Annotated in this window: 116 protein-coding genes, 2 tRNA genes, 1 other RNA gene and 1 pseudogene (2 of these 120 only partly in view); 73 read left to right on the top strand and 47 right to left on the bottom strand. The window is 68.3% G+C overall.

From position 1 onward, the window contains the following. Positions 1–1,236: the 5' portion of a peptide chain release factor aRF-1 gene (prf1, locus tag ABDZ81_RS09560; protein ID WP_343773736.1), read on the bottom strand. The gene continues 24 nt to the left of window position 1, outside the view; only the first 1,236 of its 1,260 coding nucleotides appear in the window; its start codon is at positions 1,234–1,236; its stop codon lies off the left edge, out of view. Positions 1,237–1,495: 259 nt separating this feature from the next. On the opposite strand from prf1, the pseudogene minD reads away from it, so the two are divergent. Further along, positions 1,496–2,392, top strand: a pseudogene (gene minD, locus ABDZ81_RS09555) (cell division ATPase MinD); the annotation flags it as partial. A 551-nt stretch (positions 2,393–2,943) separates the two neighbouring features. After that, positions 2,944–3,147: a hypothetical protein gene (locus ABDZ81_RS09550; protein ID WP_343773735.1), complete on the top strand. Its 204-nt coding sequence runs from the start codon at positions 2,944–2,946 to the stop codon at positions 3,145–3,147. A gap of 1 nt (position 3,148) precedes the next feature. On the opposite strand, the gene argS is transcribed toward ABDZ81_RS09550, so the two are convergent. The 3 genes from argS to ABDZ81_RS09535 all read right to left on the bottom strand — a co-directional run bounded on the left by argS (position 3,149) and on the right by ABDZ81_RS09535 (position 6,364). Continuing rightward, positions 3,149–4,903, bottom strand: coding sequence for an arginine--tRNA ligase (argS, locus tag ABDZ81_RS09545; protein ID WP_343773734.1), 1,755 nt, complete (start codon positions 4,901–4,903; stop codon positions 3,149–3,151). Between the two features lie 217 nt (positions 4,904–5,120). Then, positions 5,121–5,600: an HTH domain-containing protein gene (locus tag ABDZ81_RS09540; RefSeq protein ID WP_343773733.1), complete on the bottom strand. Its 480-nt coding sequence runs from the start codon at positions 5,598–5,600 to the stop codon at positions 5,121–5,123. A gap of 125 nt (positions 5,601–5,725) precedes the next feature. After that, entirely contained in the window at positions 5,726–6,364 is a 639-nt protein-coding gene (locus tag ABDZ81_RS09535; protein ID WP_343773731.1) for a MaoC family dehydratase, read from the bottom strand. Between the two features lie 206 nt (positions 6,365–6,570). Between ABDZ81_RS09535 and ABDZ81_RS09530 the strand changes: the two genes are divergently transcribed. The 3 genes from ABDZ81_RS09530 to ABDZ81_RS09520 all read left to right on the top strand — a co-directional run bounded on the left by ABDZ81_RS09530 (position 6,571) and on the right by ABDZ81_RS09520 (position 8,791). Continuing rightward, a complete protein-coding gene (locus ABDZ81_RS09530) occupies positions 6,571–6,948 on the top strand; it encodes a DUF7532 family protein (protein WP_343773730.1) in 378 nt (125 codons plus the stop codon). After that, positions 6,945–8,420 (top strand): ribonuclease FAU-1 family protein, encoded by a 1,476-nt coding sequence (locus ABDZ81_RS09525; RefSeq protein ID WP_343773729.1) that lies wholly within the window; start codon positions 6,945–6,947, stop codon positions 8,418–8,420. The genes ABDZ81_RS09530 and ABDZ81_RS09525 overlap by 4 nt, the downstream gene beginning before the upstream one ends. Before the next feature lie 80 nt (positions 8,421–8,500). Next, positions 8,501–8,791, top strand: a complete 291-nt coding sequence (locus tag ABDZ81_RS09520; protein WP_343773728.1) for a HalOD1 output domain-containing protein — start codon at positions 8,501–8,503, stop codon at positions 8,789–8,791. Positions 8,792–8,813: 22 nt separating this feature from the next. On the opposite strand, the gene ABDZ81_RS09515 is transcribed toward ABDZ81_RS09520, so the two are convergent. From ABDZ81_RS09515 to ABDZ81_RS09505, 3 genes are all read right to left on the bottom strand, one after another. Further along, entirely contained in the window at positions 8,814–9,818 is a 1,005-nt protein-coding gene (locus tag ABDZ81_RS09515) for an AI-2E family transporter (protein ID WP_343773727.1), read from the bottom strand. 130 nt (positions 9,819–9,948) lie between these two features. Continuing rightward, positions 9,949–10,341, bottom strand: coding sequence for a DUF5611 family protein (locus ABDZ81_RS09510; RefSeq protein WP_343773726.1), 393 nt, complete (start codon positions 10,339–10,341; stop codon positions 9,949–9,951). Between the two features lie 46 nt (positions 10,342–10,387). Next, positions 10,388–11,296: a DUF7093 family protein gene (locus tag ABDZ81_RS09505; protein WP_343773725.1), complete on the bottom strand. Its 909-nt coding sequence runs from the start codon at positions 11,294–11,296 to the stop codon at positions 10,388–10,390. 164 nt (positions 11,297–11,460) lie between these two features. On the opposite strand from ABDZ81_RS09505, the gene ABDZ81_RS09500 reads away from it, so the two are divergent. After that, positions 11,461–11,757, top strand: coding sequence for a DUF6432 family protein (locus tag ABDZ81_RS09500; RefSeq protein ID WP_343773724.1), 297 nt, complete (start codon positions 11,461–11,463; stop codon positions 11,755–11,757). A 61-nt stretch (positions 11,758–11,818) separates the two neighbouring features. Then, a complete protein-coding gene (gene ygfZ / locus ABDZ81_RS09495; protein ID WP_343773723.1) occupies positions 11,819–12,904 on the top strand; it encodes a CAF17-like 4Fe-4S cluster assembly/insertion protein YgfZ in 1,086 nt (361 codons plus the stop codon). A gap of 58 nt (positions 12,905–12,962) precedes the next feature. Here ygfZ and ABDZ81_RS09490 read toward each other — a convergent pair whose 3' ends face one another. The 3 genes from ABDZ81_RS09490 to ABDZ81_RS09480 all read right to left on the bottom strand — a co-directional run bounded on the left by ABDZ81_RS09490 (position 12,963) and on the right by ABDZ81_RS09480 (position 16,119). Further along, positions 12,963–14,117, bottom strand: coding sequence for a geranylgeranyl reductase family protein (locus ABDZ81_RS09490; RefSeq protein WP_343773722.1), 1,155 nt, complete (start codon positions 14,115–14,117; stop codon positions 12,963–12,965). 202 nt (positions 14,118–14,319) lie between these two features. Further along, the gene (locus ABDZ81_RS09485) at positions 14,320–15,327 is read right to left on the bottom strand and encodes a WD40/YVTN/BNR-like repeat-containing protein (protein ID WP_343773721.1); all 1,008 of its coding nucleotides are present in this window, start codon (positions 15,325–15,327) and stop codon (positions 14,320–14,322) included. A gap of 126 nt (positions 15,328–15,453) precedes the next feature. Then, complete coding sequence (locus ABDZ81_RS09480) at positions 15,454–16,119, bottom strand: hypothetical protein (RefSeq protein WP_343773720.1); 666 nt, start codon at positions 16,117–16,119, stop codon at positions 15,454–15,456. A gap of 589 nt (positions 16,120–16,708) precedes the next feature. On the opposite strand from ABDZ81_RS09480, the gene ABDZ81_RS09475 reads away from it, so the two are divergent. After that, positions 16,709–17,557 (top strand): DMT family transporter, encoded by an 849-nt coding sequence (locus tag ABDZ81_RS09475; RefSeq protein ID WP_343773964.1) that lies wholly within the window; start codon positions 16,709–16,711, stop codon positions 17,555–17,557. Positions 17,558–17,629: 72 nt separating this feature from the next. Here ABDZ81_RS09475 and uvrA read toward each other — a convergent pair whose 3' ends face one another. Together uvrA and ABDZ81_RS09465 are read right to left on the bottom strand one after the other, a co-directional pair. Further along, entirely contained in the window at positions 17,630–20,596 is a 2,967-nt protein-coding gene (gene uvrA, locus ABDZ81_RS09470) for an excinuclease ABC subunit UvrA (RefSeq protein WP_343773719.1), read from the bottom strand. 111 nt (positions 20,597–20,707) lie between these two features. Next, complete coding sequence (locus ABDZ81_RS09465; RefSeq protein ID WP_343773718.1) at positions 20,708–20,944, bottom strand: hypothetical protein; 237 nt, start codon at positions 20,942–20,944, stop codon at positions 20,708–20,710. Positions 20,945–21,062: 118 nt separating this feature from the next. Between ABDZ81_RS09465 and ABDZ81_RS09460 the strand changes: the two genes are divergently transcribed. Further along, on the top strand, positions 21,063–21,644 hold the full coding sequence (locus ABDZ81_RS09460) for an LURP-one-related/scramblase family protein (protein WP_343773717.1): 582 nt from the start codon (positions 21,063–21,065) through the stop codon (positions 21,642–21,644). 117 nt (positions 21,645–21,761) lie between these two features. Here the strand turns inward: ABDZ81_RS09460 and rnpB are convergent. Both rnpB and glnA read right to left on the bottom strand, forming a co-directional pair. Further along, positions 21,762–22,116, bottom strand: an RNA gene (gene rnpB / locus ABDZ81_RS09455) — RNase P RNA component. Positions 22,117–22,247: 131 nt separating this feature from the next. After that, on the bottom strand, positions 22,248–23,603 hold the full coding sequence (gene glnA, locus ABDZ81_RS09450) for a type I glutamate--ammonia ligase (protein ID WP_343773715.1): 1,356 nt from the start codon (positions 23,601–23,603) through the stop codon (positions 22,248–22,250). Positions 23,604–23,730: 127 nt separating this feature from the next. Between glnA and lrp the strand changes: the two genes are divergently transcribed. Further along, positions 23,731–24,189, top strand: coding sequence for an HTH-type transcriptional regulator Lrp (gene lrp / locus ABDZ81_RS09445; protein WP_343773714.1), 459 nt, complete (start codon positions 23,731–23,733; stop codon positions 24,187–24,189). 112 nt (positions 24,190–24,301) lie between these two features. Here the strand turns inward: lrp and ABDZ81_RS09440 are convergent, their stop codons facing one another. Both ABDZ81_RS09440 and thsB read right to left on the bottom strand, forming a co-directional pair. Beyond that, entirely contained in the window at positions 24,302–24,652 is a 351-nt protein-coding gene (locus ABDZ81_RS09440; RefSeq protein WP_343773713.1) for a magnetosome magnetite crystal formation protein family, read from the bottom strand. Between the two features lie 257 nt (positions 24,653–24,909). Further along, the gene (gene thsB / locus ABDZ81_RS09435; RefSeq protein ID WP_343773963.1) at positions 24,910–26,568 is read right to left on the bottom strand and encodes a thermosome subunit beta; all 1,659 of its coding nucleotides are present in this window, start codon (positions 26,566–26,568) and stop codon (positions 24,910–24,912) included. Between the two features lie 425 nt (positions 26,569–26,993). Here thsB and ABDZ81_RS09430 point away from each other — a divergent pair, with 425 nt between their 5' ends. Continuing rightward, a complete protein-coding gene (locus tag ABDZ81_RS09430) occupies positions 26,994–28,814 on the top strand; it encodes a sensor histidine kinase (protein ID WP_343773712.1) in 1,821 nt (606 codons plus the stop codon). A gap of 58 nt (positions 28,815–28,872) precedes the next feature. On the opposite strand, the gene ABDZ81_RS09425 is transcribed toward ABDZ81_RS09430, so the two are convergent. The 3 genes from ABDZ81_RS09425 to ABDZ81_RS09415 all read right to left on the bottom strand — a co-directional run bounded on the left by ABDZ81_RS09425 (position 28,873) and on the right by ABDZ81_RS09415 (position 29,562). Continuing rightward, positions 28,873–28,954 (bottom strand) — tRNA-Ser (locus ABDZ81_RS09425). A 27-nt stretch (positions 28,955–28,981) separates the two neighbouring features. Next, on the bottom strand, positions 28,982–29,185 hold the full coding sequence (locus ABDZ81_RS09420) for a DUF7981 family protein (RefSeq protein WP_343773711.1): 204 nt from the start codon (positions 29,183–29,185) through the stop codon (positions 28,982–28,984). Beyond that, entirely contained in the window at positions 29,182–29,562 is a 381-nt protein-coding gene (locus ABDZ81_RS09415; RefSeq protein WP_343773710.1) for a Rid family detoxifying hydrolase, read from the bottom strand. Before ABDZ81_RS09415 ends, ABDZ81_RS09420 begins: the two co-directional genes overlap by 4 nt. A gap of 98 nt (positions 29,563–29,660) precedes the next feature. Here ABDZ81_RS09415 and ABDZ81_RS09410 point away from each other — a divergent pair, with 98 nt between their 5' ends. Further along, complete coding sequence (locus ABDZ81_RS09410; protein ID WP_343773709.1) at positions 29,661–30,002, top strand: nucleoside triphosphate pyrophosphohydrolase; 342 nt, start codon at positions 29,661–29,663, stop codon at positions 30,000–30,002. Positions 30,003–30,047: 45 nt separating this feature from the next. Next, a complete protein-coding gene (locus tag ABDZ81_RS09405) occupies positions 30,048–30,275 on the top strand; it encodes a hypothetical protein (protein WP_343773708.1) in 228 nt (75 codons plus the stop codon). 20 nt (positions 30,276–30,295) lie between these two features. Here the strand turns inward: ABDZ81_RS09405 and ilvA are convergent, their stop codons facing one another. Next, positions 30,296–31,507, bottom strand: a complete 1,212-nt coding sequence (ilvA, locus tag ABDZ81_RS09400; RefSeq protein ID WP_343773707.1) for a threonine ammonia-lyase — start codon at positions 31,505–31,507, stop codon at positions 30,296–30,298. Positions 31,508–31,903: 396 nt separating this feature from the next. Between ilvA and ABDZ81_RS09395 the strand changes: the two genes are divergently transcribed. The 4 genes from ABDZ81_RS09395 to ABDZ81_RS09380 all read left to right on the top strand — a co-directional run bounded on the left by ABDZ81_RS09395 (position 31,904) and on the right by ABDZ81_RS09380 (position 35,479). Beyond that, positions 31,904–33,007 carry a DUF7490 domain-containing protein gene (locus ABDZ81_RS09395; RefSeq protein ID WP_343773706.1) on the top strand — a complete coding sequence of 368 codons (1,104 nt, stop codon included), beginning with the start codon at positions 31,904–31,906 and terminating at the stop codon, positions 33,005–33,007. Next, positions 33,004–33,528, top strand: coding sequence for a DUF8060 family membrane protein (locus ABDZ81_RS09390; protein WP_343773705.1), 525 nt, complete (start codon positions 33,004–33,006; stop codon positions 33,526–33,528). The genes ABDZ81_RS09395 and ABDZ81_RS09390 overlap by 4 nt, the downstream gene beginning before the upstream one ends. A 77-nt stretch (positions 33,529–33,605) precedes the next feature. After that, complete coding sequence (locus ABDZ81_RS09385) at positions 33,606–35,111, top strand: stage II sporulation protein M (protein WP_343773704.1); 1,506 nt, start codon at positions 33,606–33,608, stop codon at positions 35,109–35,111. 158 nt (positions 35,112–35,269) lie between these two features. Beyond that, a complete protein-coding gene (locus ABDZ81_RS09380; RefSeq protein WP_343773702.1) occupies positions 35,270–35,479 on the top strand; it encodes a hypothetical protein in 210 nt (69 codons plus the stop codon). 135 nt (positions 35,480–35,614) lie between these two features. Here ABDZ81_RS09380 and citZ read toward each other — a convergent pair whose 3' ends face one another. The 3 genes from citZ to ABDZ81_RS09365 form a co-directional block, all read right to left on the bottom strand. After that, the gene (gene citZ / locus ABDZ81_RS09375) at positions 35,615–36,754 is read right to left on the bottom strand and encodes a citrate synthase (protein ID WP_343773701.1); all 1,140 of its coding nucleotides are present in this window, start codon (positions 36,752–36,754) and stop codon (positions 35,615–35,617) included. Positions 36,755–36,932: 178 nt separating this feature from the next. Further along, a complete protein-coding gene (locus ABDZ81_RS09370; protein WP_343773700.1) occupies positions 36,933–37,355 on the bottom strand; it encodes a DUF7536 family protein in 423 nt (140 codons plus the stop codon). Between the two features lie 93 nt (positions 37,356–37,448). Then, the gene (locus tag ABDZ81_RS09365) at positions 37,449–38,837 is read right to left on the bottom strand and encodes an MFS transporter (RefSeq protein WP_343773699.1); all 1,389 of its coding nucleotides are present in this window, start codon (positions 38,835–38,837) and stop codon (positions 37,449–37,451) included. Between the two features lie 175 nt (positions 38,838–39,012). Here ABDZ81_RS09365 and ABDZ81_RS09360 point away from each other — a divergent pair, with 175 nt between their 5' ends. From ABDZ81_RS09360 to ABDZ81_RS09350, 3 genes are all read left to right on the top strand, one after another. Continuing rightward, positions 39,013–39,969: a succinylglutamate desuccinylase/aspartoacylase family protein gene (locus ABDZ81_RS09360; RefSeq protein ID WP_343773697.1), complete on the top strand. Its 957-nt coding sequence runs from the start codon at positions 39,013–39,015 to the stop codon at positions 39,967–39,969. After that, positions 39,969–41,117 (top strand): pyridoxal-phosphate dependent enzyme, encoded by a 1,149-nt coding sequence (locus ABDZ81_RS09355; RefSeq protein WP_343773696.1) that lies wholly within the window; start codon positions 39,969–39,971, stop codon positions 41,115–41,117. The genes ABDZ81_RS09360 and ABDZ81_RS09355 overlap by 1 nt, the downstream gene beginning before the upstream one ends. 69 nt (positions 41,118–41,186) lie before the next feature. Further along, the gene (locus tag ABDZ81_RS09350; protein WP_343773695.1) at positions 41,187–41,912 is read left to right on the top strand and encodes a phosphatase PAP2 family protein; all 726 of its coding nucleotides are present in this window, start codon (positions 41,187–41,189) and stop codon (positions 41,910–41,912) included. Between the two features lie 51 nt (positions 41,913–41,963). On the opposite strand, the gene ABDZ81_RS09345 is transcribed toward ABDZ81_RS09350, so the two are convergent. Further along, positions 41,964–43,268 (bottom strand): TiaS agmantine-binding domain-containing protein, encoded by a 1,305-nt coding sequence (locus ABDZ81_RS09345; protein ID WP_343773694.1) that lies wholly within the window; start codon positions 43,266–43,268, stop codon positions 41,964–41,966. Positions 43,269–43,400: 132 nt separating this feature from the next. On the opposite strand from ABDZ81_RS09345, the gene ABDZ81_RS09340 reads away from it, so the two are divergent. Then, positions 43,401–43,562 carry a hypothetical protein gene (locus ABDZ81_RS09340; RefSeq protein WP_343773693.1) on the top strand — a complete coding sequence of 54 codons (162 nt, stop codon included), beginning with the start codon at positions 43,401–43,403 and terminating at the stop codon, positions 43,560–43,562. Between the two features lie 28 nt (positions 43,563–43,590). Here ABDZ81_RS09340 and ABDZ81_RS09335 read toward each other — a convergent pair whose 3' ends face one another. Together ABDZ81_RS09335 and tmk are read right to left on the bottom strand one after the other, a co-directional pair. Beyond that, positions 43,591–44,928 (bottom strand): hypothetical protein, encoded by a 1,338-nt coding sequence (locus ABDZ81_RS09335; protein ID WP_343773692.1) that lies wholly within the window; start codon positions 44,926–44,928, stop codon positions 43,591–43,593. 167 nt (positions 44,929–45,095) lie between these two features. Then, positions 45,096–45,698 (bottom strand): dTMP kinase, encoded by a 603-nt coding sequence (gene tmk / locus ABDZ81_RS09330; protein WP_343773691.1) that lies wholly within the window; start codon positions 45,696–45,698, stop codon positions 45,096–45,098. A gap of 129 nt (positions 45,699–45,827) precedes the next feature. Between tmk and ABDZ81_RS09325 the strand changes: the two genes are divergently transcribed. The 7 genes from ABDZ81_RS09325 to cofG all read left to right on the top strand — a co-directional run bounded on the left by ABDZ81_RS09325 (position 45,828) and on the right by cofG (position 52,727). Next, positions 45,828–46,055 carry a hypothetical protein gene (locus tag ABDZ81_RS09325; protein WP_343773689.1) on the top strand — a complete coding sequence of 76 codons (228 nt, stop codon included), beginning with the start codon at positions 45,828–45,830 and terminating at the stop codon, positions 46,053–46,055. Positions 46,056–46,133: 78 nt separating this feature from the next. Continuing rightward, positions 46,134–47,021 (top strand): complex I NDUFA9 subunit family protein, encoded by an 888-nt coding sequence (locus ABDZ81_RS09320; protein WP_343773688.1) that lies wholly within the window; start codon positions 46,134–46,136, stop codon positions 47,019–47,021. Between the two features lie 281 nt (positions 47,022–47,302). Continuing rightward, complete coding sequence (locus ABDZ81_RS09315; protein ID WP_343773962.1) at positions 47,303–48,481, top strand: tubulin/FtsZ family protein; 1,179 nt, start codon at positions 47,303–47,305, stop codon at positions 48,479–48,481. After that, complete coding sequence (locus tag ABDZ81_RS09310) at positions 48,459–49,262, top strand: DUF4398 domain-containing protein (protein WP_343773687.1); 804 nt, start codon at positions 48,459–48,461, stop codon at positions 49,260–49,262. Before ABDZ81_RS09315 ends, ABDZ81_RS09310 begins: the two co-directional genes overlap by 23 nt. A gap of 39 nt (positions 49,263–49,301) precedes the next feature. Next, positions 49,302–49,916: a 2-phospho-L-lactate guanylyltransferase gene (cofC, locus tag ABDZ81_RS09305; protein ID WP_343773686.1), complete on the top strand. Its 615-nt coding sequence runs from the start codon at positions 49,302–49,304 to the stop codon at positions 49,914–49,916. 101 nt (positions 49,917–50,017) lie between these two features. Further along, a complete protein-coding gene (locus ABDZ81_RS09300; RefSeq protein ID WP_343773685.1) occupies positions 50,018–51,487 on the top strand; it encodes an amidase in 1,470 nt (489 codons plus the stop codon). Positions 51,488–51,575: 88 nt separating this feature from the next. Beyond that, positions 51,576–52,727, top strand: a complete 1,152-nt coding sequence (gene cofG, locus ABDZ81_RS09295; RefSeq protein ID WP_343773684.1) for a 7,8-didemethyl-8-hydroxy-5-deazariboflavin synthase subunit CofG — start codon at positions 51,576–51,578, stop codon at positions 52,725–52,727. Positions 52,728–52,758: 31 nt separating this feature from the next. Here the strand turns inward: cofG and ABDZ81_RS09290 are convergent, their stop codons facing one another. Further along, positions 52,759–53,352 (bottom strand): DJ-1/PfpI family protein, encoded by a 594-nt coding sequence (locus tag ABDZ81_RS09290; RefSeq protein WP_343773683.1) that lies wholly within the window; start codon positions 53,350–53,352, stop codon positions 52,759–52,761. 83 nt (positions 53,353–53,435) lie between these two features. Further along, positions 53,436–54,824 (bottom strand): 7,8-didemethyl-8-hydroxy-5-deazariboflavin synthase subunit CofH, encoded by a 1,389-nt coding sequence (cofH, locus tag ABDZ81_RS09285; protein ID WP_343773682.1) that lies wholly within the window; start codon positions 54,822–54,824, stop codon positions 53,436–53,438. Positions 54,825–55,310: 486 nt separating this feature from the next. Here cofH and ABDZ81_RS09280 point away from each other — a divergent pair, with 486 nt between their 5' ends. Both ABDZ81_RS09280 and ABDZ81_RS09275 read left to right on the top strand, forming a co-directional pair. After that, on the top strand, positions 55,311–56,336 hold the full coding sequence (locus tag ABDZ81_RS09280) for a phosphoribosylaminoimidazolesuccinocarboxamide synthase (RefSeq protein ID WP_343773681.1): 1,026 nt from the start codon (positions 55,311–55,313) through the stop codon (positions 56,334–56,336). A gap of 96 nt (positions 56,337–56,432) precedes the next feature. Then, positions 56,433–56,621: a DUF7576 family protein gene (locus ABDZ81_RS09275; protein WP_343773680.1), complete on the top strand. Its 189-nt coding sequence runs from the start codon at positions 56,433–56,435 to the stop codon at positions 56,619–56,621. Between the two features lie 151 nt (positions 56,622–56,772). Here the strand turns inward: ABDZ81_RS09275 and ABDZ81_RS09270 are convergent, their stop codons facing one another. After that, the gene (locus tag ABDZ81_RS09270) at positions 56,773–57,759 is read right to left on the bottom strand and encodes a formyltetrahydrofolate deformylase (protein WP_343773679.1); all 987 of its coding nucleotides are present in this window, start codon (positions 57,757–57,759) and stop codon (positions 56,773–56,775) included. A 240-nt stretch (positions 57,760–57,999) separates the two neighbouring features. Here ABDZ81_RS09270 and purS point away from each other — a divergent pair, with 240 nt between their 5' ends. The 3 genes from purS to ABDZ81_RS09255 all read left to right on the top strand — a co-directional run bounded on the left by purS (position 58,000) and on the right by ABDZ81_RS09255 (position 62,173). Further along, on the top strand, positions 58,000–58,251 hold the full coding sequence (purS, locus tag ABDZ81_RS09265; protein WP_343773678.1) for a phosphoribosylformylglycinamidine synthase subunit PurS: 252 nt from the start codon (positions 58,000–58,002) through the stop codon (positions 58,249–58,251). 3 nt (positions 58,252–58,254) lie between these two features. Then, complete coding sequence (purQ, locus tag ABDZ81_RS09260; RefSeq protein ID WP_343773677.1) at positions 58,255–58,935, top strand: phosphoribosylformylglycinamidine synthase I; 681 nt, start codon at positions 58,255–58,257, stop codon at positions 58,933–58,935. 163 nt (positions 58,936–59,098) lie between these two features. Then, complete coding sequence (locus ABDZ81_RS09255) at positions 59,099–62,173, top strand: PAS domain S-box protein (protein ID WP_343773676.1); 3,075 nt, start codon at positions 59,099–59,101, stop codon at positions 62,171–62,173. A 37-nt stretch (positions 62,174–62,210) separates the two neighbouring features. Here the strand turns inward: ABDZ81_RS09255 and ABDZ81_RS09250 are convergent, their stop codons facing one another. After that, entirely contained in the window at positions 62,211–62,360 is a 150-nt protein-coding gene (locus tag ABDZ81_RS09250; RefSeq protein WP_343773675.1) for a hypothetical protein, read from the bottom strand. A gap of 178 nt (positions 62,361–62,538) precedes the next feature. Further along, positions 62,539–63,609, bottom strand: coding sequence for an archaeosine biosynthesis radical SAM protein RaSEA (locus tag ABDZ81_RS09245; protein ID WP_343773674.1), 1,071 nt, complete (start codon positions 63,607–63,609; stop codon positions 62,539–62,541). Positions 63,610–63,843: 234 nt separating this feature from the next. Between ABDZ81_RS09245 and ABDZ81_RS09240 the strand changes: the two genes are divergently transcribed. The 4 genes from ABDZ81_RS09240 to ABDZ81_RS09225 all read left to right on the top strand — a co-directional run bounded on the left by ABDZ81_RS09240 (position 63,844) and on the right by ABDZ81_RS09225 (position 68,693). Beyond that, the gene (locus ABDZ81_RS09240) at positions 63,844–64,530 is read left to right on the top strand and encodes a class I SAM-dependent methyltransferase (RefSeq protein ID WP_343773673.1); all 687 of its coding nucleotides are present in this window, start codon (positions 63,844–63,846) and stop codon (positions 64,528–64,530) included. Between the two features lie 83 nt (positions 64,531–64,613). Beyond that, positions 64,614–65,228: a hypothetical protein gene (locus ABDZ81_RS09235; protein WP_343773672.1), complete on the top strand. Its 615-nt coding sequence runs from the start codon at positions 64,614–64,616 to the stop codon at positions 65,226–65,228. Positions 65,229–65,335: 107 nt separating this feature from the next. Further along, positions 65,336–67,861, top strand: a complete 2,526-nt coding sequence (locus ABDZ81_RS09230) for a disk-shape morphogenesis protein volactin (protein WP_343773671.1) — start codon at positions 65,336–65,338, stop codon at positions 67,859–67,861. Positions 67,862–68,003: 142 nt separating this feature from the next. Then, positions 68,004–68,693 (top strand): type 1 glutamine amidotransferase domain-containing protein, encoded by a 690-nt coding sequence (locus ABDZ81_RS09225; RefSeq protein WP_343773670.1) that lies wholly within the window; start codon positions 68,004–68,006, stop codon positions 68,691–68,693. Between the two features lie 3 nt (positions 68,694–68,696). Here ABDZ81_RS09225 and ABDZ81_RS09220 read toward each other — a convergent pair whose 3' ends face one another. Further along, entirely contained in the window at positions 68,697–68,846 is a 150-nt protein-coding gene (locus tag ABDZ81_RS09220; RefSeq protein ID WP_343773669.1) for a zinc-ribbon domain-containing protein, read from the bottom strand. 239 nt (positions 68,847–69,085) lie between these two features. Then, entirely contained in the window at positions 69,086–69,616 is a 531-nt protein-coding gene (locus ABDZ81_RS09215) for a 50S ribosomal protein L16 (RefSeq protein ID WP_343772726.1), read from the bottom strand. 188 nt (positions 69,617–69,804) lie between these two features. On the opposite strand from ABDZ81_RS09215, the gene ABDZ81_RS09210 reads away from it, so the two are divergent. After that, complete coding sequence (locus tag ABDZ81_RS09210; RefSeq protein WP_343773668.1) at positions 69,805–70,017, top strand: DUF7120 family protein; 213 nt, start codon at positions 69,805–69,807, stop codon at positions 70,015–70,017. 72 nt (positions 70,018–70,089) lie between these two features. Here the strand turns inward: ABDZ81_RS09210 and ABDZ81_RS09205 are convergent, their stop codons facing one another. The 4 genes from ABDZ81_RS09205 to ABDZ81_RS09190 all read right to left on the bottom strand — a co-directional run bounded on the left by ABDZ81_RS09205 (position 70,090) and on the right by ABDZ81_RS09190 (position 73,846). Beyond that, on the bottom strand, positions 70,090–70,815 hold the full coding sequence (locus tag ABDZ81_RS09205; RefSeq protein WP_343773667.1) for a guanosine phosphorylase: 726 nt from the start codon (positions 70,813–70,815) through the stop codon (positions 70,090–70,092). A 50-nt stretch (positions 70,816–70,865) separates the two neighbouring features. Next, positions 70,866–71,735 carry an ATP-dependent ribose-1-phosphate kinase gene (locus tag ABDZ81_RS09200; protein WP_343773666.1) on the bottom strand — a complete coding sequence of 290 codons (870 nt, stop codon included), beginning with the start codon at positions 71,733–71,735 and terminating at the stop codon, positions 70,866–70,868. A 47-nt stretch (positions 71,736–71,782) separates the two neighbouring features. Continuing rightward, positions 71,783–72,613, bottom strand: a complete 831-nt coding sequence (locus ABDZ81_RS09195; RefSeq protein ID WP_343773665.1) for a DUF63 family protein — start codon at positions 72,611–72,613, stop codon at positions 71,783–71,785. 126 nt (positions 72,614–72,739) lie between these two features. Continuing rightward, on the bottom strand, positions 72,740–73,846 hold the full coding sequence (locus ABDZ81_RS09190) for a ribose 1,5-bisphosphate isomerase (protein ID WP_343773664.1): 1,107 nt from the start codon (positions 73,844–73,846) through the stop codon (positions 72,740–72,742). A 105-nt stretch (positions 73,847–73,951) separates the two neighbouring features. Here ABDZ81_RS09190 and deoC point away from each other — a divergent pair, with 105 nt between their 5' ends. Further along, complete coding sequence (gene deoC / locus ABDZ81_RS09185) at positions 73,952–74,617, top strand: deoxyribose-phosphate aldolase (RefSeq protein WP_343773663.1); 666 nt, start codon at positions 73,952–73,954, stop codon at positions 74,615–74,617. Between the two features lie 43 nt (positions 74,618–74,660). On the opposite strand, the gene ABDZ81_RS09180 is transcribed toward deoC, so the two are convergent. Further along, positions 74,661–76,601: a PGF-CTERM sorting domain-containing protein gene (locus ABDZ81_RS09180; protein WP_343773662.1), complete on the bottom strand. Its 1,941-nt coding sequence runs from the start codon at positions 76,599–76,601 to the stop codon at positions 74,661–74,663. Positions 76,602–76,804: 203 nt separating this feature from the next. Here ABDZ81_RS09180 and ABDZ81_RS09175 point away from each other — a divergent pair, with 203 nt between their 5' ends. The 8 genes from ABDZ81_RS09175 (at position 76,805) to ABDZ81_RS09140 (ending at position 84,090) form a co-directional block, all read left to right on the top strand. After that, on the top strand, positions 76,805–78,058 hold the full coding sequence (locus tag ABDZ81_RS09175; RefSeq protein WP_343773661.1) for a tRNA (N(6)-L-threonylcarbamoyladenosine(37)-C(2))-methylthiotransferase: 1,254 nt from the start codon (positions 76,805–76,807) through the stop codon (positions 78,056–78,058). Between the two features lie 147 nt (positions 78,059–78,205). After that, entirely contained in the window at positions 78,206–78,502 is a 297-nt protein-coding gene (locus ABDZ81_RS09170) for a PadR family transcriptional regulator (RefSeq protein WP_377074724.1), read from the top strand. A 158-nt stretch (positions 78,503–78,660) separates the two neighbouring features. Continuing rightward, on the top strand, positions 78,661–79,251 hold the full coding sequence (locus ABDZ81_RS09165) for a J domain-containing protein (protein WP_343773660.1): 591 nt from the start codon (positions 78,661–78,663) through the stop codon (positions 79,249–79,251). 124 nt (positions 79,252–79,375) lie between these two features. Beyond that, entirely contained in the window at positions 79,376–80,545 is a 1,170-nt protein-coding gene (locus ABDZ81_RS09160) for an ATP-binding response regulator (RefSeq protein WP_343773659.1), read from the top strand. 133 nt (positions 80,546–80,678) lie between these two features. Beyond that, positions 80,679–82,409 carry a GTPBP1 family GTP-binding protein gene (locus ABDZ81_RS09155; protein ID WP_343773658.1) on the top strand — a complete coding sequence of 577 codons (1,731 nt, stop codon included), beginning with the start codon at positions 80,679–80,681 and terminating at the stop codon, positions 82,407–82,409. A gap of 118 nt (positions 82,410–82,527) precedes the next feature. Then, positions 82,528–83,103 carry a magnesium transporter gene (locus tag ABDZ81_RS09150; RefSeq protein WP_343773657.1) on the top strand — a complete coding sequence of 192 codons (576 nt, stop codon included), beginning with the start codon at positions 82,528–82,530 and terminating at the stop codon, positions 83,101–83,103. 31 nt (positions 83,104–83,134) lie between these two features. Then, positions 83,135–83,710, top strand: coding sequence for a magnesium transporter (locus ABDZ81_RS09145; RefSeq protein WP_343773656.1), 576 nt, complete (start codon positions 83,135–83,137; stop codon positions 83,708–83,710). A 125-nt stretch (positions 83,711–83,835) separates the two neighbouring features. Next, positions 83,836–84,090, top strand: coding sequence for a hypothetical protein (locus ABDZ81_RS09140; RefSeq protein ID WP_343773655.1), 255 nt, complete (start codon positions 83,836–83,838; stop codon positions 84,088–84,090). 165 nt (positions 84,091–84,255) lie between these two features. Here ABDZ81_RS09140 and ABDZ81_RS09135 read toward each other — a convergent pair whose 3' ends face one another. Further along, on the bottom strand, positions 84,256–85,464 hold the full coding sequence (locus tag ABDZ81_RS09135) for a potassium channel family protein (RefSeq protein ID WP_343773654.1): 1,209 nt from the start codon (positions 85,462–85,464) through the stop codon (positions 84,256–84,258). 147 nt (positions 85,465–85,611) lie between these two features. Continuing rightward, on the bottom strand, positions 85,612–86,166 hold the full coding sequence (locus tag ABDZ81_RS09130) for a metal-dependent hydrolase (protein WP_343773653.1): 555 nt from the start codon (positions 86,164–86,166) through the stop codon (positions 85,612–85,614). 217 nt (positions 86,167–86,383) lie between these two features. Between ABDZ81_RS09130 and ABDZ81_RS09125 the strand changes: the two genes are divergently transcribed. The 3 genes from ABDZ81_RS09125 to ABDZ81_RS09115 all read left to right on the top strand — a co-directional run bounded on the left by ABDZ81_RS09125 (position 86,384) and on the right by ABDZ81_RS09115 (position 90,078). Further along, positions 86,384–87,064 carry a sensor histidine kinase gene (locus ABDZ81_RS09125; RefSeq protein ID WP_343773652.1) on the top strand — a complete coding sequence of 227 codons (681 nt, stop codon included), beginning with the start codon at positions 86,384–86,386 and terminating at the stop codon, positions 87,062–87,064. Between the two features lie 97 nt (positions 87,065–87,161). Continuing rightward, on the top strand, positions 87,162–88,079 hold the full coding sequence (locus ABDZ81_RS09120; RefSeq protein ID WP_343773651.1) for an NAD-dependent epimerase/dehydratase family protein: 918 nt from the start codon (positions 87,162–87,164) through the stop codon (positions 88,077–88,079). Between the two features lie 781 nt (positions 88,080–88,860). Next, positions 88,861–90,078, top strand: coding sequence for an orc1/cdc6 family replication initiation protein (locus ABDZ81_RS09115; protein ID WP_343773650.1), 1,218 nt, complete (start codon positions 88,861–88,863; stop codon positions 90,076–90,078). 309 nt (positions 90,079–90,387) lie between these two features. On the opposite strand, the gene ABDZ81_RS09110 is transcribed toward ABDZ81_RS09115, so the two are convergent. The 7 genes from ABDZ81_RS09110 to ABDZ81_RS09080 form a co-directional block, all read right to left on the bottom strand. Then, positions 90,388–90,906 (bottom strand): double winged helix-containing putative transcriptional regulator, encoded by a 519-nt coding sequence (locus ABDZ81_RS09110; RefSeq protein ID WP_343773649.1) that lies wholly within the window; start codon positions 90,904–90,906, stop codon positions 90,388–90,390. 1 nt (position 90,907) lies between these two features. Next, a complete protein-coding gene (gene mch, locus ABDZ81_RS09105; protein ID WP_343773648.1) occupies positions 90,908–91,840 on the bottom strand; it encodes a methenyltetrahydromethanopterin cyclohydrolase in 933 nt (310 codons plus the stop codon). Positions 91,841–91,927: 87 nt separating this feature from the next. After that, entirely contained in the window at positions 91,928–93,247 is a 1,320-nt protein-coding gene (locus ABDZ81_RS09100; protein ID WP_343773647.1) for an MFS transporter, read from the bottom strand. Between the two features lie 93 nt (positions 93,248–93,340). Then, positions 93,341–93,550, bottom strand: a complete 210-nt coding sequence (locus ABDZ81_RS09095) for a heavy-metal-associated domain-containing protein (RefSeq protein ID WP_343773646.1) — start codon at positions 93,548–93,550, stop codon at positions 93,341–93,343. Between the two features lie 123 nt (positions 93,551–93,673). Further along, positions 93,674–93,985, bottom strand: a complete 312-nt coding sequence (locus ABDZ81_RS09090; RefSeq protein ID WP_343773645.1) for an MTH1187 family thiamine-binding protein — start codon at positions 93,983–93,985, stop codon at positions 93,674–93,676. A 187-nt stretch (positions 93,986–94,172) separates the two neighbouring features. Beyond that, a complete protein-coding gene (locus ABDZ81_RS09085) occupies positions 94,173–95,426 on the bottom strand; it encodes an RNA-guided endonuclease InsQ/TnpB family protein (RefSeq protein WP_343773644.1) in 1,254 nt (417 codons plus the stop codon). Positions 95,427–95,625: 199 nt separating this feature from the next. Next, a tRNA-Gly gene (locus tag ABDZ81_RS09080) sits at positions 95,626–95,696 on the bottom strand. Between the two features lie 420 nt (positions 95,697–96,116). On the opposite strand from ABDZ81_RS09080, the gene ABDZ81_RS09075 reads away from it, so the two are divergent. The 23 genes in view from ABDZ81_RS09075 to ABDZ81_RS08965 are tightly spaced (at most 7 nt apart) and all read left to right on the top strand, a layout consistent with a single transcriptional unit that may run on beyond the window. Beyond that, positions 96,117–97,037, top strand: a complete 921-nt coding sequence (locus ABDZ81_RS09075) for a putative RNA uridine N3 methyltransferase (RefSeq protein WP_343773643.1) — start codon at positions 96,117–96,119, stop codon at positions 97,035–97,037. 7 nt (positions 97,038–97,044) lie between these two features. Beyond that, the gene (locus ABDZ81_RS09070) at positions 97,045–98,067 is read left to right on the top strand and encodes a 50S ribosomal protein L3 (protein ID WP_343773642.1); all 1,023 of its coding nucleotides are present in this window, start codon (positions 97,045–97,047) and stop codon (positions 98,065–98,067) included. Between the two features lie 3 nt (positions 98,068–98,070). Further along, positions 98,071–98,823: a 50S ribosomal protein L4 gene (gene rpl4p / locus ABDZ81_RS09065; protein WP_343773641.1), complete on the top strand. Its 753-nt coding sequence runs from the start codon at positions 98,071–98,073 to the stop codon at positions 98,821–98,823. Continuing rightward, positions 98,820–99,074 (top strand): 50S ribosomal protein L23, encoded by a 255-nt coding sequence (locus ABDZ81_RS09060; protein WP_343773640.1) that lies wholly within the window; start codon positions 98,820–98,822, stop codon positions 99,072–99,074. Before rpl4p ends, ABDZ81_RS09060 begins: the two co-directional genes overlap by 4 nt. A gap of 2 nt (positions 99,075–99,076) precedes the next feature. Continuing rightward, the gene (locus tag ABDZ81_RS09055) at positions 99,077–99,799 is read left to right on the top strand and encodes a 50S ribosomal protein L2 (RefSeq protein ID WP_256394016.1); all 723 of its coding nucleotides are present in this window, start codon (positions 99,077–99,079) and stop codon (positions 99,797–99,799) included. Then, a complete protein-coding gene (locus ABDZ81_RS09050; protein ID WP_343773639.1) occupies positions 99,796–100,221 on the top strand; it encodes a 30S ribosomal protein S19 in 426 nt (141 codons plus the stop codon). Before ABDZ81_RS09055 ends, ABDZ81_RS09050 begins: the two co-directional genes overlap by 4 nt. A 3-nt stretch (positions 100,222–100,224) precedes the next feature. Continuing rightward, the gene (locus ABDZ81_RS09045; protein ID WP_256394014.1) at positions 100,225–100,686 is read left to right on the top strand and encodes a 50S ribosomal protein L22; all 462 of its coding nucleotides are present in this window, start codon (positions 100,225–100,227) and stop codon (positions 100,684–100,686) included. After that, the gene (locus ABDZ81_RS09040) at positions 100,686–101,642 is read left to right on the top strand and encodes a 30S ribosomal protein S3 (RefSeq protein WP_343773638.1); all 957 of its coding nucleotides are present in this window, start codon (positions 100,686–100,688) and stop codon (positions 101,640–101,642) included. Before ABDZ81_RS09045 ends, ABDZ81_RS09040 begins: the two co-directional genes overlap by 1 nt. Then, positions 101,642–101,857 (top strand): 50S ribosomal protein L29, encoded by a 216-nt coding sequence (gene rpmC / locus ABDZ81_RS09035; RefSeq protein ID WP_343773637.1) that lies wholly within the window; start codon positions 101,642–101,644, stop codon positions 101,855–101,857. The genes ABDZ81_RS09040 and rpmC overlap by 1 nt, the downstream gene beginning before the upstream one ends. Before the next feature lies 1 nt (position 101,858). Continuing rightward, complete coding sequence (locus ABDZ81_RS09030; RefSeq protein ID WP_343773636.1) at positions 101,859–102,380, top strand: ribonuclease P protein component 1; 522 nt, start codon at positions 101,859–101,861, stop codon at positions 102,378–102,380. Continuing rightward, positions 102,365–102,712 carry a 30S ribosomal protein S17 gene (locus ABDZ81_RS09025; protein ID WP_343773635.1) on the top strand — a complete coding sequence of 116 codons (348 nt, stop codon included), beginning with the start codon at positions 102,365–102,367 and terminating at the stop codon, positions 102,710–102,712. The genes ABDZ81_RS09030 and ABDZ81_RS09025 overlap by 16 nt, the downstream gene beginning before the upstream one ends. Then, positions 102,712–103,110 carry a 50S ribosomal protein L14 gene (locus ABDZ81_RS09020; protein ID WP_343773634.1) on the top strand — a complete coding sequence of 133 codons (399 nt, stop codon included), beginning with the start codon at positions 102,712–102,714 and terminating at the stop codon, positions 103,108–103,110. The genes ABDZ81_RS09025 and ABDZ81_RS09020 overlap by 1 nt, the downstream gene beginning before the upstream one ends. A 1-nt stretch (position 103,111) precedes the next feature. Further along, entirely contained in the window at positions 103,112–103,468 is a 357-nt protein-coding gene (gene rplX / locus ABDZ81_RS09015; RefSeq protein ID WP_343773633.1) for a 50S ribosomal protein L24, read from the top strand. Next, the gene (locus tag ABDZ81_RS09010) at positions 103,465–104,238 is read left to right on the top strand and encodes a 30S ribosomal protein S4e (RefSeq protein ID WP_343773632.1); all 774 of its coding nucleotides are present in this window, start codon (positions 103,465–103,467) and stop codon (positions 104,236–104,238) included. The genes rplX and ABDZ81_RS09010 overlap by 4 nt, the downstream gene beginning before the upstream one ends. Next, positions 104,235–104,759 (top strand): 50S ribosomal protein L5, encoded by a 525-nt coding sequence (locus tag ABDZ81_RS09005; protein WP_343773631.1) that lies wholly within the window; start codon positions 104,235–104,237, stop codon positions 104,757–104,759. The genes ABDZ81_RS09010 and ABDZ81_RS09005 overlap by 4 nt, the downstream gene beginning before the upstream one ends. Further along, the gene (locus tag ABDZ81_RS09000) at positions 104,756–104,938 is read left to right on the top strand and encodes a 30S ribosomal protein S14 (RefSeq protein WP_097008248.1); all 183 of its coding nucleotides are present in this window, start codon (positions 104,756–104,758) and stop codon (positions 104,936–104,938) included. The genes ABDZ81_RS09005 and ABDZ81_RS09000 overlap by 4 nt, the downstream gene beginning before the upstream one ends. A 2-nt stretch (positions 104,939–104,940) precedes the next feature. Next, complete coding sequence (locus ABDZ81_RS08995) at positions 104,941–105,333, top strand: 30S ribosomal protein S8 (protein ID WP_256394005.1); 393 nt, start codon at positions 104,941–104,943, stop codon at positions 105,331–105,333. A 2-nt stretch (positions 105,334–105,335) separates the two neighbouring features. Beyond that, positions 105,336–105,869: a 50S ribosomal protein L6 gene (locus ABDZ81_RS08990; protein ID WP_343773630.1), complete on the top strand. Its 534-nt coding sequence runs from the start codon at positions 105,336–105,338 to the stop codon at positions 105,867–105,869. A 3-nt stretch (positions 105,870–105,872) separates the two neighbouring features. Further along, complete coding sequence (locus tag ABDZ81_RS08985) at positions 105,873–106,580, top strand: 50S ribosomal protein L32e (protein ID WP_343773629.1); 708 nt, start codon at positions 105,873–105,875, stop codon at positions 106,578–106,580. Then, positions 106,577–107,047, top strand: coding sequence for a 50S ribosomal protein L19e (locus ABDZ81_RS08980; protein ID WP_343773628.1), 471 nt, complete (start codon positions 106,577–106,579; stop codon positions 107,045–107,047). Before ABDZ81_RS08985 ends, ABDZ81_RS08980 begins: the two co-directional genes overlap by 4 nt. Further along, entirely contained in the window at positions 107,047–107,595 is a 549-nt protein-coding gene (locus tag ABDZ81_RS08975) for a 50S ribosomal protein L18 (protein ID WP_343773627.1), read from the top strand. The genes ABDZ81_RS08980 and ABDZ81_RS08975 overlap by 1 nt, the downstream gene beginning before the upstream one ends. Beyond that, a complete protein-coding gene (locus ABDZ81_RS08970) occupies positions 107,592–108,236 on the top strand; it encodes a 30S ribosomal protein S5 (RefSeq protein ID WP_097008242.1) in 645 nt (214 codons plus the stop codon). The genes ABDZ81_RS08975 and ABDZ81_RS08970 overlap by 4 nt, the downstream gene beginning before the upstream one ends. Next, a protein-coding gene (locus ABDZ81_RS08965; RefSeq protein WP_343773626.1) for a 50S ribosomal protein L30 crosses the window boundary here: on the top strand, positions 108,233–108,640 show its 5' portion. It continues 60 nt past the right edge of the window; the window shows 408 of its 468 coding nt (coding positions 1–408); the start codon lies at positions 108,233–108,235; its stop codon lies off the right edge, out of view. Before ABDZ81_RS08970 ends, ABDZ81_RS08965 begins: the two co-directional genes overlap by 4 nt.

Genomic DNA, 108,640 nt, shown 5'->3' with positions numbered 1-108,640 from the left:
GATGCCGGCGACGCCGCCGAACGCGTCGTAGAGCTGCTCGCCCTTCTCGAAGTCAGTCGAGATGAACGTGGTGTCGGTGCCGCGCTGCTCGGCGATGTCGATGAGGTGGTCGATGGCGTCCTCGCGGGCGTCGTCCTCCTCGTCGGCTTCGACCTCCTCGCCGCACTCGCTGCAGGTGTGGGTCGGCGTGTTCTTGCGCCGGTCGATCACTTCGCGCTCCTCGTGGCCGTTGGAACACTCGTAGGTGACGACGTCCTTGCGGAGATCCTCGCTGATCAGCAGCGTCTCGACCGAGCCCATGACGAGGTTCCGGCGGGTCTGCTCGAAGCCGTAAGTCGCCTCCTCGCCGCCGTGGAGCTCCTGGAAGAACTCCTCCATCAGCGACTTGTCCTCCATGAGCTCGGCGTCGGCCAGCGCCTCCTCGCCGGCGTCGACCAGGTCGTACAGGCCGGACTCGTCGGTGTAGGAGACGTCGAACTTGCCGAGCACCTTGTCCTGGAGCTCGTGGTGGAGGTAGTCGCCGTCTAGAAATTCGTCTTTCGTCGGCGAGGGGCCGCCCACCAGGATGCCGTCGAGCTCGTGGCGCTCGGCGACGAACAGGTCGTTGGCCATCCCGGCGACCTCCTGGTAGAAGTTGTCGATCGCTTCGAGCCGGAGTCGAGCGAATCGCTGGGCGGACTGGCCCCCTTTTCGCTGCTTGCCGGGCACCAGCGACGTGGCGGACTTGACGGGCTCGACGCGTTTGCCCCGCAGCCAGCCGACGTTGGCCTCGCGCCGGTCGAGCACGATAAGGCCGTACAGCCCCTTGTCGGCCAGCATGTGCTCTAACGGTTCGGTCAGGAACGCCGAGTCGCAGTGGTAGCGGAACGACTCGATGGGCTGGGGCGGGTTCTCCAGCACTTCGGTGACCATCTCGGTGCGCCCGCCGCCGGAGTCGACGGCGCCCGAGAACAGCACGACGCCGTTCTCCGGCGGGTAGGTGTCGAAGTACTTCAGGCGGGCCTTGATCGACGAGAGGGCGTCCTGCACGGCGGTGCGGGTCTGCTTGGACTTGATGTTCGACGCCTCGCTGTGCTCCTGGGTGACGTGGGCGACGACGTCGCTGATCTGCTTGTCCGGCGGCACGTAGATGGTGACGAGCTGAGTCCCCGAGCCCTCGTACTCCTTGAGGTCCTCGATGACCTTCCGGAACTCGTACTTTTTCCGGTCGGACTGTTCGGCGTCCTGCTGACTCATTGTGTGTACTAGCCGCCGGAGCGTGTAAGTATGCTTTGACCTGGCAGCAGGCGGGCGTACGCGAGTCCTCGCGGGACCTGATCGAACGCCCGCGAGCGCCCGTCCGGCGCCCGGTCGCCCGTCGGCGTCGACCGTCGACGCTCGGTCCGGCGCGGCGTCAGGTCGGTGCGGTGATACGACGCGCTCAGCGCCGCCGAGCCGGACGCGCGCGTCCTGCGATGTTTTATTACCCGCGGGTGACTGTGGTCCGGTAACGAATATGTCTGGCACCACGGTCTACGCCGTCGCGAGCGGGAAAGGTGGGGTCGGGAAAACGACGACCACGGTCAACCTCGGCACCGCGCTGGCGGGCGCGGGCAAGCGCGTCGCGATCGTCGACGCCGACCTCGGGATGGCCAATCTCGCGGGCTTCGTCAGCCTCTCGCCCGACGGCCCGACGCTCCACGACGTGCTCGCGGGCGACGCCGACGTCCCCGACGCGACCTACGAGGTGGCCGACGGCATCGCGGCGATCCCCAGCGGCACCGAGCTGGAGGCGTTCGCCGACACCGACGCCACCGGGCTGGGCGAGGCGATCGACCGCCTGCGCGGCGAGTTCGACTACGTGCTGTTAGACGTCGGCGCCGGCGTCAGCCACGAGTCGGTGCTCCCGCTGGGCATCGCCGACGAGGTGCTGCTGGTCTCGACGCCCGAGCCCGCCTCCGTTCAGGACGTCCGCAAGACGATCGACCTGGTCGACCGCGCCGGCGGCTCGGTCGCCGGGCTGGTGGTCACCCGCGGTCGGCCCGACGGCGACGTCTCCCACGAGGAGATCGCCTCGCAGCTCGGCGTCGACCTGCTGGGCTCGATTCCGGAGGACCCGACGGCCCGGGACAGCGTCTACGCCGGGACGCCGCTGGTCGTCCACGAGCCGGAGGCGCCGGCAGCGACGGCCTACCGCCAGCTCGCCGCGACGCTGGCCGACGACGTGGACGTGAACGTGCCGGGCGCCGCTGCTGAGTCGGAAGCTGACGAGAAATCGGACGACGTAACGGAGGACGCCGCGGCCCCCGACGAGCCCGCGGCGGACCTCGCCGATACCGAAGCGGACTCCGACGATACCGAGGCGGACGCCGACGACGCCGAAGCGGACCTCGACGAGGGGGCCGAGGTCGACGGCGTCGCCGCCGCCGAGAGCGCGGCCGAACTCGACGCCGATCCGGCCGCGGCGGAAGCTACCGACGAAACCGACCCCGCCGATCCCGAGGAACCCGCCTCCGAGACGTCCGTGGAGGACGCCATCTCCGAGGTCAACGTGGGCGCCGACGACGAGGCTGACGACGCTGCCGAGGCCGCGAGCGAACCGGAAGGCGCCGTCGCGGTCGGCGGCGACGGGTCGACGGCGCGCGAAGCCGAGGACGATGCGGTCGAGGGCGCCGTCACGATCCCGGACGCCGAAGCTGACTCCGGCGCCGACGCCGAAGCCGACGAGGCGGACGATCCCGTCGAACTCGACGACGACGCGATCCCGTTCTCGGGCGACGACGCGGACGCCGCGTCGTCCGACGAGGACGACGCCGTCGATTCGGCCGAGGACGACGACGATGGAGACGAAACTGACGACGCCGGGGACGCCGACGACGCGGAAGCCGACGACGAAGACGACGACGGCGGCTTCCTCGGCGGTATCTTCTGAACTGGCCGCTCGTCGATTGACGCGCACGATCCATGGACGACGACTCCACCGCGGCGAAAATTCGATCGTTGCTGGGCCGGGTCGCGGGCCACGTGCTGCTGTTCACGGGCGCCTTGCTGACGCCGGCCAGCCTCTGGTTCCTCCTGAACGGTCGCCTCGGCGTCCTCGTCGTCGCCGCCCACCTGTGGGGGTGGCTCTGCTTTCTGGCCGGGCTCTCGCTGATCTACTCGAACTGAGTCACATCGAGCGGGGCGCTTCGACGCCCAGCGCGTCGAGCGCGTTGCCGACGGCGTGGCGCGCGGCCGCGACCAGCGCGAGGCGGGCGTCACGAACCTCGGGGTCGACGTCGTCGCCCAGCACCTGGCACTCGCGGTAGAACGCGTTGAAATCCTCGGCGATTTCGCGGGTGTAGGTCGCGACGACGTGGGGCTGGAGCTCGTCGGCGGCCTCCTCGATCACGGCGGGGAACCGCGCGACCGTCCGGAGCAGATCGCGCTCGTACTCGGTCGAGAGCAGGTCGGCGTCGACGTCGGGGGACGGGTCGTCATCCGCGCCCTCCAGAATCCCGCAGCACCGCGCGTGAACGTACTGGACGTACGGCGCGGACTGGGCCTCGAAGTCGAGCGCCCGGTCCCACTCGAACGTGATCGCCTTGGCGGGCTGCTTGGCGACGATGTCGTAGCGCACCGCGCCGATGCCGACCTGCCGGGCGATCCGCTCGACGTCGTCCTCGTCGAGGTCGTCGTCACGAATCCGGTCGTCGAGGCGGTCCTCGACTTCCTCGCGGGCGCGGTCGATCGCCTCGTCGAGCAGGTCGTCGAGATCGACGCCGGTGCCCGCGCGGGTGGACATCTTCCCCTCGGGGAGGTTGACGTAGGAGTACAGCACCTGTTCGAGCTGGTCGGTGTCGTTGCCCAGCAGCTCCAGCGAGGTCCGGAGCTGGCGGGCCTGCAGGCCGTGGTCCTCGCCGAGCACCGTCACCGCGCGGTCGTAGTTGTCGAACTTCCACTCGTGGTGGGCCAGGTCGCGGGTCGCGTAGAGGCTGGTGCCGTCCGAGCGGAGGAACACGAAGTTCTTCTCGATGCCGTGCTCGCTGAGGTCGAGCTGCCAGGCGTCCTCCTCGTAGACCGCTTCGTCGAACTCCTTGAGCCGCTCGACGAGGTCGTCGACCGAGCCGTCGAACATGAACCGCGTCTCCTTGACGAACTCGTCGAACTCCGCGGGGAGGCGTTCGAGCGACTCGCGCATCCCGCCGAGCACGGTGTCGACGACCTCGCTGATCCGCTCGTAGGTCGCCTCGTCGCCCTCCTCCAGGCCCTGCATGATCGCCTCGATCTCCTGCTCGGCGGTCTCGACGTCGGCTTCGGGCCCCTCTTCGAGGAACTCGTTGCCCTTGCGGTAGTAGCGGACGAGGTCGTAGTCGGCCTTCTCGCGCTCGGGCTCGGACAAGTCCGACTCGTCGAACGTCTCGTAGGCCCAGGTGAACACCGCGATCTGGCGGCCGGCGTCGTTGACGTAGTAGTGCCGGTCGACGTCGTAACCGGCGTAGTCGAGCACTCGCGCGAGCGCGTCGCCGATGATCGGGTTGCGCGCCCGGCCGACGTGGACCGGGCCGGTCGGGTTCGCGCTGGTGTGTTCGAGGACGAGCGACTCGTCGCGATCCGGCAGCGCGCCGAAGTCGTCGGCCTGCGCGGCCTCCAGCGCGGCCTCGAAGTAGCGGTCGCTCGGCAGGAAGTTGACGTAGGGGCCCTGCGTCGTCACGGCGGCGACGTACTCGTACTCGTCGGGGTCGATCTCGTCGGCGACGTCGGCGGCCACCTTCGGCGGCGGCGCGCCGACCTCGCCGGCCAGCCGGAACGCGACGCTCGATGCGAGGACGGCGTCGACGTCGTCCGGCGGCCGCTCGATGCCGAGGTCGTCGGCGGGCAGGTCGAGCGCGGCCAGCGCGTCGGCCAGCGCGGCCTCGACCTCCTCGCGGACGCTGAGGAACATACCACGTCGTATTCGAGCGGCGGATAAAGGCGTGACGAGTTGGGGCGGTCGTGGCCGCGGCACGACGATGCGGTCGCGGCGGCGCCGCGACGCCGAGGGCGCGTCGACATCGTGGCGACGGCGCGACGCCGAGGGCGCACCGGCATCGCGACGCCGGGGACGCCGGGGACGCCGCGGCGCCCGCGCCGACCCGAGCGGGTGCGGAGTCGTCCCGTCGCTACACGGGTTCGGGGTCGAGCACGACGTCCTCCGCGAGGTTCTCGACGTCGTCGCCGGCCGCCAGCGCGTCCAGGCAGTCGGTGACGCTGTAGGAGCCGTCCGGCGCCGAGGAAGGGTAGACGCCGGTGATCTCGCCGTCGCGCCGGATCGCCACGCACAGCACCGGGAGGCTGAGCACCGTGCGATCCCCGCCGGCGCCCGAGCGCTCGCGGAAGAACGGCTCGATCGAGAGCTCGGTCCCGTCGGTCGCCGCGTCGAGTTCCCGGTACGTCTCGACGCCGACGGGCGGGTCGCGGTCCCGCGCCGGGCTGACGGACACCTGGTTGCTCCAGCGGGTCACCGACACCGCCTCGGCCGTCCCCCGATCGCGGAGCTCGCGCATCCGTTCGAGCATCGCCTCCTGCCGGCGCCGGGCGGCGTCGGGGGCGAACGCTCGCATGTACACGTCCAGTTCGAGCGGTCGATCGATATTCTCCATGGTAGTCTCTAACTAGAGCTACGAGAAATTCGCGTAAAGTCCTTTCAGCGATCCCGGTCGACGCCGGTACGGTCGCTCTACGCCGACAGTCGCAATCGCTGCACGGCGTCGTGACGGCGTCCCGCCTACACGTCCGGCTGCTCGTCGATCAGCACGACCGCCTCGCCGTCGATGACCGCCTCGTCGTCCTCGTCGTACACCGCTGTCGCGAGCCGGTAGCGGTGCTCGCCGAGGTCCTCGACGATCTCGCACTCGGCGGTGACCCGTTCGCCGATCCGCACCGGCGCGTTGAACTCCAGATCCTGCGAGAGGTAGATCGTCAGTCCGGGGAGGCGCGCCAGCGCGGCGCTGATCGTCCCCGCGACGAGCGTCCCGTGGACGATGCGGCCCTTGAACCGCGTCCCGTCGGCGAACACGTCTTCGAGGTGGAGGCGGTTCGTGTCGCCGCTGGCCTGCGCGAAGGCGTTGACGTCGCGCTCGACGAGCGGCTTGGAAAAGCGGACGTAGTCGCCGACGCCCAGCTCGTCGTACTCGTCGGTCGTTCGCTCCATCGACCAGCCGGCGTCGCCGAAGGCGACCTCGGCGACGGGCGCGTCCGTCCGTTCGCAGTCCGCCTCCCCGGACTCCCGGTCGATCCCCATCGCGGCGAACAGGGCGTTGTTCGCCTCGACGTAGCTATTTACGGCGTGACGGGAGGCGTCGGTCCACTGCTGGCCGATCGCCATCGGATCGGCTACCTCCGCGTCGGCGTCGTTCCCGCTCATGGCGCGCCACCCCCCGCGGACCGGTTCACTCCGTGAGTCGATACCCCCGAACCGCCGGCACTCGAAGCCTGGGGAACGTTCACAGGTGCCCTACGCGGGCAACCGTCATGTGTTTGTCCCCAAACGCTTTGGTTCCGACCGCTCGCACAGGTGCCCGGAGCGGCGCGCTCGTCACGCTCAAAACCCCGGGGCCCGAACTTCCCGGTATGCACTTCGACCAGCGGACACAGCGCGCGCTGCGCGAGGTCGGCCTCGACGCCGACGAACTGCGGCGCGCCTCGGAGCTCGTCGTCGAGGAGACCGCCGAGACGGCCGCCGAGCTGGAGGCCTTTTTCCAGGCCGCGGACACGCTCTACTCGGATATGGAGATGGCCCACAGCGCCAGCGACTTCCCCGAACACACCGTCGAGTACCTCGATCTGACGACTCACGCCGACGATATGCGGGGCTGGCTGCGCTTCGACTCGTGGGGCGCGTACGTCGAGGACGGCCGCGTGCTCGAGGATGACCTCGTCGAGCTGACGCTCGGACCGACGATCAACGACCGCGTGCAGTTCGCGCCGGATCGCGAGCGGCTCCGATGACGGCGGTTCGGCTGCGCGGCATCTACTCGACCGCGCTGACGCGGCTCCTCCTGGATGCGGACCACGAGGTCGTTCAGGCGTCGCCGCCGATCCGCGAGCGGTTCGACGCCGACCTCGCCGCGGCGCCGGCGGCCGCCGGTATCGCGGACACCGACGACCGGCAGGGCGTCGGCGTCAGCGGCGATCCTGACGCGGTGTCGGAGCTGGTCGGCCTGTTGACCGACGAACTCGCGCGGGATGCGATGGTCTGGTCCGCCCGAGCCCCGCGCGGCGCGGTGTTCGACGGCGTCGTCTCGCGGACGCTCGGCAGCGGCGCCGTCGTCGAACTGGCTGGCGATTCGGAAACCCCCGCGACGCCGGAGCTGGACGCCCGCGCGCCCGACGTCGACGCCGAGGGCTTTCTCCCGTTCGACGACGCCGACGGCTACGTCGACGAGGGCGACAGCCTGCGCGTCCAGGTCCGCGAACCGGCGGCGCCGTGGGGCGACGACCGGCCGCTGCTCGGGACCGATATCGAGGTGCCGGGCGAGCTCGTCTCGCTCGTGCGCGGCGAGGAGGGCGCCAGCGCCGACGCCCGCGGCGAGCGCGGCACCGAACTCGTCCGGACGACCGACCTCCTGCCCGCCGAGGCGCCCGACGGCTGGGGCGTGCGCTGGGAGCGCGACGCCGCCGACGCCGAGATGGACGCGCTCGGTTCCGCGCTCTCGCGAGCCGTCGAGCGCGCCGAGTCGATGGAGGAGACGCTGTCGTCGTCGCCGTCGGAGGGGGTTGCGCCGCGGAGAGTTGTCGCCCCGCAGGCGACCGCGTGGGTCTGGTTCGGTCGCGAGTCGCGGTTCGCGCTCGACGGGCGGCGCCGCGACGTGACGACGACGATGCCGGGCCACCACCGCACGAAGGCCGCCGCGCGGTCGGCCAGCGACGCGGTCGACTTCGTCGAGGCGGTCTGCGCGACGTCCGGTGAGTTCCCCGTCGGCGAGTTTCCCTTCGGCGCCGTCGCCGACCAGTTCGGCCCGCGGGAGGGCGACCGGATCGCGCTGGGCCACGGCAAGCCCGACGGCCGACTCATCACGCTCGGGCGCGGCGAGGTCACGGAGCGCGACGACGACGGGGCGCTGACGCTGCGCCGCGAGATCAGCTCGTCGGGTACGTACGACGCCATCGGCACCGAGCGCGAGCCGGGCGACGTCGCCGTCACGAAGCTCCAGGAGGGTCGCTGGTGGTATCCGACGGTGTACCGGGGCGAGGACGGCGAGCGCAAGGGAACGTACGTCAACGTCTGCACGCCGGTCGAGCTGTTCCCCTCGGTCGCCCGCTACGTCGACCTGTACGTCGACGTCGTCAGGCGCCCCGACGGCGAGGTCGAGCGGGTCGACGCCGACGAGCTCGCGGAGGCGGTTGAGACGGGCTACGTCTCCGAGGAACTCGCCGAGAAGGCCCGGAGCGTCGCCGGCGCCGTCGAGAACGCACTCTAGCCCGCGCCGGCAGGTTACTGTCCGACGCGCGGCAACTCCCCCGGCCTAATTTGAGGGACGCGGTCGACGGTTACGACGGGATGAGTGATTCGGACCAAACGACCGATACACACGGAGAGGAGATCGTCGACCGGCGGCTCGATCCCGATCGCGAGAACCCCGGCGTGCAGATCGCGGAGATCGTCGCCGAACTCGAAGGTGAGGATCCGGCCGACCTGACGACGATGTACGGCTGCATCGACGGGGTGATCGAACACGTTTTCTCGGACCCGCCGTCGCAGGAGGCCCAGCTCGTCGTCGAGTTCACCTACGAGGGCTACCGGATCACGATCGAGCAGGACGGCAGCGTCCGGTTCGTAAAAGTCGGCTGACGCCGATTCCCGTCGGCGAGGGTCACGCTCGTCGAATCACGCCGTAGTGGACGCCGAGCACCTCGACGGTCACCTTGAACAGCCCGATCAGGATCGGCCCGACGAACAGTCCGATCGGGCCGAGCAGGTACGTGCCGCCGACGATGCCGACGAAGATGACCGCCGAGTGCATGTCCGACTGGCGGTCGATCAGGTACGCGCGCAGGTAGTCGTCGGTGATCGCGACCGACGTGAACCCCCAGACGATCACGAACGCGGCGCCCAGCACCCGCCCGCTCGCGAAGAGGAAGACGACCGCGCCACCGAGCACGGGCGCGACGCCGATCACCGGGATCAGCGCCAGAACCATCATCGCGGCCGTGAGCACCCCCGCTTGTGGGACGCCGGTGACGAACAGGCTGACGCCGGCGACGGCGCCCTGGACCGCGGCGACCAGTACGTGGCCCTTCAGGACGGCCCAGGTCATGTCGTCGGCCGCGGCGAACAGCTCGTCGCGCACGTCCGGCGCGAGCGGCGTCACGCGTTCGAGCCACGCGACGAACCGGCGGCCGTCTTTCAGCAGGTAGTACAGCACGAACGTCAGCAGCAGGAATCCGATAAAGGCGTGGAGCCCGGCGCTCGCGATCGAGGTGGCGCTCCCGCCGACGGAGCTCGTCAGTCGGTCGGCCGCGCGCTCCGCGAGCGGTTCGACGGCGATGCCCGCGCCGACGTACTGCGCGAGCAGCCGATCGGCTCGCGCCACGAGGTCCGACCGCGAGACGCCTTCGAGGAGTTCGGCGCCCCGCTGGATCGCGAGCGTGCCGCCCGCCGCGATCGCCGCGACGGTCAGCACCGCGACGCCGACCGCCAGCAGTCCCGCCGAGACGCGCGCGCCGATCCGCGGTGCCAGCCGCCGGTGGATCGGGTGCAGAACGACCGCGAGCAGTCCCGTCAGGAGCAGCCACGAGAGAAACGGCTCGACGAGCAGCCACGTGATCGCCGCGAGCGCGGCGACCAGCGCCCACGCGAACGCCGTACGAGCGTCCATCACTGTCCCCGTCCACGTCGCGCGTGGAATTCGTTGGGGTGGCGCGCGGGCACCAGCGGCTGGCCGTGCGGTGCGTCGATCCTACGGCGCAGCCGCTAAACTGCGGGTTCGAGAGAGAATTGACCGACGATCAGGCGTCGACGTCGTGGTCGGGATCGTCCTCGACGGCGCGCTTCATCGAGTCGCGTCGGGCCTTGGCGTCCCGTCCCGTGGCTTCCAGCAGGAAGTCGTTCTTGGCGTCGACCGCGTCGGCGGCGGCGTCGGCGTTGCCCTCCGCGATGACGTCCTCTGCGTCGCGCTCCTCGAAGTGGACCGCGAGCTTGTTCTTCTTGCCGCTGTATTCGGATGTTCCGGCGACGATCCGCTGGAAGACGGGGTTGTCCGGATCCTCGACGACGTAGAGGTCGTTGCCCTTGAACTCCTGGGTGTCGGTGATCTCGCCGAAGTAGTCTTCGACGGTCGACTCCATGTCCGGGATCCGATCCTCGAGGTGCTCGCCGCGTCGCATCTTGTACTCCTTCATGGTTGGTGGAATCGGTCGGGGCTGATTTACCGGTTACGCTTGGCCGTCAGCGTTCGGCGATGTAGCCGCGGCGGCACTCCGGGCAGATGTCGCCCGCCCGCAGCGACGTGCCGGTGCCGGCCGCGGTGTGGCCGCATTCCGGGCAGACGTACTCGGTCGTCTCGCGCTCGCGGTCGGCGTCGACCGGCGAGGGCGCGCTGTCGGCGCTGGTAAACCCGGTGTCGGCGCTCTCGACCATCTGTCCTTCGCCCTCCGGCGTTCCCTCGGCTTCGGGAGTCAACCCGCCGCCGAACTCGACGTCGTCGGGCTCGCCGCTGGTGGGTTCGGCGTCGAACCCCTCGTCCTCGCCGTCGGCGTCCGGCCACTTCTGGGATGTGCCCTCGGCGTCGTCGCTCCGCCGGGTGTCGTCGGCGTCGGGCCACTCGCCGTGCTCGCGCTCGCTCGGTTCGGAGTTCTCCTCCTCGTCCTCGTCGAGGATCACCGCGTCGTCCTCGGGATCCGTCTCCGGTTCGACCGGGTTCTCGGGATCGCTCGCGGCCTCGTCGTCGCCCTCCGCGACCGACGCCGCCTCGCGGGTGGCCTCGGGCACGGTGTCGTCGGGCCCATCATCGATGATCTCGGCGTCCCGGCCGTCGCCGGCGGCGACCGTCTCACCGTCGGCGTCGACAGCGTCCTCGCTTCCGGCGTCACCCGCCGCGGGACCGTTACTCTCGACGGCAGCGTCCGCGCCGGCGTCCTCACCGCCCGCCGACGCGTCCGACGCTCCGCCCCCGCCCTGCCGGGCCGCCAGCGACGTCACTTCCTTGTTCTCGCTGACGAGCTTCGTCTTCCCGCACCGCGAACACGTCTGCTCCTCGCGGATCGTCACGACCACCTCGCTGCCCTGTTCCTCTCGCTCTCGCTCGACCTCGCTGTCGCCGAAGCTGTGTCCGAGAAGCGAACACCTGAGACCCATTGCCATCGCCTACCCAACCGGGCCGTAAAAAGTTGCCGCTGGCCGCGTTCCGGCGCCGGCTCGGCGTCGCACCCGATCCGCGTCGCGGTACGGAGCGTCGGCGCCGCCGAAAATATCAAGAAACTTGGAATAAGGTAAAACCACAGGGGAGGTATGTACCAGACATGAGAGTACGGCGGGAGTACCGCGACCGGGACGCGACCGAGGTCGAGGTGCTCGACGCCCTCGTCGACCGGCCCGACGACGGCATGACGGTGTTCGAGCTCCGGTCGCACGCGGACGTGAGCATCCACGACATGGAAGGGGCGCTGGAATCGCTCAAGGACGACGGGCTGATCGACGTCGAAAACGAGGCTGATCGTACAGTGATCAAGCCGGCCGACCACGTCGTTCCCGACCCCGAGGAGGCCGACGGGAACCGATCGTTCTACGAGGAACTTCGCGAGCGGCTCCCGTTCTGACGCCGAGCGACCACCGTTCTGAAGCGCGAGCCTTTTTCGGACAGGGTGCGGAGTACCACCCATGACAGTTATCGGCCCGGTCCACGAGGATCACGGCGCCGTTTTCGGCGAGCGCGGCGGCCGGCGCGTCGTCCGCAACTTCGGGCGCCCCGAGCGCGAACAGCGGGCGGTCCGGAACGTCGTCGGGCTGATCGAGATGGCCTACGGCGTCGTCGTGGTCGAGGGATCCGACCGCGTCGACTACGTCGACAACGTCGTCTCGAACCGCGTGCCCGACGCCGACGGCGAGGGGTCGTACGCGCTCGTGCTCGACCCGCAGGGCGGCGTCGAGACGGACATGTACGTGTACAACGCCGGCGAGCGCCTGCTACTCTTCACGCCGCCCCGGCGCGCCGGCCCGCTCGCGGAGGACTGGAGCGAGAAGGTGTTCGTCCAGGACGTCGAGATCCGCGAGGCGACCGACGAGTTCGCCGTGTTCGGCGTCCACGGCCCGAAAGCCACCGAGAAGGTCGCCAGCGTGCTCAACGGGTCGAGCACGCCCGACCAGCAGCTTACGTTCGTCCGCGGGTCGATGGGCGACGTCGGCGTCAGCGTGCTCCGGACGGACGCGCCGACCGGCGACGAGGGGTACGAGGTCGTCGTCGCGGCCGACGACGCCGACGACGTCTACGAGATCCTCGAAACCCAGGGGATGAACGCCGCGCCGGTCGGCTACGACGCCTGGGACGCGCTCACGCTGGAGGCGGGGACGCCGCTGTTCGAGACCGAACTCGAAGGCAACATTCCCAACGTCGTCGGACTCCGGAACGCGCTGGACTTCGAGAAGGGCTGCTACGTCGGCCAGGAGGTCGTCTCGCGCGTCGAGAATCAGGGGCGGCCGAGCAAGCGCCTCGTCGGGCTGACCTGCGAGACGGTTCCCGAAGGCGGCGCGGCCGTGTTCGACGGCGACAGCGCCGTCGGCGAGATCACGCGGGCGGTCGACAGCCCGACCGTCGGCGAGCCGATCGCGTTCGCGCTGGTGGAGTTCGGCGTCGGCGCCGATGCCGACCTGACGGTCCGCGTCGGCGGCGAGGAGGTCGCCGCGACGCCGGTCGAACTACCGTTCTACGAGGGAACTGATCGATCCGCCCGGCTGCCGTCGTACTGACCGTCGCTCTTTTCGCGACCGATCGGGACGCCAGCCACGCTCGGGACATCAGCCTCGTTCAGGACGTCAACCACGCTTTCAGCTGCTCGCGCGAGAACAGCGAGGTCGGCCGGTCCATGTGGACGCCGATCTCGCCCGAGAGCGCACCCAGACCCAGCCGCTGGACCGGCTCGGGCAGCGAGTACGCCCGGCGAAGCAGATGTCCGAGCCGGATCTCCCGCGACAGGTCGTCGCGCCACGCGCTCTCGTAGTCGGCGAGCGTCGGCGGCCAGTCCGGATCGATCCGTTCGACGGCGTGGTCGGCCGCGGTCATGCCGTAGAGGATGCCGCCGCCGGTGAACGGCTTCGTCTGGGCCGCGGCGTCGCCCAGCAGGAACCCGCGCCGCGAGGTGACCGTCTCGGGTGGGCCGATCGGGATCGCGCCCGAACACCGGTTTTCGAGTTCGACGCCGTAGCCCGCCTGCAGTTCCTCGAACAGGTCGCGGACGCCGTCGCCCGGCGGCGCAGCCAGACCGTACTCCACGCCGGCGTCGCCCCGGGGGATGCGCCACGCGAAAAAGCGCGGCGCCGAGAGGTGGACGTCGACGAAGTCCTGGTGGTCCGGTGCAGGGTCGAACCCCAGCACGCCGTGGAGCAACTCGCCGGGTTCGGGGAGGCCGAGCTCGTCGCGCACGCGCGACCGCGGACCGTCGGCCCCCGCGACCATCTTCGCCGCGACCGTCTCTGTTCCTTCGGGCGACTTGACCGTCAGCTCGACGCGATCCTCGTACTCGTCGACGCCGGTGACGGTGTGGCGCTCGCGAACGTCGGCGCCGGCGTCGCGAGCGAGGTCGGCGAGGTGTCGATCCAGTCCGACGCGGTCGATCACGTTCGAGACCGTCTCGTCCTTGTAGAACGGGTGCGAGTCTTCGGCATCGAACTGCGGGCCGCCTTTGCGCGCGCGCTCGTCGGCGTTGCCGTTCCGACCGCTGTCCCCGTTCTCCGCCGCTCCGGCGACGTGGAATCGGGCCCCGCGGACGCGATTTTGAAACAGCTCGTCGCGCGCGTCCGGCCCAGTAAACCCCCAGACGTCGGTGCTGACGTGGCCCGAACAGGCCAGCGGCTCGCCGACCCGTCCCTTCTCGAAGGCGACCACGTCGTACCCCTCCTCGGCGGCTCGCCGGGCGAACCGCGCTCCGGGGGGTCCGCAGCCGACGACGGCGAAATCGTGCATCTCCGGTCCGGTGTGTCAGGCCGCGCGAGTAAATACCTTCTCGATTTCGAGGCCGACGGCCGAACGGCGCCGCACGTTTATATCCGAAGCCGAGGCGACGCTCCGGCGTGCTCTGAGCTTCGCCGCGGAGGGGCCCGCGATCGTACGGCACTCCCTTCCGCGGATCGTCGCCCGTGCCGTCTGTTCGCCATTCCCGTCGGTCTCACTCGCCGACCACGGCCAGCCCGCGGGCCGTCGCGTCGTCGAATCGATCGGGCCACGCGACGCCCACGCGCTCCCAGCTGTCGCCCGCGTCCGCGGTGCGGAACAGTCCGGTGTTCGAGAGCGCCCAGAACTCGCCCGCCTCGCGGCCGGCCGACAGCACGTACCGGTAGGTTCCCTGCCCGGTCGGTAGTCCCGCACCGGAATCGTACTCGTCGCCGATGCGGCGCCACGCGGCGTCCTCGCCTCCGCCTCGCTTCCGGTAGACGTAGGACTCCCCGACGCGGTGAGCGCTGTTGGCGCCGCTGGCCGCCGCGACGAGCACCGTGTCGGGGTCGCCCGGATCGACGGCGACGCTCCAGACGTAGCGGTGCTCTAACCCTTCCTGCGGGTGCTCCCACGCCAGCCCGCCGTCGGTCGACTCTGCGTAACCGTCGCCGGCCGCCGAGTAGACGCGGCCGGGCGCGTCGGGATGGGTGGCGAGCGCGTGGTTGTCCCGCCGAGACCCCTCCGGCCGGTCGGTCCACGTCTCGCCGCCGTCCTCGCTGACCAGCAGGGCGCCCGCCTCGATCCCGACGTATACGCGCTCGGGATCCGTCGGATCGAGCTCGATCCAGCGCACGTGATGTGTCGAGGGGCGGGGCGGGAACGACCACTCGTCGGCCGAGGGGAGGCTCGTCAGCGCCGGCAGCTCGCGCCACGTCTTGCCCGCATCGGGCGATTTGAACAGTCGGCTGGGTTCGGTTCCGACCCACACCTCTCGCGGGTCGTGCGGACTGACCCGGACCGCGGTGACGGCGTCGGGCAGCGACTCGGCGCCGACGCGCTCCCAGGACCTGCCGTCGATCGTCCGGTGCAGCCCGGATTCGAACGTCCCGCAGAAGGCGTGTTCGGCCGCCGCGTCGAGGCACTCGATCCGGTGCTCGACGAGGCCCTCGGTCGTTCGCCACTCCCCGTCGTCGCTTTCGGTTGCGAGCACACCGTCCCGCATGGCCGCGTACACTGTCATGCGTTCACGTTCGTCCCGCATCCACATGAGTGGTCACCCGATCGAGGCCGACCGAACGGAGCCCAACAGAAAGAGCGCGCATCGAACGACGCTGCCGGCCGGTCGCGGGAACTGAACTCGACGCCGCTACTGTCCCGTGACGCCGTCGTCGGACTCGGCGTCGACGCCGGAGTCGGGCTTCCCCCCGCGGCCGCGACGCCAGATGCCTTTCAGCGGCGCGCCCAGCTTCTTCGCCCAGCCCAGCTTCAGCAGGCCGTACTGCGTGAGCGTCCCGGCGACGGCCACCGCGGCGAAGGGCACGCCCGGCTCGATCAGCACGGGTGAGGGATCTAACGAGGACGCCGCCTCTGTGAACGCGTCGACCGTCCAGGCCTGCGTCGCCAGCGCCGCTCCCAGCAGCGCGGTGAGGACCGGGAGCACCTTCTTGAATAGGAGCCCGCAGATCGCCGCACCGGCGATGCCGCCCAGTATCGTCGGCCCGATCGTGCTGATGGCGACGTTCCCACCCTCCAGTCCGACGATCATCGCCGCGACGTACGATCCCAGCACGAACCCGGGGATCATCGCGACCGTCGTGATCACCGAAAACAGCAGGAACACGCCGACGAGGGCACCGACGAGCGCGCCCGCGGCCATCGTCATCGGCTCGGGCGCGACCGCGCTGGCCAGCAGGTAGCCGCCCGAGCCGCCGGCCAGTAGCCCGACGGCCGCGACGGTGTACTTGAACAGCGCCGCACCGGCGAACGCGAGCACGAGCCCGCCGACGACGAGCGCGATTTCGATCGGAGTCATGGCCCCATATTGGTAGCCAGATCGCAAGTATCTTTGGCTATTCATAATTCAAACGTAACAGTAGTAGCGCGGGGGCTCCCGGTTCGTCGGTGGCGGCGAAAACGGATCGGCGTCGGCGAGTTCGGGTCGTGCCGGCGCCGTCAGTCGGCGCCGTGACGCTCGTTCCACCCGCAGTCGCGGCAGTGGACGGTCCCGCCCGCGTCGACGAGTTCCGCGCCGCAGGCGATACACGCGGTCCCGTTGATTTCGGCCATCGGGATCGGCGAGCGGAGATTCTGATCGCCTTCGGTCGATCGGCCCGGGGACCCGCCTATGGACGGCCCCGGAGTTATTGGGGCGACCGTTCCAGAGCAGATATACGCATTCCCGTGTTCCGCAGCCTACGTGAGCAGATGCTGACCGTACGTTCTCTCCCTGCCATCTCGGGCGACGCGACGCCCGGGACGCTCCCGAGCAGCGCCGACCGGCGATCGAGCGCGGACCGAGCGTCGGTGAGCGCCGCGTGACCGCGGGCGCGGCGCCGACGGAGCGCGCGGGCGTCGAGCGGTGGCGCGAGTACGTCTTCGCGCTCGCCCCGCTGACCGCCGCGATGCTGTGGGGCGGAATGTACGTCGTCAGCAAGTGGGGGTTCGAGACGATCCCGCCGCTGACTCTCGGGTTCGCGCGCGTCTCGGTGGGCGCGGTCGCGCTGCTGGCGATCGTGCGCTACCAGTATTCGGACCGAACGTTCTCGCGGCGCGACGCCGCGCGATTTTTCGCGCTGGCGTGCTGGGTGACCGGCACCACCGCGGCCGGGTTCGTCGGCACCGACCTGACGTCCGCGAGTCAGGGCGCGCTGCTGACCGTCGTGACGCCGGTGTTCACCGTCGTCCTCGGCGTGGCGGTACTGGGCGAGGCGATCACGCGACGCCGGATCGTCGGGATGGCGCTGGCGACCGCGGGCACGGTCGTCGTCGCGGTGGGCGAGCACGCCGGCAGCGTCGCCGGCGTCGACGGCCGGGGCGTGCTGGCGCTCCTGGCGGCGGCGCTGACCTGGGCCGCGTACACGGTCTGGGGGAAGCCGCTCGTCCGCCGCTACTCGGCGCTCGAGACCGCGGCGTACTCGACGGCGCTCTCGGTGCCGCTGTGCGGGCTGCTGGCGGCGGCGGAGCTCACGGCGCTGGGCATCTCGCCGACGGAGCTACCGCGGTCGCTCTCGACGCTCGGCGCCGTCCTCTATCTGGGCGTGGCGGCGACGGCCGTCGCCTGGTACCTCTGGTACAAGGGGATCGAGTACGTCGACACCGGCACCGTCGCGGTCTTCATTTTCCTCCAGCCGGTGGTCGGGACCGCCCTGGGCGCGGCGTTTCTCGGCGAGCAGGTCGGGACCGCGTTCGTCGCCGGCGGCGTCGTGATGAGCTACGGCGTCTACCTCGTGAGCAAGGATCGCGGGACGTGACGCCGCGTCGCGGGGAGCCGGCGGGAACGACGACGCCGCGTCGCCGATCGATCGAGAGAACGACGCCGATGTTCAGTCGTCGTCCGCGACCGCTGCCGCCTTCTCGCGGTCCGAGCGCGGTCCCTTCAGGTCGACGTCAGGAAGAAGATCGCGAAGGTAGCGACCGGTGTGGGAGTCGTCGTTCCGCGCGACTTCCTCCGGCGTCCCCGCGGCGACGATCCGGCCGCCGTGCTCGCCGCCCTCGGGCCCGAGATCGAGCACGCGGTCGGCGTTCTTGACGAGGTCGAGCTCGTGCTCGACGACGACGACCGTGTTGCCGTTGTCGGTCAGGCGCTGGAGCACGTCGATCAGCTTGCGCTCGTCGGCCGAGTGCAGCCCCGTGGTGGGTTCGTCGAGCAGGTACAGCGTCTCGCCGGTCTGCTTTTTCCCCAGCTCCTCGGCGAGTTTGATGCGCTGGGCTTCGCCGCCCGAGAGCGTCGTCGAGGGCTGGCCGAGCTTCATGTAGTCGAGGCCGACGTCCTTCAGGAGCTTGAGCCGGCGCTCGATCCGGGAGTCGTGCTCGAAGAAGTCGTAGGCCTCCTCGACGCTCATCTCCAGCACTTCGGCGATCGTCTTGCCCTTGTACTCGACGTCGAGCGTCTCGTCGTTGTACCGGGCGCCGTCACACTCCTCGCAGGGGACGTGAACGTCCGAGAGGAAGTTCATCTCGATCTTGACGGTGCCCTGCCCGCCGCACTCCTCGCAGCGCCCGCCCTTCACGTTGAACGAGAACCGGCCCTTCTCGTAGCCCCGCTGCTTCGAGAGCTCGGTCTGGGCGAACAGCTCGCGGATGTGGTCGAACACGCTGGTGTAGGTCGCGGGGTTCGAGCGCGGCGTCCGGCCGATCGGACTCTGGTCGATCAGGCGCACCGTCTCGATCGCGTCGAGTCCCTCGATCGCGTCGTGATCGCCGGGGTCGACCGACGTGTTGTCGTTCATCTCTCGGGCCAGCCCCTTGTACAGCACGTCGTGCATCAGGGTGGACTTGCCCGAGCCCGAGACGCCGGTGATCGCGGTGAAGCAGCCGACCGGCAGATCGACGTCGAGGTCGGCGAGGTTGTGCTGGCGCGCCCCCTCGATCGTGATCGTTCCCTCGGGCTCGCGGCGCTCGTCGGGCACCGGGATCTGCTCGCGGCCGGCGAGGTAGTCGCCGGTGATCGACTCGTCGACGGCCATGATCTCCTCGGCGTCGCCCTGGGCGACGATCTCGCCGCCGCGCTTGCCCGGGCCGGGGCCGAGGTCGATGACGTTGTCGGCCTGCCGCATCGTCTCCTCGTCGTGCTCGACCACCAGCAGGGTGTTCCCGAGATCGCGCAGTTCCTTGAGCGTGCTCAGCAGGCGGTCGTTGTCGCGCTGGTGGAGCCCGATCGAGGGCTCGTCGAGCACGTACAGCACGCCGACGAGGCCCGAACCGATCTGGGTCGCGAGCCGGATGCGCTGGCTCTCGCCGCCAGAGAGCGTCGAGGCCTCGCGATCGAGGGTCAGATACTCCAGGCCGACCTCGCACATGAACCCGAGGCGGGCGCGAATCTCCTTGAGGATCTCCTCGGCGATCTTCCGGTCGCGGGCGCTCATGCCCGCTTCCATCCCCTCGAAGTGCTCCAGCGCGTCGCCGATGCTCATCCGGTTGACCTCGCTGATGCCCGTGTCGTCCACGAGCACGGCGCGCGAAGCGTCCTTCAGGCGCGTGCCGTCGCAGGCCGGACACTGAGTGACCGACATGTAGTCCTCGATGTGCTCGCGCGTGCCGTCGCTGTCGGTCTCGACGTACCGACGATCGAGGTTCGGGACGACGCCCTCGAAGCGCTTGCGCTTCCGGCGGGTGCCGTTTTTGGTCTGGCGCTTGAACAGCACCTGCTCGTCGGTGCCGTAGAGGAACTGCTCGCGCACGTCCGCGGGCAGGTCCTCGAACGGCGTCTCCAGCGAGACGTCGAAGTGCTCGGCGACGGCGTCGAGCCGCGTCCGGTAGTACGATCGCTGGTAGCTCCAGGGCTCGAAGACGTGCTTGAGCGGCTTCGAGGGGTCTTGCACGACCAGGTCCTCGCTGACTTCCTTGGTCTCGCCGATCCCCTCGCACTCCGGGCAGGCGCCGTGGGGCGAGTTAAACGAAAAGGAGCGCGTCTCGATCTCGGGGAGGTCGATGCCGCACTCCGTGCAGGCCAGATCTTCCGAGAACTCGACGACGAGGCGCTCGTCGGCCGAGTCGTCCTTCTCGCCGCCGACGCCGAGGTCGCCCGTCGAGCGCGCCGTCGCGCCGACGTCGACGTCTTCCGGCGGATTCGGAAGGATCACCTTCATGACGCCCTCGGCCTCCTCCAGTGCGGTCTCGACGGAGTCGGCGATCCGCGAGCGCGCTTCGGCGGATATCTTCACGCGATCGACGATCACGTCGATCGTGTGGTCGTAGTTCTCGTCCAGTTCCGGCCTGTCCATCGTGAGGTCGTGTTCCTCGCCGTCGACCTCGACCCGGGAGTACCCCTCCGAGACGAGTTCGTCGAACAGGTCCTCGAACGCCCCCTTCTGGTCGCGGACGACCGGCGCCGCGAGCTTGGCTTTCGTGCCCTCGGGCAGGTCGAGCAGCCGAGACACCATATTTTGGGCGCTCTGCTCGCCGACCTCCTGACCGCACTCGGGACAGTGTGGCGTCCCGACGCGGGCGTACAGCAGGCGCAGGTAGTCGTGCAGTTCGGTGACGGTCCCGACCGTCGATCGCGGGTTGTTCGCCGCGTTCTTCTGGTCGATCGAGATCGCGGGCGACAGCCCCTCGACCGTCTCGACTTTCGGCTTGTCCATCTGGCCCAGGAAGTTCCGCGCGTACGCCGACAGGCTCTCGATGTACCGTCGCTGGCCCTCGGCGTACACCGTGTCGAACGCGAGCGAGGACTTCCCCGAGCCGGACAGCCCGGTGACGACGTTGAACTGCTCGCGGGGAATCTCGACGTCGAGGTCCTTCAGGTTGTTCTCCTCGGCACCCCGGACCTCGATGTACTCCTTGCTCATCTATAGGCCAGCAAGCGGCTAAGCGAATGAAGGGCTGTCGGTTGCGGATGCTTGCGCGGTGAAAGTGGTCGTCGCGGCGACGCGGCTCGGCGCCCACTCGCCGACGCCGACTTACAGGTCCCCCTGCAGCACGACCTCCTCGCCCACGTGGTCGACCATGTCCCCCGTCACCCGGTAGTCCTCGTCGTCCGCGTCCTCCCAGCCGATCTTCGACATCACCTGCTCGGCGAGGCTCGGGTTCGGATCGACGTGAGCCGTTCCACCTTCGACGCTGGCGACGACGCCCAGTTCCTTCCCGTTGGCTCCGACGACCGTCTTCCCGACCGCGTCGTCCGTGAGTTCGGTCATGCACGACCGACTACGACGGACGGACGCTTAGTTCCGGGTCCCGATCCGCCGTCGACCCCGTTACCGCGACTGAGACGACTGCGAAAATTCAAGTGCGATGCGCGGGGAAACGACGTCCATGGCAACCGCAGGTGACGGGTCGATCAGCGGGATCGACCTCACAGACAGCGAGTACCAGGTCGTCCAGTCGATGATCCGGAACAAGTACAGGGCCACCGACGCGGCCGGCAACGTCGTCCTCCGGGGGAAACAGAAGATGTTCAAGATGAAAGAGGAGTTCCCGTTCGTCGACGCCGACGGCGAGGAGGTCTTCACCGTCAAGGCCGGCGGCATCATCGACGTCGCGGGCAACTACGTGCTCTCGGACGCCGAGACCGGCGAGGACGTCGTCATCCTGGACAACGACTACTCGATCTTTCAGGACACCTGGACGATCCGGGACGCCGACACCGAGGCCAAGATCGCCCAGATCGACTCCCGGGGCGCGCTGACGACCATCGCGCGCCACTACCTCCCCTTCGGCGCGCTGATTCCCCACAAGTACGAGATCACCGATCAGGACGGCGACCACGTCGGCGATATCTCGGGACACGTCTCGATCAAGGACAAGTACGACATCACGATCGACGACGCCAGCGACGTCCCCAAGGAGTCGGTCGTCGCCGCCGCGATGGTCATCGACGCGATCCAGAACCACTGACCCCGGTTACTGCGTCGTGACGCCGATTCTGCCGTGGCGTCGTCACGCCGGAGCGGCGTCAGTAGCGGCTATTCGACGATGGTTCCGTCGGACGCCGTCGCTGGGGAGCGAAAGACCGGCAGAGAGGAGTAAGCCCCCTTCTGTTCTTCCCGGCATTCGGCTGAGCGTCGGCGCCCGCGTCCGGGCTACCTTGCGGCGCTTGCGCGCCGGGGCGCCGACTTGCACCGGCGAGGATTCGCCGTTCCATCGATCCTCGACCCTCACTCCTGGGTGGGTTAGCTTCCCGTCGCTTGTTCGCGATCGCTTTTTCGCTCGGGGGTCGCGCACCGCATCGGTCGGGCCGAGACGTGTCGTTTCTGTTCCAGAGCCGGCGGTCTCCCGCCCCGGGCTTGTGCCCGGTCGCCTGCCCGGACGGTGGGGGGACTTTCCTCACGCGCCCCGGAGGGCTCGCGGAGGCCGGGCTCTCTCTACCGACTCGACGGTACGCCCCTCCGTCGTTTAAGGGTGTCGCGGCGGAGCGGTCGGCCGCCACCGCGGACGGACGCCGCTGCTGGACCTCGTGGCGATCGGCAAAAACGGAAAACGGTTCGCGAACGGCCGAGTTCAGAACTTCTCGAGGTAGCTGTCGATCTCCCACTCGGAAACCTCTGCCTTGTATTCGTCGTACTCGGACTGCTTGGCCTGGATGAACTTCTCGGAGACGTGCTCGCCGAGCGCGTCCTGGATGACTTCGTCCTGTTCGAGTTCGTCGACGGCGGCGCCGAGGTTCGGCGGCAGCGTCTCGATGCCGTACTCGTCGCGTTTCTCCTCGTCGAACTCGTAGATGTTCTCCCGGACCGGGTCCGGACAGTCCAGCTCGCGCTTGATCCCGTCGAGGCCGGCCTTGACCATGACGGCCAGCGCGAGATAGGGGTTACACGACGGGTCGGGCGAGCGCAGCTCGATCCGGCTGGCTGCGGGCGCGCGGGCCGCCGGCTTGCGGATCAGCGCCGAGCGGTTCACGTCCGACCAGGCGATGTAGACGGGCGCCTCGTAGCCCGGCACCAGGCGCTTGTAGCTGTTCACGGTGGGGTCGCAGACGGCCGTCAGCGCGGGCGCGTGGTCGAGGATGCCGGCGACGAACTGCTTGGCGGTCTCGCTGAGGTTGAACTCGTCGTCGGTGTCGTGGAACGCGTTCTCGCCGTCGGTCGTAAAGAGCGAGAGGTGCGTGTGCATCCCCGAGCCGTTGATGTGGGCGATCGGCTTGGGCATGAACGTCGCGTGGACGTCGTTGACCTCTGCGGTCGCGCGGACGACCGAGCGGAAGGTAGCGATGTTGTCGGCCGTCGAGAGCCCGTCGTCGTACTTGAACGCGATCTCGTGCTGGCCTTCCGCCACTTCGTGGTGGGAGGCCTCGACCTCGAAGTCCATCGCTTCGAGGTTGTAGATGATCTCCCGGCGCAGATCGGAGGCGAGGTCCTTCGGTGCGAGATCGAAGTAGCCGCCGGCGTCGTGGGTCTCGGTGGTGGCGCGGCCGTCCTCGTCCTTGTCGAAGACGAAGAACTCCGGTTCGGGGCCGGCGTTGACCGTGTAGCCCATCTCCTTCGCTTCCTCGAGGACGCTCTTGAGCACCGAGCGCGGGTCGCCGCTGAACGGCTCGCCGGTCTTCGTGTCGATGACGTCGCAGATCAGGCGCGCGGCTCGTCCGTCTTCGGTGTCGCGCCACGGGAGGACGGCGAACGTCGAGGGGTCGGGCACCAGGCGCATGTCCGATTCCTGGATGCGGACGAACCCTTCGATCGAGGAGCCGTCGAAGTAGATCCCCTCGGTGAACGCCTTCTCGGCCTGCCGGGCCGGGACGGAGACGTTCTTCACAGTGCCGAGAATGTCGGTGAACTGTAGGCGGAGGAAGTCGATGTCCTCCTCGTCGATCCGATCGAGTACGTCCTGCTCCGCGGAACTCAGGCTTCCACTTGTCATGGTGTGTTGTCAGTGTATCCGTAGATGCCCGGTACTAAAGGGCTGCCGTTCTTCGCAAATATGCCGCCCTCGCCGTGAAAGTGGATATTCGTAAAATTCTAATGGGTGGGGTGAGTGAGGTAGGGTAATGACGTACGAAAATCTCGACGCGAAACTAGTGAATGCACTGTTGGACGACGGTCGCGCGAGCCTGCGCAGCCTCGCCGAGGAACTCGACGTCTCGGTGACGACGGTGTCGAACCACCTCAGCGACCTCGAAGAGGACGGCGTCATCGAGGGGTACACGCCCAAGATCAACTACAACGAACTGGAGTTCGACGTCACCGCGGTGATCCAGCTCAAGGTCGAGGGGAACGCCCTGCCCGACATCACCGATCGGCTCGACCAGCAAAAGCAGATGACCAGCGTCTACGAGGTCACCGGCGGCTACGACATCATCGCGATCGGCAAGTTCGAGGACACCGACGGGATGAACGCCCAGATCAAGACGCTGCTGACCGACCCCGACATCAAGGAGTCCAACACCAGCGTCGTGCTCAACGCGACCAGCGAGAACGAGCAGTTCGAGCTCGACGTCGAGGAGTAGCACGGCTCCCGACTTCCCACTTTTCGTTGCCTACAGTTCGACGCCGTAGCTGCGCGTCGCCTCGCGGCCCGTTCCGGGAGTTGTCGTCGACGCGTCGACGATTTCGGGCGTCTCAGACGAACTCGGGGGCGATCGGATACGTCCACGCGGTCCCGTCGACCGCTTTGTACGTCGCCCAGATGCAAAACGCCGTATCCAGCAGTACCAACACTCCGACGCCCAGAACGAGCAGAGCGCCGAGCGCGCCGCCGAGCCCTGCGAGCGCCAGCCCGCCCAGTATCGTCGCGACGACGAGGAAGAATATGTGCCAGTTGAGCGCGTTTCGCGCGTTGGTCTTTGTGAACTCGTCGCTCGCGAGCAGGTAGACGATTCCGGCGCCGACGACCGAATAAAACAGGCCGAAGAGGTGAACGACGACGGCGAGGATGCTCGTCTCTCCGTCGGTCGTTTCAGTCTGTCCCATGCAGGCAGAATTTTGCACGGCATCAAAAAACGTCGGAAATCCGCGTCGGCGCCGCGCAGGTGGTGATGCGATCCGCGTCGAACCGAGCTCGTCTCGCGGCTTCGCCGCTCGACTATCCGAGGCGACTACGTCGCCTCGCTTTGCTCGCGGGCGAGGCCCGCTCTCTTTTTGTCGGCTCTCGCTTCACTCCGAGCCGAGCTTGTCTCACGGCTTCGCCGTTCGACTCATCGAGGTTCTCACTTCGCTCCGAACCTCGCTTACATCATGCCGCCCATGCCGCCGCCCATACCGCCCATGCCGCCGGGCGCGCCGCCGGGACCGCCCTGCTCGTCGTCGCCCTTGTCGGTCGACAGCTCGCCGGCGGAGATGATGTCGTCGATCTTGAGCACGAGGTTCGCGGCCTCGGTGGCAGACGAGAGCGCCTGCTCCTTGGCGTGTGCGGGCTCGACGACGCCGGCGTCGAGCGTGTCCTCGACCTCGCTGGAGAACACGTTCAGGCCGGCGCGCTGCTGGCCGTCCTCGTGGGCGGCGCGCAGGTCGACCAGCGTGTCGATCGAGTCCAGACCGGCGTTGCCGGCCAGCACGCGTGGGACCAGTTCCAGCGAGTCGGCGTACGCCTCGACGGCCAGCTGCTCGCGGCCGGAGACGCCGTCGGCGAAGTCGCGCAGGCGTCGCGCGACCTCGACCTCGATGGCGCCGCCGCCGGCGACCACGCGACCGTCCGAGACGGTCTGTGCGACGACGTCGAGCGCGTCGTTGACGCCGCGTTCGAGCTCGTCGACGACGTGGTCGGTCGAGCCGCGCAGCAGCAGCGTCGCGCCGTGGCTGTCGTCGCCGGTGACGTAGAACAGCTCGTCGGCGTCGTCGCGGGTGACGTCGCCGTGGCCGAGGTCGTCGGCGCCGGCGCTGGAGAGGTCGGAGACGACGTTGGCGTTCAGGACCTCCTTGAGGAACTCGATGTCGGACTTCTTCGCGCGGCGGACGGCGAGGATGCCCTCCTTCGCGAGGTAGTGCTGGGCCAGGTCGTCGATGCCCTTCTGGCAGAACACGACGTCGGCGCCCGTGTCGACGATCTGCTGGACCTTCTCCTTGAGCTGGTCCTCCTCGCGGTCGAGGAACTGCTGGAGCTGGCTCGGGTCGGTGACGTTGACCTCGGTGTCGACGTCGGTCTCCTCGACCTCGACCGCGGAGTCCAGGAGGAGCACGTCGGCGTCGGTCGCCTCGCTGGGCATGTTGTCGTGGACGGGGTCTTTGTCGATGACGGCGCCCTCCAGCAGGTCGGAATCGCCGGCCGAGCGGCCGGTCTGGGTCTCGATCTTGAGGAACTCCAGGTCGACGACGCTCTCGCCGTCCCCGTTCTCGACGGTGACCTGGCGGACGGCGTCGACGATCAGCTGGCTGAGGTGCTCCTTGTTGAGCTCGGCGCCCTTGCCGGTCATCGACGTCTCGGCGACCGAGCGAAGCAGCTCCTCGTCGGAGGCGTCGACGTCCTCGGCGATGTCGTCGACCTCCTCGCGGGCCTGCTCGCTCGCGAGGTGGAAGCCTTTGATGATCGCCGTCGGGTGGATGTCCTGCTCGAGGAGATCCTCGGCGTTCTTCAGGAGCTCGCCCGCGATGGCGACGGCGGTCGTGGTGCCGTCACCGGCCTCGTCCTCCTGCGTTTCGGCGACTTCGATGATCATCTCGGCCGTCGGGTTGTCGATGTCCATCTCCTGGAGGATGGTGACGCCGTCGTTGGTGATTGTGACGTCGCCCATCGAGTCGACGAGCATCTTGTCCATCCCCTTCGGGCCGAGCGTCGAGCGGACGGACTCCGCTACCGCGCGCGCGGCGGCGATGTTGTAGTCCTGCGCGTCCCGGTCCTTGACGCGCTGGGAGTCCTCGCTCATCACGATCATCGGCTGTCCCTGCTGCATTCGCTGGCTCATAGTCGGTCGAATGATTGAATGTGATTCTATATAAACTCTTTGAATCTCCGGTGGCCAACCGCACCTCACGACACAGTGTGAATCGTCCACGCAGGAGTCCCCTGCGGTGGTTCAGTGCGTTCGACGACGAACGAGCGGACATCGGCGCCGGGCGCTGATCGCGGCGGTAAAGCCAACGTTTATGTATCTCCTGTGCTGGCGCTCGGAGTAGCCCGCCACGTGCGTCGCGCGCGTTCATCTCTCCCGAGCGACCCGCCGTCGCGATCGGGCGTCCCGGCGACTGCCTCGACCCGGCCCGTGGAGGGCGGAAATCCGATTGTTACCGGACGCTATGCGCGGAATTCACCGCCCGACGATCGGACGAATCGCCCCAAAGACTGATACGATCTGCCGGTAAACGTCCGGGAGACGCGATGGCATCCCCTGAACTTTACGCCGCCCTCTACGCCCTCTCCGGCGTCATCTCGATCGGCGTGGCGACCTGGGTCTGGCGCCGGCGGGACCACCGCGGCGCCCGGACGTTCATCGGGCTCCTCTTTGTCGTCGCCACCTGGACGTTCGTCGACGCGATGGCGGCGCTGTCGGGCGACGGACAGTGGCTGCTCTGGCAGCAGGTCCGACTGGCGGTGATCTCGTTCGTCCCCGCGCTGTGGCTACTCTTTACCATCCGGTACACGAACCTCTACGCCGAGTACGCCAGGCCGGTGTCGGCGCTGCTGTTCGCGGAGGCGACCGTCGTCGCGGCGCTGGCGCTGACCAACGACAGCCACCAGCTGGTCTGGGAACTCGGCTCCGCAGCACAAGCGGGGCCGACGATCGCGACTGCCGGTCCCGTGTACGTCGCGCACATGTTCGTCACGACCTGGCTCGTGCTGGGCGGGATCGTCCTGCTGTTGCAGGTGATCGTCGACGCCCGCGACGCCCACCGCACCCAGCCGGCCGTGCTGATCGCCGCCGGCTCGATCGCGCTGGCGCTCACCGTCGGCTCCGCGGTGGGGGCGCTCCCCTACTCCGGGATCAACTACGCGCCGCTCGGACTCGGCCTGGGGAGCGTCGTCACGGCGTGGGCCCTGTACCGCCACCGCCTGTTCGACATCTACCCCGTCGAGAGCGAGACCGTGATGACGGCGATCCGCGACGCCGTGGTGGTCGCGAACCCCTCGGGGGTCGTCACCGACCACAACCCGGCCGGCGCCGATCTGCTCCGTCCCGACGACCCGCTCGGCGAACCGATCGTCGAGGCGCTCCCGTTCGACGCCGACACGCTCAGTCCCGTCCTCACCTTCCCGGACGGCGCCGGCGCGGCGGCCGACGACGGGGCAGCGGTCGACAGCACCGGGATCGACGCGATGGTCGGCGCGGACGAAACTGCGGCCGACGGCGCCGGCGACTTCGGCGAGGCGACCGGGCGATCGACCGCCGAGCTCACCGCCACGATCGACGGCGAGCGGCGCCACTTCCTGCTCGACGTCTCGCCGCTGTCCCAGCGCGCCGAGCGAACCGGCTACCTCCTGATCTTCCGGGACGAGACGACCCGCCGCGAGCAGCGCCGCGAGCTCGAACGCCAGAGCGAGCACATGGAGCAGTTCGCCAGCACCGTCTCCCACGACCTCCGGAACCCCCTGACCGTCGCCGAGAGCGCGCTCGAACTGCTCCAGCGCAAGTCCGACGCACGCGAAATGGAGATGGTCGGCGACAGCTTGGAGCGGATGCGCACGATCATCGAGGAAGCCCTCTCGTTCGCCCGGTCGGGCCAGCGCCTCGACGACGCCGAAACCGAACCGGCCGATCTCGACGCCGTCGCGCGGGCCGCCTGGGACTACGTCGAGGGCGACGACGCGACGCTGGCCGTCGAGGGGGACGTCACGGTCGTCGCCAGCGAGGATCGGCTCCGCCGCATGCTGGAGAACCTGTTCCGCAACTCGCTCGATCACGGGGCCGATGACGCGACGATCCGCGTAGGTGCTCTCGACGACGAGTTGGGGTTCTACGTCGCCGACGACGGGCCCGGAATCCCCGAGGAACATCGCGAAGACGTGTTCGAGCGCGGCTTCACCACCGACGAGGACGGCACCGGCTTCGGGCTGGCCATCGTCGACGCCATCGCCGGCGCGCACGGCTGGGAGATCAGCGTGATGGAGAGCGAAGAGGGAGGCGCCAGGTTCGAGGTGACCGGCTGTGCGGTCAACGGCGCCGACGACGAGGCGTCGGTTGGAGATGCGCCCCCATCGTGAACGTCAGTGGCCGTTCGCATCACGACGCGCTAAACCGTCGATTGTACCGAGTAGAAAACGCCAGGACGGGGATTTGAACCCCGAATCCCGAAAGGGAACACGCTTTCCAGGCGTGCGCCTTGCCGTTCGGCCATCCTGGCTCGTACGGCAGTAGCGGGGTCGATCGTTTAAACCCTTTCTTTCCGCGCCAGCCAGCCCTCGGCGAGATACGAGGCGACGCCGGCGACGAGCCCGACCAGCAGTGTCACGGCGGCGACGGCTTCGATCGAGGTGAACTCGCCGTCGAGGAGCAGGTACGCCTGGTGGAGCACGAGAAACGTCATCGCGCCCACGACGCCCCACAGGACGCTGGCCTTGACCCTGGGGTTCACGGCTGGGCGGCGACGGCTTCGATCTCGATGCCGACGCCCTTCGGGAGCGCGCCGACCTCGACGGCGCTGCGGGCCGGCGGGTCAGTCCGGAAGTAGTTGCTGTAGGTTTCGTTCATCTCGTCGAACTCGTCGATGTCGTCGAGGTAGACGGTCACCTTCAGCACGTCGTCGGGGCTCAGGTTCTCCGCCTCCAGAATGGCGACGACGTTGTCCAGCGCCTGGCGCGTCTGGACGGCGATCGGCTCGTCGTCGAGCAGTTCGCCGTCCGGCGTCAGGGGGATCTGACCGGCCGTGAACAGCAGCTCGCCGTTCGTCGTCGCCTGGCTGTACGCGCCGACGGCGTGCGGGGCGTCAGTGGTGTTGATGACGCGTTTCATGGCCGGACAGTGGGTGCGGCGCGGCTTAAAACCACGACGTGCGGGCGCGGCGTCCCACCGAAACCGCTTACTGACGACGCCGAGACGTTCGCGCCGAGATGGCGCCATCAGACGACGGCGAGTCGACTCGCCGCGAGTACCGCAAGCTCGTCCGCGACGACATCCCCGAGATCGTCCGCGAGAACGGCGAGACGCCGATCGCGCGCGTCGCGGACGACGAGGAGTACGCCGAGCTGCTGGCCGAGAAGCTCGTCGAGGAGGCCGATGAGTTCCGTGAGAGCGGCGAACTCGAGGAGCTGGCCGACGTGCTGGCGGTCGTCGACGCCGTCCGCGAGCGGCGAAACGTCTCCGAGGACGAACTGCGGAAACTGCAGGCAGAGAAAGCCGAAGATCGCGGCCGATTCGAGGAGCGGATCGTGCTCGACGCCGTCGAGAAGTAGTTGTCGTCCCAAAAACATTTGTCGTCACCTGCAGTGGGTTCGGCTATGAGCGACGCTGACTCGCCCGGATACCGAAGCGACCCCAGAGTAATACGCCGGCTCAACGTCATCATCGCGCTGTTGCTGGTTCCCTACGTTCTCTTCGTCCTCGACCGGTTCGGCGGCGGGCTGCTGTGGTTCGGAGTCGCGGCGTTCGCCGTCGTCGCGGTGGCGTTTCCCGTCTACGTCTTCTGGCCGTACGCGTTGCGGTCGGTGCTGGACCTGCGCTCGTGACCGCTTCCGGCGCGGGCCCGTTACGCTAATAATTCCACTTCGTACCCTCGCTCGCGCATCCCCGCGACGAGTTCGGCGACGTGTTCGTGGCTTCTGGTTTCGAGGTCGAGTTCGACCTCGGCGGCGTTCATCCCGATGTCCCGCGAGGTTCGGTCGTGCTGGATGGCGTAGATGTTGACCTTGTGGGCGGCGATGACGTCGATCAGGTCCTCGAGGGCACCCGGCTTGTCCTTCAGAACGGTGCGGAGCTTGACGTACCGCCCCGTCTCGACGAGCCCCCGTACGATCACCGTCGAGAGCGTGTTCAGGTCGACGTTGCCGCCCGAAAGTACGGGGACGATCACCTCGTCCTCGACGTACTCGAACTGCTCGGCGAGCAGGGCCGCCAGCGGGACCGCGCCGGCGCCCTCGACCAGCGTCTTCGAGCGCTCCAGCAGGTAGATCACGGCGACCGCGATATCCGAGTCCGAGACCGTGACGACCTCGTCGACGCGCTCTCGGATCACGTCGAACGTCCGATCGCCGACCCGGCGCGTGGCGATGCCGTCGGCGATCGTGTCGACCGACTCGCGCTCGTAGATCTCGCCCTTCTCGAGCGACTGGGCGGCGCTGGCGGCGCCCTCGGCCTGGACGCCGATCACGCGCACGTCGTCGTCGAAGTCCTTGACCGCGGTGGCGATGCCGGAGATCAGCCCGCCGCCGCCGATCGGCACGACGACGGTGTCGACCTCGGGGCAGTCCTCGACGATTTCGAGTCCGATCGTCCCCTGGCCGGCCATCACCGCCTCGTCGTCGAACGCGTGGACGTAGGTTCGGTTCTCCTCGCGTTCGATCTCGTGGGCGCGTTCTGCGGCCTCGCTGTAGTCGGCGCCGTGGAGTTCGACCTCGGCGCCGTAGTTCCGCGTCGCCTTCACCTTCGAGATCGGTGCGCCTTCCGGCATCACGACCACGCTGTCGACGCCCGCGCGGCTCGCCGCCAGCGCGACGCCCTGGGCGTGGTTGCCGGCGCTTGCCGTCACGACGCCCGCCTCGCGGTCCTCGGGCGACAGCGTCGCGATGCGGTTGGTCGCGCCGCGGATCTTGAACGCGCCGGTGCGCTGGAACGTCTCCAGTTTGAGGTGGACGTCCGCGCCGGTCATATCCGAGAACGTGTGCGAGTACTCCAGGGGCGTCCACCGGGAGGTCTCGCGGACCCGGTCGTGGGCCTCGACGACGTCGTCGGCCTCGAGCATGCGACCGCGTAGGGTCGGGCCCGTTATCTATCTACTGCCGACGGCGCGGTTTCGGCGTCTACCGGCGCCCGCAGGTCGGCGTCGTCACTGGTGGCGGGTAAGGGGGATGGAGGATGGGGATGCACGGTGCGTGTGACGTGCAACTCAAACAGTCGACCGGAGGATAATAAACCCCGCCCACGCGGAGTGAAAGTGAAAGTGCGGTACGTCGTCGGGGCGATCGGCGCGTCAGACGCCTGAACGACGCGCGTCATTTGTGGGGTAATAGCATTTTGACGGCGACAGACGTCCGATACTTGATTGCTGTTTCACCTGTGTTCGAGCCTATAGAAACCGCGTTGTTTGAATATCCTATCTTTCAGAAAGTATTTACCGCGGTTCTCCATGGCACTCGGTATGCAGCGAGAGAAGGCGCTCGTCGGGGCGATCTGCGCCGTGATCGTCGTCTCCGCGCTCGCCGCCCTTCTGGTCCCGGGCGTGCTGGCGTCGGACGACGATCCCGGATCCGCACCGGCCGTCGAGTCCTCCAGCGTATCGTTCACCGAACTAACCGTCCAGCCGGCCGACATCTCCGGCGCGACGGCAACGTTCGCGGTCGACGCGCGCCTCGAACACCGCGGCGGCGCAGCCGAGAACCTCTCGATCGAGTATCGCGCGGTCGACGAGGACACGGGGATGGTCGAGACGACCGTCCGGCAGGACGTCCCGGACGTCTCGGGCGACCGCGAGGTTTCGACCGTGACGAACGTCTCCGTCGCCCGACAGGGCGACTATCGCCTGGAGACGATCGTCTACCGGACCGACCGTCGGATCGTCGAGGGACACACGGCTCTGAACAACGTCGGCTCGCTGACGCCGGCGTACGCCGACACGCCGGTGGACTTCCACCGCTTCGGATCCGAGTTCAGCGGCGGCGAGTTCCCGGTCGTCGAGTACAGCGTCGAAGAGGTGTCGGACGACCGCGCCGAACTCGACGTCTCGGCGTACCTCACCAACACGGGCGACGACCCCGAATCCGATCTTCGCGTCGTGCTGCTGGCGCGCCAGTCCGACTCGAACGTGATCGCGGATCGCAAGTCGATCGACGTCGAGACGCTCGGCCCGGGCCGCAGCGCGACGCCCGAAGCGACGCTAACGGTCGCCGACGACTACAACTACTACCTCGACGCCGTGCTGTGGCGCGACGGCTCGATCGTGGGCAACGCGCGCGAACCCGCCCAGCTCGATCCCACCCGCGAGGTCGGGGAAAACACCACCGAGGAGGACGTCGAGTTCCGATCGGACGACTTCAGCGCCGACGACGGCGAGTTCGAGAGCGCCGACAACGGCGACAACGGCGATAGCGGCGCCGACAACGGCGCAGACGGCGCTGCCGGCGATGCCGGAGACAACGGTGCCGACGCCGCCGACAGTTCCCAGCCCGGCTTCGGCGTCGCAGTCGGCGTTGCGGCGCTGGTCGGAGCACTGATCGCGGCGGCCCGACGGGGGCGATTCCGATGACCGACGAGCCCGACGCCGACGACCGCTCCGCTCCAGCCGACGACGGGCAGAAGGATCGCCCCGACGACGAGAATCGGACGAACGCGCAAACCGAGCCCACCGCGAACGCACCGACCGAGACCGCAGCGACGACCGAACCAATGCCAGACACCCATCACGACGCCGACGAACGGGATCGCTCGACGATCGACGACGCGGATCCGGACGCGCTCTTCGAGGACGTAACCGACGCCGACGGTTCGGGGGCGGCCGATCGCGACCCCGACGGGGCGGCGGACGGCCTCGCGCGGATCGACGACGGGCCGATCGCCACGCTCTACTGGGCCGGGCTCGCCGCCGCCGTCGCGTTCGGCGGGTTCGCGCTCTACCGCTTTTACGCGAGCGTCACGACCGCGATCGACGTCTGGGTCGCCGCCGACTACGAACCGCTGTTGCAGGCGGCGTTCAACTTCGCCGTCCTGCTCGGGGCCGCCGTGGTCGCCTCGCTGTTGGTCCGGCGATTGCGACCACAGCGTGCCTGAACCGGGACGACCGTTCCGAAGGGATCTGCAGTCCGCTTTATATCAACGCTGAAGTGTCGGCAGACTACATATCGACTATGCACATCGGTGACGCCGTCCGCGCCGCGTTTCGCGGGTACCGGTCCCGGCCCTCCGGAGTCCTCCCCTACTATCTGCTCGGCGCCTCGACGGCCGCGCTCGTCCAGACCGCCTGGCTCGTCGGCGTCGCGGCGGCGTATCTGACGCTCTCGGCGCAGGGAAACCTCGCGCCGATCCGCGAGGAACTTCGGGCGATCGGGCCGGTCCAGATCGACGACCCGGCGTCGTACGAGGGATCGACTGCGGGGCTCGAGGCCGCAGCCGAGGCGGCCGTGACGCCAGAACTGCTCGCCGTGTTCGCCGCGACGGGCCTCGTCGCGATCGTCGTCTCCTTGCTCGCCAACGCCGTGGTCGGCGCCGGGCAGGTCCACGCGGTGTACGGCGTGCTTCGGGGTCGCGACCCCATCCGCGCGGGCGTCGAGGGGATCGCTCGCGACGCCGTCACCTTCGTGGCGCTACTCGTCCTCCAGCTGCTCGCGATGGCCGTCGTCATCGGCGTCTCGATCGGCGGGTTGGCGGCAGGCCTCGGCGCCGGCGCGGCGTCGGCGCTGCTCGCGTTCGCGTTGCTCCCCGCGCTTCTGGTCGCCCTGCTCGCCGTCCGCCTCGTTTTCCTGTTCGCGCGGCAGGCGGTCGTCGTCGACGGCGTCGGCGCCGTCGCGGGCGTCCGGCGCAGCGTCGGCTACGCCCGGTCGAACCCCGCGGACGCCGTCGTCTACCTGCTGGTGTCGCTCGGCGTCCTGCTCGTGCTGGCGATGCTCTCGGCGGGGCTGTCGTCCGTCGGCATGTCGGCGGTCGGCTCGCCGATCGGCCTGCTGGTCGTGTTCCCGCTGCTCGCGTTCGTCAAGACGGCGCTGTACGCCGAGCACGCGACCGGCCGAATGCCCCAGTCGCCGAAAGCGCGGGGGACGATCCGCGAGCGGCTGACCGACGAGTTCCGCCGCGGCGCCGCGGCGCTGCGTCGGTTCGTCGTCGCTCGACCGCTGCTCCAGGCCGCGAGCGGGGCGGTGTTCGCGCTCGGCGGGCTAGCCGGCTGGCGGTTCGCTGCCGGCGTCGACGGAGTCCTCCAGGCGTCGATCACGGCGCGGCTCGCCGGCTGGTTTCCGCCGGCCGCCTTTCTCAATCTCGCCGCTAACAACTGGCAGGTCGGCGTCGCGCAGGCGTACGCGGGCTTCCTCGGCGGCATCCCGACGGTGGCGTCGCTGCTGTTCAACGGCCTGTTTCTCGGCGCGCTCGCGCGGATCGAGGTCGACCCAGTCGAACTGCTGACGTTCGTCGCTCCCCACGGCGTCGTCGAGATCCCCGGGCTGATCGTCGCGGGCGCGGTCGGTCTACACCTCGGCGGCGTCGGCGTCCGGGCGGCGACGGGCCGGGCCGATCGCGCCGATCTCGCGAGCGCGGTCGCTCGCGCCTACCGAATCCTGATCGGCCTGGCGCTGGTCTTTCTGGTCGCCGGGGCGATCGAGGCGTTCGTCAGTCCCTACTACGCAGGGCTGCTGGGGATCTGATCGGAGTTCGGGCGGACCGGCGGCGCTGTCGACTTCTCGTCGGGGGACAAGTTCGGGCTACCTATCGGTGAGTGCAGACGCCGCACAGAGCGAAATCCACGGACGAATGTACTCTCGGACGTAGGATCTTTTGTGATCGAACAGCAATTGCAAATACGATGGGGGCTCCGCAGTTCTACATCCGTTTTGAGGAGTGGGCACAGGCCGGGTCTCGCAGTGGGTTCGCTCTCCTCGGCGGTGTCGGATCAGCGGTAGGACTGCTCGTTGTCAGCCCGCTATTCGACGATATCGGAATTCTGAACGCTGTTTCGTTGGGTATCATGATGACTGTGGCGTACTACGCATTCGACCCGTTGAACAAGGGGTGAAGCGCTACATTTGCACTGCTGCGCGGACGTCGCGCCGAATCGCGGATGAAGAAAAGAGGTTCACCAGCGCCTCAGAGCGGGACCGCCGTTCGGCGCCGCTGATCGGCGAGTGAATATGGAGAAGCCGCGATCCGGTTACCGCTCGTCGATCGGAACGAACTCCTGGTCCTCGGGGCCGACGTAACGAGCGCGCGGCCGGATCAGGCGATTGTCCTCGAGGTACTCGCTGACGTGGGCGACCCAGCCGCCGACGCGACTCATCGCGAAGATGGGGGTGTAGAGGTCGATCGGGATCCCCATCTGGTAGTACGTCGACGCCGAGTAGAAGTCGACGTTGGGCGCGAGGCCCTTCTCCTCGGAGATGTACTCCTCGATCTTGGCGCTCATCTCGTACCACTTTCGGTCGCCGGCGGCCTCGCCGAGTTCCTCTGACTTCGCGCCGAGGATCTTCGCGCGGGGGTCCTTGACGTCGTAGACACGGTGGCCGAACCCGGGGACGCGCCGCCCCTCGTCGAGGGCCTGCTTGACCCAGTCGATGGGGTCCTGTTCGGCGTCGTCGACCTCCTTGAGCACCCGCATGACGTTCTGGTTGGCGCCGCCGTGGAGCCCGCCGCTGAGCGTGCCGATGGCGCTCGTGACCGAGCTGTGGACGTCCGCGAGCGTGCTCGCGGTGACCATCGCGGAGAACGTCGAGGCGTTGAGCCCGTGGTCCGCGTGGAGCACCAGCGCCATGTCGAACGTCTCGGCGAGCACGTCGTCGGGCTCCTCGCCGTTGAGCATGTAGAGGAAGTTCTCGGCGTGGTCGAGGTCGTCGCGGGGCTCGATCGGCTCCTCGCCGTCCCGGACGCGCGAAAAGGCCGCGAGGATCGTCGGGAGCTTGGCCGTGATGCGCCGACCCTTTCGGAGGATCGACTCGTGGTCCTCGGCGTCGTGGCCGCTCCCCTCTGGGTCGTACGCGGAGAGCTGGGACACCGCCGTGCGGATCGCCGCCATCGGATCCTCGTCGGCGTCGGCGAGGTCCCGGACCGTCTGGAGCACGGCGTCGTCGACGGAGCGCTCGCTCACCATCGCCGCGCGGAACTCCTCGAGTTCGTCGGCGTCGGGGAGCTCCCCGTGCCAGAGCAGATACAGCACCTCTTCGTAGCTCGCGTCGCGGGCCAGGTCCTCGATGGCGTAGCCGCGGTAGATCAGCCGACCGACGTCGCCGTCGATGTGGCTGAGTCCTGATTCCGCGACGAGGACGCCCTCGAGCCCTTTCTTGACCTCGTCGGACATACGCATACGCTTTCATACCGTAGGGGAAAAACATTGCCGTTCGGGGCGTTGCTTTCCGGCGGACTCCCGGACGAGCGTCCAGAATACCGCGCGAACGCTTAGGATTTCTGTCGATATGTCTAGGTAGAGCTGATGCGTGACCGGTCCGGCGAGGTCGGCGGGTCGAACCGTGACGCGGTCACAGTTCGCGTGCGCGTCGCCACGCCGAGACGGCCGTAAAGAGAATCGTCAGCGACAGCGACGTCGCGAAGAACACGACGAAAGCGAGCCCGAGATACAGCACGGGCGACTGGGTCGTCTCGGCTGGAATCACCACGAACACGACGTACAGCAGCGCCGCGAACGCCGCGCCGAGCGCGAGCGCCCACTTGACGTTGCGCTCGACGCCGAGCTCTCGCGCGAACGCGACGAGCTGGTCCTTGTCGCTGCCGTCCGACGGCTCGCCGTTCTCGAAATCCGGGTTCGACGCCGCGCCGAAGCCGTCCGAATTCTCGTCCGACGCCGCGCCGAACTCGTCGGCGCTCTCCTCGGCGGGCGCTCCGAACGCGGACTCGTCGCTCGACGCCGATTCCCCGTCGGCGTCGCGCCGATCCCGTGACACGGCCGGCGGTAGGGGACACCGGAACAAAGTGGCGTCGAAACCGGCTCGGCGTCGGTGCGCGTTCGGCATCGGCGTCCGGCGCGTGACTCTCGATCAGGCCCCGTTCCCGTCGGCGTAGGTCCCGAACTCCTCGCCGAACGCGACGAAGTACGCCGTGCCGGCCAGTCCGATCGCGGTGGCGACGCCGAACGCCACCGTCGGACTCCCCTCGAACAGCGTCGCTCCGGTCAGCGGGTTCGAGAGTCCCGCCCAGAGCACGCCGCCGAGCAGCCCGCTCGGAATGACGACGACGTTCCGGAGGAGGTAGTACGAGCCGGTGACACGCCCGCCGGCGCCCCGCTCGGCGGGACCGACGATCAGCGCCTTGTGGGAGGGGAGGCCGGCGAAGCGCAGCCCCGAGAAGGCGAAGATCGCGACGAGCGCGGCCGGGTTGGCCGGCGCGGCGATCAGTACGATCGGGAAGACGGCGTACACCAGAAAGCCGGCGGCGACGACGGGCTTCAGCCCGACGCGCTCGGCGACCTTCGCGGCCGGTACCATCACCAGCAGCGCGACGGCCATCTCGACGCCCAGCAGATAGCCGAAGAAGGCCGCCGGCGAGAGGTCGATCCCCCACGTCCCCAGCGGGGTCGAGAGCGTCGTCGCGACGCCGACCTCCAGAAACTGCGTCACCACGAGGATGAAGAAGGCGTACACCATCCCGTTGGCAAAGCGGACCAGAGTATCGCCGATCAGCAGCGGCCCCAGCTCGTCGGGCATCTCGCGGAGGTCCGCGCGGATCCGCTCGATCCCCTCGAAGCTCCCGCCGATCGAGTCCTCGCTGGCGTCGTACAGGCAGTGCTGGGCGAGCGTGCCGACGACGCCGAACGCGACCGCCACCGCGAGCACGTACTGGAAGCTCGCCGTGAAGTCCGGATGCAGACCGAGCAGCGCCGCGGCCAGCACCGGGCCGATCAGAAAGGCCGTCCGCCGAAACGTCTCGGTGCTGGCGAACCCCGCCGCCAGTTTCGACGGCTCGGTCGCTTGCTTGACGACCGCAAAGGTCGCGCCCAGCCCGAACGACTTCCAGGCCTGCGCGAGAAAGAGCCCGACGAAGATCCAGACCCACGCCGGGATCGTCGCTCCCGGCAGCGAAATCGCGCCGAGTTGCGGCGCGACGAGCCACAGCGCGAAGCCGAGCGTCGAGAGCAAGCCGAACAGGGTGAGCGCGTACCGCGAGCCGATCCGGTCGGAGACGGCGCCGCCGGGGTAGGGGTAGATCGCAGAGATGACGTTGCCGACCGTGGTGTAGGCGCCGACGACGAGGCCGCCCCCGCCCAGCGCGACCAGGTACTCCGGGAGGAACCGGCTGGTCATCTGAAACCCCAGCGAAAAGGCGAACATCGCCACCGAGAGCACCAGCACGTCCCGTTCGAGCGCGAGGAACTGTCGAAACGGGTCGAACATATCCGGCTCCTCGCCCTCGGCCGGTTCGGTCGTCATCTGCGCTGACGTGCGGACGCGTGGAGGAAAATAGATTCGGCTTCCGTTGGCTGTTCGAGTTCTGCGGCCGGCAGTCCGCGGTCGGCATCGAACGCCCGACGAGGTCGAACTCGCCGGGGCTGACGGGGTGCCGAGACCGAACCGCTAAAGAGCGTGGGGCCGCCCAGTTGGTGTAATGACAACGCTGGGAACGGCCAGTGCGGCCCCCGGTGAGATGGACACCGGGCGGCTGCAGGTCGGCGAGAGCCGGGACGGGAGCCCGGTCGGGCTCCCGGTCGCCGTGATCAACGGCGCCCGGGACGGCAAGCGACTCTACGTGCAGGCGGCGAGCGACGGCGACGAGCTCAACGGCGTCGGCGTCGTCCGGCGGGCGGTACCTCAGATCGATCCCGACGAGCTGGCGGGCGAGATCCTGATCGTCGGCATCGTCAACTACCACGCCTTCCAGGTCGCCGAACACCGCAACCCGATCGACGACACGAAGATGAACCGCGCGTACCCGGGCGACGAGAACGGGACGTCGAGCGAGCGCATCGCGAAGGCGACGTTCGACGCCGCGGTCTCGGCCGACCTGGTGATCGACCTCCACCAGGGATCGACCAGCCGGATGATCGACGAGACGCGGGTGCGCTGCGGCTCGCGCCACCGGCTCCACCGCGAGTGTCTCGAACTCGCCAAGACGTTCGGCTGCGGCTACATCCTCGACCAGAAGGGCCCCGACGGCCAGCTCGCCCGCGCGGCGCCCGACGAGGGCGTCCCGACGATCGACCCCGAGCTCGGCGGCGCCGTCGGCTGGGACGAGCACAGCATCGAACTCGGCGTCGAGGGCGTGTTCAACGTGCTGCGGGAGTACGGCTTCCTCGACGGCCAGTCGGAGATCGAGGCCCAGGTCCGGGCGTCGGGCTTCGAGCAGTTCGGCGCACCTTCGGGCGGCCTCGTCGACTTTCAGGTCGACCTCGGCGAGCGCGTCTCGGCCGGCGACGCGCTGTTTACCGTGACCGACGTGTTCGGCACCGAGAAAGAGCGGGTGACCGCCGACAGCGACGGCGTGTTCTGGCGCACCCGGCGGCTCCCGCAGGTGGCGACCGGCGAGTACGTCTGCTCGGTCGGCACCAGCGTGGACACGTACTGATGGTCGCCGACCTTCGCTGCCGGGACTGCGGGCGCACCTACGCCGCGAGCGCCGACGAGCCGTGGCGCTGCGACTGCGGCCACCCGCTCGACTACGCCGAACCTGCGCTCCCCGACCGCGGCTCCGCGCCGGCGCCGAAGGCGCTCGACCGCGATCTCGGGCTGTGGGCGTTCCAGTCGTTCCTGCCCGAGGCGCCCCTCGTCACGCTCGGCGAGGGCTTTACCCCGCTCGTCGACGCCGACGACTGGGACGCCGCGTTCAAGCTGGAGTACCTGTTCCCGACGGGCAGCTTCAAGGACCGCGGCGCGACGACGACGCTCTCGCGGGCGGCCGCGCTCGGCGTCGACAAGGTCGTCGAGGACTCCTCGGGCAACGCCGGCGCCGCGATCGCGACGTACGCGGCCCGCGCGGGCATCGACGCCGACGTGTACGTCCCCGACGACGTCAAGCAGTCCAAACTGGTGGCAATCCAGCGGGCGGGCGCTAGACCTGTGCGGATCGAGGGCGACCGCGAGGCCGTCACCGAGGCCTGCGTCGCCGCGGCGTCCGAGGGAGACGCGTACTACGCCAGCCACGCCTGGAACCCCGCGTTCTACGCCGGGACGGCGACGCTCGCCTACGAGATCGCCGCCCAGCGCGACTGGTCGGCGCCCGACGCCGTCGTGCTTCCGCTGGGCCACGGCACCCTGTTCCTCGGCGCGTACCGCGGGTTCCGTGCGCTGCGCGAGGCCGGCTACGTCGACCGGGTGCCGAAGCTGCTGGCCGGACAGGCCGCCGGGTACGCTCCGATCGCGGCCGAACTCCACGCCGACGACGATGACGACGAGCCGGGCAATCGGCTGACGACGGCCCTGGAGTCGTCCGAGGACGTCCCGACCAACGAGATCGCCGACGGGATCCAGATCGCCGAGCCCGCCCGCGAGGCCCAGCTGTTCGACGCCATCGCCGATTCGGGCGGCGACGCGATCGCGATCGACGGCGACGCCGTCGAGGGCGAACTCGACCGGCTCCACCGCGCCGGCTTCTACGTCGAGCCGACCAGCGCGGTGGCGACCGCGGCGCTGCGCGAGTATCGTCGCCGCGGCGTCGTCGCGCCGGACGACGACGTCGTCGTCCCGCTGACCGGCAGCGGGATGAAGACGCTCTGACGCGGGCCACTCCCACCTCCTCGCCGGTAGCCGCGGGACCTTTGTGTTGCGGCCGCTAACGCTCGCCCGATGACCAGAGGCATCGGCGCGTTCGACGCGATCGAATCCGTGCTCCCCGACGCCGTCGCCCTGCTGGCGGCGCTGGCGACGCAGCTGGGCGACGTCTGGTTCGTCGGCGTCCTGCTCGTGGGGCTCCACTGGTACGCGGACGACGAGATCGTCGATCGGAACGCCGTGATGACGGTCGCGGGACTGACGATCGGCGCGCTGGGGCTCGCGTTCGCGCTGAAGTACGCCTTTACGCTCCCCCGGCCGCCGACCAGACTCGCCCGGCCCGACCAGTTCCCCGGACTCGTCGAGCCGCTGTACGTCGCGACCGGCACCGCCAGCAGCTACGGGTTCCCGAGCGGTCACGCCGTCACCTCGACGGTCGTCTACGGGCTGCTCGCCCAGCGCCTCTCCGTCCGGACGCGCCGGTGGCGCTACGGCGTCGCCGCAGCGATCGTGACGCTGGTCTGTGCGACCCGGGTCGTGCTCGGCGTCCACTATCTCGTCGACGTCGTCGCCGGGGCGGCGCTGGGGGCCGCGTACGTCGCGGGCACCTGGTACGCGCTCTCGCAGGTCGACGACGCCGCGACCGCCGCGTTCGGCATCGCGACCGGGATCGGCGTGGTCGCGCTCGCGGTGATCGGCGTCACACCCGACAGCGTCGCGCTGCTCGGAACCGCGTTCGTAGGCCTGGCGTGGTGCCTCGGAATGCGGCGTCGGGACGCCGCGGCGGCGTCGGCGTCGTGAACTGTCGACCGCCGAGCGGCTAGCCGCCGAACAACGGACCGCCGAACGCAATCACCGCTCGGGGTGGATCGGCGCGTCGAAGCCGCCCCGAACCAGCGGTTTCGCCACGTGGCGCCGAGCGCAGGGCGGCACCTCGTACCACCCCTCTTGGAGCTCCCGATCGACACGCCGCTCGACCTTCCCGTCCCGACTCGTCCCGCAGTCCCGGCAGCGGTACCCCTGGTCCGCGCCGGCGCTCTTCATCGATCGGCCGCAGTCGGGGCAGTCCGGCGTCGCGAGTTCGGCGTCGTTCAGGTCGCGGATCGCGAACTTCTCTAGCTTGAGCGTCCCGTCGCCGACCTCGCCGCAGGCGGTGATCCGGTCGCCGACCCGGAGCGCGCGCACCCGGTCGCGGAAGCGCTTGGTCGGCTCGAACGCCGCGCAGTCGAGACGGACGTCGGCGTCGCTCTCGGCGCCGGCGCTTTCGTTGCCGTCGGCGCGCTCGATGGCGAAAAAGACGTGTCCCCCCTCGCGCGTCTCCGGCGGCTCGACGACCGCCCCGTCGACGCGGTAGGATCGGCCGTCCTCGACCGCTCCGAGAGCGGCGTCCCGAAGGTGGGCGTCGGTCCCCTGATTGGTGACGAACAGTTGGGACGACTCGACGGGCTCGCTCTCGATCCCCGCGGCCACAGTTCGAATCGCCTCGGGGTCGTCGCCGCGGATGCCGTGGAGGATCGGTCCCGGCGCGCGGGGAACGCAGACGGCCTGGCCCTCGACGCGATCGACGGTGTCCCAGGCCTCGGGGTACCGTTCGTCGGCGGCCGCGAACACCGAATCGAGGTCGACGTCGCGCGGCGTCCCGCGGCGCGCTCGCTCGCGGTAGCTGACGTGCTCGTAGGTCCACTCCTCGAAGGCCGCCCAGGCGCCGACCGCGGCGAGGGCGCCGATCTTCCCGCGGGCGTTCTTCCAGCCGGCGCTCTCGTAGCCCTCCCGCTCGATCAGCGCCTCGGCGTCTGCAATCTCGTGGTGGTCCCGGACCGCCGCGCGGGCGAACGCGGCGACGGCGTCGGGCGCCGCGTCGGGATCGTGGTCGGCGACGACGAGGCCGGGGTTCGTCCGCGGATCCTCGACTTCGGCGCTGCCGGCGATCAACTCGCGTGCGATCTCGAAGCCGCGTTCGGGATCGACGTCCGCGTGGACCGCCAGCGCGGCGTTGCCCCGCGTCTTGTGCTCGACGGCGGGGTTCAGGCGCACGAGCAGGACGCGCTCGACGGCGCCGCCCGCGGCCTCGATCTCGGCGGCGAGGCGGCTGGCGGCGTAGGTCGTACACATCCCGCGCTCGCGGGAGTCGGTGTCGTCGATCCCGATGACGGTCATTCGCGTCGTCGTAGGTAGGTCGGCGTAACCAGTGTTGCGCCTCGGCGGTGCCTGCGCCGGTGTCGGCGTCGACCGACCCGGTCCCGGCGCCGCGGGACGCCGCTTTTACCGCCGCGCCGCCTTCGGTCGCGTATGGGAGCGACCCACCGCTGTGTCTGCGGCGCGACGCTGCGCTACAGGCAGGATCTCGACAGGGAGCGCGGGACGGTCTCCTCGACCTGGAAGTGCAAGGACTGCGGGACGCCGGTGCCCGGCGTGGTCGCCGAACGGATCAGCCACCAGCATCCCACATGAAATCGACTCGCGGAGCGGAGCTGCCCGCTTACTCGCTGACGGTCGCGGTCGAGGCCACTTTGGCGGCGCCGATCGTCGACTGGGAGGCCACGTCGCCGGCCGCGTACCGCTTGCTGCCGCCATCCTCGGAGATGATGTACGCGGTGTGGAGACCGCCGACACCGCCGTCGTCCGGGAGGTCGAACGTGATCGACTCGCCGTCGAGTCCGCTCACGTCCTCGGCGCCCGCGACGATGCGGTCGTCGCCGCTGCGGTACGTGACGAGCACGAAGTGTTTCGCCGGCGCGGTCGCCGTCAGCGTCACCGTCCCCTCCTCGAGCGCCTGGTCCTCGAACGAGACGGACGCCTCGGGGTTGTCGGCCCCGGAGACGGTCGCCGTCGCGGAGGCGGTCACCACGTCCGCGGTGGCGTCCGAGAGCGCGTCCCCGGGCACGTAGAACTGGCTGCCGTCCGCGTTCGCGAGGACGTGGGCCGTATGCTCGCCGGGGACGCCGTCCCGATCCACGACGTCGACGACGCGCGTCTCGCCGTCGAGGTCGCTGACGTCGTCGGCGCCGGCGACGACGGGCACGCCGTCCCGGTCGTAGGTCAGGATGACGAAGTGGCCGTCGGGGGTGGTGAACTCCATCTCGACGCCGCTGCCGCTGCCGAGCGCCTGATCGGCGAACCCGACCTCGGTCTCGGCGTCGTCGCCCTCGCCGGAGACGAACGCGGTGTCGGCGACCGCGACGTTGCCGATCGTCTCCGCGGTGAGCGCGTCGCCGCCCTCGTACCCGCCGGCGTCGCCTTCGAGGAGGTGAGCCGTGTGAGTGCCGGGGACGCCGCCGTCATTCTGGAACCGGACGGCGACGCCCTCGTCGTCGAGATCGGTCGCGTCCGCGGTCCCCGCCACGACGCTGTCCCCGTCGGCGCCGTAGGTAACGAGGAGCGCGTACTCGCCGGGCGTCGTCGCGCTGACGTTCACGCCGTTGCCCTGAAACGCCTGATTGTCGAACGACACCGCGGGGTCGGGGCCCTCGGTCGCTTCGCCGCCGGCGTCCTCGTCGTCGGAGCCTTCGTCACCGGATGTGGCCGTCGAACTGTCGGGATCGTCGGAGCCGTCGTCGGCGCCCGAACCACCGCCGAGGACCCCGCCGAACGCCAGCGCGCCGGCGCCGGCGACGCCGCCGACGCCAAGCACGCCCAGCGCCGCGCGGCGGCTGATCGACGAGTCGTTGCCGGAGTCGTCGCCGGAGTCGTCGGCGTCGTTCTCGTCGTCTTCGTCCCCGTTATACAGCACCGAGTCTTCCGGTACTTCGGTCGGCAGGTCCTCTTCGGCGTCGTTCGCGCTCGGTTCGGTATCGTTCGTGTCGTCTCTCGAATCCATGGATGATCGTACTCGACTGGCGGGTAATCTCGTCACCTGCACCAGACGGTCTCTTACCGGCAACTTCTATCAATAGGAAAGTAAAAGTTGCGAACAAATTTTTCATCAAACGTTCATCGCGCACGATATATGTCGTAATTATTGGGGAACGTAGCTCCCCGGTCACGTCAGGGGGCGCCGTTCGCCTCGTCCGAGAGGATCTCCGCGACGGCGGCCTCGACGCGTTCGAGCACGACCTCCGGCGGTTCGGTGGCGTCGACGCGCACGAACCGGTGGGGGTCGGCGTCGATCAGTCGCTCGTAGTTCTCGCGGACGCGTGCGAGATACGAGTCCTGCTCGAACTTGTTGGTCTTCCCGCTGCGCCGGGCGGCCGTCTCGGCGTCGACGTCGAGGTAGATCGTGTAGTCCGGCGGCCGGGTGAACGGCTCGTGGATGCCGCGAACGTAGTCCATCGCGTTCGGAACTTCCCCGTCGAGTGTCGCCCCCTGGTAGGCGTACCGGGAGTCGGAGTACCGATCCGAGATCACCAGTTCGCCCCGGTCGAGCGCCGGGCGAACCGTCTGCGCGAGGTGGGCGGCGTGGTCGGCGGTGTACAGAAAGAGCTCGGCCAGCGGGTCGGCGTCGTCGTCCTCGATCGACCGCTGGACGGCCTCCCCGTACCACGTGTTCGTGGGTTCGCGAGTGAAGACGGCGTCGGGGTAGACGTCCTGTAGTGCCTCCCAGACGGTCGTCTTCCCGCTGCCGTCGATCCCTTCGAGCGTGAGCAGCATACCACCGGCTTTCGGCCCCCGGATCAACTGTCTGTCGGAGGCCGCTCGGGAACCGACTGCCCGAGGCCGCTCGGCACCCGGTTGTCGGCAGAACGACTTTGTAGCCCCTCTCCGACTGTTGGATAGTTAATGTTAGAGCGAGCCCCCGAAACCTTCCGTTCCGTCGATCGCTACCTTCGCGAACACGCGCTCGCCTACGCCGCAACGCTATTCGTGGTGACGGCGCTGGTGTGGGCGATCACCGGAACTGCACTGGGCGATGCTCCCGGGACGGCGGCGATCGAGGGCGTCGCTTTCGGCGTCACCTTCGCGGCGGTCACTCTGGTCGGTCGCCGCGTCATTTCTACGAGCGAATAGTGCGCATCCGGCGTCCCGGGAATCCACGATACGGCCGCCTCGATCACCTTTATGCTCGTGCGAACACACCTTTGAACTATGAACGTTCTCGTCGTCGGCGGGACGGGCTTCATCGGCCAGAATCTCTGCGTCGAACTGCACGACCGCGGACACGACGTCACGGCGCTCTCGCGGGATCCCGGCGACGCCGAGCTGCCCGACGGCGTCGACTCGGTCGCCGGCGACGTGACGGCCTACGACTCGATCGAGGGCGCCTTCGAGGGGCAGGATACGGTCGTCAACCTGGTCGCGCTGTCGCCGCTGTTCAAGCCCCGCGGCGGCGCGGGCCACGAGAAAGTGCACCTCGGCGGCACCGAGAACGTCGTCGACGCCGCGGAGGAACACGGCGTCGACCGGGTGGTCCAGATGAGCGCGCTCGGCGCCGATCCGGACGGCTCGACCGCCTACCTCCGGACGAAAGGGCAGGCCGAGCAGGTCGTCCGGGACGCCCCGCTGGACTGGGTGATCGTCCGGCCGTCGGTCGTGTTCGGCGAGGGCGGCGAGTTCGTCGGGTTCACGAAAATGTTGACGACGCCGTACGTCACCGGACTACCGGGCGGCGGGAAGACGCGGTTCCAGCCGATCTGGGTCGGCGACCTCGCGCCGATGCTGGCCGACTGCGCGATCGACGAGGATCGGGCCGGCGAGGTCTACGAGATCGGCGGCCCCGAGGTGCTGACGTTGGCGGACGTGACCCGGCTCGCCTACCGCGCGGAGGGCAAGTCGGTGCGCGTCCTCCCGGTGCCGATGGCGCTCGCCAAGATCGGGCTGACCGCTGCCGGCCCGCTGCCGTTCGTCCCGATGGGACCGGACCAGGCCAGGTCGCTGCGGATCGACAACACGGTCGTCGAGAACGATGTTACGGCGTTCGACGTCGACCCGGACGATCTCACGACGCTCTCGGAGTATCTCGGCCTGTCGGGATAGCGGCGACGCGACCACCGGGCTGGCGCGCGCATTCGAGGCGAGGAATCGCGTCGCCGCTGGGCGGTTCGTCGCTCTTTACTTAAAACGGGGCCTGGTTCCTGTTTTATATAGCACAACTGCAGGCGCTAAAGTAATCGTTCTGAAACGCCAGTAAAACGCGGTCGGGGCGCCGCAGTCTTGCGATTAAAACCTGCTGATCGGTTGCGATTTACCTTCCCCATCACAAGGCTTATATCCTTAATGACTCTGTTCTCATGCCAACGGAGACCCGGATACCAACAATGAAACTGGCGATGATCGGCTTCGGACAGGCGGGTGGGAAAATCGTCGACAAATTCTTGGAGTACGACGAGCGCACCCACAGCGGGATCGTCCGGTCCGCGGTGGCGGTTAATACCGCCAAGGCGGACCTGATGGGGCTGGAGAAAGTTCCCCAGGAAAATCGAGTCCTGATCGGACAGTCCCGCGTCAAGGGACACGGCGTCGGCGCCGACAACGAGCTCGGCGCCGAGATCGCGGAGGAGGACATCGACGAAGTCCAGGGTGCCATCGACGGGATCCCGGTCCACGAGGTCGACGCCTTCCTGATCGTCGCGGGGATGGGCGGCGGCACCGGCAGCGGCGGCGCCCCCGTCATCGCGAAGCATCTCAAGCGGATCTACACCGAACCCGTCTACGGGCTGGGCGTGCTGCCCGGCAGCGACGAGGGCGGGATCTACACGCTCAACGCGGCTCGCTCCTTCCAGACGTTCGTCCGGGAGGTCGACAATCTGCTCGTGTTCGACAACGACTCCTGGCGACAGTCCGGCGAGTCCGTCGAGAGCGGCTACGAGGAGATCAACGACGAGATCGTCAAGCGCTTCGGCATCCTCTTCGGCGCCGGCGAGATCAACCAGGGCGACGAGGTCGCGGAAAGCGTCGTCGACTCCAGCGAGATCATCAACACGCTGTCGGGCGGCGGCGTCTCGACGGTCGGCTACGCTCGCGAGGAAGTCGAGAACAGCGGCGACGACAGCGGTCTGCTCTCGCGCTTCACCGGCGGCGAGGACGACCAGGTCGACACGGCGCACACGACCAACCGGATCACCAGTCTCGTCCGGAAGGCGGCGCTCGGCCGGCTCACGCTGCCCTGCGAGATCGACGGCGCCGAGCGCGCGCTGCTGGTCATGAGCGGTCCGCCCCAGCATCTCAACCGGAAGGGGATAGAGCGCGGGCGGAAGTGGCTCGAGGAGCAGACCGGCAGCATGGAGGTTCGGGGCGGCGACTACCCGGTCCCCGACTCGAACTTCGTGGCCAGCGTGATCCTCCTGTCGGGCGTCACCAACGTCCCCCGCATCAAGGAGCTCCAGCAGGTTGCCATCGAGGCCCAGGACAACATCGAGGAGATTCGCCAGGAAAGCGACGATAATTTAGAGACGCTAGTCGAAGATGACGACGATGAACTCGAACCACTATTCTAAGCTCGGAACGCTGCTGCTCGTTTTCGCGGTCGCGGTCGCCGCGGTCTCCCCGGCGGCAGCTGTCGCATCGGTCGACGCCGACGGCGTCCCCGAAGAAGCGGAAGTCGGAGAGGAAGTCTCAGTAACGTACACGCTGTCTGATCTGTACGCCGGCGACACGCCGTCCGACTGGACGCTGGAGGGGCAGACGAACCTGACCAACGCCAGCTGGACCGTGACGGCCTACGGCGTCGACGGCGACCAGATCGCCGACTCGCAGAACTTCGGCGGCGACTCGTTCGACTACGCGGTCAGCTCCAGCGATGACATGGACGAGATCGAAGTGACCGTCATGGGGACCGTCCCCGAGGTCGCCGAGTGGAGCTACGAGCCCGAGGAGCGGTTCACCGTGACCGAGTTCACCGAGGTCCGATCGGGCGGCGGCACCACCACCATCGACAGCTACGACGCCCACCACTACACCGCCGATAGCAAGGAGGCTCGCAACGCCATCGAGGACGCCGAAGCCGCGATCGAGGACGCCGAAAGCAACGGCGCCGACGTGTCGGCCGCCCAGGACGCTCTCGACAACGCCGTCGGCTTCTACGAGAACGGCGACTTCGACCGCGCCGTCCAGAACGCCCAGGACGCCGCCGACGAGGCCGAGAGCTCCCAGTCCAGCGCCCAGACGCGCAGCATGCTGCTGTACGGCGGCGCCGGGCTGGTCGCGCTGCTCGTGCTCGCCGGCGTCGGCTACCTGCTCTACCAGCGCCAGGGCGACGACTACGACAAGCTCGGGTAACTCCGGAACTCCCTTTTTCCCGCCCGTCGAAGCGAGGGCATGCGCGTCCTCGTCCCGTTCGACGCCGAGCGCCCGAAGACTCGCCTCGCCGACCTGCTCGACGAGCGCGAGCGCTCGGCGCTCGCACGCGCGATGCTCGACGACGTCCTCGCGGCGGTCCGCGCCGCCGGCGGCGAGCCGACGGTGCTCTCGACGGCGCCGATCGACGTCGACGCGCCCGTCCGGGTCGACGACCGCGCGCTGACGCCCGCCGTCAACGACGCTCTCGCAGACGCCGCTCCCGAGTCGCCCGCCGCCGTCGTGATGGCCGATCTGGGCCTCGCGACCGGCGACGCGCTCGCGGATCTGTTCGACGCCGACGCCGAGGTGGCGATCGTACCTGGACGCGGCGGCGGGACGAACGCGCTCGTCGTCCGCCACCCCGAGTTTCGCGTCGACTACCACGGGCTCTCCTACCGCGACCACCGGCGGATCGCCGCGGAGATCGACGCCGACGTCGCGGTCGTCGACTCCCACCGGCTGTCGACGGACGTCGACGAGCGCGCGGATCTGGTCGAGTTGCTGTTGCACGGCGACGGCCGTGCGACGGCGTGGCTTCGTGACGCCGGGTTCGAGCTGGCGGTCGAGGGCGGTCGAGCCGGCGTGCGCCGATAGGATTCTCGGGCCGACGCGGCGCGGTCGCGCGTCGTTTCGGGCGTCGATGGGATCGTTCGGGACTGCTAGAAATTAGTGCTAGTATCGTGTCATCGTGACACATGGGGGAAGATAACCTCGCGTACACGTCAGCGACGGAGATGGCCGCCCGAATCCGGAGCGGCGACCTGACCGCTCAGGAAGCCGTCGAAGCCAGCTTCGAACGGATCCGGGAGCGCAACGACGACATCAACGCGTTCGTGACGCTGCTCGAAGAGGCGGCGATGGAGCGGGCGCGGGAAGCCGACGAGGCCGTCGCGGCCGGCGAGCCGCTCGGCCCGCTCCACGGGGTGCCGATCGCGATCAAGGACCTGTTCGACTTCAAGGCCGGCGTCCGCAACACGATGGGGTCGGCGCCGTTCGAGGAGTTCGTCCCCGAGGAGACTGCCACCTACGTCCGGCGCCTGGAGGAGGCCGGCGCGATCGTCGTGGGCAAGACGAACACGCCGTCGTTCGGCCACAAGGGGACGACCGACAACCTGCTGTTCGGCCCGACCAGCACCCCGTTCGACCTGGAGCGCAACGCGGGCGGGTCGTCGGGCGGTTCGGCCGCCGCGGTGGCCGACGGGCTGGTCCCGATCGCGCAGGGCTCGGACGGCGGCGGGTCGGTCCGGATCCCGGCGTCGTTCTCGGGCGTCTACGGGCTGAAGGCGTCCTACGGTCGGGTCGCGCAGGCGATCCGCCCGGACGCATTCCTCTCGCACACGCCGATGATCCACGCCGGGCCGATCGCGCGCACCGTCGAGGACGCCGCCCTGATGCTCGACGTGATGGCCGGTCCCGACCCGCGCGATCCGCTGTCTGTCCCAGACGAGGATCCGGACTACCGCGGCGCCGTCCACCGGGGCGTCGAGGGGCTCTCGATCGCGTACAGCCCGGACTTCGACGTGTTCCCGGTCGACGAGCGCGTCCGCGACGTGGTCGACGACGCCGTCGACGCCTTCGAGGACGCCGGCGCGACCGTCGAGCGGGTCGACCTCGGCATCGACGTCGACCAGCAGGAGCTGGCCGACATCTGGCTGCGCCAGATCGCCGGGCTCTACCACTCCGCGATCGAGGGGTTCAAAGACGAGGGGATGGACCTGCTGGGCGACCACCGCGACGAGATGGTCCCCGAGCTCGTCGACCTGCTGGAGGACACCCGCGACATGAGTCTGCTCGAGTACAAGCGCGACGACCACGTCCGGACGCGGGTGTACGACGCCGTCCAGGACGTCTTCGAGCAGTACGATCTGCTGGTGACGCCGACGCTGGCCGTCCCGCCGGTCGAGAACACCGAGGGCAAAGGCGGCACCGTCGGGCCGACCGAGATCGACGGCGAGGACGTCGATCCGCTGATCGGCTGGTGTCTCACCTACCCGATCAACTTCACCGGCCATCCCGCCGCCTCGGCGCCGGCCGGGCTGACCGACGACGGACTCCCCGTCGGGATGCAACTGATCGGCGACCGCTTCGACGACGAGACCGTGCTGGCGGCCTCGGGCGCGCTCGAACGGGCGAACCCCTGGCACGACCACTACCCGCCGCGGTAGCGCCGCGCCGCCGTCTGCGTTTCGACCTTGCCATTTCGTCCCGCCCCGAAGTCGAACCTTTATCGGGGAGCGCGCACTCCTTCCGATGATGATTCCGGGGGCCGAGGAGTACGGCGTCGACGTGACGATCGACGAGGCGGACGTGGCGTCGCTGCTCGACGTCGGTCCCGACGACGTCGATCCGGCTCCCGAACTGTCCTTCGCGCGGAACGTGTTCGTCCCGCTCACGACCGCGTGTCGGTACACCTGCACCTACTGCACGTACTTCGACCCGCCGGGCGAGGCGACGCTGATGAGCACCGACGAGGTTCGCGAAACCCTGCAGATGGGCGCCGACGCCGGCTGCACGGAGGCGCTGTTTACCTTCGGCGACGATCCGGACGACCGCTACGAACAGGTCCACGACCAGCTCGATTCGTGGGGCCACGACTCGATCCACGAGTACCTCCGCGAGGTCTGCGAGATCGCCCTCGACGAGGGACTGCTCCCCCACAGCAACCCCGGCGACCAGACCTACGAGCAGATGGCGACGGTCGCGGACGTCAACGCCAGCATGGGCGTGATGCTGGAGACGACCGCGGACGTCGACGCCCACGCAGGCCGGCGCCGGAAGAACCCCGGCCAGCGACTCAACACGATCAAAAATGCCGGCAAGCTGTCGGTCCCCTTTACTACCGGTATCTTGGTCGGCCTCGGCGAGGACTGGCGCGATCGCGCCGAGAGCCTGCTGGCGATCCGCGAGATGCACGAGCGCTACGGTCACGTTCAGGAAGTGATCGTCCAGCCAGTAGTGGAAAACGAGCGCTGGAGCGGCGGGTCTCCGGAGCTCGACACGATGCGCCGCGTCGTCGCGATGGCCCGCGCGGCGCTGCCCGAAGAGGTCTCGGTGCAGGTGCCGCCGAACCTCGCGCCGGCCCGCGAACTGGTCGACTGCGGGATCGACGATCTCGGCGGCGTCTCGCCGATCACGGACGACTACATCAACCCGGACTACGAGTGGCCCGCGCTGCGGGAGCTGGAGGCCGTCGCCGAGCACGGCGACGTCCCGCTCCGCGAGCGCCTGCCGGTGTACGAGCGATTCCTGCCCGAGGGGCTGCGGACCGACAGCTTCGCGGGCGAGCCGGCGCCGGGCGACGACTGGCTCTCGCCGACGATCCGGGATGCCATCGACGCTCAGGACGACGCCGGCGAGCGCTATCGCGGCGTGCTGGCCGGCGAGCCGGTCCCGGCGGACGACTGATGCGTCGCCGGAAGGAGTTTCGGCGTCCCGCTCAGTCGTCGCTCGCGGGCATCGGTTCGCCGTGCTGGACGTCGGTGCCGAGCACGTCGAGGAACTCCGAGATCCACTCGACGTGGTCGGTGAACACCCGGCCGGTCACCAGATTGCCGTCGACCGTGACGCCGTCGTGCCACTCGCCGCCGCCGGACTCGACTTCGGCCCTGACTGCCGGGTAGGACGTCAGCGCCCGGCCTTCGATGACGCCGGCCGCGTTGAGCAGCTGTGGCGCGTGACAGAGCGCCGCGACGGGCTTGTCCTCCTCGAAGAAGTGCTGCACGCACTCGATCACCTCGTCGTAGGTGCGCAGATACTCCGGCGCGCGCCCGCCGGGGATGACCAGGCCGTCGTACGCCTCGGCGTCGATGTCGTCGAACGTCGCCGAGAGCTCGAACGTGTGGCCCGGCTTCTCGCTGTAGGTCTGTTCGCCCGTGAAGTCGTGGACCGCGGTCGCGACGGTGTCGCCCTCTTCCTTGTCGGGACAGACCGCGTCGACCTCGTGGCCGACCGCCTGGAGCGCCTGGTAGGGGACGATCACTTCCCAGTCTTCCACGTAGTCGCCGACGAGCATGAGCAGGTCGTGTGCCATCTAATCACCCACGCTAGTCGTCCACGACCGCGATAAAATGCGTTCGCCCCGACGCGTCGTCGCCCCGCAACCGTTAGGCGACGTCAGTCGTCGGCGTCGATCGCCGCGGCGTCGTCGGCCGACTCGCGCTCGAACAGCGGCGTCCCGTCGGCGCGCGGCCCGAGTTCCGGCCCGAACGGCGGGTCGTCGGGATCGATCCGGCGGCGCTGCCGGTAGTCCGTCGAGCGCTCGACGGGGACTCTGCCGATCGAGGTGATCATCTCGACGTACTGCTCGAAGGTGCGGACCTCGCCGTAGTCGCCGCCGGCGCGCTTGGTGATCTCCTCGGAGAGGATCGTCCCCATGAAGTCGTCGGCGCCGCAGTTGAGTAGCTTCAGCCCGTGCTCGTCGCCGTACTTTACCCACGAGGACTGGATATGGTCGACGTTGTCCAGGAATAGCCGGCCGACGGCGACCATCAGTTCGTCCTCGTCGCGCGACGCGCCGCCCTCTACCAGTCCCTGCTCGTACAGCGGCGTGTTCTGGTGGATAAAGGATAGCGGGACGAACTCGGTGATCGCGCCCGTCCGGTCCTGGAGTTCTCGGATCCGCTGCAGGTGGAGCGCGCGGTGGGCCTCGTTCTCGACGTGGCCGTACATGATCGTCGACGTGAGATCCAGCCCGACGTTCGCGGCGGCCTCCATGGCGTCCATCCACTCCTCGGTGCCGATCTTGCCGGGGCAGATCACGTCGCGGACCTCCTCGACGAGGATCTCGGCGGCGGTGCCCGGCACGCTGTCGAGGCCGGCGTCTTTCAGCCGTCGGAACACCTCCTCGTAGCTCCAGTCGGTGCCCCGCTTCGCGTGGTAGGCCTCCTCGGGCGTCATCGAGTGGACGTGGACGCCGCCGACGCTCATCGCCGCGATCTGGTCGACGTACGTCCCCGGACTCGTCTCGTAGTCCGCGGGCGGTCGGTAGTTGACCTCCTTGGGATTCTCGGCGGCCTCGAGGATCTCGCGGTGCTCGTCGTCGAGCGCGAACGCCGGATGCAGTCCCGACACCGAGCAGACCTCGTAGACGCCCATCTCGGCGGCGTCCGCGACGATCTCGCGGGACTCGGCGGGCGTCTTGGTGAACCCCGGGTTCTCGCCGTCGTACTCGGTCTCGAAGCGCTGTGCGGCGTCCTTGAAGTTGCAGAACTTGCACCCCACGTTGCACGCGGTCGTGACGTTGTTGTTGAGGTTCGCGACGAACGTCACCTCCTCGCCGACGATCTCGGCGCGGCGCCGATCCGCGGCTTCCAGCACCCGCTCTTTCCGCTGCCGGTCGATCCCCTCCTCGTCCGTGCCGGTGGTCAGCAGTTCGATCGCGTCGTCGACCGACAGCCGCTCGCCGTCGCGCGCCTTCGCCAGCGCGTTCTCGAACGACTGGTCGGTCTCGGGGACGCGCTCGAACTCGACCTCGTCGGGCACGTCCCCCTCGCCCTTCTCCATCACGTATCGAACGACGGTCCACCGTTAAAAACGTGCGGTGATACCGGCTAGGATGGTGCGTTGTTGGACTGGCGTTCGCTGTTGCTCGTACGGTGACTACTACGCCCGAAGCCCTCGGCCGGCTCGGGGTTCCGGGGCTCGCTGCGCGCTTCGCTCCCTATCAGTCGCTCCAGTGCTTGCGTCGCCCGGGAACCGCCGAGCCGGCCTCGCCCTTCGAGTCCGCCAGGGGCCGGCTGATCAATCCAGGGCCTGGCGGACTCGAAGGGCGAGCGGTCGTCCGGGAAGCACGACGAAGCAAGCACTGGAAGGAGCGAAGCGACTGAAGCGCGCAGCGAGTCGCGCGACCGGACGGGCGCGAGGGCTTCGGGCGTGGTGTTCACGTCGTCGCCGTCGATCGATGCTCTCTTCGAAGCACGTCCACCTGATCCTAGTCCCCTTGCTCGAAATTTCGGCAGGTACATAGGCCGCCGATTCGGGAGTCCAACTATGACGAGCGTCAAGGAGTTCCGCGTCGAGGTCGAGCCCTCGGCGGGGGAGCTGGGCCGCGGCGCGTTCCGCTTTACCGACGACTACTCGGTGTTCGACTGGGGCAAGATGCCCGACGAGATCCCCGAGAAAGGAGAGAGCCTCTGCGCGATGGGCGCGTTCAACTTCGAGCTGCTGGAATCCGAAGGCGTCCCGACGCACTACCGCGGAGTGGTTCCCGGGGACGCCGACGAGGCCGTCCCGCTCGACGACGTCGACGCCGCGCCGCGCGAGATGGCGATCGACCTGACGCAGGTGCCCGACCTGCCCCACGACGGTCGGGATTACGACTACGACGCCTATCACGATCAGGCGGGCGAGAACTATCTCGTCCCCCTGGAGATCGTCTTCAGAAATCGCGTCCCCGTCGGATCGAGCCTGCGCGGGCGCACCGAGCCCGCCGACCACGACCTCGGGTTCGAGGAGTGGCCCGACGAGGCCGTCGACCTCGACGAGCCGGTCGTCGAGTTCTCCACGAAGTACGAGGAGTCGGACCGCTACCTCTCGCGCGAGGAGGCCGACCGGATCGCCGGCGCGGCCGATATCGAGGATCTCGAAGCCACCGCCCGCGAAGTGAACCGGATCGTCACCGAGCGCGCCGCCGAGGCCGACATGACCCACGAGGACGGCAAGATCGAGTGCCTGTATTTCGAGGGCGAGATCCGCGTCGCCGACGTCGTCGGGACGCTCGACGAGAACCGCTTTTCCTACGACGGCCAGCAGCTCTCGAAGGAGGTCATCCGGCAGTACCACAAGCGCACCCAGCCGGAGTGGGTCGACGCCGTCGACGCCGCGAAGGAACGCGCGAAAGAGGAGGACGTCGCCGACTGGCGTCCGCTCTGTGAGGTCCAGCCCGAGTCGCTCGACGACGACGTGATTCAGGTTGCGCGGGATATCTACGCCGCCGGCGCCAACGCCTACGTCGGCCGCGAACTGTTCGACGCGCCGCCGATCGAGGACGCCGTCGCCGCGGCGCGGGAGCTCTGAACGGTCGCGCGGTCGGAGCCGGCTCGGCGCGGCGAATTTTGCGATGCCGCCGGAAATGCAATCCTTATAGTGCGCCAGCACCCTCCCTGTGAACAAATGGTGGACCCGACATCGGAGCTCGAGGAGGACATCGACGAGGACGAGGCGCCGAACTGCGAGGTCTGCGGCGAGCCGATCGTGGAGGACCCGAACCACGTCGTCCGGACGCGGGTCGAGGACGGCAAGGCCTACCATCGCCACTTCTGTAGCGAGGCCTGCGCGGCGGAGTTCGACGACGCGAACTGACGGCGGCCTGCTCCCATCGACCGACGGCTTATTCTTCGCTCGGCGGTTGCTTCTCTCGATCGTCGTCTCGTTTCCGCTACGTTCCGGCGGCCATTCCTCTGCGTCGCCACTCGGAGTACGAGGTGCGCGAAAAGATGCTGCCGCGCCGCGATCAGTCGTCGTCGGACTCGGTCGTGATCTCGGCGCCGTCGCCGCCCTCGCTCAGCGCGTCGCCGAGGCCGTCGACCGGCCGGTCGGGGTTGGCCCGCTGGGCGTCTCGGGTCAGGCCGAGCTGGTAGCCGTCGGCGTCGTCGCGGAGGCTGGTGCGGCCGCGGTGGACCGAGACGTCGTTGTTCAGGTGCAGGCGCACGGCTTCGAGCAGCGCGTCGGCTTCGAGGGGCTGGCCGCGCTGCTTGAGGTCCGCGCGGGTGTCGTCGTCTCGGACGTCGCAGGCCCGCTGGGTGATGATCGGGCCCTGGTCCAGGTCGGTCGTGACGTAGTGGGCCGTGACGCCCGCGATGCGGACGCCCTCCTGGACCGCCTGCTCGTAGGCCCGGGCGCCGGGGAACGCCGGCAGCAGGCTCGGGTGGATGTTGATGATCCGGTCCTCGTAGCGGAACACGACGTTCGGGCTGAGGATCCGCATGTAGCGCGCGAGCACGATCAGGTCGGCGTCGTACTCCGCGAGCAGGTCCAGCAGCTCCTCCTCGTCGGGCGTGCCTTTCTCGTCGCCGACGTCGTGGAACGGGACGCCGTACTGCTCCGCGAGCGGCTGGAGGTCGTCGTGGTTGCCGATCACGACCGAGATGTCCGCGCCCAGCTCGTCGTTGGTCCAGGCCTCGAACAGCGCCTCGAGACAGTGGGACTCCTTGGTGACGAGCACCGCGATCTGCTGGGTCTCGCGGTCGGCGGGAAATCGCACCTGCACGTCGACGTCGAGTTCGTCGCCCAGCTCCAGCAGGTCCTCGCGGAGCTTCTCCTCCGTGCAGACCATCTCGCTGGTGTCGACGGTCGTGGTCATCCGGAACAGGCCGTCCCGGACCGCCTGGTCGATGTCCTCGATGTTGATCCCGCGCTCGAACAGCAGGGAGGTGAACTGCGCGACGATTCCCGTGGAGTCGTCTCCGATAACCGTGATCTCGGTCAGCTCGTTCGTCATCGCGACCACCTCCGCGCGGGATCGGTGTCCGTCATCAGGCTATGTCTGATCGGCGGCGGGTAAAAGGCTTGTTTTCGCCGGTCTGTCGCGCGTGCAATTCGATACCACGCCGAGCGGCGGTCGTCGTCCGTCGCCGATGCGTCGGCGCGCGGCGCCGCGGCGGCCGCGTCGATACCCACGTACGTGCATACGGGCGCGAAGTCACAAACGTTTTTGCGCACGGTCTCCCAACTACTGGCGATGACTGCCTACACCGCCACGGTCACCGTGCGCCTGAAGACGGGCGTGCTCGACCCGGAAGCCGAGACGACCCAGCGCGCGCTCGAGCGGCTGGGCTTCGAGCTGGAGTCGCTGCGCTCGGCCGACCGGTTCGAGATCGACCTTGAGGCCGACTCGAAAGAGGCCGCCGCCGAGCGCGTCGAGGAGATGGCCGAGCGGCTGCTCGCGAACCCGACGATCCACGACTACGACGTCGAGGTCGAGGAGCGATAAGGAATGACGGTCTCGATCATCAGGTTCGGCGGATCGAACTGCGACCGGGACGCCGAGCGCGCCCTCGACCATCTGGACGTCGACGCCGAGATCGTCTGGCACGAGGACGGTCTCCCCGAAGACACGACGGGCGTGATGCTGCCCGGCGGCTTTTCGTACGGCGATTACCTCCGCGCCGGCGCGATGGCGGCCCGCTCGCCGATCATGGACGAGGTGCGGGCGGCCGCCGAGGACGGCGTGCCCGTGCTGGGCGTCTGCAACGGCGCCCAGATCGGTTCGGAGTCCGGGCTGACCGACGGCGCGTTCACGACCAACCGGAGCGCCCGCTTCCAGTGCGAGCACGTCCACCTGCGCGTCGAGAACGCCGACACGCCCTGGACCGCGGCCTACGAGGAAGGCGAGGTGATCGAGGTGCCGATCGCCCACGGCGAGGGCCGCTTCGAGATCACCGACGACCGCCTGGAGACGCTCCGCGAGGAGGATCGGGTCCTGTTCCGCTACTGCGACGCCGACGGCGAAGCGACCGAGGCTGCCAATCCTAACGGCTCGAAGGACAACGTCGCGGGCATCCTCGGCGAGCGCGAACACGTCGCCGTGCTGATGCCACACCCCGAGCGCGCGACGCTGCCGGACGTCGGTCGAACCGACGGGCAGGGCGTCCTCCGGGGTTTCGCGGCGGAGTAGCGCCGACGACGCGGTGCGGAATCGTGGCGAGTGGCGCCGACGGGACACCCCCGGATCGCGTCGCCGGAACTGCCGGAATTCTTTTTATATCCTCGTTTATATATTCTGCCAAGATTAAAGTCGGGCTGGTTCGTGGGTGGTGACGAACCGGCCGATTCGTCTCATGTCAGAGGCTATCACGATCCTCTGCGCGGCAGAGGATCAGGACGTGCTATCGCAGCTGGCGGGCCCGCTCCGGCGAGCGGGCTACGCGGTAGCGACGGCGTCGGACGCCGACGATACCGTCGCCGCGGTCGAGGCGGACGGGATCGACGCCGTCGTCGCGGCCCACGACCCGCCGGGGCCCGACGGCCTGTCGTTGCTCGACCGGCTCGAGGGTGCGGGCGTCCCGGTGTTGCTCTGTCCGGCCACGGGCGACGAGTCGCTCGCCGGGCGGGCGCTGGCGGCCGGCGCGGCGGGGTACGTCCCGCGGCGCGATGCCGACGCGGAGCTGGTCGATCGCATTCGGGGCGTACTCGACGACTCGGCGAGGGAAGCGGCGAGCGATACCGCGGTCGCCGAGCGCAACCGTCTCTCGCTGCTGATCAAGCAGTCGCCGCTGGCTCTCATCGAGTGGACGACCGAGTTCACGGTCGCCAACTGGAACCCCGCGGCGGAGGAGCTGTTCGGCTACACCGCCGAGAACGCGATGGGACGCCCCGGTCCGGACCTGATCGTCCCCGAGGACGAGCGCGACGCCGTCGGCGATATCTGGGACGGCCTGATCGGCGACGGACGGGTCACTCACATCGTCAACGAGAACGTCACGGCGTCGGGCGACCGGATCACCTGCGAGTGGCACAACACGCCGCTGACCGACGAGAGCGGCGAGGTCGTCGGCGCGCTGTCGTTCGTTCGCGACGTCACCGACCGCACCCAGCGCGTCGCCGCCCTGGAGACGCTCCAGGAGATGTCCCGGGACCTGATCGGCGCGAACTCCCGGCGGGACGTCGCCGAGATCGTCACGGACGCCGCGGCGGACGTGTTGCACTACCCGCTCGCGGCGTTCCGGCTCCACGACGAGGACGCCGACGCGCTCGTGCCCGTCGCCAGCGCGGCGGACGGCTGGGACGCCGGGACGGTCGAGTCGCTGTTGCGCGACGAGGGGCCGCTCTGGCGCGCGTTCGACGTCGGCCAGCAGGTCGTCTACGAGGACGCGGGCGAGTTCGAGGGCGTCGACGCGGCGAGCCTGCTCGTCCAGCCGCTGGGCGATCACGGGGTGCTTTCCTTTGCCAGCTCCGACACCGATGCTTTCGACGAGACGGACAGGTATCTGGCGACGGTCGTCGGCGCCGCCGCGGAGACGGCGCTCGAACGAGCCGAGCGCAAGCACGAACTCGAACGCCGCGAGCGGCTGCTCGACGCCGTCGGCGACGGGCTGTACGCGCTCGACGAGCAGGGGTACTACACTGAGATCAACGACGCCGTCGCCGAGATGACGGGGTACGACCGGGACGAGCTGCTGGGAGCGCACGTCTCGAAGATCATGCGCGACGAGGACATCGAGCGCGGCGAACGACGACTCGAGCGGTTGCTCGCCGCCGACGAGGCCGACGTCGAGTCCTACGAGGTGACGATCGTCGCCGAGGACGGCGAGCGGATCCCCTGTGAGGTCAACATGTCCTTGCTGCCGGGCGAGGAGTTCACGGGCAGCGTCGGCACAGTCAGAGACATTAGCGAGCGAAAGCGAATGGAGCGGGCGCTCCGCGAGCGAAAGCGCAAGATCGAGAGCGTCCACCGCGTCGCGACGCAACTGGAGGAGAGCCGCTCGGTGGGGACGATCTTCGATCTGGCCGTCGACGCCGCCCGCGACGTGTTCGGCGTCGACGCCTGCACGATCCGGACGATCGACGGCGAGACGACGAGCGCGTTCGTGGCCGACGGCTCGCCGATCGACGGCGCCGTCGGCGCGGACGGTCGGCTCGATCGGCGCGCGTACGACCGGACGCGCCGCGACGGCGAGACGCTGGTGATCGACGACCGCCGCGAGCGCGGCGACGACGCGGGGGCGATCCGATCGCTGCTCTCGGTGCCCGTCGGCGACGCCGGCGTGTTCCAGGTCGCGACCGACGACGTCGGGTCGTTCGACGCGGAAGACGCCGAGATCGCCGAGCTGCTGCTCTCACACGTCGCGAACGCCGTCGAGCGGGTCCGGTTCGAGAGCGAGCTCCGCGAGGAGCGCGATCGATTCGCCGCGCTGTTCGAGAACGTCCCGGACCCGGTCGCCAGCGTCCGCCAGAGTGACGGGCAATCGACCGTCATCGACGTCAACCCGGCGTTCGAGCGCGTGTTCGGCTTCGACGCCGAGCAGCTCCGGGGCGAACCGATCAACCAGCACATCGTCCCCCCGGAGAACCGCGACCGGGCGGCGGAGCTCGGCGCGCGCGGCGCGGACGGCGAACTCGTCGAGACGGAAGTGAAGCGCCAGACCGCCTCCGGCCTCAGGGACTTCGTGCTGACGGTCGTTCCGGTCGACGTCGACGGTACGACGACCTACGGCGTCTACACCGACGTCACCGAGCGCAACCGCCAGCGACAGCGCGTCGAGGTGCTCAACCGGGTGCTGCGCCACGACCTCCGCAACGGGATGAACATCGTGAAAGGCTGCGCGGAGATGCTCGACGCGATGGTCGAGGAGGGCTCGGAGTACGCGGCGACGATCCAGGAGCGCGCGGACGAACTGATCGCGCTCGCCGAGAAGACCCGCACGGTCGAGCGGACGCTCGACCGCGACGACGCCGAGCCGGGATCGGTCGACGTCGTCGCCGCGGTCGAGTCGATCGTCGACCGCGTCGGCGAGGAGTTCGACGACGTCGACGTGACGACCTCGCTCCCCGACCGCGCCGACGCGCTCGCGGACAGCATGCTCAGGACGGCGATCTACCACGTCGTCGAGAACGCGATCGTCCACAACGACGGCGACCGCCCGTCGGTCGACATCTCGGTCGACGAGCGCGCCGAGCGGGTCCGGATCGCCGTCACCGACGACGGACCCGGCATTCCCGCAGAGGAACGCGAGTTGCTCGCGGAGGACCGCGAAATCACCCAGCTGCGTCACGCGAGCGGCCTCGGCCTGTGGCTGGTCAACTGGGTGGTCACCCAGTCCGGCGGCGAACTCTCCTTCGAGGAGGCGCCCTCCGGCGGCACGCGGGTCGTTCTGGAGGTGCCGCGGGCGCGCGTCGAGCAGCACCCCACCTGAGCGGGACCGCCCGGTGTCCCTATCCGGCCGCCACCGATCAGCGCCGAACCTCGACCGGCGAGTCCGTCGTGATCCACTGCCCCGCGGCGTCCTGCACTCGCAGCTCTATCCGTCCGTCGGAGCGATACACCAGTTCGGTCTCCCCCGGGTCGACCGGCGAGGGCTGGTTCCCGTCAGTTCCGTCCATGGCATCTCGCGGCGGCGTCGCGCCGCGCTGTGTCCGACGCTGGAGCGTACGTGCTCATTAGTACGAGCCACATACCGAGAAGAAGAGGGTTGCTACGCTCCGTTTGTCGTCTACTTCGGTGGGGTCGTCCGGCGTCTACGTCGGTGGCGTCCGCCACCGTCTCGGCGACGCCGTCTTCTCAGCGCGCCAGCGGGAGGTTGAACGTCGTCTCGCGCTCGCGGACGGCCTCCCACGTGTGTTCACAGTCACAGGTGACCTGCTCGAACACCGAGGGGTCCTGCCGGAGGTCGAAGTCCTTGATCGCCCGCTGGACGCGGTCGTCGCACTCGCCGCAGTTGTGCGGGCCCCGGTCGCTGCCGTGGCCGACGGGATCGGAGACGACGATGGCGTCGACGTCGGCGGTCTCTTCTAACACGTGAGCGACGCTCCAGAGCCACGGCGGGCGGTAGCCGTCCCGGAAGTGTAGCTCGTCGACCATCGTGTAGCGCTGGACGTTACAGGGGTTCATCGAGACGGTGTGGGCGTGCTCGGCGCAGCGCTCGATCGAGCTGATCATGTCGTCGATCGCCTCCTGCTCGGAGAGGAACGGCGGCTTCATCAGGAGGTACGCCTTGATCCCCGCGCCGGCCGCGTCGGCCTCCTCGCTGGCCTCGACGAACTGCTCGTAGTCGAAGTACTTGTTGACGCAGTCGTGGCGCACGCGGTCGGTCGCGGTCTCCAGGCCGACCGCGACGTCGGTCTCCAGGCCCTGCTCGGTGAAATCCTCGATCTTCTCGCGCTCGACGAAGTCGGGCAGGCTCTCGACGACGATCCGCTCGCGGTCGCCGAACGTCTCGGCGATGGCCTGCCGCGTCTCGGCGGCGACCTCCCGCTCGTCGAGGAACGAGCCGCTGGTGTAGATCTTGATGAGCCCCGATTTCTCGTCGGCGTTCTCCGCCTCGTGGTCGAGACAGACGTCGATCTGGTCCATCATCGCGTCGTGGGCGACGCTGCCGCCCTCGACGGACTCGGCGACGTAGCCACACATCGTGCAGCCGCCGGCGCGGGCCCACCGACAGCCGCCCGTGTTGAGGATGATCGTCAGGCTCTGGTAGACGCCGTCGGGCGTGTTGTCCTCGTCGATCCACACGCGCGTCGGCTCGTGGGGGTCGTAGGTGGCGTCCTTTTCGGAGCGGATCTCCCGCATCACCTTGTTGTGGGCGTCCATCCCCTTCCCCTCCTCGTAGACTTCCGGACTCGGCTTGCTCATTGGCGATTCGTAGCCGACGAGTCCGTAAAACGGCAGCGGTCGGCCCCGCGGGGCGAATCTGGACGCCGTGGCGGCGTCGGCGCGGCCGCGGCACCTCGGAGCGGGACGCCCTCGTTCCGCGGTTGGATCGAGACGCCATCGCTCCGCGGCCGGGGCGGGACGCCGATCCGGCGCTTCACGCGCTGAAGTTCGGCTACGGTATTAATTCGTCCGGGCGTACTACGACGAACCACGATGAGCGATTCAGCGACCCCCGACGCGTCCGACCCCGCCGGTAGCCCGGACGCCCCCGGCGACGGCCGCCCGATGTCGACCGACGAGATCCGCGACACCTACGCCGATCGCGCGAGCTGGTTCGCCCGCCTCGACTGGCTCGATCGCCTGGTCACGGGTCGGTACCGCGAGCCGCTCTTCTCGCAGGCCTCGGGCCGCGTGCTCGACGTCGCCTGCGGGACGGGCGTGAACTTCCCGTACCTCCCGCCGGATGTCGACCTCGTCGGGATCGACGTCAGTCCGGAGATGCTGGCGGGCGCACGCCAGCAACTCGACGGACTCGACCTGGACGGCGAACTGCACGAGATGGACGCCCAGGCGCTGGCGTTCGAGGCCGACAGCTTCGATACCGTGATCTCGTCGCTGTCGACCTGCACCTTCCCCGACCCGGTCGCCGCGCTGCGCGAGATGGACCGGGTTTGTAAGCCGAGCGGGCAGATCCTCCTGCTGGAACACGGCCGCAGCGACGTCGAACCGATCGGCCGGCTCCAGGACTGGCGGGCCGACGCCCACTACGAGTCGATGGGCTGCCGGCTGACGCAGGAGCCCCTCGACCACGTGGCGGCGGCCGGACTCGACGTTCGAGACGTTCGCACCGCCCTGTTCGGCATCGTCACCGCCGTCGAGGCCGAGCCGTCCGGAGACTGAGAATCGACGTTCGGTCGGTAGCGGACACGACTGCCGGAATTCGACAGAACACTTATGATACTTGGGAGGAAGGTAACTCCGTCATGCGCCGCCGCTCCCTGCTCGCGGCCGCTTCGGCCGCGGCGACCGCCGGGATCGCCGGCTGTACGGACTCCGAGTCGACCGGCGTCGAGGTTCTCGATAGAGAACTGACCGAGGCCGTCGAGGGCGAAGCGACGATGCGCGTCCGCGTCGAGAACGGCGGCGACGGGGGCCACGTCGAGGTGGCCGTCGACCTCGCGTGGACCACGGGCGAAGCGGAGGGAGAGGTGTTCGAGACGTACTCGGACGTCGTCGGCCTCGACGCCGGCGAGCGGCGCTGGGTCGACGTTTCGGTGCGTCGCTATCCCGATCAGGAGAGCGACTACGAGTACCGCCTCGCGGCGTCCCGGACGGATCGCCCGCTCGCCCGCTTCGCGTACGACCCCGAGAGCCCTGCGGTCGGGGACGTCGTTCGCTTCGACGCCGGCCCCTCGCGCGTCGTCGACGGCGCCATCGCCGCGTTCGACTGGTCGATCGGCGACGCCTACGGGGTCGGCCGCGAGATCGAGTACCGGCTGGAGGAGGAGAGTGCGGAGGGATTGTCTGTCGAGTTGCGCGTCACCGACACGCAAGGGAAGTTCGACACCGCGCGGCGTCGGATCGATCCCGAGGGCTGATTCTCCCCCGGAGCCCAGCGACGTTCGCTTCCGGGAGCCCAGCGACGCTCGCGCCCGCGACCGGCACAACAACCATTACACCCGGCCACAGTAGTCTGCGGTAACAGATGGCAACCGGACTCGACGTGGATGCGCGCCACGCGGTCGTGGCGCGCGATGGCGCGACCGACGCGGAGCGCGCCGCGTACGTGGAACTCCCGACCGACGAGATGGTGCTGGAGATGCTTTCGAGCGCCGACGCCGAGTACGTCGAGCGCGGCGACAGCGCGTTCGCCGTCGGCGACGCCGCCGCGGACTTCGCGGACATGTTCAACGCGACGACCGAGGAACTCCTGCCCTCGGGAATCCTGACTGGCGATCGGGAGGCTGGTGCGGACCTGCTCGAACTGCTCGTCGCCCAGGTGGCGGGCAGTCCCGAGGACGAGGGCGAGCCGATCGGCTACGCCGTGCCCCCCGATCCCGTCGACGCCGGCGGAGACGCGCTCTATCACCGGCGGACGCTGGACGACCGGCTGACCGCTCTCGGCTACGATCCCGCGCCGATCGACCGGGCGACCGCGGTCGGCTACGCCGCACTCGCCGGCGAGGAGTACACGGGCCTGGCGATCGCGCTCGGCGCGGGCACCACCGACGCCGTCCTGCTCGATCGGGGCGCCCCGGTCGCCCGCGTCGGCCTCGCCCGCGGCGGGCGCTGGATCGACGAGCAGGTCGCCGAGGCGACCGACCGGCCGATCGAAAACGTCGCGGCCGAGCGCGACGCGTTCGACCTCGAACACCCCAGCAGCGACGGCGTCGGCGGCGTGCTCTCGGTGTACTACGAGAACCTGCTCTCGTACGTCGCCGAGCAGCTCGCCCGGAATCTCCCGGCGGACGCCATCGATCGCGACGGTCCGCTGCCGGTCGCGGTCGCCGGCGACGCTGCAGTTCCCGACGGCGTCGCGCCCGCGCTGGCCGACGCGCTCGCGGACATCGATCTGCCGTTCGAGTTCGGCGACGTCGCGGTCGCCGACGATCCCCGCACTGCGGCCGCCCGCGGCGCGCTCGTCGCCGCGACCGAGCGCGACGCCGACGCGGCGACGCCCGACCGCGCGCTCGACGACGCCGCGTTCGAGCCGGCGCTGGCTGCGGCGTCGACCTTGCCTGCGGAGGAGCCCGCGGCGTCCGACGACGTCGCGGCGCCGGCCGGCGCCGACAGGTCGGAGGCGACGATCACGGACTTCGGCGACGGCGCGACCGGAGGTGAAGGCGGCGAGACCGGGGCGGACGATGACGGCGATTCCGGTTCCTCGCCGTCTGTTTCGGCCGATTCGTCCGCCGCCGCGGACGTGAACACCGAGCTTCGCGCGGCGGTCGACGACCTCGAATCCGAAATTGCAGAGCTCTCGGGTCGCGTGGACGAGCTCGCCGACGCTCGTGAAACGGACGTCTCCGCCAGAGACGGCGATCGGGTCGACGCGCTGACCGAGCGCGTCGACGATCTCGCGGACGTCACGGCGCGCTCGGAAGCCGTCGACGACGTCGAGTCCGATCTCGACGACCTCTCGACCCGCGTGGACGAGCTGTCGGCCGACGTCGAGAGCCTGGCCGATCGGATCGGGGGCGAGGACGCGGCGAGCGACGAGCTCGCCGAGGATCTCGCGGCCGCGACCGACCGCCTGGACGCTCTAGGCGAGCGCGTCGACGAACAGGAAGCGTCGGTCGAGAACGTCGAGAACGACGTCGAAACGATCGACGAGGACGTCGACGCGATCGGCGGGACCGTCGAGTCGATCGAGGACGAGGTCGCGACGCTCGACGAGACCGTCGAAACGGTCCGAGGCCGGACGGCGTCGCTGTCGGACGATCTCGACGACCTCGCCGACGCGGCTGCGGTGGCGGAGCTACGGAGCGACCTGGCGACGGTTAGCGCGCGCGTCGACGACGTCGCCGACGAGGTAGACGAACTGGCCGACGACGTCGACGATGCTGAAAACGACGACGCGCTCCGTGAGTCGGTGGAGGACGCCGCATCGCGGCTCGACGCGGTCGAGGGACGCGTCGACGAGCTGATCGAGCGGACCGACGGTCTCGCGGAGCGGGTCGACGATCACGACGAGCGGATCGACGCGCTCGGCGACCTCGACGAGACGGTCGCCGCGCTGGAGACGACCGTCGACGACCTCGAAGGGCGGATCGACGCCGCCGAGTCCGCGCTCGACGGTGCCGCCGACGCCGAGGCGCTGGCGGCCGTCCGCGAGGACCTCGGTGCGGTGCGGGAAGACGTGGATGCAGTCAGAACGGACGTCGACGGGGTCGAAGCGACGGCTGAATCCGCGCGGGACGACGCGTCGGAAGCCCGGGAGACGGCGTCGGAGGCTCGAGAGGCGACGTCGTCGCTCGACGCCGAGATCGAGAACGTGCGCGACCTCGCCGCGGCGGCCGACGACCGGGCGGAGCCGCGCGACGACGCCGAACTTCGAGAGATCGCCGCGGAGGAAGCCCGGCGGCGGGTTCTCGCGCCCGTCGCCGGTGCGGCCGGGGTCGCGAGTCTCGCCGCCGGCGGCGCCGCGGCCGTCGCGCAGTTCCTGCTCGTCGGCGCCGCGTTACTCGCCGTCGGCGTCGCCTGTCTGGCGGTCGCCTTGCGGGTCCGGTGACCGCGTCGGCAGGCGGCCGCCGTATCCCGAATTTGCCGTGCGACGCGGCGTCCCGCGATCCGATCCTTTTGGGTGCGTCGGCCGCGGCCAGCGACCGGGCGGTGACGGCCATTTATTGAATCGCTCGCCGTACCGTACGGTGATGACATCCGCTCTGTTCGTCGTCAGCGAGGAGGGGTACTGGGGCGAAGAATGCGTGACGCCGCTGGAACTGCTGTCCGACGCCGGGGTCGACATCGACGTCGCGACGCCGAGCGGCGGCGAGCCGGTCGTCGACGACCGATCGGTCGACCCCGACACGGTCGGCGAGGAGACCGCCGAGCGCGTCAAGGACGTCCACAGGAACGACGAGCGCATGGCGAACCCGATGCCGATCGCGAAGGCGTCGGCGGACAACTACGACGCCGTCGTGTTCCCCGGCGGCCACGGCACCGAGTGGGACGTCAACCAGGATCACCACGCCCGCGCGCTGCTGCGCGAGGCCGTCGAGGGCGACGACGGCAAGGCGATGGTCGTCTGCCACGCGGTCGGCATCCTCGCCTTCACGCGGGACAGCGACGGCGACATCCTCGTCGACGGCCGGGAGATCACCGGCTTCCCCAACGACTGGGAGGAGGACATCGTCGACGAGAACGACAACATGCCCGACGGCCGGAAGCTCCCCTACTACGTCGAGGACGAGGTGAAAGCGGTCGGCGCCGAGTGGGACGCTGAACTCGACGCCGAGGAGAGCGTCACCGTCGACGGTGACCTGATAACGGCGCGCGGGCCGGAGTCCTCCCGCGCCGGCGCGACGGAACTCCAGCGCGCGCTCGGCGTCCAGGCGGATTGAGGACTATATTTCGTAGCGAACGACGTCGCGGGCGCCGCACTCGGGACAGACGACGACGGTCGGCTCCACGGACGTGCCGCACCGTCGACACTCGCAGACCACCGACTGATCCGCGCCCGTTTCGGCTCCGAGCAACCGGTCGAGCACTGACATACTGCTTGCATCGCGGGTGATACCCATAGTAATGAGAACCATTACTGGGCGTTCGCGTTGGTAAGACTCCATTTTACGTCCGCGCCGTCCGGTACTTTCCGGATAGCGAGTAATACTTGCCGTAAACTTGCGTCGCGAGCAGCGCGTCGCGGTCGGTCGTGGCGGACGGCGCGGAACGGTCTGGTGAACGACGTCGGTGCGAGTACCAACTGCGGAAAAACGAGCGGCGCCGACCGGCCTCAGGAGACGAGCTTGTCCTCGCCGCGCTCGACGACGATGCGACACGGCGGGGAGAGCTTGTTGTACGACCGGCGGAAGGCTTCTTTGACGACGGAGGCCTGCTCGACGGTGCAGTAGGCGGTGAAGATGCGGTCGCCCTCGGGGATGCGGGCGGCGGTGCCGACGATCTTGCCGAACGCCTGGCGCATCCCGTCGGAAACGCGGTCCGCACCGGCGCCGGTCGCCTGCTTGTTCTCCCGGATGACGTGGTGGGGGAACTTGCGGAGGATCATCTTGTAGTTGCCCTCGCCGAGTTCCTTGATGAGGTGGCGGTTCGCCGACAGCCGGGAGGCCTCCAGCGAGCCGTGGCGGAGCTGGACCTCCTCCTCGGTGACGAGGCTGATCTGGACGGGATAGTCCTCGGGGTCCGATTGGAGGTCGCCCATCTGGTGCTGTGCGATCTTCGAGCCGGGGATGCCGCCCATGAACTCCTTGCGGGTGTAGGGCGGCTTATCGATATTCCGGTACATCGAGGCCGGTTTCTCTGCCATGGTTACTACGGTGGAAAACGGCGAGTGCGCCAATAAGCGCTTCGATGGCACCCCGTCGCCGTGCGGGACTTTCACACCCCCTACCGTGTTCGGCTTCGCGTCGGCTGCCCGCCCCGGTCGACCGCGATATCGTCGTCCGAGTTCGCACCAACGCTTAAATACCCCTTCCCCGAAACCATAGCTGTCAGATGGCGAACGTCGAGATCACGGTCCCCGAGCAGCTCGAGATGCAGATCGCGCAGATGGTCGAACAGGACGAGTTCGTAACCCGCGAAGAAGCCGTCGAGGAACTCCTCTCGACGGGGCTGAAGGCGTACAAGACCAGCGGCCCGATGGACGACGAGGATGCGGGATTCGAGGACGACGGGATGATGGGCCACGACGACGAGTACGTCTTCTAGCGTCGTTTTCGCGCCCCGTGTCCGAATCGGCGTCTCGACGCCGTAGCGCAACTCGCCTCGGACGGCGGCGCCTCAGAGCGACGCCGCGGCGTCGAGCGCGATGTCGATCGCCCGCTCGACGTTGTTCTTCGCCTTCTCGGGTAGCTCGTCGTCGTCGGTCTCGCCCTTCTGGGTCCCCTCGACGAGGTTGCCGTCGACCGTGCAGATCGCGCCCGAGCGCAGGCCCTTCCGGCGCGCGAGCGTGAAGATCGCGGCGGCCTCCATCTCGACGGCGAGCACGCCGGCCGACTCCCAGGCCTCGACGTACTCGTCGGTCTCGGCGTAGAACGCGTCGTCGGTGGCGACCGGCCCGACGTGGACGTCCTCGTCGTTGGCCTCCGCGGCGTCGACCAGCCCCGAGAGCACCTCGTAGTCCGGGACCGCGGGGTAGGTGTCGGACTCGTAGCGCCCCGTCGTTCCCTCGTCCTTGGCGGCGCCGGTCGCGACGACCATGTCGCCGATCTCGATGCCCGACTGGAGCGCCCCCGTGGTGCCGACCCGGAGCACGGCGTCGACGCCGACCGCGGCCAACTCCTCGACCGCGATGGCGGCGGAGGGCGAGCCGATCCCCGTCGAGCAGATCGTCAGCGGCGTCCCGTCGTACTCGGCGTTGACGACCTTGTACTCGCGGTTCTCGGCGACGACCTCGGAGCTGTCGCAGTGACCGGCGATCCGGTCGACGCGTCCGGGATCGCCCGGCAGCAGCGCGACGTCTTCGAGATCTCCCGGTTCGACCAGCAGGTGCGGTTGTTTCGCCATGGGAACCTGTTCGTCCATGCGGGAGAAAAAACGCGCGCTTGCAGTCCGACTTACTCTCCGAGCACGTCCTCGACCTCGCCCCACGAGAGGTCGGTCCGCGCGCCCGTTCGCTCGGCCGCGAGCGCGCCGCAGGCGTTGCCGACCGTGAGCGCCCGCTCGCGATCGGCGTCGTCGAGCCGGGCCGCCAGAAAGCCCGCCGCGAAGGCGTCCCCCGCCCCGCTGGTGTCGACCGGGTCGACGCCGAAGCCGGCGTGGTGCCAGGTCTCCTCGGCGTCCAGCGCCGCGGCGCCGTCGGCGCCGCGCTTGACGACCACCGTGCAGTCGGCCGCCAGCGACTCGGCCAGGTCGGCGACGGCGGCGGCCTCGCGATCGTTACAGAACACCAGGTCGGCGAGCTCGAACGTCCGCGAGAAGTCCCGATCGGGCAGCCGGCGGCCGGGATCGAAGCTCACCGGGACGCCGGCGTCGGCCGCGATTTCGGCGAGTCTGGCGGCGGTTTCGGGGCGCTGGCTCGTGAGGTGGAGGTGATCGACGCTTCGGACGCGTTCGGAGTCGACGTCCTCGGGACCGACCGCCTCGTTGACGCCGTCGTTGCCCAGCATGGCCACCTCGCCGTCGTCGGCGATCAGCAGGTACTTCACCGACGTCACGGCGTCCGCGACCGTCGCGAGCCCGTCGATGCCGACGCCGGCGTCGTCCAGTTCCCGGCGGACGAGTAGCCCGTTCTCGTCGTCGCCGACGCTGCCGATCACGCTCGTTTCGACGTCGAGTCCGGCCAGCGCGACCGCCACGTTGGCGGCGCTCCCGCCGCCCGAGCGGTACTGCGCCGTGACGAGGGATTCCCCGTCGGGACGGGGGAGCCGATCGAGCGCCAGCGTCACGTCCCAGTTGACGTGGCCGGCGGTGAGAACGCGCGCCATGCGGTCTGTTCGAAACTGAGTGCGCCGAGAGAAAACGCTGTCGGGCCCTAGAATCCCCCGATCGCGAACACCAGCAGATTCTGGATCCCGGGGCCGAGTCCGACTGCCGCGACCAGCGCCAGAATCATGCGGGCCTGCGTCGGCTCTTCCTCGACGTACTCGCGGAACAGCACGACGACGGCGCCCGCGATGAACAGCTTGACGAACACGAACAGCCAGCCCGCGCCCATCAGCTCCGCGGTCGGCAGCGCGGCCCCCGCTTCCAGGATGAGCCGCGAGAGCGGCGTCCGCTCGGCGACGCCCGCGATCACGTCGTAGCCGATCGCCGTCGAGACGCCGTCGATCGCGTGGGCGGCGATCACGACGACGCCCGTCGCGCCGGTGACCGAGGCCGACTCGGTGAACGCGAGGCTCACGAACAGCCACGCTACCGCCGTCACGACGCCCGAAACGACGATGGCGATCACCGGCCAGAACGGCGAGAGCGTCCCGTTGTTGATCCCCTGGTACACCGAGAACACCGCGAAGGTGATCAGCACCGCCGTGCCGATCGTCCCGAGCGTCCGGTCGGTCGAGCCGTGGGTACGGATCTCGGCCGAGACGCCGGCGAACGCCCACGCCAGTCCGGTGACGATCGCCATCGTCGCGTACACCGCGGGCGCGCCGAACAGCGGCTCGACCGCGCCGGGGAACGTCCCCAGTCGCTCGAGCCCGTGGAGGACGCCGCCGATCGCCATCCACGGCGACAGCGCGACGACCGTCCAGTTCGTCACCGGCGGTCGGAGAAGGTGGACGAGTCCGACGACGCCGATCACCCCCACGACGAGTCCGATCGCGTACGGCAGCGGCGGTATCGCCAGCCCTTCCGGTAAGACCATATCTGACGTACGCGAACGGCAAGGGTGAAAACCTTCCGGTTGGGTGCGCTTTAATTACTGGCGAACACCAGATAGAAAACTTGCAGCGGCAAGCCATGTTGGCCGCGCGTGATCGCACTCACGGCGCTACCGGGTCCACGGCGCAGCGACGTCCTCGCCGAACAGCTCGCGCATCAGCGTCACGACGCTCTCGGGCGGGAACTGGCCCCGCTCGGTGACGATGGCGTCGACGAACCGCGGCGGCGTCACGTCGAACGCGGGGTTGTCGACGGCGAAGTCCTCGTCGACCTCTCCGCGCTCGTCGGCGTCGACGATAGCCGCCCGCTCCTCGTCGGCGAGCACTTCGCTCTCGGCGCGACGCTCGATCTCGACGGTGTGGCCGGTCAGCGTCTCGGGGTGGAGCTTGACCGTCGCCGCGGCGACCATCACGGGGACGCCCTGCTCGCGAGCGACGACCGCCAGCCCGCTCGTGCCGACCTTGTTGATCACCGACCCGTCGGCGGCGATGCTGTCGGCGCCGACGATGACGTGATCGACTCTGCTGAGGTGGCGTCGCGCCGCGCTGTCGACGATCAGTGTCACGGGAACGTTCCACTCACGGAGCTGTCGGGCGGTGATGTGGCCCTGCTTGCGCGGGCGGGTCTCCTTGACGACCGCTTCGATCTCCTTGCCGTCCTCGATCGCGCCCTCGACGCAGGCCAGCGCGTCCGTCGAGTGACAGTGCGTCATGACGGTGTCGCCGTCCCGGAGCCGGTTGGCGCCGATGCGGCCGAGCTTCGACTGGGCCGCCGCGACCGACTTCCGGAACTCCGCCGCGCGGTCGACGACCGTCGCGCGGAGCTCGTCCGCGCCGCGACTGCCGCTAGCTGCGGTGGTCGCCTCGAGATCCTTGAACACGTACCGGAGCGCGTTCGGCAGGCTCACCGCCGTCGGTCGGGTGTCGTGGAGTCGGCGGGCTGCGGCGCGTAGCTCCTCGCGGAGCCCGTCCGTCGTCTCGGCGTCGCTCGCCTCGGCCTGGGTCGCCAGCGCCGCCGCCGCGGCGTCCGCGATCGCGACCGCACCGCGGATCTCCATCTCGGCGATCGCCGCCGCCGTCGCCTCGACGTCGGGGTGCAGGGCCGGATCGGCGTCGGCGCGGTCGTCCGACTCGGCGTCGGCGCGACAGGCTGGATCGGTATCGGCGCGATCGGCCGAGCCGTCGTCGGCATCGACGGCGGGCTCGTCGTCCGGCATGCGATGTGGTACGGACTAGCGTGATAAAACATATCGGGCCGGCGCGGGACGCCTCGGTCGCCCTCGACCTGCGGGTTTTTCTCGCTGGCCGCTCTCGACGGCTCCATGGAGTACGCCGACTTCCCCGAGCGCATCGACCACACCGTGCTCGGGCCCGAGACGACGCCCGCGGACGTCCGGCGAGTGCTCGACGAGGCCGCGGAGTACGGCACGAACGCCTGTATACCGTCGTGTTACGTCCCCGAAGCCGCCGAATACGCGTCCGACGTACGGCTCGTCACCGTCGCGGGATTTCCCCACGGCCAGGAGCCGACCGGGATCAAGGTCGAGACCGCGGTCGACGCCGTGCGCGCCGGCGCGGACGAGGTAGACGTAGTGGCGAACGTCGGCCGCCTGCGCGCCGGCGAGGACGACGCCGTGCGCGAGGAGCTCGCGGAGATCGTCGCCGCCGTCGCCGCGCCGGTGAAGGTGATCGTCGAGGCGCCGCTGCTCGACGACGCCGAACTCCGACGGATCGCAGAACTGGCCGTCGAGGCGGACGCCGACTACCTCAAGACAGCGACCGGGTTCGCCGAGCCTGCTGACCCGGCCATCTCGGGCGGCGCGACCGTCCACGACGTAGAACTGCTCGCGGAGTACCGCCCCGTGAAAGCCAGCGGCGGGATCGGGAGCTACGAGCGCGCCCGGGAGCTGCTCGACGCCGGCGCCGAGCGGATCGGCGCCAGCAGCGGCGCGAAAATCGCGGCGGAGTACCTCGACGAGCGAGCGTAACGCGCGAAAAAAGATCGGTCAGCTGCAGTTTGCGGTCTCGTTTTCAGGCTCGGCGACGGGCCAGCAGCGCGGCGCCGGCCAGCGCGACGGTTGCGGCGGCCGGGCCGAAGCCGGGCACGCTGGAGTCGGATTCCTCGTCGCTTTCGCTATCGTCGTTCAGCCCGAGGAACTGCTTCGCGCTATCGGTGTCCATCGTGTTGAACGAGCGGTCCCAGTCGCCGCCGGTGTGAATCTCGGTCGAGGAGCTGGCGATCGCGAGTTCGCTGACCTCCTCCTCGCTCGCGCCGGACTCGACGAGTCCGTCGACGTGGACGTGCATCTCGCTGGTGTCGCCGTCCCCGAGATCGCCCGCGATCTGCGTGACGGTGTGGCCGCCGAACGCCTGGTTGACCTGATCGCCCAGCGCCGACATGTTGTCGAACTTGGCGCCGGCCTCGATCGTGACGCTGTCGGAGTCGACGCCGACGTCGATCTTGCCGGTCTGGAACTCGGAGTTTTTGAGCTGCTGGAGGACGCGTTCGGTCTCCTCGCCGGTCGTCGGGTCCTGGGACGCCGACTGGATGACCGAGTCGACCATCGTGCCGACGAGGTCCTCCTGCTCGACGCTCATCGACATGTCCGCGCTGAGCTCCCCGCCGTCCGTTTCGGCGTGGAGATCCATCGAGACGTCGTTCTGGGCGGCGTCGACGCCGCGGTCCTGGAGCTCGTCGACGTACGCGGCCCAGTTCTCGGAGTCGCTGGAGACGTCGGCGCCGACGTCGATCGTCTCCTCGCCGGCGGTCATGTTCGCGGACCACTCGACCGTCTGGCGCAGGTCCGCGGCCTGCTGGGCCTCGAACATCGTCCGCACCTGCTGGATGCTCTCGGTGACGTTCTCGTCGGTCGACTGGCTCTCGGCGATCTCGAGCGTCGAATCGAGCGCATCGCCGTAGTTGCCGATCTCGGCTTCCCAGCTACCCGTGGCGCCGGTGTCGGACGTCTCGACGTTCGCTTCGAGCGTCCGGAGCTCGACGTCGACGATGCTCTGTGCGACCGCGCCGGCTTCCTCCTCGCTCAGGTCGAGCTGTTCGTCCTGGGCGAGCTGGGTCTCCAGCTGATTCGCGACGCCGTCCTTGACGTTCTCGTACTCGACCGTGTAGGAGATGTCAAGCGTGTAGCCGGTGCTGGACTCCTCGAAGGAGTAGTCGTCGATCGTCACGGTACTGGTGCCGCCGAACTGCTCGGCCATGCCGCCGAACTGACTTTCGAGGGTCTGCTTGGCCGCGTCACGGTCCTCCCAGCTGCCGGCCTGGAACTCGCTGACCGGCTCGGTACGGTCGATGTCCATGCTGTAGCCCGAGCCGGTGTCCTCGACGCTCACGCCGTACGCGACGTCGGTCGGGATCGCGGCTTCGGCCTCGAACTCGCCGCTCGTGGCGAACGTGTCGGCCGTCATGCTCATGTCGCCGCTCGTCTGGAACGACTGGAGCTGAGCGGCGTCGCCCTCGTTGGGGACGGAGGCCTGGAAGTCGGCGTCGAACGTGTTGGTCTCGCTGGTTCGCTCGGCGGTCACGTCGAGCGCCAGCGACTCCAGTTCCTCGGGTCGGTCCATGCTGAAGGTGCCGTTACCGGCGAACCGGTCCTGTTCGAGCAGCAGCGTCAGGCCGCCGCTGGCGTTCTCCTCGAGCTCTTCGGAGTCGCTCTCGATGAGGACGTGGGCCAGCCCCTCGCTGGCGGACATCCCGATGTCCATCGTTCGGAGGTCGCTATCGTCGTCGTCGCCGTCCTCCTCGGTCTGGTAGACGAGCACGGCGTCGCCGTCCTCCTCGACGTAGATCTCGTCGGCCGTTTCGACGTCCTCGGCCGACTGGATCGTCGCGCCGTCGATGTTCGATTGGGCGGCCCCGTTCGTCCCGGCCGCGCCGATGATACTCACCACGAGCACGGCGACGAGTATCGCGGACGTCGCCGCGCCGGTTGTCACTGTGAACTTCCTTTCAGCCATACTATCAGTATGGTGGGACCAACTACTTATATTTTCATACCACTCTCTGAAGTAGAAATTCTTCCTCATCGACGATGTTCGATCCCAAATCGCCGATTTCCAGACGAGGGGAGAAGTTTTGTTTTCGGCAATGGGTGCCTCCAGTACGCCCGGGTGGTTTCGTCGCGCTTTTTGCCGCGCGGCCCCCATTCGGTGACGACGCGATGGCCCGCTACCACATCGAGACCTACGGCTGTACGTCGAACCGGGGTGAGAGCCGGCAGATCGAGCGCAAGCTGCGCGACGCGGGCCACCGACCCGTCGAGGGGCCGTCCGAGGCGGACGTCGCCATCATGAACTCCTGTACCGTCGTCGAGAAAACCGAGCGCAACATGCTCCGCCGCGCCGAGGAACTTCAGGAAGAGACGGCCGATCTGATCGTCACGGGCTGCATGGCGATCGCGCAGGGCGAGGAGTTCGACGAAGCCGGGATCGACGCCCGCGTGCTCCACTGGGACGAGGTGCCAAACGCCGTCGGCAACGGCGAGTGTCCGACCACCACGGCGGGCACCGAGCCGATCCTCGACGGCGTCGTCGGCATCCTGCCGATCGCTCGCGGCTGCATGAGCGACTGTTCGTACTGCATCACGAAGCACGCGACCGGCAAGATCGACTCGCCGCCGGTCGAGGAGAACGTCGAGAAGGCTCGCGCGCTCGTTCACGCGGGCGCCAAAGAAATCCGCATCACCGGCCAGGACACCGGCGTCTACGGCTGGGACGAGGGCGAGCGCAAGCTCCACCGCCTGCTCGATCGCATCTGCTCGGAGATCGACGGCGACTTTCGGGTTCGAGTCGGCATGGCCAACCCGAAGGGGATCCACGGCATCCGCGAGGAGCTGGCCGACGTGTTCGCCGAGCACGACGAGCTGTACAACTTCATCCACGCGCCCGTCCAGTCGGGCTCGAACGACGTGCTCGGGGACATGCGCCGCCAGCACCAGGTCGAGGAGTTCGTCGAAGTCGTCGAAACCTTCGACGACCGGCTTGACTACTGGACGCTCTCGACGGACTTCATCGTCGGCTTCCCCAGCGAGACCGACCGCGACCACGCACAGAGCATGGCCCTGTTCAGAGAGACCCGCCCCGAGAAGGTCAACGTGACCAGATTCTCCAAGCGCCCCGGCACCGACGCAGCCGACCTGAAGGGTCTGGGCGGACAGGTCAAGAAGGACCGCTCGAAGGAGATGTCCGAACTCAAGCAGGAGATCGTCGCCGAGGCCTACGACGCGATGGTCGGCGAGACGCGCGAGGTGCTCGCCGTCGAGGAGGGTACCGGCGACTCCGTGAAGTGCCGCGACGGCGCCTACCGCCAGATCATCGTCCAGAACGCCGGCGAGCGCGGCGTCGAGGTCGGCGAGTTCCTGGAGGTCGAGGTGACCGGCCACAGCACGGTGTACGCGTTCGGCGAGCCGGTCTGACGGGCGGTGCGCAGTTACTACCGCACGACGGCGTGCCGGTCAACCCGGCTCGATCACTCGGATTCGGAAACTGTTATTTACCGAGTAACAGTTCGGTCGTCGTTTCAGAAGCTAAATAACGATAATGCGAATCGTGGCAGTGAGCGTATGGCACTGTTCGACAGGACGGCGTTTCAGCGGGACCTCCTGTTCATCATCGCGAGTGCGGATCGACCGTCGGGACAGGATATCAAAGCGCGCTTCGAAGCCGAGGCAGCGACGGACGTGAACCGCGGAAACGTCTATCCGAATCTGGATACGCTCGTCGAGGAGGGCTACGTCGAGAAGGGCCGGCTCGACAGTCGGACGAACTACTACTCGCTGACCGAGAAGGGGTTTCACCGCCTCAGGCAGCGCCACGAGTGGGAACGCGCGAAGCTGAGCTCCGTCCGCCTCGAGAGCTGAAAATCGTTCCTGTGGCCGTCGAACTGTTCCTCCGGGCGTCGAACGTCCGTTCCTCCGGGCGTCGAACGTCCGTTCCGCCGAGCCGCTCGAAACGAGACTTCCGGCGGATCTCCGGGGCGCACGAGAGTATTTGAATGCTGGAGCACGTACGCCCATCCGTGCAGCGATCGCCGCTCCTGATGGCCCTGGCCGGCGTCTTCGGCGTCATGGCCGTCCTGCAGTTCGTCCTCGCGCTTCGCTTTAGCCTGTTTTTCCTCACGATCGCCGCCGCGTTCGGGCTGGCGTCGTACCTCGTGTGGTACCACGCCTCGGGCCGGATGGCCGATCGCGTCCGCCGGCGCGCCGCTGCCGGCGAGTACGAGCGCCGGGAGCAGTCCCGGGGCGGCTTCGGCGCCGGGCCGCGCGAGCAGCGGTTCCGCGACGCCCGCGGGCCGTTCGCCGGCGTCGGCCGGGACAGCGCTCGCCGCGGTAGCGGCCAGCGCGGCGACGCCGAGGGTGGCGGGAGCCGCAGGAGGGGCGGCCCACGCGGCCAGCGAGCCCGCAACGGCGGCGGGCAGGCGGCCGCCGAGGGGCCGACGCCGGCCGAGGCCGCCCGGGTGCTCGGCGTGACGCCCGACGCCGACCGGGCCCGGATCAAGGAAGCCTACCGGCAGAAAGTGAAGACGGTTCACCCGGACACCGATGAGGGCAGCGAGGAGGCGTTCAAGCGGGTGAACCGCGCCTACGAGACGCTGACCGACGACGGATAGCCGTCCGGCTGTTTTCTCTCGTTAGGGACGATAATACCCGTAATTAGTCGGTAAGTAAATGTAGTATCTGGAGAGAAATGTATCGCAATAAGAGATATGTAGCCGGGGCGGCATTCTGGGATAGATGCGAGAATCGGTCACCGTCCTGCACGTCGACGACGACGAGGAGTTCGCCGCGCTGACCGCCGAGTACCTCGCGGCGGCGGACGATTCGCTGGACGTGACCACGATCGGCGATCCCGACGCCGCGCTCGATCGACTGGCGGTCGGCGACGTGGACTGCGTCGTCACGGATCTGGATCTGGGTGCGGGCGACGGCATCGAGCTGGTCGAGCGCGTCCGCGAGCGCGCTCCCGGCGTGCCCTGCCTTCTCTTCACCGCGCGGAACAACGAGGCGCTCGTCGAGCGCGCGCTCGACGCCGGCGCGGCCGCGTACCTCCAGAAGGGCCGTCCCGCGCAGTTCACGCTGCTGGCTCACCGGATTCACACGGCCGTGGCGGTCAGTTCGCAGGTCGACGAGGCGGCCGCCGTCGAACAGGCGACCGACGGCGGCGCCGACACTGTCGCCGTGGAGGACGCCGGTACAGCCCCGTCGCGCGAGAACGGCGCCGGCGAGTTTCGACCCGACGGCGTCCGCGACCCCGACGAGCGGATCGAGGAGGTCGCGAGCGTCGTCAGCCACGACCTCCAGAACCCCCTGACGATCGCCCGAGGGTACCTCGAACGCGCGCGGCGCGACGGCGACGATGAGTACTTCGAGCACGTCGACGAGGCGCTCGCGGAGATCGGAGAGATCGGCGACAGCGTCGTCACGATGGCCCGCATGGGCAAGCGGATCGAGCGGTTCGAGTCGATCGACGTCGACTCGCTGGTTCGCTCGTGCTGGGGAGAGCTGGAGGCGTCCGACGCGACGCTCGTCGTCGAGGATCTCCAGCACGTCGCGGGGCAGTACAACCACCTCCTCGAACTGTTCGAGCGCCTCTTCGAAAACGCCGTCGAGTACGGATCGACCGACGATGCCGCGGACGACTCGTCGGGCGACGCCGCAGTGACGATCACCGTCGGCGCCACCGAGACGGGGCTGTTCGTCGCCGACGACGGGCCCGGCATCCCCGAGGACCAGCGCGAGCGGGCGCTCGAAGCGGGGTACTCGACCGAGCAGGCGCGTCCCGGATTGGGACTGTCGACCGCACGCGCGATCGCCGAGGCTCACGGCTGGCGGCTCTCGCTGAACGAGAGCGACGGCGGTGGCCTCCGGGTCGATCTCGACGGGGTTCGGTTCGTCGAGGGGTGAGTTCGGGTACGGCCCGCGGCGCGTCGTCCTTGCCGTCCGCAATCCGCGAGGCGGCGTCTCGGCCGGGCAAAATCGTGCGTGACACTCTCTGCCGGCAGGAAGTCTTTTGGTAACGGTTCCCCAATCCGGGGATATGAGCCCCGACCGGGCCGCGCTCGAGCGGGCGATAGAGCGCGGCGAGCGGGAAGGCGGCAGCGTCGAGTTCAAGGAGCGACTCCAGCGCGACGTGCACCTGTCGGACGGTCGCCGCGAGAGCCTGGCGGCCCAGCTCCGGCACCGCGTCCTCTCGGGCGACGGCGAGGCGACGTACGTCGTGGGCGTCACCGACGAGGGTGGGCTGGCCGGCATCCCGCCCGAGCAGTTCTCCGAGTCGATGGACGTGCTGAGCCTGCTGGCCGAAGAGGCCGGCGCCCACATCGAGGATGTCCAGACGTGGGGCGTCGATCCGGCGGACGCCACAGAGGGCACCGCGCCGAACCGATCGCCGCCGGGCGACGCGGGGGGTAACGGGCCGCGCGGTGACGGCGGACGGGGTGACGGCGGCCGCGGGGATACTGCCGCCGGGGAGGCGACGACGGGTCTGGTCGGCGTCGCGACGATCCGAGAGGGCGGCATTCTGGACGTCGACGACAGCCACATCGTCGTCGGCACCGCGGGACACGTCGACCACGGCAAGAGCACGCTCGTCGGGTCGCTCGTGACCGGCCAGGCCGACGACGGCGAGGGCGGGACGCGAGGCTACCTCGATGTCCAGCCCCACGAGGTCGAACGCGGCCTCTCGGCGGACCTGTCGTACGCCGTGTACGGCTTCGACGACGAGGGCCCGGTTCGGATGGACAACCCCCACCGCAAGTCCGATCGCGCGCGCATCGTCGAGGAGTCCGACCGGCTGGTGTCGTTCGTCGACACCGTGGGCCACGAGCCGTGGCTCCGGACGACGATCCGCGGGCTGGTCGGCCAGAAGCTCGACTACGGCCTGCTGACGGTGGCGGCCGACGACGGCCCCACGAAGACGACCCGCGAACACCTCGGCGTGTTGCTCGCGACCGACCTGCCGACGATCGTCGCGATCACCAAGGCAGACGTGGTCTCGGAGGACCGCCTGCTCGAAGTCGAGCGCGAGATCGAGCGGATGCTCCGGGAGGCCGACCGCTCGCCGCTGCGGATCGACCGCCACGGCGTCGACGCCGCCGTCGAGGAGATCGGCGAGACGGTCGTGCCGATCGTCACCACCAGCGCCGTCGAGATGGAGGGCGTCGACGTGCTCGACGAGCTGTTCGAGCGCCTGCCCAAGACCGCCGGCGCCGACGGCGAGTTCCGGATGTACGTCGACCGCACGTACAACGTCACCGGCGTCGGGGCGGTCGCCTCGGGGACGATCATGTCCGGCGAGATCGAAGCGGGCGACGAGCTTCTGCTCGGGCCGATGGCCGACGGCCAGTTCCGGGAGGTCGAGGCCCGGTCGATCGAGATGCACTACCACCGCGTGGACCACGCCGAGGCCGGCCGGATCGTCGGCATCGCGCTCAAGGGCGTCCCCGAGGCGGAGGTCGAGCGCGGCATGGTGCTGGTCCCGCGTGACTCGGAGCCGACCGCGGTCCGCGAGTTCGAGGCCGAGGTGATGGTGCTCAACCACCCGACGCGGATCGACGACGGGTACGAGCCGGTCGTGCACTTAGAGACTATCAGCGAGGCCGCGGCCTTTTATCCCGAGGGCGGGACGCTGCTGCCCGGCGACAAGGGCAACGCGACGGTCCGGTTCAAGTTCCGGCCGTACCTCGTCGAGGAGGGCCAGCGGTTCGTCTTTCGAGAGGGTCAGAGCAAGGGTGTCGGGACTGTTACGGACGTGCATCCGGCGGAGTAGCCCCGTTTTTGGCGTCTGGATGCCGCGCCCACGCGTCGGCGTCTGACCCGCGCTTCGGCGTCTATATGCCCCCGCGGACGCTCGTTAGGTTTAACATTCGACTGGGTGACAGTCGGGTATGGACGTTCGCCGGGAGGTCTGGCAGGTCTACCGGGAGTCCCTGCCCGTCCTGCTGGCCAGCCTCGTCGGCGGACTGATCGCCGGCACCGTTCTGGGATCGGACGCGATGACACGGGCATTCGAGCAGTTTCCGGGGATGTGGTTGCTTCTGCCCGCGTTTCTGGCGACCCGCGGGAACGTGTACGGCTCGCTGGGCGCTCGCGTCGCCAGCGGCATCCACCAGGGGCTGCTCGAACCGGAGTTCGAGTGGCAACAGCGGCTCGTCAACGCCGTAATCGCGTCGTACGTCAACGGCGTCGCGATCTCGGTGTTCATCGCGACGGCGTCGTGGGCGCTGCTGGCGCTGCTCGGGCGCGACTCGGCGAGTCTCGTACAGTTGATCGCCATCCTGCTCATCGCGGGGACGCTGACGGCGGTCGTGCTGATCGCGGGACTGCTGACGCTGATCTTCGCGAGCTACGAGCGCGGGATGGATCCGGACAACCTGGTCGGCCCGATCGTCACGACGATCGGCGACATCTTCGGCGTCTTCTTCCTGTACGTCGCGCTCGTGTCCGTGGGGGTGGTGCTGTGATCCGGACGCCGACATCTGGGGTGGTGTCACGATGAGCTCGGCGGCCGACGGCGTCGGTGCCTGGACCATTCCCGGTATCGTGCGCCGGATGGTGCCGCTGCTGGCCGCGCTGAGCGTGCTCGAACTCGGCTCGGGCCTCGTGCTCGACACCTACGCGGCGTTCCTGGCGGAGTACCGGGTGCTGGCCGTGCTCGTCCCCGTGATGATCGGTACTGGCGGGAACCTCGGGGCGATCCTGAGCGCGCGGCTCTCGACGCGGCTCCACCTCGGTACCCTCTCGTTCGATCCTCGCGACCCGGTGCTGTGGGTCGACGTGCTCGCGACGCTCGCGCTCGCGGCGACGGTGTTCGGCGTCACCGGCCTCGCGGCGTTCGCGATCGGCCACCTGCTCGGCGAGCCGATGGGACTGGTCGACCTGCTGGTGATCTCGCTGGGCAGCGGCATGCTGCTCGCGCTCGTCGCGTCGGGGCTGAGCATCGGCGCGACGTACGCGTCCTACCGGTTCGGCGTCGATCCCGACGAGACGACGATCCCGGTCGTCACGAACGTCACCGACGTGCTGGGCGTCGTCATCCTGTTCGCCGTGGCGCTGACCGTGTTGCGGTGACGTTCGCAGTAGTCGGAACTGCGGTTTATTATTCAGAGTTCTCTCGAAATTCCTGTTCAGTATGGGATGTAGTGCTTCGGCGTGGTGCGGTAACGTTTAACACTATTTGGCCATTTTCCATTACTATGCCCGAAGATCAAGCCGGTGCAAATCGCATATTACAGTTCCCCGCGGGGCGGTTTGAGAATAGCATCGTTACGGGCGTTCTCGTTGCGCAGGGGCTCATCGGGTTCATGGGTAGCCTGATGGTCCTGTTCTGGGTGCTGGCCGTCCAAACACACGGCTATGCGATACACCATATTCCTCTGGTTGGTGCTGCGCTCATACTGCTGGCGTACTTCATGAAATACCTGTACACCGTCGACGAGGACAACGAATAGCGCGCGAGCCTGCGCAGGGTTGGTTCTTCTTCTGTTATTCAACAAACGTTCTTGTGTTCAGTTCGAACGTGCACTTAATGGACTCACTTAATTCAGTCTCGAGCAAACTTCTGGATAAAGAAACTGCGCCACTATCTACTGTCGGGGCTAGAACGGTAGCAGAATTCAGGCGCTCGCCAGCTTCTCGAACGTCTCGGCAGACGTGCGCGTTCCCTTGGCGATCAGCACGTCGCCGGCGGCCAGCTCGGTCTCGGCGTCGGCGACGAGCAGCCAGCCTTCGTCGGGTCGGCGGATCGCGATGACGCTCATGCTCACCTCGGTGTCGGGGATCCCCTCGACGACGTCCGTGCCGACCAGCGGGCTCCCCGGTTCGATCTCCACTCGGGAGATAATCTCGTCGCTCTCCTTGACCGCGAGTTCGACGACGGGATGGACCTCGATGTCCCGGAGGACGCCCTCGCTGATCTCCAGGGCGGCGTCGCTGATCACCTCGGTCGCGATGCCGAGCCGGATCAGCCCGCGCAGCGCGACGGGGTCATCGGCGTCGGCGGCGGCCCGGAGCGTCCACGCCTCGAAGCGGGACTGGAGGGCGTCGACCTCCACTTCGAGGTTCCGGACCTCCTCCGCGAGCTCGACATTGTCGAAGAGGATGCTGCTGTAGGCCAGGTCGACCGCGAGCTCGCTGAGGTTCTTCATGTGGACGATCGAGTCGACCGCGCGGTCCAGGTCGTCGACGCCGGGCTCGTCGACCTCCGGCGGTTCGTAGGCCTCGCCGGTGTACGTCTCGTACACGTCCGCGATCGACTGGTCGGGGCCGCGCAGGATGACGACGTCGGCGGACTCGACCATAGTTTCGGGACCGGGGTTGAGAATCCACTCCGGCCCCCGTCGGATCGCGATGACGCGGACGCCCGTTCGGGATTCGAGGTTGACGTCTTCGAGCGTGCGGCCGGCGAACTCGGAGTCGCGGGCGACGGTGCCCCGGACCAGCATCTCGACGGCCTCGGGGATCGCCGCCCGCATCGCCTCGGGCAGCCCCATCTCCTCGATGACGATCTTGGCGACGTCGCCGGCGGCGTCGCTGATCTTCTGGGCGCCGCCGACGACGCCCAGCACCGGCGCCAGTCGCTCGGTGTCGGAGGGGTTGCGCGCGGCCATCATCAGGCTCATCCGCGCGCGCATCTGGAGGACCCCCATCTTCTCTTCCAAGGTGAGCACCTCGCGGGCGATAGCCTCGCTCCCGTGGAGCACCGCGGAGTACGACAGATCGATCAGCAGCTCGGAGGTGTCTTTCATCTCCACGAGGACGTCCTTCACGCTGACCGGCTCGTAGTCGATCGACTCCGACGAGACGTCGCCCTCGTAGGGACCCATAGGGGAAGCTTTCGCGCCCGTAATAAAAGAGTTTGTCACCCCGTGACGCGGCGGCGTCGGGACGCCGCGGCCTACCGTCGAGCCGAACGCGCGGCGGCGTCGGGACGCCGCGGCGGGGCCGTCGAACGCAGCGGACGGGCGACGGCGTCAGGAACCAGCCGGCCCGAGGCGTCGCCACGCCGCGGCGAGCACGTCGAGCCCGGGCCGCCCGTCGCGCCACCAGACTGCGGCGGCGATCGCGGTCAGCGCGAACTGGACCGCGAGATACCCCGTCGGCTCGATGCTCGTCAGATGCGCGAGGAACGACTTCGATTCGTCGTAGGGCGGCAGCGTCAGGAGCGGCCACAGCAGGAACCGGGCGTACGCCGGGTCGCCCCAGACCAGCGAGGGCAGCGCGTCCGCGAGGACGTGCGCGAGGTAGCCGAGACTGAACGCGAACGCCCACTCGTCGCGGCCGCGGCGTCTGGCGAACAGGTAGCCCACTGCAAGGAGCGGGACGACGATGGGGAGCGCGTGGGCGAGCGACCGACCGGTCGGTAGCACGCCCGCGGTCCACGCGAGCGGCTTGTCGACCAGATCCGGTGCCTGCGTGCCGATCGCGAGCCAGACGACCGGTCCGCCGGCCGGGCGGAGGCCGCTGCGGCGTCGAACCGACGCGGCGTACAGCAGATACCCGACGGCGGCGTGTCCCCAGGGCCACATACGGTTCGGGCATCAGTTCGATCGGTGAAGAGTCGTTCGCATCGGTCTGGTGATGTGCGGATACACGGCAGCCGGCCGCTAATCCGTGGATACGCCGCTCGGATTGGATGTCGGACGGAAATACGCTACTTGGCCGGGACATCGAATGCGAAGTGGGGGCAACAATCAGGGGCTTCGTCGACATTATGTTAGTTGGAGTGAACGTTCGAACTATTGGATGGGGAACGAACTGGTTGGGACGGATGTCGAAGAAGACGAGGTTCTCGAGGAGGTCGCGCAGGTCCTCTCTCACGACCTGTCGAACTTGCTCACGACCGCGCGAAGCTCGCTGGAGCTGGCGCGGCGCCAGCACGACGACGACGAACACATCGAGCGGACGGTGGCCGTTCTGGACAACTCCGAGCAGCTGGTCGAGGACGTCGTGACGCTCGCCCGCACCGGTCGGCAGTTCGACGACGTGAGCCCGACCGATATCGAGTCGGTCGCCGAGAGCGCGTGGCTGTCGGTCGATGAACTGGGGGTATCGCTTCGCGTCGACGAGTCGCTCCGAGAGGAGCACCTCCGGATCGAGGCCGATCCCGGCGGACTGCGACTCCTACTGGAGAACCTGTTCCAGAACGCGGTCGAGCACGGGCCGGCCGAGGAGGTAGTTCGAGTCGGCCTGGTCGAGCGCAACGGGACGCGGGGGTTCTACGTGGCTGACGACGGTGAGGGCTTCGAGATGACCGATCCGGAGCAGGCGTTCGAGTCGGGCTACTCGACCGACGACGACCGGAGCGGCCTCGGCCTCGCGATCGTCCGCCGGATCGTAGACGCCCACGGCTGGACGATCACCGTCGAAGAGAGCCGAGAAGGTGGCGCGCGCTTCGAGATCGGAGGCGTCGATTTCGCGGAGTAAACGTTCGGGTTCCGGGGTCGCTACGACGCCTGTTCGCTGTCACTTCGACGTTCTCGTGTAGGTAACCTTTTGACGTTCCGTGGGGGTTCCTCAAACAATGCAAGGCAAGCGGATTCTGGTGACGGGCGGCGCTGGCTTCATCGGGTCGAACCTGGCGAACGAGCTGGCCGCCGAGAACGACGTGGTGGTGGTCGATGACGGCTATCTGGGAACCCCGGAAAACCTCGACGATGCCGTCGAGTACCGCGAAGCGAGCGTGCTCGACGGTAACCTGCCGACGGACGTGGACGTGGTGTTCCACCTGGCGGCGCTGTCGTCGTACGCGATGCACGAGGACGACCCGACGACGGGCGCGCGCGTCAACGTCGAAGGGTTCGTCAACGTCGTCGAGCAGGCCAAAGCCGACGGCTGCGAGACGGTCGTGTACGCCTCGACGTCGTCGATCTACGGCAGCCGGACCGAGCCCTCGCCCGAGGACATGGACGTGACGGTCAACACGGGGTACGAGGCCTCGAAGATGGCCCGGGAGAGCTACGCGGAGTATTTCTCGAACCACTACGACCTGACGGCAGCGGGGATGCGGTTTTTCTCGGTGTATCAGGGCTACGGCGGCGCGGAAGAACACAAGGGCGAGTACGCGAACGTGATCGCGCAGTTCGCCGACGACATCGCCAACGGCGAGGCGCCCAAAATCTACGGCGACGGCGCGCAGACGCGGGATTTCACGCACGTCTCGGACATCGTGCGCGGGCTGGTGCTGGCGGCCGAGCACGAACTGGACGGCGTGTATAATCTCGGCACCGGCGAGGCCTACGATTTCAACACGGTCGTCGATCTGCTCAACGACGAGCTGGGAACGGACGTCGAGCCCGAGTACGTCGAGAACCCGATCCCCGAGGACGTGTACGTCCACGATACCTGCGCGGACCCCTCGAAGATGCGAGAGGCGACCGGCTGGGAGCCACAGATCGACTTCGAGGAAGGTATCCGGCGCGTCTGTCAGCAGTACAAGTAACGGCCGGCAGGACACGATTCCCGCCGTTCGATTCGAGGCTACTTTTCGTCTCGACGTCACCGTTCGCTCGGCCGTCTCGCCGCCATCGAGGACACCCACACACCACCGGTTCAAGTCCAGCGGCGTTTTGCTGGGGTGGGTGGTCTGGCGTCACACTGGCCTCCGCTTCCGATTCCGTCGAACGACCCGCGATCTCGCCGGTTCCGATTCGCTGTTCCGTCGTTCGTTCCGTCTAGGTTGCCACGTCTTTCACGTGGTCGATCGCTGCTGTATCTGCTCTCACACACCACCGATTCAAGTGCGGCGGAGTCACAAGGGGCACCATCGGTTCGAGTGTGCGGGACTCCCCCCACACCACCGATTCGAGTGCGTGGCGGACCGAGTGTACGGAACCTCGGGGAACGCACTGAGTCACTGACAGCACGTCTCGATTCCGATGGAGAGCTACTGGATCAGGCCCAGGTCGATACCGATCGGCGTCCAGAGGACAGTCTCCCGGCGGAAGCAATTCGACGTATTGAAAACGGGGAGGAGGCAACGGACACAAGTCTCCCTCGTCGCGGACCCGTGGACCGCGGCGACGATAGGTCTTCGAGGCGGGGCGAACGACCCCTCTCGCGGGGCGTTCGGTTCGACGCACACCGAATCGCCCGGACCGAATTCTGCGGCGACTGGCCAGCCGCGCATTCGAATCGGTGGTGTGTGTTGTTTTAAATATAGTTGCTAGACTCGAACCAGTTGAACCGGTGGCTTTATCAGATGATGGCTGACTGCTAGACGCATGGGCCGGTTCACTCGTCGGCGGTCGATCTTCGAGGAGAAGGACGCGCTCCGCGACGACTACGAACCGGAATCGCTGGAGGCTCGCGACGAGGAACTCGACGCGTACACCGACGCCCTGCAGCCGGTCGTCGACGGCTGGCAACCCAACAACATCTTCCTCTACGGCAAGACCGGCGTCGGCAAGACCGCGGCGACCGAGTACCTGCTTTCGGAGCTTGCGGCCGACTGCCGGCAGTACGACGACGTCGACCTCTCGATCGTCCACGTCAACTGCAACACGCTCAACTCGTCGTACCAGATCGCGGTCCACCTCGTCAACGAGCTGCGCGGTCCGGGGCGCCAGATCAGCACGACGGGGTATCCCGAAGCGACCGTCTTCGACATGCTGTACGACGAACTGGAGTCGATCGGCGGGACGGTGCTGATCGTCCTCGACGAGATCGACAACATCGGCACCGACGACGACATCCTCTACGAACTCCCGCGCGCTCGATCGAACGGCTACCTCGAATCCGTCAAGCCCGGCCTCATCGGCATCTCGAACAACTTCGCCTTTCGGGATCAGCTCTCGCCGAAAGTCAAGGACACGCTCTGCGAGGAGGAGCTACACTTCTCGCCGTACGACGCCGGCGAGCTGCGCCAGATCCTCCGGTCGCGCGCCGAGCTGGCGATCCGCGACGACGCGCTCGACCAGGACGTCATCCCGCTCTGTGCCGCGATCGCCGCCCAGGACACCGGGAGCGCTCGACAGGCGATCACGCTACTGCTTCGGGCGGGCGAGCTCGCGAGCAACGACGACGCCGAGGCGATCGCGGAGTCCCACGTCCGCACGGCTCGGAACGTCATCGAAACCGAACGCGTTCAGGAGGGGATGCGCCAGCTGACGGTCCACGGCCACCTCGTGTTGCTAGCGGTCACCGCTCACGCCACCCGCGACGAGACGCCGGTTCGGATGCGCGACCTGTACCCGCGGTACCGCCGGTACTGCGATCACCTCGCCGTCGATCCGATCACCAAGCGATCGGTCCACGACCACCTCGGCGACCTGACGATGCAGAGCGTCCTCGAACGCCACGAGCGCAACGCCGGCGCTCGCGGCAACTACTACGAGTACGCGCTGGAGGTTCCGACGACCGCCGCCCTCGACGCGCTCGAAGACGTCGGCGACTTCGACGACATCGTGGCGGATCTGAAGCGGCGCGCGCCGCAGTCGTGAGGGGTGCTCGGGACCCTCCCTTCCGTCCTGACGCCGCGGACTTGAACCGGTGGTGTGTGGGTGTCCTCGATACGGTGTAGTCGGACCTTCGACGACCGCGGTATCCGGCCTCTCGTTTCCTGCGGAGTTCGATCTCGTCGCCCTTCTCGGATCAATAATTCGCTGGGGGACCGATTCGTCGCCCCCACGATGGACCCCCTCCCTCGTTCGGTTCGCACTTGAACCGGTGGTGTGTGGGTGTCGCTCGGTCCCGACGCGCCGCGTCGTTCCGGTCGTCGATGCTCCCCGGCTACGACGTATTGCTCCCAGTTACGACGTATCGACGCCGAAGAGGTCGCCCCACTCCAGCAGTCGCTCCGTCCGATCGCGCCACACCGACTCCCAGTCGTCGTGGCGCCGCCGCTCCCACTCCGGAACGCTATCGCGGACGGCCTCGAAGGCGGCTTCGACGGCGGCGTCCCCCGACTGTCCCGCTGCGGCGTCCAGCGCCGCGTCGGCGCCGACGACGCGCTCGCGGAACGCCGACGCCAGTTCGTCCCGATCGATGTCGTGACGGGTTCGCGCGTAGCCGCTCTGCTTGCGCTCGACGAGTTCGAGCGCGCGGAGGAACGTGAGCCACGTCTCGGCGTCCTGTCGAGTTAGCGAGACAGGGCTCGACGCGCCTTGTGCTTCGGCGTCCTGCCGACTACCCGACCCGATCCGGTCCTGCAGGCGCGCACAGCAGTCCGCCTGGGGGTCGGGCACCAGGGGGACGGCCCGCCGCGCTTCCTCAACTCTCTCCAGCGATTCTGGCGGTTCGGGAACCGGTTTGAACTGTTGCGTCGTCACGTTAGAGGTCGAAGCTCTCGGCGAGCAGCTCCTCGTCGGTCGCGCCGTACACCTCGGTCGAGCCGCCGAGCACGTCGACCGTCACCTGCGCGGGCGCGAAGACGCTCTCTTCGACGTCGTAGAAGTCCCAGTCGGCCTCCGCGAAGATGTCCGCGAACGGCCGACCGTACTCGTCGGTCGCCGTCGAGACGACCTCGTCGAAGCGGTCGAACTCCGATTCGACCGTGAGGTGGACCTGCCCGCCGTAGGCCAGCGCGTCGTTGGTCCGGCCGAGCGCGGTCTCCTCGTCGCCCGCGACCGGCGGCATCGGTGCGCTCGCCGTCGCGCCGGCGAGATCCACCGGATCGTAGCCCAGCTCCGAGAGTCGGAACGCGGCGAGTTCGGCGGCGCGCGCGGCCGTCGTCACGCTCCCGACGACGCTCGCCGTCGGGAACGTCGGCAGGAACACGCCGCTGGTCTCGACGTCGGCCATGCGCGCGACCTGCTCGGCGACGGCTTCGTCGGGTAACTCGTCGCTCTCGAGGGCCAGCACCGTGAGATCGAACGCGTCGTGGTAGCCCACGCGGGCGAACTCCTCTTCCTCGCCGACCAGCGCGCGGGCCGGGCCGCTGCCCAGTCCCTCGAATCCGTCGGCGCTGAGCTCCCAGCCCGCCTTCTGGGAGCACAGCAGCGCCAGCGCGGGGTGGTCGGTCGACAGCTCGACGTGGGGGATCGGCGCGCCGGCGACCTCGTCCATCCGCGTCTGGACGGTCGCCAGCCCGGCGGTCTGGATCTCCGCGAGCAGCAGTCCGGCCTCGACGCCGCCGGGGAACTCGACGCCGAAGTCCAGCACCGTCGCCTCGTTGTCGAGTTCGTGCGCGCCGATGTCGAGCTCCTCGGCGAAGTCCAGCGCCTCGTCGACCAGCTCGATCGCCATCCGGTTGAGACTCTCCATGCCGGTGGATTGTCCGTCCTCCCGTTTACCCTTTCGTCATCCGGGCGAGCGCGCTCTCGCAGACCTTCCTGTTTCGCTACAGGCCCCTCACTCAGCCGTCATCGTCTCGGTCGCCATCGCGGTCCGCGCCGAGATCTCGCGGAGCAGCCCGATCAGGACGGCGCCGGCGAGCACCAGCGCGCCCGCGACGGCGAACGTCGTCGAGAAGCCGGGGCCGGCGGCGAGCCAGCCGCCGGCGACGCTGCCGACGCCGCCGGCCAGCGCCGAGAGCGCGGCGTACACGCCCAGCGCCTCGCCGCGCAGCGACGTCGGCGCCAGCCGGGTGACGATCGTCGTCGCGGTGACGGAGATGACGGCCCAGGCGACGCCGATGACCGCGAACGCCAGCGCGGTCAGACCGACGCCGACGGCCGCGGTCCCGAGAGCCCCAACTACTGCGACGGCCGGCAGCGTGACGCCCCGGACGCCCAGCGCGCCGATCTGGAGGCCCCGGAGGTCGTACTCGGCGCTCAGTCGACCGGCGCCGACGTAGAACGCCGCCGAGCCGAGGCTCGACACCAGGTAGAGCCCGAACACGGCGTCGCCGCCGTAGCCCGCGTCGGTCAGGAACAGCGGGAGCGGCGCCCAGAACGCGGCGAAGCCGGTGAAAAACAGCACCGCGGCGAGGAAGTAGCCCGCCAGCGCGGGTGTGAACCGCTCGGCGAGCCGACGGGGATGGATCGCCCGCGTCGACCAGTACAGCCGGTTGGGCGCGAACGCGAACGTCGCGCTGCGGACGTTGCGCCGCGACGCCCCGAGCGTCCGGGCGACCCGTCGGGGATCGACGCGGGCGACGCTGCGCTCGGCCGGCCGCGGCATCCAGCGCGCCATCCCGACCGCCGCCGCGCCGGCGCACGCCGCGCTCGCCCAGAACAGCGTGCGCTGGGCCGTCGCGGGGTCGAGTGTGCGACCGACGACGGCGGTCCACGCCAGCCCCAGCACCAGTCCGGCCGCCCAGCCGTACCCCTGGTAGGCGTTGAGCAGGCCGATCTCGCGGCTCCACGCCGACTCCGGCGCGTCGGCGACGACCAGCAGCGTCAGCACCGGCCCCGCGGCGGCGACCAGCAGCCACAGGACCGCGTTGGCGACGATCACCGCCCACGTCCCGCCGAGCAGCGGCGTCGCGGCCAGCACGGCGGCGACGCCCGCGAGGCTCGCCACGGCGACCTCGCGCCGGCGCGTCGTCCGGTCGGCCAGTCGCCCCCAGACGATCGCCCCGGGCGCGCCCAGAAACGCCGCCGCGGCCGCCAGGTATCCCAGATCGGCCGGGCCGCCGCCCAGCGTCACGACGTACAGCGGCACCAGCAGCGACGCCGCGCCGAACGCCGCCGAGCCGAGTCCCCACGCGTACAGCCAGCGTCTGCTCATTCGTTCCTCAGAGGGCCACGCCGCTTATCGATCGTCCGTCCCCGGCAAAAGTAGCTGGTTGCGTTCAGGCCAGTTGCGACTCGCTTCAGCGCCCTATCCGACGACCTCGTAGCCCGCGCCCTCGATGGCGTCGCTCATCTCCGCGGCGTCGGTCTTTTTCTCCTCGTAGGTGACCGATACGTTCCCCCCTTCGTGGTCGGCGTTGACGCTCTTGACGCCCTGGAGATCGTCCAGCGCGTCCGAGACGTTGCCTTCGCAGCCCGAACAGGACATCCCTTCGACGTCGAAGCTGAGCTGTTCCATGGTCGACCGAACGTACGCCCTGCTCGTTTGAAGGGCTTTCGCGGAACTGGTTCGGGTGGCGACACGACGGGCTCGACTCCCGTACGAGACGACGATGATCCGACCGCGCCGAGCGACCCGCCGCTATCGGTCGCTCCGTGGCGCTCGTCCCAGATGATCCTCGACTGCGTCGACCTTCGCGTCGGCATCGGTCTCGACCGCTCGCTTGTCGTCGATCTTCAGCACCGTGCTGACTCGGTCGGCGTCGACGGCCTCGTGGGCCGCCTGCGCCGCGGCGAACAGCTCCTCGATATCCTCGGTCTCGATGACGGTGCCCATCGGGTTGGTCTCGTACTCGACGTCGTAGTCGTCGAGCGCGTCGACGGCCTTGGCGACTTCTCTGGACATGCTGTCCTCGATCACCGGTGCGACCGACAGGAGTGCGACGACTGTCATGGGCGCCGGTTCGGCGGCCGGAGGCCTAACGCTACTGGTTCACCAGTTGTACGATCGTCCTGGCCTTCCGATCTTGGACTATCCTGGCCACCGAAAGAACTGCGTTGCTCTCCGTTTGGCTCACACGGAATGGTCGGCTGGGATGCCAACTGCCTGCCCGATTTCTCGAGGTGACCGTCCCGGTTTCTCAGCTAGCAGGCTTGTCGGTGTTCTCTGCCTCTACCCCACTATCTACTGATGGGTACGGAGCAAATCCCCGATTCGGCTTCACAGTCCCCGACTTTAGGGCGAGTTGACTGTCGCCCGTCCGCTGTGAGTGCTGTTGCCCACAACGGACGAATTTCCATCCGATGTTTTTCGCCGCGTTGTAATCTGCATTCGCGGTGGAGCCGCAACTCTTGCACTCGAAGACTTCGCGGTTGACTCGGTTGTTCTGACTCGTGTATCCGCAGTCGCAGCAACGTCGGCTAGTGTTCTGTGGATCCACGAACTCGACTTCGATACCTTGCTCCTCGGCCTTGTAAGAGACGTATCTGACCAGCTGGCGGTGCGCCCACTGTTGGAATCTCGGGGAGCTCGCCATCGCGTCTCTGATGTACGTGAGATCCTCGAACACGATATGCGTACAGTCGTACTTCGAGGCCTCTCTGAGAATTCGGTTCGAAACGCGGTGAAGGTAGTCGCGATTGTGCCGTTTTTCGCGGTCTCCACGCCGAACGATCGTCCGACGTGCCGATTCCGTTCCCGTTCTCTGGAGGCCTTTCCGGACTTTTTCGTACTCTCGATGTTCGTGGAGGAGTTGTCGTCCCGACTCGAAGTGAGCGGTGCTGGTAACTGCAAGATTTTCGATACCGAGATCGACCCCGAGAACTGTCCTGTCCTCTGCGGTGTCGGTCTCGCTTTCGGAACTATGTTTTCGGAAGCCGAGGTGCAGATAGTACTCTCCGTCGCGCGCGGTTAGCGTAGACTCGGTGATCTGCCACTCCTCCGAGTCGAGATACTGGTATTGATACCCTTCTTCGTCCTCGGGTAGAACGAGCTCACACCGAATGCGACTGGCTGTCGTCGCAAGCGAGACGGTTCCATCATCGAACAACGTCATCGTCTTCGCATCGTACGTCACCGTCGGTGACGTGAACTCGGGCATCGAGTACTCTCGGCCCTCCTGTTTGCGCGTGTGGATTCCCTTGAGGGCCTCTGCAGCCTGAAAACAGGCCAGGATAGTATGTTGACTCCCGAGATCAGTCTGGTCGCGAATATCGTCGTAGCAGAGGGATTGGAGTCGCCGCTTGTCGGTGACGGAATTCGTCCACCCCACGCTTGTAGCGATGTTCGCGCCGCGTTGCCATTCTACTATGGTCTCCTCCAGCAGGTCCGCTTCCCGTTCAGACACCGATAAACGGGTGATTGCCGTTCGTCTGAGGTAGTCGGGACCTGCCACGGTTAGTCCATGGAAGGGAAACTAATTATAATTTCTGGTTGTTGGAGTCGAATATTAACGACGCAGGTTTGATGGACCTACTCGGCAGGTTACTCGGTGACTCGGAGAGCGTTCTCAATCAACCAGGCATTCACCGTTATTTCACCCCAACACCTGTCGATGGAGAAGACGAATCTAAAGGAGGTAGTCTTCAGAGGAGTGCGCTGGCTGGGATTTGAACCCAGGTTGTGACCATGGCAAGGTCACGTGATACCACTACACTACCAGCGCCCTTCGTCTGCAATCACAACTATCGCGGGAGGAATGTAAAAGGGTTGCGAATCGAAGCCGCTCCGTCACGCGAAACCACGGGACGGCACCGCGTGGTGGCGGCCGCGAATCGACCGGTCGGCTTTGGCGTCACGACGCCGATTGTACTCGATTCCGAGCGCGAGCCGGAGTCGGCGCCGGCGTCACAGCGGCGGCGAGACGCCGCCGCTTCGCTCGTCGAGACGCCGCGGCGCTCAAATAGGGTCTACACGCACGCGGGCAAAGCCGAATCGTCCGAAGCGACGCCGCCCCGAAAGCGCGTGAACCCGTCACAACGCGGATGTGAACGGCTCACAGCCCCGAATCCGTTCCGCTACCCTTATAGGACCGGCCCGGAAAACATCGGCACAGTCTAGTGGCGAGGCGTCGAAGCGTCACGGCATGACAGTCAGCCTGCTCGTGCCGTCGTCCCTCGTCCGGGAAGCCGAAGACAAGCGCGAGGCGACGCGCAAGATCGGTTACGTCGCCCGCGCGGCGACGGTGTTCCGGGCGGATCGCCTGACCGTCTTCCCCGACGGGGAAGGCGAGCGCAGGTGGGGCGGCGGGTTCGTCGAAACGGTGTTGCGGTACGCCGCGACGCCGCCCTACCTCCGAAAGGAGGCTTGGGGGCGTCGGGACGAACTGGAGTACGCCGGCATCCTGCCGCCGCTGCTCGCCTCGTCGCAGACCGGCTCCGGATCAGACGGTCCGGGGTCGACAAGACAGGGAATCGTGACCGAGGTCGGACCTGACGGGCGCGTACGGGTCAATTGCGGAATGCAACACCCGATCTCGCTCGGCGTCCCTCCGGGAATGGAGGTGACCGAGGGAGAGCGCGTAACAGTCAGGATCTCTTCGCGAGAGCCGGTCCGTGCGAAGCTGGTCGAGGCACCCCTTCCGGGGTTCTCGGTCGACCGCGCGGACCTATCGGAAGCGCTCGGCCGTGAGGACGCCGGCGTCCGGATCGCGACGTCGAGATTCGGCGAGAATCTCACCACGTCGCGGCTCGGATCGCTGGCCGGACGCGTCAGGGCGGACGGAACGACCGTCGCCTTCGGCGCGCCCGAGAGAGGGCTTCCGGCGATGCTCGACGGTATCACCGTCGACGGCGTTGCCCCGGAGGGGCAACGAGAGGGCGGGGACGACGTCCCCGCCGAACGCGAATCGAGCGACGAGGACGGCTCGTCGCGGATCACAGTCGAATCGGGCGCACCCAACCGGTTCGACCTCTGGCTGAACACGGTCCCGAACCAGGGCAGCGAGGTCGTGCGAACTGAAGAAGCGATGTTCGCCTCACTCGCCAGCCTGACACTACCAGAGTGAAATAACAATGCCACAACCAAGCAGACCACGCAAAGGCTCGTTGGGGTTCGGCCCCCGCAAGCGCGCGACCAGCGAGGTACCGCGCTTTAGATCGTGGCCGGACGACGACGGACAGCCGACGCTGCAGGGTTTCGCCGGCTACAAGGCCGGCATGTCCCACGTGGTGATGATCAACGACGAAGCCGACTCCCCGCGCGAAGGAATGGAGGAGACGGTGCCCGTCACCATCGTGGAGACCCCGCCCATGCGGGCGGTCGCCCTGCGAGCGTACGAGGACACGCCCTACGGTAAGACGCCCCTGACGGAGATCTGGGCCGACGAGTTCCACGAGGAGCTCGACCGGACGCTGGATCTGCCCGAGGACCACGACCGCGACGCCGCCGAGTCCGAGATTCGAGAGACTCTCGAGGACGGCCGGATCGCGGACCTGCGGATGATCACGCACACGGTCCCCGAGGAAGTCAAGAGCGTCCCCAAGAAGAAGCCCGACGTCATGGAGACCCGGATCGGCGGCGGTTCCCTTTCGGACCGCCTCGAGTACGGTCTGGAGCTCATCGAGGAGGGCGGCGAGCACGCCGCCGACCAGATCTTCCGACCCGGCGAGTATCTCGACGTCGCCGGCGTCACCAAGGGCAAGGGCACCCAGGGCCCCGTCAAGCGCTGGGGCGTCCAGAAACGCAAAGGAAAGCACGCCCGCCAGGGCTGGCGGCGCCGGATCGGCAACCTCGGCCCCTGGAACCCGTCGCGCGTTCGCTCGACGGTTCCCCAGCAGGGTCAGACCGGCTACCACCAGCGCACGGAGCTCAACAAGCGCCTCATCGATCTCGGCGAAGGCGGCGAGGACGGCATCACGCCGGACGGCGGCTTCGTCAACTACGGCGAGGTCGAGGGGGACTACGCGCTCATCAAGGGCTCGGCGCCGGGCCCCCAGGAGCGCCTGCTCCGACTGCGGACGGCGGTGCGACCGAACGACCAGCCGCGCCTCGACCCCGAGGTGCGCTACGTAGCGACGGAATCGAACCAGGGATAACTCATGCAAGCAACAGTACGCGACCTGGACGGCGAGGACGCGGGCACGGTCGACCTGCCGGAGGTCTTCGAGACCACGGTTCGGCAGGACCTGATCGAGCGCGCGGTGCTCGCCGCCCAGGCAAACCGAAAGCAGGACTACGGCGCAGATGAGTACGCCGGTCTCCGAACCCCGGCCGAGTCGCCGGGTAGCGGTCGCGGCATGGCCCACGTTCCCCGACAGAACGGGGAGGCCCGCCGCGTCCCCCAGGCCGTCGGCGGGCGCAAGGCGCATCCGCCGAAGGCCGAGAAGGACCAGGGTCTCGACGTCAACGACAAGGAGCGCAAGAAGGCGGTCCGCTCGGCGATCGCCGCCACCGCGGACGCCGATCTGGTGGCCGAGCGCGGCCACGAGTTCGACGAGGACGTCGAGCTCCCCCTCGTCGTCGACGACGAGTTCGAGGACCTGGTCAAGACCCAGGAGGTCGTCTCGCTGCTCGAGTCGCTGGGCGTCCACGAGGACGTCGAGCGCGCCGACGAGAACCGATCGGTCCGCTCGGGTCGCGGGAAGACCCGCGGACGGAAGTACAAGACGCCGAAGTCGATCCTCTTCGTCACGTCGAGCGAGACCGGCCCCTCGAAGGCCGCGCGCAACCTCGCCGGCGCCGACGTCGCGACGGCCGCCGAGGTCAACGCCGAAGACCTCGCGCCCGGCGCGGAGGGCGGTCGACTGACGGTGTTCACCGAGAGCGCACTCGAGGAGGTGGCCGACCGATGAGCAGTGTGATCGTACACCCGCTCGTCACGGAGAAGGCGATGAACGACATGGACTTCGAGAACAAGCTCCAGTTCGTCGTCGACATCGACGCCGCCAAGCCCGAGATCGCCGACGCCGTCTCCGAGCGGTTCGACGTCGAAGTCGTCGACGTCAACACGCAGGTGACGATGGAAGGTACCAAGAAGGCCACCGTGAAGCTCGGTGAGGACGACGCGGCCGACGAGGTCGCCTCCAGAATCGGGGTGTTCTAAGAATGGGACGACGAATTCAGGGACAACGACGCGGTCGCGGCGGCTCGACGTTCCGAGCCCCCTCGCACCGCTACAAGTCCGACAAGCAGCACAAGACCGCAGAGGACAGCGACCTGGTCGCTGGCGACGTCATCGACATCACGCACGACCCCGCGCGCTCGGCGCCCGTGGCGGTCGTCGAGTTCGACGACGGCGACCAGCGCATGGTGCTGGCGCCCGAGGGCGTCGGCATCGGCGACCGAATTCAGGTCGGCATCTCCGCGGAGATCCAGCCCGGCAACACGCTCCCCCTGGCCGAGATCCCGGAGGGCGTGCCGGTCTGTAACGTCGAGGCCAACCCCGGCGACGGCGGTCAGTACGCTCGCGCATCCGGCGTCAGCGCGGACCTGATCACGCACGACCGGGACGCCGCGGTCATCCAGCTCCCGTCGGGCGAGGTCAAGCGCCTCGACCCCGACTGCCGGGCGACCATCGGCGTCGTCGCCGGCGGCGGACGGACGGAGAAGCCGTTCGTCAAGGCCGGCAACAAGCACCACAAGATGAAAGCTCGCGGGACGAAGTACCCGCGCGTCCGCGGTGTGGCGATGAACGCCGTCGACCACCCGTTCGGTGGCGGCGGCCGCCAGCACCCGGGCAAACCCAAGAGCGTCTCGCGGGACACGCCCCCGGGCCGCAAAGTCGGTGACATCGCGTCCAAGCGAACCGGACGAGGTGGGAACGAATGAGCGAATCCGAATACAGAACCGGCCGCGAAGGTGAGTTCACCTACCGCGGTCACACACTCGACGAGCTGCAGGAGATGGAGCGCGAGGAAGTCGCGGAACTGCTCCCCGCACGCCAGCGGCGAACTATCGAGCGCGGGCTCAGCGTCGAGCACGAGAAGCTGCTCGAGAAGGCAAGCGAGAAGGGCGAAGAGGAGACGGCCAACGACCCGATCCGAACGCACCTGCGCGACATGCCGATCCTGCCCGAGTTCGTCGGACTGACGTTCGCCGTCTACACCGGCCAGAGCTTCGAGCGCGTCGAGGTCGAGCCCGAGATGATCGGCCACTACCTCGGCGAGTTCCAGCTCACCCGGACCTCCGTCGAGCACGGTCAGGCCGGCATCGGCGCGACCCGCTCGTCGAAGTTCGTACCGCTCAAGTAAACCATGGGAATCAACTACAGCGTCGACGTGGACCCGGATTCGACGGCGAAAGCCATGCTCCGGGAGCGTCACATGAGCCACAAGCACAGCAAGGCGATCGCCCGGGAGATCAAGGGCAAGACCGCCGCCGAGGCCACCGAGTACCTCGAAGCGGTCATCGCCGAGGAACAGCCCGTCCCGTTCCGCCAGCACAACAGCGGCGTCGGCCACAAGTCCGGCGTCGACGGCTGGGACGCCGGTCGCTACCCCGAGAAGGCCAGCGGCGAGTTCCTCGACCTGATCGAGAACGCCGTCAACAACGCCGACCACCAGGGGTTCGACGGCGAGGAGATGATCATCGAGCACGTCGCCGCCCACAAGGTCGGCGAGGTGCAGGGCCGCAAGCCCCGCGCGATGGGCCGAGCGACGGCCTGGAACACGATCGAAGTGGACGTCGAACTCATCCTCAAGGAGGCTGACGAATAATGGCAGACGAACACCAGTTCATCGAGGACGGGATGCAGAAGTCCCAGATCGACGAGTTCTTCGCCGACGAACTGGGTCGCGCCGGCTACGGCGGCATGGACGTCGCCAAGACGCCGATGGGCACCCAGATCGTCCTGAAAGCCGAGAAGCCCGGTATGGTGATCGGCAAGGGCGGCGAGAACATCCGGAAGATCACGACGGCCCTCGAGGAGAAGTTCAACCTCGAGGACCCCCAGATCGACGTTCAGGAGGTCGACGAACCCGATCTGAACGCCCGGATCGTCGCCGACCGACTCGCGAACGCACTCGAGCGCGGCTGGTACTTCCGCAAGGCGGGCCACACCACGCTCGAACGCATCATGGACGCCGGCGCGCTGGGCGCCGAGATCGTCCTCTCCGGGAAGGTCACCGGCGCGCGCTCGCGCGTCGAGAAGTTCAACGACGGCTACATCAAGCACAACGGCGAGCCCGCCGAGACGATCGTCGACCACGGCCAGGGCGTCGCCGTCATGAAGCTCGGGACGATCGGCGTGGACGTCAAGATCATCCCGCCGGGCGCCGAGCTGCCCGACGACTTCGAGATCGAGGAGGACGCCGACGTGTCCGCCCTCGAAGAGGAAGTCGAGACCGGCGAGGGCGTCGAGGAGCTGCTCGAGGAGCCCGACGAGGAAGAACTCGAGGAGCTCGAAGAGGGCGCCGCCGAAGCCAGCGAGGCCGACGTAGAAGCCGACTCGGCCGAAGAAGTCCTCGACGAGGAAGTCGTCGAGGAGGCCGCCGAAGCCGACGACGAGGAGTTCGAGGACGTCGAGGTCCCCGGCGACGAGGAAGAGGAGATCGCCGAGGAGCTCGACGAGCTCGAAGAGGACGTCGAGGCCGAGGCCGACGAGCTGATGGAGGAGATGGAAGACGAGGAAGCGGCCGACGACGAGGACTCCGAAGAGGGAGGTGACGCCTGATGCCGATCCTTCACCCCGAGGAGATCCGCGACATGACGCCCGCCGAGCGCGAGGCCGAACTCGAGGAGTTCGAGACCGAGCTGCTCAACGCGAAGGCCGTACAGGCCGCTGGTGGCGCCCCGGAGGATCCGGGCCGCATCAGCGAGCTTCGCAAGGCCGTCGCGCGGATCAAGACGATCCAGCGCGAGGAAGGCGATCTCGAAGACGAGGAATAACATGCCACTGACACCCGAGACGCTGCCGCGACACGAGCTCAACGGCCTGCACGCGCGGGTCGTCGAGGCTCCGAACGCCGACCTGATCGGGATCGAGGGGCGGGTCGTCGTCGAGACGGCCAACACCCTCCATCTCGACTGCGAGGCGCGACGCGCCTCGAACGACGCGAGCGGGCCGAGCCCGCGAGCGGCGGACAGCGGCGACTCTCGGGTGCGACAGGTGCCGAAGCAGGGCTCGAAATTCGAGTTCGCGATCGAAGACCGTGCCAGCGGGCACGCCACAGATGAAGCCGCCGATCCCGAGAAGGGATCGGGGATCGCGTCAGAACTGGAGGCAGGGCAGACGGCGACCGCGCAGGACGGACCTGCGCTTGCCGGCCGACCGGCCGGCGATCGGGAAACCGACGCCGACGTCCCCTCCGGCGATGGCGTGACCTACGTTACGGTGGATGGCTCGCGACTGCTCTCACGACCCGCCGAACGCACCGAAACACGAGGGAATTCACCATGGCAATCGGATTAAACGTACCAGAGCCGGAGACCACCTGCTCCGACGAGAACTGCCCGTTCCACGGATCGCTATCCGTGCGCGGCCAGACGCTCGAGGGCGAGGTGGCCTCCACAGACATGACGAAGACCGTGATCGTCGAACGCGAGTACGACGTGAACGTGCCGAAGTACGATCGACTGATGAAGCGACGCAGCCGAGTGCCGGCCCACGCGCCGGAGTGTCTCGGCCTCTCGGTCGGCGACACGGTTCGCATCGCAGAGACGCGACCGCTCTCGAAGACCAAGAGCCACGTCGTCGTCGAGCAGGTCGACGACGAGGACGCCGCCGCGGGAGGTGGCGACTGATGGAAGCGCTGAACGCCGACGTGACCCAGGGCCTCGAGAAGGGCTCGCTGATCACGTGCGCCGACAACACCGGCGCCCGTGAGCTGAAGGTCATCAGCGTCGCCGGCTACTCCGGCGCCAAGAACCGCCACCCGAAGGCGGGGATCGGCGACAAGATCACCGTGTCGGTCACCAAGGGGACGCCCGAGATGCGTCGCCAGGTGCTCGAGGCCGTGGTCGTCCGCCAGCGCAAGTCGATCCGTCGACCCGACGGCACGCGCCTCAAATTCGAGGACAACGCTGCCGTCGTCATCGACGAGAACGAGGAGCCCCGCGGGACCGAGATCAAGGGTCCCATCGCGCGGGAGGTCGCAGAGCGGTTCGGAAGCATCGCAAGCACCGCTACGATGATCGTATAGTATGACACGACAACCACGCAAACAGCGAAATCAGACGGACGACGCGCCCCTGCACGAGCGACACAAGCAGGTCCGCGCCACCCTTTCCGACGAGCTCCGCGACGAGTTCGACCGTCGTCGCGTCCGCGTCAACGCGGGCGACACGGTCGAGGTCATGCGCGGTGACCACGCCGGAGAGGAAGAAGAGGTCGTCGCCGTCGACCTGAAGGACGGCGTCGTCCACGTCGAGGACGTCACCGTCGAGAAGGCCGACGGCGAGGAGGTCCCGCGGCCGCTGGACGCCAGCAATCTCCGCATCACGGACCTCGACCTCGAGGACGATCGGCGCGAGGCCCGTCTCCGAGGTGATAGCGAATGACGAAACACCAGAAACGACTCTCAGCACCGAACTCCTGGCCGGTCGAGCGCAAGACCGAGACCTTCACCGTGAAGGCCGGTTCCGGTCCCCACGGGCGCGAGGGCGTCCCCCTCGTCGTCCTGATGCGGGACGTGCTCGGCTACGCCGACTCGAAGAAGGAAGCGCGCTACGCGCTGAACAACGACGCGGTCCTCGTCAACGGCGACGCCGTCTCCGACGAGTCGCGTCCGATCGGGATGTTCGACATCCTGGCGTTCACGCAGCGCGAGGAGTACTACCGCGTGTTCCCCGACGAGGGCGGTCGGCTCGCGCTGACCGAGATCGACGCCGACGCCGCGGGCAGCAAGCTCGGCAAGATCGACGACCTGCAGCAGGTCCCCGGCGGGGACACCCAGCTCAACCTCCACGACGGGCAGAACCTGCTCGTCGAGGACGGAGAGCAGTACAGCGGCGGCGACTCGGTCGTCGTCGACAACGAGACAAGCGAAGTCGTCGCCCACTTCCCCTACGAGGAGGGCGAACTCGTCACGGCCGTTCGCGGCCAGCACGCCGGCGAGATCGGCCGGATCGAGGAGATTCAGGTCACTCCCGGCAGCGGCGATAACGGCGTCCTCGTCGAGGGCATCGCCGACAGCGACGACTTCGAGACCGTCGAGCCGTACGTCGTCGTGATCGACGAGAACTTCGTCGAGGGCGGCCTTGAGGACGGCTCCGCGGAGGCAGACTCCGAGGACGCCGCCGACCACGAAACGGAGGAGGATGACGAATGAGCGAAGCTGAAGCGGAGTTCCACGAGATGCGCGAGCCGCGCGTCGAGAAGGTCGTCGTCCACATGGGCGTCGGTCAGGGCGGCCGCGAACTCGCCAACGCCGAGGAGATCATCGAGGAGGTCACCGGCCAGGAGAGCGTTCGAACGCTCGCCAAAGCGACGAAGCCGGACTTCGGGATCCGTCAGGGCGACCCGATCGGCGCGAAGGTCACCCTTCGAGCCGACGACGCCCACGAGTTCCTGGAGACCGCGCTGCCGCTGGCCGACCTGCAGGCCTCGCAGTTCGACGACACCGGCAACTTCAGCTTCGGGGTCGAGGAGCACACCGACTTCCCGAGCCAGGAGTACGACCCGAGCATCGGGATCTTCGGGCTGGACGTCACCGTCAACCTGGTGCGTCCCGGCTACCGCGTCGCCAAGCGCGACAAGGCCAGCCGCTCGATCCCCTCGAACCACCGACTCGACCCCGAGGACGCGGTCCGCTACGTCGAGTCGACCTTCGACGCGGAGGTATCCAAATGAGCGAAAGCGAGAACGGCAACGAACAGACGGGCGAGCACGCCACCAAGCGCACGGGCCAGCTCGAGGAGTGCCAGCGCTGCGGCCGCAAGCAGGGCCTGGTCGGTAAGTACGACATCTGGCTGTGCCGACAGTGCTTCCGCGAGATCGCCCGCTCGATGGGATTCAAGAAGTATCGATAACCATGACAGCAAACGATCCCCTCAGCAACGCGCTCTCCGGCATCAGTAACGCCGAGAGCGTGGGGCATCTCACGCACGAGGTATCGCCCGCCTCGAACGAGATCGGACAGGTACTCGAGGTCTTCTACGACCGCGGGTACGTCGACAGCTTCGAGTTCGTCGACGACGGCAAGTCCGGTCAGTTCGAGGTCGAATTGAAGGGTGCCATCAACGAGTGCGGGCCGGTCAAGCCCCGTTACTCCGCTGGCGCCGACGAGTTCGAGAAGTGGGAGAAGCGGTTCCTCCCCGCCCGCGACTACGGGACGCTCGTCGTCACGACCAGCCACGGCATCATGAGCCACTACGAGGCCCGCGAACAGGGCATCGGTGGCCAGGTCATCGCGTACGTGTACTGACAATGAAGGAAACAGTCGAACTACCGGACGAGGTCAGCGCCGAGGTCGACCACCTCGAGCTGACCGTCGAGGGACCGAACGGAAGCGTCACGCGACGCCTCTGGTACCCCGACGTGACGGTCTCGGTCGACGACGGCGCCGTCGTCATCGAGAGCGAGAACGAGGACGCGAAGACCACCGCGACGGTCGGCACGTTCCGCAGCCACGTCGCGAACATGCTCCACGGCGTCACCGAGGGCTGGGAGTACACGCTCGAAGTGTTCTACTCCCACTTCCCGATGCAGGTGCGCGCCGAGAACGGCGAGGTCGTGATCGAGAACTTCCTCGGCGAGAAGGCCGCCCGTCGGACGCAGGTCCACGGCGACACCGACGTCGAGGTCGACGAGGAGCTGATCACGGTGTCCGGTCCCGACAAGGAAGCGGTCGGCCAGACGGCCGCCGACATCGAACAGCTGACGACGGTCTCGGGGAAGGACGTGCGCGTCTTCCAGGACGGCGTCTACATCACCGAGAAACCCGCCAAAGGAGGTGCCTGATAGATGGCAGACGACCCCGAAACACTGGAGGACATCAGCGGCGTCGGCGACAGCAAGGCGGAAGCGCTCCGCGAGGCCGGCTTCGAGTCCGTCGAGGACGTCAAGGCGGCGAGCCAGGACGAGCTCTCGAGCGCCGAGGGCATCGGTAACGCGCTCGCGGCCCGCATCAAGGCCGACGTCGGCGACCTCGAAGTCGACGAGGACGCCGAGACCGAGGCCGAGATCGAGGACGAAGCCGCCGAGGAAGAGGCCGAAGAGGAGGACGTCGAGACGGAGCTCCAGCCCCGCGGGCTGGCCTCCAAGACGCCCGACCTCTCCGAGGAAGAACAGCGCCTGCTCGACCAGCGCAAGCGGGTCGGCAAGCCGGCGTTCCGGCAGCAGGACTACCACAAGAAGAAGCGAATCCCCGAGTCCTGGCGCAAGCCCCGCGGCGCGCTCTCGAAGATGCGCCGCGGTCACAAGGGCAAGGGCGACATGGTCGAGGCCGGCTACCGGACGCCCGAGGCCGTTCGCGGGAAGCATCCCAGCGGCTTCGAGGAGGTCCGCGTCCACAACACGGACGACCTCGAGGGCGTCGACCCCGACACCGAGGCGGTACGGATCGCCTCGTCGGTCGGCGCGCGCAAGCGCGAGCGCATCGAGGAGCAGGCCGAAGACGCAGAGATCCGGGTGCTGAACCCGACCTACGTCGAAGTGGAGGTCGAACAATGACGGATCTGAGCTCACAGAAGCGACTCGCGGCGGACGTGCTCGACGTCGGGAAGAACCGCGTCTGGTTCGACCCCGACCAGCAGGGCGAGATCGTCGACGCGATCACCCGCGAGGACATCCGCGAGCTCGTCGATCAGGGAACCATCCGCGCCGAGGAAAAGAAGGGCAACTCTCGAGGTCGCGCGCGCAAGCGCGCCGAGAAGCGCTCCTACGGCCACCAGAAGGGCCCCGGCACGCGCCAGGGCAAGGCCGGCGCTCGGCAGGACCCCAAAGACGAGTGGCGAGGTAAAGTGCGCGCCCAGCGTCAGCTGCTCCGCGAACTCCGCGACTCCGGCGATCTCGATCCCGGACAGTACCGCGAGCTGTACAACAAGTCTCGCGGCGGGGAGTTCCGCGACCGCAAGCGGCTGGTGAACTACATAGAGAACAACTACGACGTCGAAGTCGACGTCGAAGGTGATCAATAATGGCGAGTGGACCACGATACAAGGTGCCGATGCGGCGCCGCCGCGAGGTCCGGACCGACTACCACCAGAGGTTGCGCCTCCTCAAATCCGGCAAACCGCGTCTTGTCGCTCGAAAGAGCAACAAGCACGTCTCGGCGCAGCTGATCGTCCCCGGACCGCAGGGCGACGAGACGAAGGTGAGCGCGAACTCCAGCGATCTGGCAGAGTACGGCTGGGAAGCCCCGACGGGCAACCTTCCGGCCGCCTACCTGACAGGACTCCTCGCTGGCCAACGCGCGCTCGACGCCGGTCTGGAGGAAGCGGTGCTGGACATCGGCCTCAACACGGCGACCGAAGGGAGCAAAGTCTTCGCAGTACAGGAAGGGGCGATCGACGCGGGCGTCGAGATCCCCCACAACGAGAGCGTGCTGGCGGACTGGTCGCGCAACCGCGGCGAGCACATCGCCGAGTACGCCGAACAGCTCGACGAGCCGCTGTACAGCGGCGAGTTCGACGCGACTGAACTGCCCGAGCACTTCGACGAAGTGCGGGAGGAGATCCTAGAATGAGCAACAACTACAACGGCGGCTGGGAGCCGGTCACACGGCTCGGTCGCAAGGTACAGGAGGGCGAGATCGACACGATGGAGGACGCCCTCAACTCCGGTCTCCCCCTGAAGGAGCCGGAGGTCGTCGACCAGCTCCTGCCGGGGCTGGAAGACGAGGTGCTGGACATCAACATGGTACAGCGGATGACCGACTCGGGTCGCCGGGTCAAGTTCCGCTGCGTCGTCGCCATCGGCAACCGCGACGGCTTTGTCGGCTACGCCGAAGGTCGCGACGACCAGGTCGGCGCCGCCATCCAGAAGGCGATCGACATCGCCAAGCTGAACATGATCAACGTCTCGCGGGGCTGTGGTTCCTGGGAGTGCGGCTGCGGCCGTCCCCACACGGTCGCGCTGCGCTCGACGGGCAAGGCCGGCTCCGTCGAGGTCGAACTGCGACCCGCGCCGCGTGGCCTCGGCCTCGCGGGCGGCGAGACGGTCCGCAACGTGCTCGAACTCGCGGGAATCGAGGACGCCTGGACGCGTTCCTCCGGTAACACGCGCACGACGGTGAACTTCGCGAAGGCGACGTTCAACGCCCTGCGCAACACCGCCGAGGCCCGCGTGCCCGAGCGCGCCTTCGAGAAGCGCGAGGTGATCGAATGACGAAAGCAGTCGTTCAGCTCCGGAGCGAAGTGAACATGGAGGGCGGCGTCGAGGACACGCTCTCGATGCTGAACCTCTCGCGGATCAACCACTGCACGCTCGTCCCCGAGACCGAAGCGTACACCGGGATGGTCCACAAGGTCAACGACTACGTGGCCCACGGCGAGCCCAGCCAGGACGTCGTCGAGACGCTGCTGGCGAAGCGCGCCGAACCGCTCGAGGGCGACGCCGACGTCGACGACGAGTGGGTGGCGGACAACACCGACTACGACGACATCAGCGATCTCGCAGCCGCGCTGACCGACGAGGAGACGAAGCTCCAGGACGAGGGGCTCTCGCCGGTGCTTCGGCTTCACCCGCCGCGCAGCGGCCACGAGGGCATCAAGCACCCGACCAAGGAGGGC

It is taken from the genome of Natronoarchaeum mannanilyticum (genome assembly GCF_039522665.1).
Classification (GTDB): Archaea; Halobacteriota; Halobacteria; order Halobacteriales; family Natronoarchaeaceae; genus Natronoarchaeum; species Natronoarchaeum mannanilyticum.
This window is presented reverse-complemented; position numbering and strand designations above follow the sequence as displayed.

Coding starts and splice junctions, on each gene's coding strand:
- ABDZ81_RS09365 (WP_343773699.1), bottom strand. CDS start 38,837: ATGACGACCGAACCGGCCGAGGGCGAGGAGCCGGATATGTTCGACCCG.
- ABDZ81_RS09480 (WP_343773720.1), bottom strand. CDS start 16,119: ATGACTCCGATCGAAATCGCGCTCGTCGTCGGCGGGCTCGTGCTCGCG.
- ABDZ81_RS09155 (WP_343773658.1), top strand. CDS start 80,679: ATGAGCCCCGACCGGGCCGCGCTCGAGCGGGCGATAGAGCGCGGCGAG.
- ABDZ81_RS09205 (WP_343773667.1), bottom strand. CDS start 70,815: ATGGCGAAACAACCGCACCTGCTGGTCGAACCGGGAGATCTCGAAGAC.
- ABDZ81_RS09500 (WP_343773724.1), top strand. CDS start 11,461: ATGAGAGTACGGCGGGAGTACCGCGACCGGGACGCGACCGAGGTCGAG.
- glnA (WP_343773715.1), bottom strand. CDS start 23,603: ATGACAAGTGGAAGCCTGAGTTCCGCGGAGCAGGACGTACTCGATCGG.
- ABDZ81_RS09275 (WP_343773680.1), top strand. CDS start 56,433: ATGGTGGACCCGACATCGGAGCTCGAGGAGGACATCGACGAGGACGAG.
- ABDZ81_RS09055 (WP_256394016.1), top strand. CDS start 99,077: ATGGGACGACGAATTCAGGGACAACGACGCGGTCGCGGCGGCTCGACG.
- cofH (WP_343773682.1), bottom strand. CDS start 54,824: ATGGAGAAGGGCGAGGGGGACGTGCCCGACGAGGTCGAGTTCGAGCGC.
- ABDZ81_RS09005 (WP_343773631.1), top strand. CDS start 104,235: ATGAGCGAAGCTGAAGCGGAGTTCCACGAGATGCGCGAGCCGCGCGTC.
- ABDZ81_RS09040 (WP_343773638.1), top strand. CDS start 100,686: ATGGCAGACGAACACCAGTTCATCGAGGACGGGATGCAGAAGTCCCAG.
- ABDZ81_RS09525 (WP_343773729.1), top strand. CDS start 6,945: ATGACGGCGGTTCGGCTGCGCGGCATCTACTCGACCGCGCTGACGCGG.
- ABDZ81_RS09175 (WP_343773661.1), top strand. CDS start 76,805: ATGGCCCGCTACCACATCGAGACCTACGGCTGTACGTCGAACCGGGGT.
- ABDZ81_RS09130 (WP_343773653.1), bottom strand. CDS start 86,166: ATGTGGCCCTGGGGACACGCCGCCGTCGGGTATCTGCTGTACGCCGCG.
- ABDZ81_RS09255 (WP_343773676.1), top strand. CDS start 59,099: ATGTCAGAGGCTATCACGATCCTCTGCGCGGCAGAGGATCAGGACGTG.
- ABDZ81_RS09290 (WP_343773683.1), bottom strand. CDS start 53,352: ATGGCACACGACCTGCTCATGCTCGTCGGCGACTACGTGGAAGACTGG.
- ABDZ81_RS09405 (WP_343773708.1), top strand. CDS start 30,048: ATGAGCGACGCTGACTCGCCCGGATACCGAAGCGACCCCAGAGTAATA.
- ABDZ81_RS09090 (WP_343773645.1), bottom strand. CDS start 93,985: ATGACAGTCGTCGCACTCCTGTCGGTCGCACCGGTGATCGAGGACAGC.
- ABDZ81_RS09320 (WP_343773688.1), top strand. CDS start 46,134: ATGAACGTTCTCGTCGTCGGCGGGACGGGCTTCATCGGCCAGAATCTC.
- rplX (WP_343773633.1), top strand. CDS start 103,112: ATGACACGACAACCACGCAAACAGCGAAATCAGACGGACGACGCGCCC.
- cofC (WP_343773686.1), top strand. CDS start 49,302: ATGCGCGTCCTCGTCCCGTTCGACGCCGAGCGCCCGAAGACTCGCCTC.
- ABDZ81_RS09210 (WP_343773668.1), top strand. CDS start 69,805: ATGGCGAACGTCGAGATCACGGTCCCCGAGCAGCTCGAGATGCAGATC.
- ABDZ81_RS09355 (WP_343773696.1), top strand. CDS start 39,969: ATGGTCGCCGACCTTCGCTGCCGGGACTGCGGGCGCACCTACGCCGCG.
- ABDZ81_RS09540 (WP_343773733.1), bottom strand. CDS start 5,600: ATGGAGAATATCGATCGACCGCTCGAACTGGACGTGTACATGCGAGCG.
- ABDZ81_RS09230 (WP_343773671.1), top strand. CDS start 65,336: ATGGCAACCGGACTCGACGTGGATGCGCGCCACGCGGTCGTGGCGCGC.
- ABDZ81_RS09115 (WP_343773650.1), top strand. CDS start 88,861: ATGGGCCGGTTCACTCGTCGGCGGTCGATCTTCGAGGAGAAGGACGCG.
- ABDZ81_RS09395 (WP_343773706.1), top strand. CDS start 31,904: ATGCAGCGAGAGAAGGCGCTCGTCGGGGCGATCTGCGCCGTGATCGTC.
- ilvA (WP_343773707.1), bottom strand. CDS start 31,507: ATGCTCGAGGCCGACGACGTCGTCGAGGCCCACGACCGGGTCCGCGAG.
- ABDZ81_RS09485 (WP_343773721.1), bottom strand. CDS start 15,327: ATGACAGTGTACGCGGCCATGCGGGACGGTGTGCTCGCAACCGAAAGC.
- ABDZ81_RS09160 (WP_343773659.1), top strand. CDS start 79,376: ATGCGAGAATCGGTCACCGTCCTGCACGTCGACGACGACGAGGAGTTC.
- ABDZ81_RS09060 (WP_343773640.1), top strand. CDS start 98,820: ATGAGCAGTGTGATCGTACACCCGCTCGTCACGGAGAAGGCGATGAAC.
- mch (WP_343773648.1), bottom strand. CDS start 91,840: ATGGAGAGTCTCAACCGGATGGCGATCGAGCTGGTCGACGAGGCGCTG.
- ABDZ81_RS09240 (WP_343773673.1), top strand. CDS start 63,844: ATGAGCGATTCAGCGACCCCCGACGCGTCCGACCCCGCCGGTAGCCCG.
- ABDZ81_RS09020 (WP_343773634.1), top strand. CDS start 102,712: ATGGAAGCGCTGAACGCCGACGTGACCCAGGGCCTCGAGAAGGGCTCG.
- ABDZ81_RS09380 (WP_343773702.1), top strand. CDS start 35,270: ATGGGGGCTCCGCAGTTCTACATCCGTTTTGAGGAGTGGGCACAGGCC.
- ABDZ81_RS09520 (WP_343773728.1), top strand. CDS start 8,501: ATGAGTGATTCGGACCAAACGACCGATACACACGGAGAGGAGATCGTC.
- ABDZ81_RS09315 (WP_343773962.1), top strand. CDS start 47,303: ATGAAACTGGCGATGATCGGCTTCGGACAGGCGGGTGGGAAAATCGTC.
- ABDZ81_RS09270 (WP_343773679.1), bottom strand. CDS start 57,759: ATGACGAACGAGCTGACCGAGATCACGGTTATCGGAGACGACTCCACG.
- ABDZ81_RS09245 (WP_343773674.1), bottom strand. CDS start 63,609: ATGAGCAAGCCGAGTCCGGAAGTCTACGAGGAGGGGAAGGGGATGGAC.
- ABDZ81_RS09050 (WP_343773639.1), top strand. CDS start 99,796: ATGAGCGAATCCGAATACAGAACCGGCCGCGAAGGTGAGTTCACCTAC.
- tmk (WP_343773691.1), bottom strand. CDS start 45,698: ATGCTGCTCACGCTCGAAGGGATCGACGGCAGCGGGAAGACGACCGTC.
- ABDZ81_RS09225 (WP_343773670.1), top strand. CDS start 68,004: ATGACATCCGCTCTGTTCGTCGTCAGCGAGGAGGGGTACTGGGGCGAA.
- purS (WP_343773678.1), top strand. CDS start 58,000: ATGACTGCCTACACCGCCACGGTCACCGTGCGCCTGAAGACGGGCGTG.
- thsB (WP_343773963.1), bottom strand. CDS start 26,568: ATGCAGCAGGGACAGCCGATGATCGTGATGAGCGAGGACTCCCAGCGC.
- ABDZ81_RS08985 (WP_343773629.1), top strand. CDS start 105,873: ATGGCAGACGACCCCGAAACACTGGAGGACATCAGCGGCGTCGGCGAC.
- ABDZ81_RS09440 (WP_343773713.1), bottom strand. CDS start 24,652: ATGGGACAGACTGAAACGACCGACGGAGAGACGAGCATCCTCGCCGTC.
- ABDZ81_RS09195 (WP_343773665.1), bottom strand. CDS start 72,613: ATGGTCTTACCGGAAGGGCTGGCGATACCGCCGCTGCCGTACGCGATC.
- ABDZ81_RS09430 (WP_343773712.1), top strand. CDS start 26,994: ATGGCATCCCCTGAACTTTACGCCGCCCTCTACGCCCTCTCCGGCGTC.
- ABDZ81_RS09475 (WP_343773964.1), top strand. CDS start 16,709: ATGCTGTGGGGCGGAATGTACGTCGTCAGCAAGTGGGGGTTCGAGACG.
- ABDZ81_RS09235 (WP_343773672.1), top strand. CDS start 64,614: ATGCGCCGCCGCTCCCTGCTCGCGGCCGCTTCGGCCGCGGCGACCGCC.
- ABDZ81_RS09135 (WP_343773654.1), bottom strand. CDS start 85,464: ATGGGTCCCTACGAGGGCGACGTCTCGTCGGAGTCGATCGACTACGAG.
- ABDZ81_RS09045 (WP_256394014.1), top strand. CDS start 100,225: ATGGGAATCAACTACAGCGTCGACGTGGACCCGGATTCGACGGCGAAA.
- ABDZ81_RS09250 (WP_343773675.1), bottom strand. CDS start 62,360: ATGGACGGAACTGACGGGAACCAGCCCTCGCCGGTCGACCCGGGGGAG.
- ABDZ81_RS09360 (WP_343773697.1), top strand. CDS start 39,013: ATGACAACGCTGGGAACGGCCAGTGCGGCCCCCGGTGAGATGGACACC.
- ABDZ81_RS09410 (WP_343773709.1), top strand. CDS start 29,661: ATGGCGCCATCAGACGACGGCGAGTCGACTCGCCGCGAGTACCGCAAG.
- ABDZ81_RS09460 (WP_343773717.1), top strand. CDS start 21,063: ATGGCAACCGCAGGTGACGGGTCGATCAGCGGGATCGACCTCACAGAC.
- ABDZ81_RS09010 (WP_343773632.1), top strand. CDS start 103,465: ATGACGAAACACCAGAAACGACTCTCAGCACCGAACTCCTGGCCGGTC.
- ABDZ81_RS09200 (WP_343773666.1), bottom strand. CDS start 71,735: ATGGCGCGCGTTCTCACCGCCGGCCACGTCAACTGGGACGTGACGCTG.
- ABDZ81_RS09390 (WP_343773705.1), top strand. CDS start 33,004: ATGACCGACGAGCCCGACGCCGACGACCGCTCCGCTCCAGCCGACGAC.
- ABDZ81_RS09535 (WP_343773731.1), bottom strand. CDS start 6,364: ATGAGCGGGAACGACGCCGACGCGGAGGTAGCCGATCCGATGGCGATC.
- ABDZ81_RS09465 (WP_343773718.1), bottom strand. CDS start 20,944: ATGACCGAACTCACGGACGACGCGGTCGGGAAGACGGTCGTCGGAGCC.
- ABDZ81_RS08990 (WP_343773630.1), top strand. CDS start 105,336: ATGAAGGAAACAGTCGAACTACCGGACGAGGTCAGCGCCGAGGTCGAC.
- purQ (WP_343773677.1), top strand. CDS start 58,255: ATGACGGTCTCGATCATCAGGTTCGGCGGATCGAACTGCGACCGGGAC.
- rpl4p (WP_343773641.1), top strand. CDS start 98,071: ATGCAAGCAACAGTACGCGACCTGGACGGCGAGGACGCGGGCACGGTC.
- ABDZ81_RS09510 (WP_343773726.1), bottom strand. CDS start 10,341: ATGAAGGAGTACAAGATGCGACGCGGCGAGCACCTCGAGGATCGGATC.
- ABDZ81_RS08975 (WP_343773627.1), top strand. CDS start 107,047: ATGGCGAGTGGACCACGATACAAGGTGCCGATGCGGCGCCGCCGCGAG.
- ABDZ81_RS09215 (WP_343772726.1), bottom strand. CDS start 69,616: ATGGCAGAGAAACCGGCCTCGATGTACCGGAATATCGATAAGCCGCCC.
- ABDZ81_RS09220 (WP_343773669.1), bottom strand. CDS start 68,846: ATGTCAGTGCTCGACCGGTTGCTCGGAGCCGAAACGGGCGCGGATCAG.
- deoC (WP_343773663.1), top strand. CDS start 73,952: ATGGAGTACGCCGACTTCCCCGAGCGCATCGACCACACCGTGCTCGGG.
- ABDZ81_RS09280 (WP_343773681.1), top strand. CDS start 55,311: ATGACGAGCGTCAAGGAGTTCCGCGTCGAGGTCGAGCCCTCGGCGGGG.
- ABDZ81_RS09170 (WP_377074724.1), top strand. CDS start 78,206: ATGGCACTGTTCGACAGGACGGCGTTTCAGCGGGACCTCCTGTTCATC.
- citZ (WP_343773701.1), bottom strand. CDS start 36,754: ATGTCCGACGAGGTCAAGAAAGGGCTCGAGGGCGTCCTCGTCGCGGAA.
- rpmC (WP_343773637.1), top strand. CDS start 101,642: ATGCCGATCCTTCACCCCGAGGAGATCCGCGACATGACGCCCGCCGAG.
- ABDZ81_RS09145 (WP_343773656.1), top strand. CDS start 83,135: ATGAGCTCGGCGGCCGACGGCGTCGGTGCCTGGACCATTCCCGGTATC.
- ABDZ81_RS09490 (WP_343773722.1), bottom strand. CDS start 14,117: ATGCACGATTTCGCCGTCGTCGGCTGCGGACCCCCCGGAGCGCGGTTC.
- ABDZ81_RS09385 (WP_343773704.1), top strand. CDS start 33,606: ATGCACATCGGTGACGCCGTCCGCGCCGCGTTTCGCGGGTACCGGTCC.
- ABDZ81_RS09335 (WP_343773692.1), bottom strand. CDS start 44,928: ATGGATTCGAGAGACGACACGAACGATACCGAACCGAGCGCGAACGAC.
- ABDZ81_RS09000 (WP_097008248.1), top strand. CDS start 104,756: ATGAGCGAAAGCGAGAACGGCAACGAACAGACGGGCGAGCACGCCACC.
- ABDZ81_RS09300 (WP_343773685.1), top strand. CDS start 50,018: ATGGGGGAAGATAACCTCGCGTACACGTCAGCGACGGAGATGGCCGCC.
- ABDZ81_RS09345 (WP_343773694.1), bottom strand. CDS start 43,268: ATGACCGTCATCGGGATCGACGACACCGACTCCCGCGAGCGCGGGATG.
- argS (WP_343773734.1), bottom strand. CDS start 4,903: ATGTTCCTCAGCGTCCGCGAGGAGGTCGAGGCCGCGCTGGCCGACGCG.
- ABDZ81_RS09025 (WP_343773635.1), top strand. CDS start 102,365: ATGGCAATCGGATTAAACGTACCAGAGCCGGAGACCACCTGCTCCGAC.
- ABDZ81_RS09070 (WP_343773642.1), top strand. CDS start 97,045: ATGCCACAACCAAGCAGACCACGCAAAGGCTCGTTGGGGTTCGGCCCC.
- ABDZ81_RS09350 (WP_343773695.1), top strand. CDS start 41,187: ATGACCAGAGGCATCGGCGCGTTCGACGCGATCGAATCCGTGCTCCCC.
- ygfZ (WP_343773723.1), top strand. CDS start 11,819: ATGACAGTTATCGGCCCGGTCCACGAGGATCACGGCGCCGTTTTCGGC.
- ABDZ81_RS09180 (WP_343773662.1), bottom strand. CDS start 76,601: ATGGCTGAAAGGAAGTTCACAGTGACAACCGGCGCGGCGACGTCCGCG.
- ABDZ81_RS09030 (WP_343773636.1), top strand. CDS start 101,859: ATGCCACTGACACCCGAGACGCTGCCGCGACACGAGCTCAACGGCCTG.
- ABDZ81_RS09100 (WP_343773647.1), bottom strand. CDS start 93,247: ATGAGCAGACGCTGGCTGTACGCGTGGGGACTCGGCTCGGCGGCGTTC.
- cofG (WP_343773684.1), top strand. CDS start 51,576: ATGATTCCGGGGGCCGAGGAGTACGGCGTCGACGTGACGATCGACGAG.
- ABDZ81_RS09340 (WP_343773693.1), top strand. CDS start 43,401: ATGGGAGCGACCCACCGCTGTGTCTGCGGCGCGACGCTGCGCTACAGG.
- ABDZ81_RS09095 (WP_343773646.1), bottom strand. CDS start 93,550: ATGGAACAGCTCAGCTTCGACGTCGAAGGGATGTCCTGTTCGGGCTGC.
- ABDZ81_RS09150 (WP_343773657.1), top strand. CDS start 82,528: ATGGACGTTCGCCGGGAGGTCTGGCAGGTCTACCGGGAGTCCCTGCCC.
- ABDZ81_RS09140 (WP_343773655.1), top strand. CDS start 83,836: ATGCCCGAAGATCAAGCCGGTGCAAATCGCATATTACAGTTCCCCGCG.
- ABDZ81_RS09550 (WP_343773735.1), top strand. CDS start 2,944: ATGGACGACGACTCCACCGCGGCGAAAATTCGATCGTTGCTGGGCCGG.
- ABDZ81_RS09515 (WP_343773727.1), bottom strand. CDS start 9,818: ATGGACGCTCGTACGGCGTTCGCGTGGGCGCTGGTCGCCGCGCTCGCG.
- ABDZ81_RS09415 (WP_343773710.1), bottom strand. CDS start 29,562: ATGAAACGCGTCATCAACACCACTGACGCCCCGCACGCCGTCGGCGCG.
- ABDZ81_RS09075 (WP_343773643.1), top strand. CDS start 96,117: ATGACAGTCAGCCTGCTCGTGCCGTCGTCCCTCGTCCGGGAAGCCGAA.
- ABDZ81_RS08970 (WP_097008242.1), top strand. CDS start 107,592: ATGAGCAACAACTACAACGGCGGCTGGGAGCCGGTCACACGGCTCGGT.
- ABDZ81_RS09190 (WP_343773664.1), bottom strand. CDS start 73,846: ATGCCGGACGACGAGCCCGCCGTCGATGCCGACGACGGCTCGGCCGAT.
- ABDZ81_RS09505 (WP_343773725.1), bottom strand. CDS start 11,296: ATGGGTCTCAGGTGTTCGCTTCTCGGACACAGCTTCGGCGACAGCGAG.
- uvrA (WP_343773719.1), bottom strand. CDS start 20,596: ATGAGCAAGGAGTACATCGAGGTCCGGGGTGCCGAGGAGAACAACCTG.
- lrp (WP_343773714.1), top strand. CDS start 23,731: ATGACGTACGAAAATCTCGACGCGAAACTAGTGAATGCACTGTTGGAC.
- ABDZ81_RS09120 (WP_343773651.1), top strand. CDS start 87,162: ATGCAAGGCAAGCGGATTCTGGTGACGGGCGGCGCTGGCTTCATCGGG.
- ABDZ81_RS09325 (WP_343773689.1), top strand. CDS start 45,828: ATGTTAGAGCGAGCCCCCGAAACCTTCCGTTCCGTCGATCGCTACCTT.
- ABDZ81_RS09125 (WP_343773652.1), top strand. CDS start 86,384: ATGGGGAACGAACTGGTTGGGACGGATGTCGAAGAAGACGAGGTTCTC.
- ABDZ81_RS08995 (WP_256394005.1), top strand. CDS start 104,941: ATGACAGCAAACGATCCCCTCAGCAACGCGCTCTCCGGCATCAGTAAC.
- ABDZ81_RS08980 (WP_343773628.1), top strand. CDS start 106,577: ATGACGGATCTGAGCTCACAGAAGCGACTCGCGGCGGACGTGCTCGAC.
- ABDZ81_RS09530 (WP_343773730.1), top strand. CDS start 6,571: ATGCACTTCGACCAGCGGACACAGCGCGCGCTGCGCGAGGTCGGCCTC.
- ABDZ81_RS09310 (WP_343773687.1), top strand. CDS start 48,459: ATGAACTCGAACCACTATTCTAAGCTCGGAACGCTGCTGCTCGTTTTC.